The 115,343-nt window shown below is 60.2% G+C and carries 75 protein-coding genes, 1 pseudogene and 1 riboswitch (2 of these 77 only partly in view); of the genes and pseudogenes, 41 read left to right on the top strand and 35 right to left on the bottom strand.

The annotated features are described in order from the left end of the window. A protein-coding gene (locus H6650_17470) for an adenine phosphoribosyltransferase (GenBank protein MCB8953799.1) crosses the window boundary here: on the bottom strand, positions 1–353 show its 5' portion. The gene continues 205 nt to the left of window position 1, outside the view; only the first 353 of its 558 coding nucleotides appear in the window; its start codon is at positions 351–353; its stop codon lies beyond the left edge, outside the window. A gap of 458 nt (positions 354–811) precedes the next feature. Here H6650_17470 and H6650_17465 point away from each other — a divergent pair, with 458 nt between their 5' ends. Beyond that, the gene (locus tag H6650_17465) at positions 812–2,524 is read left to right on the top strand and encodes an alkaline phosphatase D family protein (protein ID MCB8953798.1); all 1,713 of its coding nucleotides are present in this window, start codon (positions 812–814) and stop codon (positions 2,522–2,524) included. 115 nt (positions 2,525–2,639) lie between these two features. Here the strand turns inward: H6650_17465 and H6650_17460 are convergent, their stop codons facing one another. Beyond that, a complete protein-coding gene (locus H6650_17460; protein MCB8953797.1) occupies positions 2,640–4,112 on the bottom strand; it encodes a hypothetical protein in 1,473 nt (490 codons plus the stop codon). A 220-nt stretch (positions 4,113–4,332) separates the two neighbouring features. Between H6650_17460 and H6650_17455 the strand changes: the two genes are divergently transcribed. The 4 genes and pseudogenes from H6650_17455 (at position 4,333) to H6650_17440 (ending at position 8,958) form a co-directional block, all read left to right on the top strand. Then, positions 4,333–5,514: a LysM peptidoglycan-binding domain-containing protein gene (locus H6650_17455; GenBank protein MCB8953796.1), complete on the top strand. Its 1,182-nt coding sequence runs from the start codon at positions 4,333–4,335 to the stop codon at positions 5,512–5,514. A 289-nt stretch (positions 5,515–5,803) separates the two neighbouring features. After that, a pseudogene (locus H6650_17450) lies at positions 5,804–5,899 on the top strand (DUF2283 domain-containing protein). 91 nt (positions 5,900–5,990) lie between these two features. Beyond that, entirely contained in the window at positions 5,991–8,555 is a 2,565-nt protein-coding gene (locus H6650_17445) for an SUMF1/EgtB/PvdO family nonheme iron enzyme (GenBank protein ID MCB8953795.1), read from the top strand. A 208-nt stretch (positions 8,556–8,763) separates the two neighbouring features. Then, a complete protein-coding gene (locus tag H6650_17440; GenBank protein ID MCB8953794.1) occupies positions 8,764–8,958 on the top strand; it encodes a hypothetical protein in 195 nt (64 codons plus the stop codon). A gap of 1,290 nt (positions 8,959–10,248) precedes the next feature. Here H6650_17440 and H6650_17435 read toward each other — a convergent pair. Further along, on the bottom strand, positions 10,249–12,954 hold the full coding sequence (locus H6650_17435; protein ID MCB8953793.1) for a lysylphosphatidylglycerol synthetase family protein: 2,706 nt from the start codon (positions 12,952–12,954) through the stop codon (positions 10,249–10,251). Positions 12,955–13,314: 360 nt separating this feature from the next. Between H6650_17435 and H6650_17430 the strand changes: the two genes are divergently transcribed. Together H6650_17430 and H6650_17425 are read left to right on the top strand one after the other, a co-directional pair. After that, positions 13,315–13,710: an ankyrin repeat domain-containing protein gene (locus tag H6650_17430; protein ID MCB8953792.1), complete on the top strand. Its 396-nt coding sequence runs from the start codon at positions 13,315–13,317 to the stop codon at positions 13,708–13,710. 33 nt (positions 13,711–13,743) lie between these two features. After that, positions 13,744–14,727, top strand: a complete 984-nt coding sequence (locus tag H6650_17425) for an NAD(P)H-quinone oxidoreductase (protein MCB8953791.1) — start codon at positions 13,744–13,746, stop codon at positions 14,725–14,727. A 6-nt stretch (positions 14,728–14,733) separates the two neighbouring features. Here the strand turns inward: H6650_17425 and H6650_17420 are convergent, their stop codons facing one another. From H6650_17420 to H6650_17395, 6 genes are all read right to left on the bottom strand, one after another. Further along, complete coding sequence (locus H6650_17420) at positions 14,734–16,020, bottom strand: GAF domain-containing sensor histidine kinase (GenBank protein ID MCB8953790.1); 1,287 nt, start codon at positions 16,018–16,020, stop codon at positions 14,734–14,736. An 88-nt stretch (positions 16,021–16,108) separates the two neighbouring features. Then, positions 16,109–16,651 (bottom strand): carboxymuconolactone decarboxylase family protein, encoded by a 543-nt coding sequence (locus H6650_17415; GenBank protein MCB8953789.1) that lies wholly within the window; start codon positions 16,649–16,651, stop codon positions 16,109–16,111. Between the two features lie 264 nt (positions 16,652–16,915). Next, positions 16,916–17,623 (bottom strand): Crp/Fnr family transcriptional regulator, encoded by a 708-nt coding sequence (locus H6650_17410; protein MCB8953788.1) that lies wholly within the window; start codon positions 17,621–17,623, stop codon positions 16,916–16,918. Between the two features lie 33 nt (positions 17,624–17,656). Continuing rightward, a complete protein-coding gene (locus tag H6650_17405) occupies positions 17,657–18,520 on the bottom strand; it encodes an MBL fold metallo-hydrolase (GenBank protein MCB8953787.1) in 864 nt (287 codons plus the stop codon). 12 nt (positions 18,521–18,532) lie between these two features. Beyond that, entirely contained in the window at positions 18,533–19,756 is a 1,224-nt protein-coding gene (locus H6650_17400) for an alanyl-tRNA editing protein (protein ID MCB8953786.1), read from the bottom strand. Next, positions 19,749–22,373: a GAF domain-containing protein gene (locus tag H6650_17395; GenBank protein ID MCB8953785.1), complete on the bottom strand. Its 2,625-nt coding sequence runs from the start codon at positions 22,371–22,373 to the stop codon at positions 19,749–19,751. Before H6650_17395 ends, H6650_17400 begins: the two co-directional genes overlap by 8 nt. 170 nt (positions 22,374–22,543) lie before the next feature. Between H6650_17395 and H6650_17390 the strand changes: the two genes are divergently transcribed. Further along, complete coding sequence (locus H6650_17390; protein ID MCB8953784.1) at positions 22,544–22,681, top strand: hypothetical protein; 138 nt, start codon at positions 22,544–22,546, stop codon at positions 22,679–22,681. 66 nt (positions 22,682–22,747) lie between these two features. Here H6650_17390 and H6650_17385 read toward each other — a convergent pair whose 3' ends face one another. From H6650_17385 to sppA, 6 genes are all read right to left on the bottom strand, one after another. Then, positions 22,748–23,755: a deoxynucleoside kinase gene (locus H6650_17385; protein ID MCB8953783.1), complete on the bottom strand. Its 1,008-nt coding sequence runs from the start codon at positions 23,753–23,755 to the stop codon at positions 22,748–22,750. A gap of 25 nt (positions 23,756–23,780) precedes the next feature. Beyond that, positions 23,781–24,560, bottom strand: coding sequence for an NTP transferase domain-containing protein (locus tag H6650_17380; GenBank protein ID MCB8953782.1), 780 nt, complete (start codon positions 24,558–24,560; stop codon positions 23,781–23,783). A gap of 22 nt (positions 24,561–24,582) precedes the next feature. After that, positions 24,583–26,115: a S8 family serine peptidase gene (locus tag H6650_17375; GenBank protein ID MCB8953781.1), complete on the bottom strand. Its 1,533-nt coding sequence runs from the start codon at positions 26,113–26,115 to the stop codon at positions 24,583–24,585. Between the two features lie 223 nt (positions 26,116–26,338). Next, positions 26,339–27,175, bottom strand: a complete 837-nt coding sequence (locus H6650_17370; GenBank protein ID MCB8953780.1) for an NAD+ synthase — start codon at positions 27,173–27,175, stop codon at positions 26,339–26,341. 114 nt (positions 27,176–27,289) lie between these two features. Beyond that, positions 27,290–28,087 (bottom strand): metallophosphoesterase family protein, encoded by a 798-nt coding sequence (locus tag H6650_17365; GenBank protein ID MCB8953779.1) that lies wholly within the window; start codon positions 28,085–28,087, stop codon positions 27,290–27,292. A gap of 104 nt (positions 28,088–28,191) precedes the next feature. After that, the gene (gene sppA / locus H6650_17360) at positions 28,192–30,003 is read right to left on the bottom strand and encodes a signal peptide peptidase SppA (GenBank protein MCB8953778.1); all 1,812 of its coding nucleotides are present in this window, start codon (positions 30,001–30,003) and stop codon (positions 28,192–28,194) included. 233 nt (positions 30,004–30,236) lie between these two features. Next, a riboswitch (TPP riboswitch) is annotated at positions 30,237–30,351 on the top strand. Between the two features lie 104 nt (positions 30,352–30,455). Here sppA and H6650_17355 point away from each other — a divergent pair. Together H6650_17355 and H6650_17350 are read left to right on the top strand one after the other, a co-directional pair. Continuing rightward, positions 30,456–31,127 carry a thiamine diphosphokinase gene (locus tag H6650_17355; GenBank protein ID MCB8953777.1) on the top strand — a complete coding sequence of 224 codons (672 nt, stop codon included), beginning with the start codon at positions 30,456–30,458 and terminating at the stop codon, positions 31,125–31,127. Between the two features lie 90 nt (positions 31,128–31,217). After that, complete coding sequence (locus tag H6650_17350; GenBank protein MCB8953776.1) at positions 31,218–32,246, top strand: thiamine ABC transporter substrate-binding protein; 1,029 nt, start codon at positions 31,218–31,220, stop codon at positions 32,244–32,246. A 170-nt stretch (positions 32,247–32,416) separates the two neighbouring features. On the opposite strand, the gene rlmN is transcribed toward H6650_17350, so the two are convergent. After that, positions 32,417–33,502 carry a 23S rRNA (adenine(2503)-C(2))-methyltransferase RlmN gene (rlmN, locus tag H6650_17345; GenBank protein ID MCB8953775.1) on the bottom strand — a complete coding sequence of 362 codons (1,086 nt, stop codon included), beginning with the start codon at positions 33,500–33,502 and terminating at the stop codon, positions 32,417–32,419. A 67-nt stretch (positions 33,503–33,569) separates the two neighbouring features. Between rlmN and H6650_17340 the strand changes: the two genes are divergently transcribed. Next, on the top strand, positions 33,570–34,556 hold the full coding sequence (locus H6650_17340; GenBank protein ID MCB8953774.1) for a succinylglutamate desuccinylase/aspartoacylase family protein: 987 nt from the start codon (positions 33,570–33,572) through the stop codon (positions 34,554–34,556). 120 nt (positions 34,557–34,676) lie between these two features. Here the strand turns inward: H6650_17340 and H6650_17335 are convergent, their stop codons facing one another. Together H6650_17335 and H6650_17330 are read right to left on the bottom strand one after the other, a co-directional pair. After that, positions 34,677–34,979 (bottom strand): metal-sulfur cluster assembly factor, encoded by a 303-nt coding sequence (locus tag H6650_17335; protein ID MCB8953773.1) that lies wholly within the window; start codon positions 34,977–34,979, stop codon positions 34,677–34,679. Between the two features lie 63 nt (positions 34,980–35,042). Beyond that, a complete protein-coding gene (locus H6650_17330) occupies positions 35,043–35,699 on the bottom strand; it encodes a DeoR family transcriptional regulator (GenBank protein ID MCB8953772.1) in 657 nt (218 codons plus the stop codon). Positions 35,700–35,910: 211 nt separating this feature from the next. Between H6650_17330 and sufC the strand changes: the two genes are divergently transcribed. From sufC to tpx, 10 genes are all read left to right on the top strand, one after another. After that, a complete protein-coding gene (gene sufC, locus H6650_17325; GenBank protein ID MCB8953771.1) occupies positions 35,911–36,699 on the top strand; it encodes a Fe-S cluster assembly ATPase SufC in 789 nt (262 codons plus the stop codon). Between the two features lie 62 nt (positions 36,700–36,761). Further along, the gene (gene sufB, locus H6650_17320; protein ID MCB8953770.1) at positions 36,762–38,174 is read left to right on the top strand and encodes a Fe-S cluster assembly protein SufB; all 1,413 of its coding nucleotides are present in this window, start codon (positions 36,762–36,764) and stop codon (positions 38,172–38,174) included. 109 nt (positions 38,175–38,283) lie between these two features. Beyond that, positions 38,284–39,579: a Fe-S cluster assembly protein SufD gene (gene sufD / locus H6650_17315; protein ID MCB8953769.1), complete on the top strand. Its 1,296-nt coding sequence runs from the start codon at positions 38,284–38,286 to the stop codon at positions 39,577–39,579. A 112-nt stretch (positions 39,580–39,691) separates the two neighbouring features. Continuing rightward, complete coding sequence (locus H6650_17310) at positions 39,692–40,561, top strand: sulfurtransferase (GenBank protein MCB8953768.1); 870 nt, start codon at positions 39,692–39,694, stop codon at positions 40,559–40,561. Between the two features lie 126 nt (positions 40,562–40,687). Next, the gene (locus H6650_17305; GenBank protein MCB8953767.1) at positions 40,688–41,914 is read left to right on the top strand and encodes a cysteine desulfurase; all 1,227 of its coding nucleotides are present in this window, start codon (positions 40,688–40,690) and stop codon (positions 41,912–41,914) included. 27 nt (positions 41,915–41,941) lie between these two features. Then, positions 41,942–42,361: an iron-sulfur cluster assembly scaffold protein gene (locus tag H6650_17300; GenBank protein ID MCB8953766.1), complete on the top strand. Its 420-nt coding sequence runs from the start codon at positions 41,942–41,944 to the stop codon at positions 42,359–42,361. Next, positions 42,351–42,704 (top strand): non-heme iron oxygenase ferredoxin subunit, encoded by a 354-nt coding sequence (locus H6650_17295; GenBank protein ID MCB8953765.1) that lies wholly within the window; start codon positions 42,351–42,353, stop codon positions 42,702–42,704. The genes H6650_17300 and H6650_17295 overlap by 11 nt, the downstream gene beginning before the upstream one ends. A 228-nt stretch (positions 42,705–42,932) precedes the next feature. Beyond that, complete coding sequence (gene gyrA / locus H6650_17290) at positions 42,933–45,446, top strand: DNA gyrase subunit A (GenBank protein ID MCB8953764.1); 2,514 nt, start codon at positions 42,933–42,935, stop codon at positions 45,444–45,446. Positions 45,447–45,694: 248 nt separating this feature from the next. Then, the gene (locus H6650_17285; protein ID MCB8953763.1) at positions 45,695–46,222 is read left to right on the top strand and encodes a cold shock domain-containing protein; all 528 of its coding nucleotides are present in this window, start codon (positions 45,695–45,697) and stop codon (positions 46,220–46,222) included. Between the two features lie 67 nt (positions 46,223–46,289). Next, positions 46,290–46,805 carry a thiol peroxidase gene (gene tpx, locus H6650_17280; protein ID MCB8953762.1) on the top strand — a complete coding sequence of 172 codons (516 nt, stop codon included), beginning with the start codon at positions 46,290–46,292 and terminating at the stop codon, positions 46,803–46,805. A gap of 137 nt (positions 46,806–46,942) precedes the next feature. On the opposite strand, the gene H6650_17275 is transcribed toward tpx, so the two are convergent. The 8 genes from H6650_17275 to H6650_17240 form a co-directional block, all read right to left on the bottom strand. Further along, on the bottom strand, positions 46,943–48,004 hold the full coding sequence (locus H6650_17275) for a restriction endonuclease (GenBank protein MCB8953761.1): 1,062 nt from the start codon (positions 48,002–48,004) through the stop codon (positions 46,943–46,945). Positions 48,005–48,019: 15 nt separating this feature from the next. Then, the gene (locus H6650_17270; protein ID MCB8953760.1) at positions 48,020–49,075 is read right to left on the bottom strand and encodes a DNA cytosine methyltransferase; all 1,056 of its coding nucleotides are present in this window, start codon (positions 49,073–49,075) and stop codon (positions 48,020–48,022) included. A 166-nt stretch (positions 49,076–49,241) separates the two neighbouring features. Beyond that, a complete protein-coding gene (locus tag H6650_17265; GenBank protein MCB8953759.1) occupies positions 49,242–49,922 on the bottom strand; it encodes a hypothetical protein in 681 nt (226 codons plus the stop codon). 223 nt (positions 49,923–50,145) lie between these two features. After that, positions 50,146–50,253, bottom strand: a complete 108-nt coding sequence (locus H6650_17260; GenBank protein ID MCB8953758.1) for a LysM peptidoglycan-binding domain-containing protein — start codon at positions 50,251–50,253, stop codon at positions 50,146–50,148. Positions 50,254–50,902: 649 nt separating this feature from the next. Next, positions 50,903–52,222 (bottom strand): M23 family metallopeptidase, encoded by a 1,320-nt coding sequence (locus H6650_17255; protein ID MCB8953757.1) that lies wholly within the window; start codon positions 52,220–52,222, stop codon positions 50,903–50,905. Positions 52,223–52,315: 93 nt separating this feature from the next. Then, entirely contained in the window at positions 52,316–53,272 is a 957-nt protein-coding gene (locus tag H6650_17250) for an ABC transporter permease (GenBank protein MCB8953756.1), read from the bottom strand. A 45-nt stretch (positions 53,273–53,317) separates the two neighbouring features. Beyond that, positions 53,318–54,397 carry an ABC transporter permease gene (locus tag H6650_17245; GenBank protein MCB8953755.1) on the bottom strand — a complete coding sequence of 360 codons (1,080 nt, stop codon included), beginning with the start codon at positions 54,395–54,397 and terminating at the stop codon, positions 53,318–53,320. A 206-nt stretch (positions 54,398–54,603) separates the two neighbouring features. Further along, positions 54,604–56,319, bottom strand: a complete 1,716-nt coding sequence (locus tag H6650_17240) for a peptide ABC transporter substrate-binding protein (GenBank protein MCB8953754.1) — start codon at positions 56,317–56,319, stop codon at positions 54,604–54,606. 214 nt (positions 56,320–56,533) lie between these two features. On the opposite strand from H6650_17240, the gene polX reads away from it, so the two are divergent. From polX to ligA, 3 genes are read left to right on the top strand one after another with little or no spacing between them, the layout of a single operon-like run. Next, entirely contained in the window at positions 56,534–58,255 is a 1,722-nt protein-coding gene (polX, locus tag H6650_17235; protein MCB8953753.1) for a DNA polymerase/3'-5' exonuclease PolX, read from the top strand. Between the two features lie 41 nt (positions 58,256–58,296). After that, positions 58,297–58,941: an SH3 domain-containing protein gene (locus H6650_17230; protein ID MCB8953752.1), complete on the top strand. Its 645-nt coding sequence runs from the start codon at positions 58,297–58,299 to the stop codon at positions 58,939–58,941. An 8-nt stretch (positions 58,942–58,949) separates the two neighbouring features. Then, the gene (ligA, locus tag H6650_17225; GenBank protein ID MCB8953751.1) at positions 58,950–60,989 is read left to right on the top strand and encodes an NAD-dependent DNA ligase LigA; all 2,040 of its coding nucleotides are present in this window, start codon (positions 58,950–58,952) and stop codon (positions 60,987–60,989) included. A 126-nt stretch (positions 60,990–61,115) separates the two neighbouring features. Here the strand turns inward: ligA and H6650_17220 are convergent, their stop codons facing one another. After that, entirely contained in the window at positions 61,116–62,057 is a 942-nt protein-coding gene (locus H6650_17220) for a flippase-like domain-containing protein (protein ID MCB8953750.1), read from the bottom strand. Between the two features lie 88 nt (positions 62,058–62,145). After that, complete coding sequence (locus H6650_17215) at positions 62,146–62,394, bottom strand: hypothetical protein (protein MCB8953749.1); 249 nt, start codon at positions 62,392–62,394, stop codon at positions 62,146–62,148. A 295-nt stretch (positions 62,395–62,689) separates the two neighbouring features. On the opposite strand from H6650_17215, the gene H6650_17210 reads away from it, so the two are divergent. The 9 genes from H6650_17210 to H6650_17170 all read left to right on the top strand — a co-directional run bounded on the left by H6650_17210 (position 62,690) and on the right by H6650_17170 (position 79,865). Continuing rightward, a complete protein-coding gene (locus H6650_17210; GenBank protein MCB8953748.1) occupies positions 62,690–65,368 on the top strand; it encodes a phosphoenolpyruvate synthase in 2,679 nt (892 codons plus the stop codon). A gap of 133 nt (positions 65,369–65,501) precedes the next feature. Then, complete coding sequence (locus H6650_17205; GenBank protein ID MCB8953747.1) at positions 65,502–67,166, top strand: glycosyltransferase family 39 protein; 1,665 nt, start codon at positions 65,502–65,504, stop codon at positions 67,164–67,166. Continuing rightward, positions 67,153–69,099, top strand: a complete 1,947-nt coding sequence (locus tag H6650_17200; GenBank protein MCB8953746.1) for a hypothetical protein — start codon at positions 67,153–67,155, stop codon at positions 69,097–69,099. Before H6650_17205 ends, H6650_17200 begins: the two co-directional genes overlap by 14 nt. Before the next feature lie 215 nt (positions 69,100–69,314). Then, positions 69,315–70,868: a DUF11 domain-containing protein gene (locus H6650_17195; protein MCB8953745.1), complete on the top strand. Its 1,554-nt coding sequence runs from the start codon at positions 69,315–69,317 to the stop codon at positions 70,866–70,868. Positions 70,869–71,172: 304 nt separating this feature from the next. Further along, entirely contained in the window at positions 71,173–71,619 is a 447-nt protein-coding gene (locus tag H6650_17190; GenBank protein MCB8953744.1) for a hypothetical protein, read from the top strand. Between the two features lie 114 nt (positions 71,620–71,733). Then, positions 71,734–71,937 (top strand): hypothetical protein, encoded by a 204-nt coding sequence (locus H6650_17185; protein MCB8953743.1) that lies wholly within the window; start codon positions 71,734–71,736, stop codon positions 71,935–71,937. Between the two features lie 82 nt (positions 71,938–72,019). Beyond that, complete coding sequence (locus tag H6650_17180) at positions 72,020–72,667, top strand: transposase (GenBank protein MCB8953742.1); 648 nt, start codon at positions 72,020–72,022, stop codon at positions 72,665–72,667. Between the two features lie 184 nt (positions 72,668–72,851). Then, a complete protein-coding gene (locus tag H6650_17175) occupies positions 72,852–75,812 on the top strand; it encodes a CHAT domain-containing protein (protein MCB8953741.1) in 2,961 nt (986 codons plus the stop codon). Between the two features lie 12 nt (positions 75,813–75,824). Then, a complete protein-coding gene (locus H6650_17170; protein ID MCB8953740.1) occupies positions 75,825–79,865 on the top strand; it encodes an AAA family ATPase in 4,041 nt (1,346 codons plus the stop codon). A gap of 19 nt (positions 79,866–79,884) precedes the next feature. Here H6650_17170 and H6650_17165 read toward each other — a convergent pair whose 3' ends face one another. The 7 genes from H6650_17165 to H6650_17135 form a co-directional block, all read right to left on the bottom strand. Then, complete coding sequence (locus H6650_17165) at positions 79,885–80,109, bottom strand: hypothetical protein (GenBank protein MCB8953739.1); 225 nt, start codon at positions 80,107–80,109, stop codon at positions 79,885–79,887. Between the two features lie 119 nt (positions 80,110–80,228). Next, the gene (locus tag H6650_17160; GenBank protein ID MCB8953738.1) at positions 80,229–80,417 is read right to left on the bottom strand and encodes a PspC domain-containing protein; all 189 of its coding nucleotides are present in this window, start codon (positions 80,415–80,417) and stop codon (positions 80,229–80,231) included. Positions 80,418–80,679: 262 nt separating this feature from the next. Continuing rightward, a complete protein-coding gene (locus H6650_17155; GenBank protein ID MCB8953737.1) occupies positions 80,680–82,293 on the bottom strand; it encodes a peptide chain release factor 3 in 1,614 nt (537 codons plus the stop codon). Positions 82,294–82,497: 204 nt separating this feature from the next. Then, positions 82,498–84,435, bottom strand: a complete 1,938-nt coding sequence (locus H6650_17150) for a cation:proton antiporter (protein ID MCB8953736.1) — start codon at positions 84,433–84,435, stop codon at positions 82,498–82,500. 174 nt (positions 84,436–84,609) lie between these two features. Then, positions 84,610–86,289, bottom strand: a complete 1,680-nt coding sequence (locus H6650_17145) for a peptidase M14 (protein ID MCB8953735.1) — start codon at positions 86,287–86,289, stop codon at positions 84,610–84,612. A 55-nt stretch (positions 86,290–86,344) separates the two neighbouring features. Beyond that, positions 86,345–87,433: a tyrosine-type recombinase/integrase gene (locus H6650_17140; protein ID MCB8953734.1), complete on the bottom strand. Its 1,089-nt coding sequence runs from the start codon at positions 87,431–87,433 to the stop codon at positions 86,345–86,347. Between the two features lie 124 nt (positions 87,434–87,557). Continuing rightward, positions 87,558–88,808 carry a S41 family peptidase gene (locus tag H6650_17135; protein ID MCB8953733.1) on the bottom strand — a complete coding sequence of 417 codons (1,251 nt, stop codon included), beginning with the start codon at positions 88,806–88,808 and terminating at the stop codon, positions 87,558–87,560. Between the two features lie 274 nt (positions 88,809–89,082). Here H6650_17135 and H6650_17130 point away from each other — a divergent pair, with 274 nt between their 5' ends. The 8 genes from H6650_17130 to H6650_17095 form a co-directional block, all read left to right on the top strand. Further along, positions 89,083–89,250 carry a hypothetical protein gene (locus H6650_17130; protein ID MCB8953732.1) on the top strand — a complete coding sequence of 56 codons (168 nt, stop codon included), beginning with the start codon at positions 89,083–89,085 and terminating at the stop codon, positions 89,248–89,250. Positions 89,251–89,791: 541 nt separating this feature from the next. After that, positions 89,792–91,048, top strand: a complete 1,257-nt coding sequence (locus H6650_17125) for a lysine 2,3-aminomutase (GenBank protein ID MCB8953731.1) — start codon at positions 89,792–89,794, stop codon at positions 91,046–91,048. A 70-nt stretch (positions 91,049–91,118) separates the two neighbouring features. Beyond that, positions 91,119–92,855 (top strand): fatty acyl-AMP ligase, encoded by a 1,737-nt coding sequence (locus tag H6650_17120; GenBank protein ID MCB8953730.1) that lies wholly within the window; start codon positions 91,119–91,121, stop codon positions 92,853–92,855. Then, the gene (locus tag H6650_17115) at positions 92,855–94,027 is read left to right on the top strand and encodes an acyl-CoA dehydrogenase family protein (GenBank protein MCB8953729.1); all 1,173 of its coding nucleotides are present in this window, start codon (positions 92,855–92,857) and stop codon (positions 94,025–94,027) included. Before H6650_17120 ends, H6650_17115 begins: the two co-directional genes overlap by 1 nt. Beyond that, a complete protein-coding gene (locus H6650_17110; GenBank protein ID MCB8953728.1) occupies positions 93,999–94,268 on the top strand; it encodes an acyl carrier protein in 270 nt (89 codons plus the stop codon). Before H6650_17115 ends, H6650_17110 begins: the two co-directional genes overlap by 29 nt. Before the next feature lie 10 nt (positions 94,269–94,278). After that, positions 94,279–99,099: a polyketide synthase dehydratase domain-containing protein gene (locus H6650_17105; protein ID MCB8953727.1), complete on the top strand. Its 4,821-nt coding sequence runs from the start codon at positions 94,279–94,281 to the stop codon at positions 99,097–99,099. A 546-nt stretch (positions 99,100–99,645) separates the two neighbouring features. After that, a complete protein-coding gene (locus tag H6650_17100) occupies positions 99,646–100,359 on the top strand; it encodes a hypothetical protein (protein ID MCB8953726.1) in 714 nt (237 codons plus the stop codon). Positions 100,360–100,559: 200 nt separating this feature from the next. Then, positions 100,560–115,343: the 5' portion of a tandem-95 repeat protein gene (locus H6650_17095; GenBank protein ID MCB8953725.1), read on the top strand. 855 nt of this gene lie beyond the right edge of the window; only the first 14,784 of its 15,639 coding nucleotides appear in the window; its start codon is at positions 100,560–100,562; its stop codon lies beyond the right edge, outside the window.

Below are 115,343 nucleotides of genomic sequence, written 5' to 3'. Positions count from 1 at the left end.
TCCTTCTCATCCAGATACAGCTCCTGCGGCTTGCCCGTGGTGATCGAGAGCGTTTCGGCGCTGATAGCGTCGCCCATGTAGGGCTTGTAGGTCTTGCGCAGCACCACGTAGGGCAGCCCCATGAGGGCGCTCATTTCGTAGATGAGGGGAATGCTCTTGGCTTCCGCCGTCACCAGCACGTCTGCGGGCGTTTGCGCCAGTTTTTCCGCGAGGACGGCGGCGGCGGCTTTGACGATGTGCGTGTCGCCCAGCATGTTGAAAATGGCGATTTTTACGCCGGGGGCGACCTCGAAAATAGGCAGGAAGCGATTAAGACCGGCTACCTGTACGGCATATGTTTCGCGTTGAGACATCATTGCTCCTTTAAGAACATCCTTGTCGGGCGAATTTCCAATGGGTGTGTGCCAAAGACCCATTTAGAAAATGGGACAACCCCTACTGTAGTCCGATTTTCCAAATCGGACCCTACCCGTCTACCGTCCCATTTAGAAAATGGGACAACATCGGACCCTACCAGTCCACGGTCCCATTTAGAAAATGGGACAACATCGGACCCTACCCGTCTACCGTCCCATTTAGAAAATGGGACAACCCCTCTTGTAGCCCAATTCTCCCAATAAACATAGATTGACGGTCATTGAGTGTACGAGAAATGGCATAAAAAGGCTACTGAAAGCAGGTTGGTCAAATTTTGTCACAAAGGCTTTTTGCTGTTACAAATATCCTGTTTCTTTCGCGGTTCTCATCGACCACCATCCACGCCCCCCTAATCGACTTTCGCCTTTCATTCACTCAGAGGAGTATCTTTCGCATGGCTCGCAAAATCACCCGTCGAGAATTTATTCGTAGCGCCGGTCTGGGCGCGCTGGGCCTGGTAACGCCGTACGTGCTATTAGGGCCGGGCGGTTCCAGGTTTGCCGATCCGCCTGATCAGGCGCATTTCGCTTTTGACCCTAACTTGCCGCCGGAGGATGTTTTTGGCGTTTCGGTGGCTTCTGGTGATCCTACTGCCGCCGGCGTGATTCTGTGGACGCGCGTCAATGATGATCAGTGGCAGCCGGACACGAATCTGGCTTTCCAGGTGGCCGCGGATACGGGTTTCACGCAGATTGTGGCTCAAGGACTCGTTGCCAGCGCGGATTTTGACGCGAACAGTGACTATGTGGTGAAGTTGGACCTGGATGGCAGCCTGGGCGCGGGTAGCGTGTACTACTATCGCTTTATTTATGCGAACACGTCTAGTCGTATTGGTCGCTGCCGCACTTTGCCGGCATCCGACAGTTCCCCGACCAACCTGAAATTCGGCCTGCTGACGTGCCAGCATTACACGAATGGCTACTATCCGGCGCTCCATTACCTGGCGCAGGAGGACGTGGATTTTGTCATCCACGTGGGGGATTTCATCTATGAAAGCGGCAGCACCAATCAGGCGTATCCCAATCACGTGCTGCAAATTCCGGGGGGCAGCCCGGCCACGGGGTTGGAGGCGTACCGCTATCTTTATCGTACCTACCATTCGGACCATTTCTTGCAGGAGGTGATGGAGCGGCACACGTTCATCATCATCTGGGATGATCATGAGTTTGCGAATGATAGTTATTGGGATTATGAGTTGGATGCGCCGGGCGCGCCGGATCATCCGTTTGTGGCTGATCCGAATGCGTTGACGCAGTTGAAGTTGGAATCACAACGGGCCTGGGCGGAGTATATGCCGGCACGTCCCCAAATCGACCCCAACGCCACCCACCCACACGACTACCTCACCATCTATCGTCGCTTTCAGTTTGGCGATCTGGTGGACCTCTTCATGACCGACGAGCGTACCTACCGTAGCCCACACCCCTGCGGCGAGACCACGATCGGTGGCCGCTACGTCAACCTGGGCTGCCCCATGCAGTCGGATCCGTCGCAGTCCATGTTGGGGCCGACACAACGGGATTGGCTGGTGGATGGGTTGCTGAATTCGCCGGCGATCTGGAAGTTGTGGGGGAATGAGGTGCTGCAAATGGAGTTGATTATCCCCCGCCCGAATAATCCGAACGGGGATATTTATCTCAATCTGGATGCGTGGGATGGGTATGAGTATGAGAGGCAGAGTGTGTTGACGCAGGTGAGAGATGCCGGCATCAAAAACCTCGTCACCCTCACCGGAGACCTGCACGCCTACATGGCCGGCTACCTCAAAATTGACTACGCCAACCACGACAACAACGACCCCAACAACGTCGTCGGCGTCGAATTCATGACCCCCGCCGTCACCTCCTCCAACGTGGGCGAAGTCCTGGCCGACCTCGGCTTCCCCTTCGAGATCGGCGAAGGCCTCGTGCGCCTCCTCAACCCGCACGTACGCTTTTTCGACGGCTACCACTGGGGCTACGCCGTCATCGAAGTCACCCCGGCCTATTGCGAATACCGCACATACAGCGTGGACAAAACGGTGGACAGCCCCGACGCCGCCCGCGCCCTCCTCAAGCGCCTGCGCGTCTTCCGCGACCACACCCGTATCTTCGACCTCACGCCATAGGGTTCGCTTCGTCAATTCCCGAGCGAAGCCTCTATTAACGGGTGCGCCCTTAGTCCGTCATCTTCCTGGAAGCTGAAAGCTTCCAGGAAGATTCCTGCGCCCCCCCATTCACCCATCAATTACTCGGATACGTTCCCGTCTCATACCCCAGCATCAGCAAATGGAGGTTGTACGACAGGATCGGCCCCTCATCGTGCGACAGAGCGAAATCTTCCCCATACTGGCCGCCCGCCCAGCCATCCCACTCCGAAATGGGAATGATGTAGCCGATAAAGTCATTGGTCAGCCCAAAGAAAAACTGGAACTCATAAGGCGCAAAGCCGGGATTGCCCACCAGCGGGGCTTCCGGCGGCAACGTGTTGAAAGGCGGGATGCCCACCGGTTCAATCCCGCCCACCAGCAATTCCGGATACAACTCACCCCCCACCGTGAGGATCGCCGCCGGCCCAATGCGGATGAAGTTCGACTCCGTGTTCGTATACTTCGCCAGCAGATCGATGCGCCGCCACTCCTGCGGCGGAATCTGGAACTGGCGCACCATCTGCTTTGGAATGCGATTAAGCGCCTGCCCCAAAATCAAGGCGCGGTTCTCCACCGGCAAGTAAAATTCGCGCGTGCTGTATTGCAGCGGTGGCAGCATCTGGTAAGTGGCGATGACGTCGTTCGGCCCCGGATTCTGCAACTGCCCCAGCAGCCGCTGCGCCAACTGCCGACCCACCGCCTCTGCCTTTTCGAAGCTATCATCCGGCAGTTCGGGCAAAACGCTGCCGCCGTTGCTCGTGAGCAGCCCGCCAATCGCGCCGTTCACGAAGATGGCCGCGCCCCCCAAATCCGCCTCAATTTCGTCCACCACCCACTTCACGTAGTCCGCCGTCATCGCCTGGTTCTCCGACCCCAGCACCTCTGGGTGGCTGGCCCAGTTCACCAGCGTCGCCACCGGCCCATTCATCCCTGTAAAAATCATCAGCCGCGCATACGGGTCCCACACCTGCGGCGTGCGCGAATCACGCATCAGGTCGCTCAGCAGCGGATCATGCTCAATGTTCGCAAACGTCACGCTCACCGGCTCACGGCTGTCCCACGCCTGCTGTGTCGCCGCCGTCGCCTGCGCCGCCATGTAATCAATGTACTGCTGCGGGCGCGGATTGGCCAGCGGCGGTCCGCACGCGCCGCCCCAGATGCCAATCGTGTCCGGCCCCTCATGCTCGTGCGTGGCGTGAATGAGAATGTGCCCCGCCAACTGCGGCAACTGCGCCGCGATCGTGTCCTGAATGGCGTCCGCGTCGTCCGACGTAATCCCGATCACGTCAAACGTGACAATCGCCATCGGCGTGCTGCCATCATCAATCACCACCACCCGCGTCATCAGCGAGTCGTGGATGGAGGTAGCCGCCCGGCCAATGCTGTACCCCGCCATCCAGTAGACGCACGTCTGCCAATCGGTGGGCGTGATGTCTGCGTTGGCCGCCCCTGCCTGATACACCACCTGCCCCTCACTGGCCGCCGCCACCTCCTGCTGCCTGCTCCCCCACAACGCCACCAGCGTTGCCGCCGCCATGATCCCTACCAAAAGAATCCGTCGTAACATCGCTTAAACCCTCCTTCATATCCTGTAGGGCGGGTTGCCAACCCGCCCGCTTTGCCAACATGAGCCATGATCGTTTGGCTCTCCATCCCCTCACCTATTTTAAGCCGCCTTCGCCAAAAGACATAACATTCAGCTACAATACCGGAGAATGTTGTCTCCTGCATAACGTCTTGTCCGCAACAGCGCATTAGGCGGGTCGCCAACCCGCCCTACATGACCCATGAAACAACGCCTCGTTTTCATATTGCTTTTCATCCTGGTGTCTGGCGGTTGGGCTGCGCCTGTTGCCGCGGCGCAGCTTCCCGATTCCGCCACCGTCAACGGCGTCGTCGGCCACGCCCAGACGTATCGCCTCTCCTGCGAATCCCGCTCCGCGGCCGACCTGGCCGCTTTCTGGGGCGTCAACGTCAGCGAAACGACCTTCTTCGCCGGCCTGCCCCGTTCCGACAACCCTGACGTGGGTTTTGTCGGCGATGTGCATGGCGCCTGGGGCAATATCCCACCCAACGACTATGGCGTCCACGCCGGGCCGGTGGCCCAATTGCTGCGCGCCTACGGATTGGACGCGCAGGCGGGGCGCGGCTTCTCCCTCGACGACCTGCGCGCCGAAGCAGCCGCGGGTCGCCCCGCCATCGTCTGGCTCGTGGGCAACGTGTGGGCGGGCACGCCCCAGTTGTACACAGCGCAGGATGGCCGGCAAACGACCGTGGCCGCCTTTGAGCATACCTTCCTCTTTGTCGGCTACACACCCACGACCGTTGTCTTGATCAACGCCGCCGACGGCCTCACCCAATACATCCGCGCCACCGACTTCCTCACCTCCTGGTCCGTGTTGGGGAACATGGCCGTCCTCGTGCGCGGCCTGGCCCCCACCGTCCCGCCGCCGTCGCCCACCGGCCAGGACGGCTACACCGTGCAATCCGGCGACCGCCTTGCCTCCATTGCCGCCCGCTTTGGCGTCACCTGGCCCGATCTCGCCCGCCTCAACCAGTTGACCTTCCCCTACACGATTTATCCGGGCCAGGTGCTGCGCCTGCCCGGCGGGACCACCGCCCCTTCGCCCCCTGCCGGCAGCATCCCCTCCGCCGGGGACAGCACCTACACGGTGCAGGCGGGGGAATATCTGGCGCAAATTTGCCGCCGCCTGGGGTTGGACTGGCAGGCCGTGGCCCAACTCAACGGCCTCTACCCACCCTATACCGTTTATCCGGGCCAGGTGCTACGACTGCCAGGGAGCAGCGCCACCACGCCTACCCTCCCCGCCACCTACCTCGTCCAGCCCGGCGACACCCTCGCCGCCGTCGCCGCCCGCTTCGGCCTCGACTGGCCCACCCTCGCCGCCCTCAACAACATCCCTTATCCCTACCAGATATACGCCTACCAGGAACTCCGCCTGCGCTAACCGCATCCCCCCCGACCCGCAAGCCGCCGCCCCACCGCCGCGCTGCCCAAGATTACAAAAATCTCCAAGATTTTTGTAATCTACGCCTACCGGGAGTGGCTTTATGCTACAATACCCCCTCGAAAGATTCTCTGGCGTGCAACCAATGACACGATGTTTGAAGAAGCCAACTGGACTCTGGCTCTCTTGGAGTGGAGGCTTCAGCCGGTCCGCATAGGGAGCTTGACCCGGCTAAAGCCTCGACTCCGATCATTATATGTGGATTTCGCCAGACTCGAGAAGATAAAACATGGAAACGCGACTGACCTTTCGCTATGATCGGACAGCGGATATTCTTTACATCGATCAGTGCCCCCCTTATGCGGAGCAGGAAAGCGAGGAATTGACGGGAGAGTGGTGATTGGCGGCGGTCTGATTTCAAAGTCGCGCGGCGTTATGCGATGCGCGCCTTACCTTTTATAGGGAGAAAAAGAGCGATGGGGCGATACCATACGGATCAGGCTACAAGTGATGATTTGCTGCGTTACGACGATTTCCGGGCGGCGCTGTATGATGTGATTACGCAGGCGGAGACGCCGCTGACGGTGGGCGTTTTTGGTCCGTGGGGCAGCGGCAAGACGAGCCTGATGCGCATGTTGCGCCGGAAGCTGGAAGGTGAAGGGCTAGACAGCCGCCGCACCGTCTGGTTTACGGCGTGGAAGTATGACCGCCAGGAGGCTTTGTGGCGCGCCTTTATCTTGCGCGTGCTGGATGCGCTGTATCCACGGGAGACCGAACCGGCGGGCGCGCCGCGCGAAGAACGCCCTATTTTACAGCAGCCAGGGGAGCGGGAGCAGCGGCTCGTTGACCTGTTGCAGCGGTTGGAGGAGAGCGTCTACCAGGCGGCGGACTGGACGGAGATGGGCGGGCGGGCTATCAACTGGTGGCAGTTCATCAGCAATACGACCAAAGCGGGCGTGGAGACGGCGGCCACATTGGGTACGGCGGGGCTGTTCCCTCAACTCAAAAAGATGATGGGCGGGGACGATACGCCCGTGGCGGAAATCCAGAAAGCGGCGGCGGCCATTGGCCGTGAGACAAAGCAGTACCATCGCCGCCAGTTGTTCCACATGGAGCAGTTCGAGGCTATGTTTCGGGAGGCGGTGCAGTTGATTGACGCGGGCGCGGCAGGTCGGCTGGTCGTTTTCGTGGATGACCTGGACCGCTGTCTGCCGGAGAAGGCGGTGGAGGTGCTGGAGGCGATCAAGCTGTTCCTGGAAGTGCCCGGCGCGGTGTTTGTGTTGGGCATGGATCAGGCTGTGATTCGCCAGGGTATTGAAATCCGCTACGGGGCCATGCTGCGCGGGGCGGGCGGGGAGCGGCTAGAACTGCCTATACGTGGCGACAGCTATTTGCAGAAGATCGTGCAGATTCCGTTTCATTTGCCGCCGCTGGCGGTGGAGGACGTGACCACTTTTATTGAAAAACTGGCGGCGGACCTTTCGCCACGGACGCAGGCGGTGCTGGCGCGGGGGCTGTACCCCAATCCGCGCCAGGTGAAGCGGGTGCTGAATATCCTGCGTCTGCTGCGCGGCGTGGCCGACCGCCGTTTCCCGCAGGACGTGATTGCGGACCCGCTGCTGGCGAAGACGGTGGTGATTCAAACGCAGTACCCAGAGTTGTACCAGTTGTGGCGGCAGTACCCGACGCTGGTGCAGACGCTGGAGATGGAGATGGCGCGCCGCCCGGTGAGCGAGGAGGATCTGTTTATGGGGGCGCGACGGATATTGCCCGCGCCAAAGGGCGAGGAAGACGCGGCGGCGGAGGAAGAAGGGGCGGCGGGCAGTCTGGGGCGGGGTGGCTTGCTGGCGACGTACCTGGAAAACCGCACGGAGAATGCGCTGCTGCGGCGGATGATGACCTACCCGCCGCCAGACGAGGAGGGCGAAGGGCGGGAGCGGGCGCGGTTTTCCGGACTGGCGCGCGAGGCAGTGCAGGCATATGTGCGCCTGGCGGGAGCGGTGCAGAACAACGAGACCGCGCCGCCGGTGGAGGTCGTCGTCGGGTTGGACGCCTTCCTCAGCGGGGAGGCGGTGCGGATTCAGGAGGCGGTGAGCGTGCTGGACAGCGAGGAGGCGGACAGCGCGGGGCCGAAGCACCAGGGGGCGCGGCGGCAGTTGGTGGCGGTTTTGCAAAATCCCGACCAGCCCACCGCCGCCCGCGTCAGCGCGGGGGAGTCCCTGGCGCTGTTGGGCGACCCGCGCTTTCGTGGCGCGGAGGGGTATTGCCTGCCCGCGGACGAGATGCTGGGGTTTGTGGAAATACCGGCGGGACCGTTCCGCATGGGCAGCGACCCGGAGCGCGACCCGCAGGCGCGAGAGGATGAACAACCCGCGCATGAAGTGACGTTGCCCACCTTTTACCTGGCGCGCTATCCGGTGACATTGGCGCAGTTTCGCCTTTTTGCACAGCAGAGCGGCTATGAACCGCGAGATAAGGACAGCCTGCAAGGGGCGGCGAATCATCCGGTGATGTGGATAGCGTGGGTTGATGCCGTGGCTTATTGCAACTGGCTGGATCAGGCGCTGCGCGAATGGGTGGAGACCCCAGCAGGTTTACGCCAGGCGTTGGCCAATGGATACCGGGTGCTGCTGCCCAGCGAGGCGGAATGGGAGAAGGCGGCGCGCGGCGATGATGGACGAATTTTTCCCTGGGGCGATACGTTTGACTCTGAGTGTGCCAATAGTAAGGAAAGCGACCTGGGGCGTACCAGCCCGGTCGGTTGTTTTCCCGCCGGGGGCAGCGCGCGGGGACTACTCGATATGAGCGGCAACGTGTGGGAATGGACGCGCAGCCTGTATCAGGGATATCCTTATAAGCCCGGGGCGGACCGCGAAAAGTGGTCTGCATCCGATACAGACCATTTTGTTCTTAAAGGTGGTTCCTGGATTAACGAACGAAGCTGGCTCCATTGCGGGGTCCGCCACCATTACTCCTCGAATTACTGGAGCAACACCCGCGGGTTGCGCGTGGTTCTGTCCCCATTTACCGCTGATCGCTGAAGCCTCTGGACTCTGGCACGCTGATCTCTCTGGCGGGGGTGTTTGAGGGGGTGTCCCCCGCAACGCCCCGCGCGGGTTTCCTGCTCGTAGGGCAATTTGCGGAAATTGCCAGGACAATTCAGCGAATTGTCCTACAACGACGCTGTCGCGCGGGTGGCAGCCCTGCTCGTAGGGCAATTTGCGGAAATTGCCAGGACAATTCAGCGAATTGTCCTACAACGACGCCGTCGCGCGGGTGGCCGCCCTGCTCGTCGGGCAATTTGCGAAATTGCCAGGACAATTCGGCGAATTGTCCTACAACGACGCTGTCGCGCGGGTGGCAGCCCTGCTCGTCGGGCAATTTGCGGAAATTGCCAGGACAATTCGGCGAATTGTCCCACAACGACGCCAGCCCTGCTCGTAGGGCAATTTGCGGAAATTGCCAGGACAATTCAGCGAATTGTCCTACAACGACGCCGCGCTTTGGGTGGCAGCCCTGCTCGTAGGGCAATTTGCGGAAATTGCCAGGACAATTCGGCGAATTGTCCTACAACGACGCTGCTATCGCGCGGGTGGCAGCCCTGCTCGTCGGGCAATTTGCGAAATTGCGGACAATTCAGCGAATTGTCCTACAACGACGCTGTCGCGCGGGTGGCAGCCCTGCTCGTCGGGCAATTTGCGGAAATTGCCAGGACAATTCGGCGAATTGTCCTACAACGACGCCGTCGCGCGGGTGGCAGCCCTGCTCGTAGGGCAATTTGCGGAAATTGCCAGGACAATTCAGGCGAATTGTCCTACAACGACGCGCGCGGGTGGCAGCGCTGCTCGCGCGGGTGGCAGCCCTGCTCGTAGGGCAATTTGCGGAAATTGCCAGGCAATTCGGCGAATTGTCCTACAACGACGCTGTCGCGCGTGGGTGGCAGGTTTCTGCTCGTAGGGCAATTTGCGGAAATTGCGGACAATTCGGCGAATGGCACAACGCGGGGACAATTCGGCGAATTGTCCTACAACGACGCTGTCGCGCGGGTGGCAGCCCTGCTCGTAGGGCAATTTGCGGAAATTGCCAGGACAATTCGGCGAATTGTCCTACAACGACGCGGGTGGCAGCCGCTCGTCGCGCGGAAATTGCCAGGACAGGCGCGGGCAATTTGCGGAAATTGCCAGGACAATTCGGCGAATTGTCCTACAACGACGCCGCCGTCGCGCGGGTGGCAGCCCTGCTCGTCGGGCGTTTGCGGGCAATTTGCGGAAATTGCCAGGACAATTCGGACAATTCGGCGAATTGTCCTACAACGACGACGCTGTCGCGCGGGCGGCAGCCCTGCTCGTCGGGCAATTTGCGGAAATTGCCAGGACAATTCGGCGGCGAATTGTCCTACAACGACGCTGCTCCGCGGGTGGCGGCTCGCGCGGGTGGCAGCCCTGCTCGTCGGGCAATTTGCGGAATTGCCAGGACAATTCAGCGAATTGTCCTACAACGACGCTGCGCGGGTGGCAGCCCTGCTCGTCGGGCAATTTGCCGAAATTGCCAGGACAATTCGGCGAATTGTCCTACAACGACGCCGCCGCGCGGGCGGCAGGTTTCTTCGTCGGGCAATTTGCGAAATTGCCAGGACAATTCAGCGAATTGTCCTACAACGACGCCGCCGCGCGGGTGGATTACAAAAATCTCGCAGATTTTTGCAATCTACGGGAGCCGGGCGAGTGGGCGTGGCTATTTGCGGCGGGAGAGGCGGAGTTGGTAGAGGAGGAGGCGGAGGGTCTGGCGGCGGAAGTTGCGGCTGTTGCTGGCGCGGATGATGGTGCGCCAGACGGCGGGGAGGTGGGTGGCTTCGGAGAAGACGAGGTAGCGGGGTTCCCAGCGGGGGCGCAGGGTGCGGGGGAAGGGCAGTTCCTCGAAGTGGTAGAGCCGTTCCATGTGTTCGTTGACGTAGCGCAGCAGTTGGTTCAGGGCGGCATCGTCCGTTTCGCCGTTGATCTGGGGGTGGCGGGCCAGCCCCAGGTTGCAGGCGGCGTACCCCTGCGCTTGCGCCCATTCGAGCAGCGCGGCATAGAGGCGGTCAATGACGGCGGGGGGCGTTTTGTGTCTACAGCGCATCATGTCCACGCCCACTTCCTGTTTTTGATACTCGGGGACGATGTTGGCGAACGCCTGCAAGGAGCCATTCGCGTCATAGGCGGCCACGACCACGCTCTGGCGCACGTAGGCGGGGTCAAACCAGCCCTGGGCGAAGCGCATCTCCTGTTCGTGCCGGTCTGTGAGCCATTCGTCGCTGACCACTTGTAACTGGCTGAGCAGGCCATCGGAGAGGGGCGGCGTGTAAATGGCCGTCTGGCTGCGCGCCGCTCCAGGCGCGGGCACAAACGCCTTCGCGTAGTCACGAGAGGCAGGGCAAGTCAGGTCAACAATCCCTTCCTGCCCGATGCAGACGGCGCGCAAGCCAAGCTGCCGGTACGCTTCCAGGTGGTCGGGTTGCGCCTGGTAGAAGGCCACGTCCCAGTCGTGCTTGCGGCAGTGAAGCTGAAACTGACGGATGGCGGCGGGGGCGTCGGCGGGCGGGCCGATGGGGTCGCCGAGGGCGACGGCCATGCGCCCCTTGACGGCGAACGCGATGACGGAACCCCCTTCGCTGAAGTAGTACGATTTATCGTGGAGGAGGGCCATGCGCGCCAGGGTGGTGCGGCCATGCTGGCGGACGATGCGGGCGGCGCGTTGGCGGTCGGCGGCGGAGGGGGCGTTGCGCATGAGGACGGGCTGCAGCAGCATAAGGAAGGCGTAGCCAAATGTGACCGCGCCGACGATGTAGATGGAGGTGGCGAAGTAGTGGCCGAAGCCGGTGATGGGGATGAGGCCGGGATCGTAGAACTGCGTGAACATGATCACGGTCTGGCTGAGGGCGCGGGTGAGGCCGAACTGCACGCTGTAATGCTGGTCGAGGAGATAGAAGCCGATGGAGCCGTAGGCGAGGGTGAAGGCGAGGGAGCCAACGAGGGTCCAGGCGGCCTGGCGCATGGAGGGGACGTCGGAGAGGGCGTGGAAGTGGGAGCGTTGCGTGAGGAGCAGCAGGGAGAGCAGCGCGGCCATGATGGCGACTTCGTAGTCTAGCCCTTTGAGGAGGTGGCTGGCGACGGAGACGGCGAGGACGATCATGGTGAGGTACCAGGCGTTTTGTTTGCGCCGCCAGAGGCCGAGGCCGAGGAAGATGAGGATGAAGCCGCTGATGACGGCGGTGAGGCGTCCGCCCTGGGCGACCGTCATGGGGGAGTAGGTGGTGAGGAGGGTGAGGCGTGCGGCGAAGCCGGGGGTGATGGCGGAGAGGACGTTGACGATGCCCATGAGGCCGGTGAGGGTGGCGATGAGGCGTACTTGTCCTTCTTCGGCGAGGTCGCGTTCGGGGCCGCGGAACATTTTTAGGCGGCGGAGGAGGACGAAGCCGAGGAGCATGGGTATCCAGAAGGTGAGGCCGCGAAAGACGAGGTTGATGATGGTTCCGGCTTCGGTGGAGATGCCGAAGGTGGTGTAGATGAGGGGCATGATGGATTCGACGATGCCGATGCCGTTGGGGGTGGGGGAGACGATCCAGAAGAGGTAGGTCATGCTGTATGCCGGCACAATCACCCCCCACGCCGCCTCTTGCCGAAAAGCATGAAACACACAGTAGAGGCTGACCACATTGATCAGATGCCCGGTCAGCCCGACCAAAACCGTACGCACGACCTGGTGTGGATTGCCGGCAATTGCCCCTGCCGCCAGACTAAACTCCCCCGCGTACTCATCCGCCCAACCCAGCGGAAACGGGGCGGGGCGGCGCAGCAACGCGAAGACGCGCGTCACCAGCCGTTGGAACGCGGACAGCAGCCGGTGCAGCGCCTGGGGACGCCACAAACCCAGCGCCAGGATCGCCGACAGCACGAGCATGAAAACGAACAGCGTCAGCGCGCCGATCACTTCCAGCGTCGTTAGCTGGTGTTTTTGCAGCAGCAAGAGCAGACTGACCAGGAGCAGCATGGAATAGGCTCCATAGTCAGCGACGCCGACCAGGACCGTGCCGGCAGTGGCTTTGGCCGCCGACTCGCCGCGCCGCTGCGCATCATCAATGAATACGGCCATGCCTGCCGCGCCGCCGGAGGGGGCGGTGGAGTTGATGAACATGGCCGCGAAGGTGAGCGGAATCAGGTCGCGGAAGCGGCTTTTGACGTTAACGGTAGCGAAGCTGTGATAAAAGACGCCGGTGTAGGCCAGGTAGCGGCCAATTTGGAAGGTTGCCGCCAGCAGTACCCACTGCCAGGCTCCCTGGCGGATGGTTTGCAGCAGGTTGCCGATTTCCGTGAGGCGACTGATCACGACCCAAAGAAATCCGACGACGAGCAGCCAAAACAGCCAGCGTCGGATACCCACAGTTTGATAGGTTCGTTGCATACATGATACCTTGTTGGGGAATGTACCAGGTGGGGGTGGGAATTCCCGAAATCACTTCCCCTTTTCAGATTGGTTCATTCTTGAAGAACAAACCAATCCTGGGGATGGAAATATACTTTGTGCCGCCGCTGCTGAATAGTAACAAATTTGCGGGAAAGTGGTAACATCCCATGTGGTCAATAGCGGCCATTGTGCCGGCATCGTGGGAGAGCCAGGCGTTCCATGCTATACTGCCAGTGTTGTACAGGTTGCCAGGGGGCTTGGCGCGGAAGTGCGCAATATCGGGGCGCAACCACCTGGCGTTGGACCAATTTCACCAGAGCCAATTGGTCTAATCTTGGAGAATGAACCACTCGCAAAATGGAGGAGAGGGACGTGGACAAAGCAGCGATCAGTCAAGAAATGGTGCATGAATTTGTGCGCGTGGCGCATGGCGATTTGGCGCGCGTGCAGGCGCTGCTGGCGCAGGAGCCGGGGCTGGTGAATGCCAGTTGGGATTGGGGCGGCGGGGACTGGGAGACGGCGCTGGGCGCGGCGGCGCACACGGGGCAGGTGGCGATTGCCGCGCATTTGCTGGCGCATGGGGCGCGTATGGACATCTTTTGCGCCGTCATGATGGGCAAGATCGAGATTGTGAAGGCGTATCTGGCGGATAACCCTGGCGTGGCCCAGGCGCGCGGTCCGCACGGCATTTCCCTGAAGCAGCACGCTATCGTGGGACAACAGGAGGCGATCCTGGAGTTGCTGGGTGTATGAGACTATGCGAGATGGGGGGATTTGAGGTAAACGGTGAAAGCAATTGTGGTGCATCAAGCGGCGGAGGAGCCGCGGCTGGTGTGGGCAGATGTGCCTGAACCGTCGATGGGCGCGGCGGATGTGTTGGTGCGCGTGCGCGCGGCGGCGGTGAATCGGGCGGATTTGCTGCAAGCGCGGGGCGGTTATGCGCCGCCGGCGGGCGCGTCCGAGATTTTGGGGTTAGAGGTGGCCGGGGATATTGTGGCCGTGGGGGCGGCGGTGGTGGGGTGGCAGCCGGGCGAGCGCGTGTGCGCGCTGCTGCCCGGCGGCGGCTACGCGGAGCGGGTGGCGGTTCCTTACGAGATGCTGCTGCGGCTGCCGGATGGGTGGTCGTATGCGCAGGGGGCGGCTGTGCCGGAGGTGTGGTATACGGCGTTTGTGAATTTGTTTTTGGAGGGGGATTTGCGGACGGGGGAACGGGTGCTGATTCACGCGGGGGCCAGTGGCGTGGGGACGGCGGCGATCCAGTTGGCGCGGTCGATGGGGGCGGAGGTGTATGCGACGGCGGGGACGGATGAGAAGGTGGCTGTGTGCCGGCATTTAGGCGCAGCCCACGCCGTCAACTACAAGCAAGCCGACTTCCTCCCCGCCATTTTGGAAGCCACCGCCGGCGAAGGCGTTGACCTCATCCTCGACCCCGTGGGCGCAGCCTACCTCCCGCGCAACCTGCAACTGCTGCGCGGCCAGGGGCGGTTGGTGAGCATTGGCCTCCTTAGCGGCGGCCAGACCACATTGGACATGGGGCTGCTGCTGCGCAAACGGCTGCGCCTGGTCGGTTCCACCCTTCGCGGACGGCCCCTGGCGGAGAAAATCGCCATCACGGAGCAATTTCGCGCCCGTTTCTGGCCTTTGCTGGTGCATGGCGCATTGCAGCCGATGATTGACCGCGCCTTTCCGCTACCGGACGCCCAGGAGGCGCACGCCTACGTGCGGCAGAACCGCAACATCGGCAAGGTCATCCTCACCGTTTCTTCGTAGATTGGTTCATTCGGCAAGAATGAACCGATCTTGCGGCAGGGTAAAATGAAAATGGCTCCCTGCGCCAGGGCTGCTTTCTACCCAAATACGCCCGCCATGTGCTTCCACGGCCAAACGGCAAAAGGTCAGCCCCAGCCCTGTGCCGCTGCGCAGGGGTTGCCCGTGTTCATCCTTGACCTGGTTGAATTTGTCAAAAATGCGGGCGTGATGTTCGGCGGGAATGCCTTCGCCGTCATCCTGCACGGAGATACAACAGCCGTCATCCGTGGCGGAAGCGTCAATTTGAATGTGCCCGCCGGGAAGGGTGTATTTGATGGCATTGCTGAGGAGGTTTTCCAGGACGCGACCGATTAACTGCGTGTCTAGGGAGATGGTGGGTAGGTTTGGGGCGACGCGCAGGGTGAGTTGTCTGTCTTGTTGTTCGGTTTGGGCCTGGTATGCCGGCATTTTCCCCCGCAAAAATTCCGCCATATCCACCACTGAGCGATCCAACTGCAACTCCTGCGCCTCCAACCGACTCACGTTCAAAATATCTCGAATCAACCCCTCCATCCGTTTGCCGGCAGCCAACGCATTATTCAGCAATCGTTGCCGCACCTCCGGCGGAACATGCGCCTGTTCCGCCCCGTTTTGCACAAGCGTCAGGCTGCCCGTAATGACAGTAAGCGGGTTTGCCAGGTCATGCACGATCATGTTGGTCAGATCGTTGCGCATTAGCTCCGCGCGCCGCAGCCCTGCGTACAGCTCTTGAATTTCCGTGAAGCGGTATGCGTTGCGGATGGCGGCGGCCAATTGCAGCGCCAGCAGATACCCGATGCGCAGGTCGTCCAGCGTGTAGGCGTCGGCGGCGCGGGCGGCGAAATGTATGGTCCCCAACACCTGGTTTTCGCTTTCCAGGGGGATGACAATTTGGGAGCAGAAGGGATAGGCGGGGATGGTTTCCCGGCTATCTTTGATGAGTTGGGATTGGCGCGTTTTGATGGCAATGCCGGCAAAAACGGGCGCATTGGCCGTGACAATAGCCTCGGTCTGGCCAAACAAGGTTTTCGAGCGCCCGCCATCGTGTTCATGCAGCAAGTAAACGCCACAATAATCGAAGTCGAGCAGCCACTTTGCCTGCCTGCCGACGATTTCTAGAATGTCTTCCAGGTCGAGCGAGCGATTGATGGCAGTGGCGATTTCCTGTACTGCGGCAATACGGCTAGAAAGGGCCGATAGTTCGACCAGCAGCCGCCGCGTCGTTTGCAGCAGGTCGTCCCGATTTTGTGTGTCCAGCCCACCAGTCTGTACCATGAGGTCTGATGACGATTGTAGCGCGGGAACTCGGCAGCCAATTTGGACTACTGAGACTGCTCAGATTCACGTCTTTTTGCTCAGGCTCCTAGAGGGCGTCAATCTCCAGTTTGATGGCATCCGTATACTGATTGACTCCCGTAAACAGGTTGGCCGTGGCCACAATCTCAAAAATCTCCGTATCATCCAGCCCTAATTGATGCAGTGTGTTGTAATCCGCATCCGAGAGGGTTTGCGGAGCGGTGGCCGCCGTCAGGCCAAAACTAATGATCGCCTTCTGTCGCTCTGGCAGTGGGCAACTGGCAAAATCCGTCACCAGCAGGCGCAGCACTTCTTCGCTGATGCCCAACGCGGAAAGGCCATGTAGATGAACTTTGAGCGCATATTCGCTGTTGTTGGATTGGGAAATGGCGACCCCAATCATCTCCTTCAACGTGCGTGGCAGTTTGCCTTGCAAAATTACGCCGCGAAACTGGGTCCAGTTGGCGGCGAGAAAGGCGGGGTGCGCAGCCATTGACTTGAACAGGTTCGGTACGATGCCAAACCCAAGTTCGGCTTTGATCTCTTCGTAGATCGCGCTTACGCGAGGGTCTGTAACGGCGTCCTCTTCAATGATGGTAAACTGTGGCATGGGGTCTCCTCAAATATGTTCTTGTCGGATGAGTTGGAAACTCGTCTATGTTTTTCTATGCTTTTAAGGTTGCACGGATAACTATGAACGCTCTCTGGAGATTGGACCAATTTTCTCTGGCGAAAATGGTCCAATCTGGCTTAGGACTGACGATGAAATAAAGTACTTAATGGCATCGTCAGTTTGAAGGAACGGTAAGGAAACAACTTCGTTGTCTTATTTGATTTCCGTTCCTTGGGGCGCATCCGTTAGTAGATGGGGTTATTAGCCGCCGGACATTTGGATCAATTCTTCTAGTTTGTCTCGTCGGACGATGGTGACGTGTCGCCCGCTGGTGATGATCCAGCCGGAGCGGCGGAAACGGGACAGGGCTTTGTTGATGCTGACGCGGGTAGCGCCCGTCATCTCCGCCATATCGGTCTGGGTGAGGGAGATGTCAATAAGGGTTCCTTGTTTGGCCGGCTGCCCGTGGTTGTCGGCCAGATTGAGGAGGATGCGGGCGAGGCGTGCCGGCAAATCCAGAAAGAAAATGTCGCTAATTTGACTGTTCAGGTGGCGGATGCGGATCGCCAGCGTGCGCAGCACGTGGTGGGTAAAGGCAGGATTGTTATCGAGAAAGCCTAGAAACTCATCTCGATGCAGCGTCATTGTTTCCGTTTGCTCAATGGCCTCCGCGGTGGCCGAGCGGGGGGAGTCATCCAGCAGGGCCAGTTCGCCAAAGAAATCACCCGGACCAAGAATGGCCAGCAAGGCTTCCTGGCCTTCCGGCGTCGCACGGGAGATTTTCACCTTCCCTTGCGTGAGGATATACAACAGTCCGCCTGGGTCGCCCAGATGGAAGATGATTTGGTCTGGCGCAAAGCGGCGCGGGATCATGCGCGCGACCAGCGCGTTGGCCTCCTCGCGCCGCAAGCTGGAGAAAAATGGGACGGTTTTGAGAGCTTCTATGGCGCTATCAGAGTTATCAAACATGGCGCATCCTTTGTGCGGCGAAATGGTTTGGGGTTAGCCGGGTTGTTCTGGCCTGGCTTTTGTCTTCATTTGATCGTAAATGTATTCCAGACCCGCGCGAAGTTGTGCTTGTATCCACTCGCGCGGCAAGTAACCGGCGGGCAGGTCATACATGATCTCCCCGACGTAGGCGTTTAGTTCACTCCGGGGGCGATTTTGCTGTTGAAACTGGCGTACGTATGCGCGCACGTCGTGGATGAACTCGGCAAGCACGGTCAGGCTGCTGGCTTCCGTGATGGGGCCGCGACCGGGGACGATGACGGGGGCATTGTACTCAGGTTGGCGCAGAAATTCCAGGCTTTGCAGCCAGGCATCGATGTCGGATTGGGCCAGCATGGGGCAAGTGTCTACGGTGAGCAGGTCGCCGGTGAAGAGAATGCCGGCATCAACCAGATGCACGCAGACCGATCCACATTCCGGTCCAGGCAGATAACGCAGTTTTACCTCATGATCGTGGTAAAACAGCGACATATCCTCCGTAAAACTGAGCGAGGCTCGCTCCACGGGGCTGTTGCTTAAATCCCGCCCCGCATCCGGGTTACGGGCGATCAGACTGTCCAGCAGCGGCTGCGGATACCGTTTGTCGTAGCCGATCAGCCGGTCCGCCGTGGTCTGGTGCGTGATGAGGGGGGCGTTTAGCCAACGGGCGTTGAGCAGGCGGTCGCCGTGGCAGTTGGTAATAATGATGTAGCGAATGGGACGGGGGTCGAGCATATGAAGTTGATCGACCCAGTGGCGGGCGTCACGCGGGTAGGAGGGGATGTCAATGCAGACGATGCCCTTTTTAGTGATGAGTGCGCCGACGTTGATGCCGGCATACTCCGTTTCCACGTAAACCTTGTCAGCCAATTGTTCCATAGAACGTACTTTTCACGAAAGAAGCTGCGCCAGCAGTAGTCTTTCCGCGCGCTGCAAAGCTGCCTGCACACGCTCCACATCCGCGCCTGGACCTCCCCCCTGGGCAAATGCCGGCGTGCCACCACCCGCGGTACTGCCCAAGACCTGCAGCGCCGCTTTGATCAATTGATTCATCTCGCCGGGCGCATCACCGGCACGGCAAAACACCAATCGCGCACTGCCTCCGGCCACACCCAACAGCGCCACCACGCCCGCATTTTGCACCAACAGATTTCCCAACTGACGCACATGCCCCGGATCGCGGTCCGCGGCAAAAGCCTGCGTCACAATCGTCACATTATCTTGCCGTCGGGCCTGGCGCAGCAGCCTGTCCGCCTCCGCCAGCAGCAATTCCGCCTGCTGACGCTTCAGCAGCGTCCGCGAAGATTTGTTCTCGTCACGCAGGCGGGCCACCGCTTCTTCCAGTTCCCAATATCCCACCGTCAGATCGGCGGCCAATTTGTTCACGATGCGGTTCTTTTGCCGGTAATCCAGCAAAGCGCGCCGGCCACACTGGAACGTGACGCGCAATTCTTGATTGCGCCGTTCCAACTTCACGATTTTAATCATACCAACTTCACCCGTTCGTGTCACATGCGTGCCGCCGCAGGCCGTCAGATCAAACGAGTCAATGTCGATCAAGCGCAGTTGGTGGCTGTTGACCGGGGGGATTTTGCGCAGAGGCAGGTTCCCGGCCTCCTCCTGGCTGACAAAGCGGGCCGTCACCGGGCGATTTTCCCAGATAATCTGGTTGGCGATGGTTTCCGCCTGCTCTACCTGGCTGCCGGTCAGGTCGCTCCGGTGCAGGTCAATGGTGCTGTATTCCTGGCCGAGATGGAAGCCGACGGTCTCGGCGGCGGCGGTGCGGATGAATGCTTGCGAGAGAATATGCTGGCCGGTGTGCTGCTGCATGTGGTCGAAGCGGCGTGGCCAGGCAATTTCCGCGCTCACGGGGTTGCCGGACCAGACTTCTCCGGCCATGATGTGCAGCACCGCCTGATCGCTTTCGCGGATGATGACGTCGGTGACGGGTGTGCCGGCAATTTGCCCTTCATCACAAGGTTGTCCGCCCGATGTCGGATAAAAGTAGGTGCGATCCAACACGACCGCCAACTGCTTCTGGTGCTGGGCGCGTTCCAGAATGTTGGCCTGAAAACGTATGGTGTAGGCGTCTGTGTAATAGAGTCGTTCAGTCATGCGTCTGGGGTGCGGCGACCGGCAGCGTGAAGCTGAAAAGTGCCCCGCCGCCGGGCGCTTCGTCTACCCAGATACGTCCGCCGTGCGCTTCCACGGCCAGACGGCAAAATGCCAGACCCAGGCCGATGCCTTTGCCCGCGCTTTTGCCTGGGATGCGGTAAAACATGTCAAAAACGAGTTCGCGGTGGATGGGCAAAATACCCGGTCCCTGATCCGCCACGCGAATCAGGACGAAATCGGCGTTCGTTTTATCCCGATGGGCCGTAATCGTCAAACTTTGCTCCTTTTCGGAGAATTTCAGCGCATTGTCCAACAGATTAATCAGCACACGGGTCATCATATCCGCATCAACGTCTACCTCCGGCAGATTCTCTTCCGTGTGCACGTAGAGGTGGATGTGCCGCTGCTGCAGGACGGGCAGCAGGGCCAGCCGCGCCTCTTGGATGAGTTGATGCGGTGACAAGACGCTGCGGTCCATCAATTTGTTGCCATCCTCCAGGCGGCTGATGTCCAGGAGCGAGCGAATGAGCGCGCGTAATCGCTGGCTGCTGCGGTTGGCGATCTCCAGGATAGCCATGCTGGTGGGGTTGGTGAGGGCGTCTAGTTCGTGTCCCAGCATCTCCAGGCTGGTGATGATGTTGCTCAACGGGTTTTGCAGATCGTGGATGAGCATGGCCATCAATTCCTGGCGCATCTCTTCCAGTTCCACTTGTTTGGAGATGTCGTGGTGAATCCATTGCAGGATTTCCGCGCCACCTGTGTGCAGCCGTTTGGCATAGACTTCCACGGGAATGATGGCGCCGGCTCGGGTGATGACCTGGTTGATGTGTACCTGGGCGTCTTCTTGAATCGACTGCAGGGCGATTTCCGAGGCGAGGAAGGCGGGTTTTTCCGGGTGCAGCATGGCGATGTCCATGCCGCGCAGTTCTTCTTTGGTGTAGCCGAGGAAATTGCCGGCAATTCTGTTCACCTCCAATATCCTCCCCGCCGTGTCTGTGAGAATGATGGGGTCAATGCTGTCTTCAAACAGCCCCAGATAGCGCGCTTCCGCTGCCTGCGTGCGCGCGAATTGCCGTGCATTGTTCAGGGCGCTGCTGGCCAGGTTTGCCAGTTTCACCAGTAGTTGTAGATCATCTTCCGTAAAGGATCCCATGGCGGGATTGATGGCCTGGAGCGTGCCAAAAACCGTGCCCTGTGCTTGCAGCGGCGCGCAAATAATGGCTCGTGTCTTGGTTCCCGTGCGGGTATCGCCGCTCTGGCTGTGCCGGCTGTCCTGGCTGGTGTCCGTGACCAGCGCCGGGCGACCCTGCTGCATTACCCAGCCGGCGATGCCTTCGTGCATGGGCAGGCGCATCCCGACGATTTCCTTGCTGCCCGCGCCCACGGCCACCTCGTACACCAGTTCTTGCTTCTGTTCGTCTAGCAGGGCGATGGAGAGCGCTTCCACTTGCAGCAGTTTGTTGGTATTGTCCAGCAGCACCTCCATGATTTCCTGGATGTCCAGCGTGGAGTTGATGACGGCACTGGCCTGGTTGAGGAAGCTGGACTCGCGCAACTGTCGTTGGGCGCGCTCATAGAGCTGCGCGTTTTCCAGGGCGATGACGGCCTGCGCCGCCAGGGTGCAGATGAGGGAAATCTCGTGGTCCGTGAAGGTGCGGCATGTCTCCGTGTCTACTAACTGGGCCACGCCCATCGTTCCCTGGACGCCCAGCAGCGGTACAATCAAAATTGTTTTGGCCTGGTACTGTTCCATCCAGGCGCGTTCTGATGGTGTAAGCTGCCCGTCTTGGCGGTTCTGCACCCAGTTCCGTTGAATAAGTACCCGCTCGAACCAGGGGAAGTCTTGCTCGGTGACGGCCGTTGCCGTGGCTGTATTGTCCTGCGCCCACGGCGTGAGTTGCTGCCGTTGACGTTCATATGACCAGATAATGCTCTGCTGCACGTTTGTCAGCGCCACCATCTGTTCCCTGACAATGCCTAGAATCTCTTCCCGCTGCAAATTGGCGGAAACGGTGAGCGTGGCGGCAATCAGCGTGGTTAACTCGGCGGCGCGGCGGCGACTGTCATCCGTGAGGCGGACGTTGGCAATTGTGACTGCCGCCAGGTCCGCGATGGCTTGCAGCAGATACACGTCGTTCTGCGTGAATTGCCGCGTGCCTGGTTTGGTGACGGTGATCACGCCGATGGCGCGCTGGCGGGCCAGCAAGGGGACGCAAATGGCCGACCAGGGTTGGTTGACGGAGGGGTGGTCGGAACGCGGCAGCCAGCGAGTGTCCGTGAGGGTGTTGGGAATAAGGGCGGATTGTTGTTTGCGGATGACCCAGGCCGCAATGCCGTCGGTGAGGACGCGCTGAATGAAGCGGTCGGGGTAGGTCGGGTCGTTGTTGTCGATATGCCACAAGTGTTCCAGATTGCCGGCATCGTCAACGATCATGATGCTGCCTGACTGACAGTGCAGCTCTCGCATGGCCGTTTGCAGTACCTGGGGCAAGATGGCGTCAATATCTAACCCATCTTTGTCCATCAGTCGCAGCAGGTTGTTGACGACATATAATGTCTGCAAGCGAACGCTGTCGCTGGGGCTTTCAGGACCATGTGAGGGGGTGGGTTCGTTCATCAGATGTTGTGGGGTTGCCGGTCGGGTTCATGGATGATGGCGCGACGCAACCCAAGATGAAGAGTGAGACGCCTTACGATGGAAGGATATGTGGAAGCGATGCCTCGCCATCTTATGGGACCGAAACGGGGCAATGTGTGGCGCGTTCGCCTGAAAGATTCGGCCCGAAAATGTGTCAGGCGAGTCGTGAGGTAATCAGTGGCCTGGCCAACGCGGGTGATCCGTGGCAGGCTGCCGACCAGGGCGCATCCGTCATTTGCCTTTTTGCCGGCATTTACGCCGCCGCTGCGCCTAAAACGCCACAATAAAATAGATACCACAATTTTCTAATGCGTAAATGGTACTCTTTCCCTGTTGCGCCGCCACCTGAGGCATCACTTGTCGGTGCGTGTCCAGGCGCGGCGTATGTTGCGATTCATTTTGTCGCGGTAGGCTTCGTCGAGATCGATGCCGGCATAATTCGCCAGTTTCATCACGTACGCCAACAGGTCCGCAAGCTCCTCCTTCAACTGTTCGCGCTGGCCCAGCATCGCCTCTTGATACGCCGCCGCAGGCGCGCTGCCCTCCCGCTCCCGCCTTCGGGCATCACTATGCAAGTGTGTCAGCAAGTGCGCCACTTCGCCCACTTCCTCCGTAAGCAGCATGAAATTGAAGAAAATGTCCGGATTGAAACCTTTCGCCGCGTCCAGGTCCCGGTGAAACTGCTGGAAACGGGCCAGTGTCTCCCCTGGCGCGATGGGGCGTGGTCCTTGCTCCGCGGATGCCGCCGGCGACCCACTGTCCGCCAGCGACGCCCGTACCCGCGCCGCAATCATTTCCAGGTCTGACTCGCGCATCAAGAAATCCAGCTCGTTTGTGTCAATCTCCAGGGTGGGAATACCGTCCAGGTGCGTCAACCAGGCGTCATAGGCCGCCGCCACACTGCGAATATAAGTCGGGTCCATATCTCGCTCATACGGGCGGTCACGCAAGGCAATCCGGCGCATGAGAATGTCGTGGTCGGCGCGCAAGAAGACGATCAGGTCAGGCCGGGGCAGTTTTTCGGCCAAAGCGGCATGGACACGCCCATACATCGCCAGTTCGTCATCCTTCAAATTGAGCCAGGCGAAAATCTCGTCTTTGGCAAACGTATAGTCCGTGACGACATTTCCCTGGCGCAGCGCCGCGGGCAACGATTTTCGCTGCTGGTGGTAGCGACTGAGGAGGAAGAATAACTGCGTCTGGAAGGCGTAGCGTTCTCGGTCGCTGTAGAAGAAGGGGAGAAAAGGGTTCTCCTCGAACACTTCCAGGACCACTTGCGCCTGAAAATGGGGCTGGAGCAGCCGCGCCAGCGTTGTCTTGCCGACGCCGATGACGCCTTCAATGGCGATAAATTTGCCCATGGGTATTTTCTCCGGTGAGAAGAGGTCAATTGTTGGATGCTAACGCCTGGCGCAGCAGGTCAATCTGATGCGGTTTGTCTCCATCCATGGCGATTTCCGCGTGGGGGAAGGGCACAGCCGCCACGGGCAGGCCAATGAGTCGGGCCGCTTGTCGCTCTACATCGGCAATGCGCAGGCGGCGGAAGAGCAGTTTCAGCAGAATCGTGAAGCCGATGATGCGGGCCATCTTCCACGGGTATTTGCGCGCCTGCGCCAGCGTTTGCCACAGGGCCACGTTTGTGTGGGCGATGCGCGGCTGCGCCAGCACCAGGTCGCCGCCGGCGAACGCCCCATCTACCAGCCGGGAATAGGTGCGGCGGGAGGCGGGGAAGCGGGCCTCAATGGTCTGGCGGCTGACGATGGGGTAGTAGAGGGCTTTGTCCAGCGGCTGGCAGCGGCTGAGAAATTCGTCCACAATGTCGCTGGTGAGGGTGGGGATGTCGGCGGTGCTGACGATGACGGCGCGCGCGTCCGGCTGCTGTTGGGCGGCCCAGGCCAGCCCGGCGAGGACGTTGTCGATGAGGCTGTTTTGGTCGGGGAGGAGGTGGACGGGGCGGGTGGTTTGCAGGTGGGTTTCCGGGGGCAGGCCGACGATGACGGTGTCGCCGGTGTGGGCGGAGGCATGCAGGGCGGCCAGGACCCATTCGATCATGGGTCTGCCGGCCATTTCCAGGAGCGCTTTCGGTCTTCCCTGGGTGTAGGCGAAGATGGGGTCGTCAGATGCCGGCATTCCGCCGGCAATTACCACACTCGGAAAAACGGCCATCGTCATTACCTCAAGCGACTGCCTAATGGTTCTCGTTGACCCATATTGCCGTATACAGTTGATACGGTCCCAGGCGGGCCTGCGCCGCGCTCACGGCGGCCAGCGCATCAATGCGCCCATAGCCGTAGGTGTTATTGGGCAAGAGACTGCCCGGCACGTCGCCGCACGTCTGCTCCGTGGTGCGTGGCTGGGCGGTACGCGCCAGGATGTCTTCGATGGCCGCGACCTGGCCGATCAGGTTGGGGTTGGCGGCCATCATCAGGGCGGCTGTGCCGGCAACATGCGGCGCCGCCATGCTGGTCCCGCTCAAATTCGTGTAGCCACCACCGTGCCAGCTTGAACGAATGTCGGAACCGGGGGCCACCACGTCCGGCTTCGGGCGATTGCTGCCATCAATGGTCACGGGGCCGCGGCTGCTGTAGGTGGCGATCACGTCGCTGCTGGTCGTGGCCCCCACGGTGAAGGATTCGTCGTAGATGGCGGGTGGGGTATTGATGGTGCTGCAACTACTGCCGCTATTGCCGGCACTGGCCACGACCACAATTCCCGCCGCCCGCGTATTGCTGACGATTGTTCGCATAATCAACGGGTCCAGGCAGCCTTCGCTGGGCGGGCAGGACCACGAGTTGTTTATCACGTGCGGAGCCAACGCCGGGTCCGGGTTTTCTCCTTGCAGGTTGGTAGGGGCAATGAACCATTGAAAGCATTCACTATAGGAGGCGGGCGTGCCCACGCCGGCGTTCATGTTGCGGCAGCCCATCCAGCGGGCGCCTGGGGCCACGCCAATCTGGTTCTGGTCGCCATCATCGCCGACCATAATGCCCATGGTATGCGTGCCGTGCCCCCAATCGTCGCACGGTTCCACCGCGTCCACACCGCAAATGCCGCCGCCGTTGTGGATGGCGTCGTGCCAGTTGTAGTTGTGGTCGGCGTTTTCCCCATCCCAGCCGCGATATTGATTGATCAGGGCGGGGTGGTCCCAGTCGTAGCCGGTATCTTGCCCGCCGATGACGATGTTTTGCCCGGTGATGCCTTCCGCCCACGCCCCCGGCGCATTGATCAGGGCCAGGTTCCAGGCTACCTGCGCCGCGGCCGCTTGCTCTGGTTCGGGCAGCGGCTCGCGCAAGCGGAAGGCGGGATTGGCGAATACTTGGGCGACTTCCGCGCGTTGGGCCACGGCTTGCAGGGTGGCCATGTCTCCACGTACCCAGATCATGTTGGCAACCCAGTAGCTGCGATACGCTGCGCCGTGGTTTGCCAGAATGGACAGGAGCAGGCGCTGTGTTTGTTGTGCCTGGCGGCTGAGTGTGTTGAAGACGTACTGCCCTTTTTGCGGTTTTGCCGGCAACATGGCCGCCTGGCTTACGTCGGCTTGCTGCGCCAGGAAAACAATGAACTCCGCTTCTCCATCCAGCGCCAACGCCAGAACCGACGGAGCAACCTTGCTTTGCCAGGCGGGCACAGCCTGCGATGGCAGGGTATGGGCGAAGAGAGTTACGAAAATGAGCAGCACCATCCATCTGTGCCAACCCGCGCGTTTTCCTGGTTCGTTCATGCCTTCATTCACCGGGCGAAGTGGTCCCATTTGAAAAATGGGACAACCCCGTCCGTAGTCCGATTTTCCAAATCGGACATTTTCAACCCACGGTCCCATTTAGAAAATGGGACAACCCCGTCCGTAGTCCGATTTTCCAAATCGGACATTTTCAACTTACGGTCCCATTTAGAAAATGGGACAACTCCCGGTCCCATTTGGAAAATGGGACAACCGTGGCTGCTTATTGTCCCCAGTCGCGCAGGTAGCGAAAGTCGTGCGTGATGGTGCGGCTGCTGATTTTGGGCAGCACGGGCATCATGCGCTTGTAATGGGCGCGTTGGACCATGTGCAGCACGCGCCGCACCATGTCCGCCTCAAAGCCGGCTTTGACGGCTTCCTCCGGCGAATAACGCTCGTCTACCAGCAAATAGAGCAGTTTGTCCACCTCCGCGTAGGTGAAGCCGAGATCGCCCTCGTCCGTCTGGTTGGGAATCAGGTCTGCCGTGGGCGCCTTGTTCACAATCACCTCCGGGACGCCCAGGGCGCGCGCAAGTTGGCGCACCTGGGTTTTGTAGAGGTCGCCAATAGGATTGACCGCGGAGGCCAGATCGCCAAAAATCGTGCCGTAGCCGAGCAGCAATTCTGTTTTATTGCTTGTGCCGACGACGAGTGCGTCGCCAGCCATGGAGCGGTCATAGAGCAGAATCATGCGCATGCGGGCCATGATGTTGCCCATGCGCCGTGGTGTGATACCGGGGGAGGCGGCGAACAGCGGCTCACACATGGGGGTGATGTCCACGGTTTCGCTGGGAATGCCCAACTGGTCGATGATCAGTTGCGCGTGTTCCAGGCTGTCGGCGGAGGAGGCGCGGTAGGGCATACGCAGCGCCAGTACGTTTTCCGAACCCAGGGCGGCCACGGCGAGAAAACAGGAGAGCGCGGAGTCAATGCCCCCGGAAAGGCCGAGGACGGCTTTTTTGAAGCCTGTCTTGGTGATTTCGTTGTGGAGGAATTGGGTCAGGACGAGTTTGCTGACGCCAATGTCTACGTTGAGTCTGGCGGCGATTTGCGTGTGCATGAACAAGCTCCAAAATCAGGAAGTGAGTACGCACCTGTTTGAATTTCAGGAGTAGAGGTGCGGCGCACCTGTGGGGTGCGGCGCACCTGTGGGGTGCGGCGTGCTTGTGAAGCGTTAATGGTGGTTAAGCCACTGTTGAATGGCCGCCGGGGCGGGGTAACGATCAATGGCGGTGATGGTGTCGATTTGTTGCAGGGCGGCATATTGGCGCAGCCCGCTGAGGTAGGCTGTGAGCAGGTTGTTGCCGGTGAGGACCTGGTAGCGGAAGAGGGCGGCGAAGATGCCGCCGTGGCGCTGGAGGCCGCTCTGGTCGTAGGCGCGCATGACGCTGTCTATGTCGTAGGCGACGGCGCGGAATTCAGCTTGCCAACGTTGTTCGTGGTAGGTGGCGATGGCGTATTTGGCGTGGGGGGAGCCGTCGAGGGGCATGCCCACGGAGCCGCAGTTGATGATCCAGGAGTTGGACCAGCGGCGGTAGAGGGGGCAGTGGGTGTGGCCGACGAAGAGGGTGATGTTGTCCTGGTCGGTCATGCGGGTGGCGATTTCGTCGTCGGTATGTGCCGGCATAAATCCCCGAAACTGATTTAGCGGCGAAGCATGGTAACAGACGGCTTCCTGCTCCGGCATTTCATACGTCAGCGGCAGCGCGTCGATGAACGCGGTCAACTCCCCGTCTAGTTGGGTGCGCGTCCAGTGGACCGTGCCCCAAGAGGGGTCGTTGGCGTCTACGTCGGGAACCTGGTTGAGAATGTACAGTTCGTGGTTGCCTTGCAGCGTGGGAATACCCAGGGACTTGACGGTGGCGATACACTCGGCGGGGAAGGGGCCGCCGTTAGCCAGGTCGCCGAGGCAGATGATCTGGTCTACGCCTTGTTTTTGAATATCGTTGAGCACGGCGTGGAGTGCCGGCAAATTTCCGTGAATGTCAGAGATAAGGGCAATGCGCATAATGGGGTGATTTTAGCATAACAACATCGCAAGGCGGAAAAACTAATCGAACGTTGCTGCGGAAAAACTCATCGAATGTTGATGTCGTAAGGGAGCAAACAGAGTGGCTTGCCCTGCAGGTGCGCTCGCAGCCAATCCCCTGTGAGCCAGGCCACCAGCGCCTGGGGCGCGTCGTAGGGGCGTGGCAAGAGGTAATCCTTGCTGCCTGGGTAGTAGTCCGCCACGGAAATGGCATGTTCCTCATCCGTGGGCAGTTCCGCCAGCTCCGCCGCCAGTCGCACCGCATCGACGAAATCGCCGTGGCTGTCCACCAGCCGATGCGCCCGCGCCTGCCGCCCCGTCCAGACGCGCCCCTCGCAAATCGGGTCCAGAGCGTCGATGGGGATTTCCCGCCCGTCGGCCACGACCTGCTTAAATTGGCGATACGTTTCCTGAATGTTGGTCGTGAAGAGTTCCTGCTCCGCCGCCGTCATTGGCTCTGTGCCGCGATAGAGGTTGGCGCGCGCGCCGCGCTGCAAGGCGACGGGGTGGATGTCCAGCTTTTCGTAGAGGCCAGCCGTGCTGAGGCGAGCCATGATTACGCCAATGGAGCCGGTGGTGGTTCCGGGCTGCGTCATGATGTGGTCGGCGGCGGCTCCCACGTAGTAGCCGCCGGATGCGGCCACATCGCCCATGTAGACGATGACTTTTTTGTGTTGGGCCAGCCGCGCCATCTGGCGGTGAATTAAATCGGAGGCCAGCGCGGAGCCGCCGCCGGAATCGACGTGCAGGATCAGGGCGGCCATGTCGTCGTCTCGCTCCGCCAGGCGCAGCATTTCGCCGATGGTTTCGTCGCCGGCCATTTGCCCGCCGACCAGTGGGATGGGTAGCTCAATTGGCGGACGGCGGCTGGAACCCATGATGATGGTCCCTTCCAGGCTGATGACGCCGATGTAGCGGCGGGTGCGGCGGCGGTAGCGGCGCAGCAGCAGGCGGCGTGCTTGCCGCCAGGTGACGAGGCGCGCTTCGGGGCGCTTGTCGGCTGCCGGTTCTTCGCTGTTTTCCGGGCGCGCCAGGAGATGGGCGAGTTCGTCTTCGTAGGCTACGTCGTCGATCAGCCCGTTGGCTTGCGCTTGCGCGGGGAAGTAGGGGGCGGTGTCGATCAGGCGCTTGATTTCTTCCTGGCCGATGCCGCGGTCGGTGGCTATGTCGGCGGTGAGCATGTCGAAGCGGTCGTCTAGCAGCCAGTCCAGTTGTTGGCGCATTTCGGCGCTCATGTCGGCGCGGCTGAGGGGGTCCCCGGCGGTTTTGTAGGGGGAGATTTGGATGACGTCGGCGTGAATGCCGGCATTTGCCAACGCATCCTTCAAGAAAACCGTCTCCGCATACAGCCCCAGCACCTCAAACTGCGCGCCCGGCGGGACGATGATGCGATTGGCGGCGCAGGCCACGTAATAGTGCGGCAGGTCCAGGTTCGGCGTGAAAACGACCACTTCCTTGCCTGCCTGCCGCAGCCGGGTGATGCTGGTCCGCAGGCATTGGAGTGTTGCCAGCCCCGTTTCCAGGCCTGTGAGAATGAGCAGGACGCCGCGCACGTTGTCGGCGGCGGCAATCAGGTGGCAGCGGGCATTCAGCACTTCCATGCTGAGGGGTTCTGGCGGTAGGGGAAGTTGGCGCTGCCAGAAGTTGCGCGGTGGGCCGGACCGCTGTGGCAGGGGGCCGCCGACGCGCATGACGACGAAATCAGCCTTCAGTTTCCGGCGGCGGCGCAGCCAGTTGCCGGCATTCACTCGCCCCCGTCCCCAGGCATCGACAACCACCTGGCGCGCCGCCCGCAGCCGCTCTCCGACGCCGCGCAGCCAGCGTCGCGCTTTACTTAAATCCTGTTCGTTTTCTGTCATAGTATTCTCCTGTACTGCGCTGTATTCTGGCAGGAATGCCGGCAGTTGGCAAGCACCAATCGGTTTCCGCGGCGGCGGTCTCCCTATCTTTTTGTGAGGCAGCCTATTACGAGTATAATGTAAGTGGCTGTTCGCAATTGAGTTGGCGGAATTGTGCGAACAGCTTGTCAGCAACCGTCCGTAAAAAGCGTGAAGTGTTTTTGGACGGTTAACAAGAAGCGAAGCACAATTATTAAACACGCGCAGGGAGCTGGGATTCACCCGGCTGAGAGGGCGGCTGACCGCGCCGCCGACCTGAGAACCTGATCCGGATAATGCCGGCGTAGGCAAATGCGAGACCCCCGTTTTGCTGAGCAAGCCATCCAGACAGGATGGCTTTTTTGTTAACGATAGTCAACGAAAAACGGAAACAGAAAACGGTTTGTCCTTCACCCTTCATCCTTCATTTCCCCATGAGCGTCCTGATATTTGCTAATGGCACGGTTCCCGCGGATGCGCCGCCTGGTTGGCTGCTTCCTTACCTGGCGCAAGCCACCCTGACCATCGCCGCCGATGGTGGTTTGCGTTATTTGCGCGCGCTGGGGCGTTGGCCGGATGTTCTCGTGGGCGATCTGGACTCGCTGCCACCGACCGGGCGCGCTGAGATGGATGCTTTGCCGGCATTATCACGCCCGACGGTGCGCCAATATCCTGCCGGCAAAGACGAGACCGACCTGGAACTCGCCCTGCTCTATGCCGTGCAGGCCACGCAAGACGAGCCGATCCTCGTCTTTGCGGCGTTGGGCGGGCGGCTGGACCAGGCGTTGGCCAATGTGCTGCTGCTGGCGCACCCGGCGCTGAGGGGCCGCGTGGTCAGACTGGTGGAACCGTTTCAGCAGGCGTGGTTGGTGCGGGATCAGACCACCATTCACGGTCGCGCCGGGGATAGAGTCTCCCTGATCCCCCTGGGAGGCGCGGCGGAAATTGCCTACACGACCGGCCTGGCCTGGCCGCTGCGGGCGGAGACGCTCGATTTTGGCCCCGCGCGCGGCATCAGCAATGTGATGGAGACGGATACGGCGGTGGTGACGCTGCAATCAGGGCTGCTGCTGTGCGTGCATACCGACGGCGGTTGGCAACGATGACAAACCATTAGCCAAGATTGGTTCATTCTCCGAGAATGAATCATCTCAACTACCGCCTTTCCCCCTTTCTACCCTTCTACGGAGTTTGTCATGTCAAAATGGCTTTTACCCTTCCTCTTGCTGTCCGTTCTGTTGGCGGCGTGTGCGTCGGAGCAGCCGCCGACGCTGACGCTGATGACGCATGATAGTTTTGCCATCAGCGAGGAGACGCTGGCGCGATTTGAGGAAGAACATGGCGTGACGGTGTCTGTCTTGTCGGCGGGGGATGCGGGGGCAGCGTTGAACCAGGCGATCCTGGCAAAAGATGCGCCGTTGGCGGACCTGTTGTATGGCGTGGACAATACGTTTATGGGGCGGGCGCTACAGGCGGATATTTTTGTGCCTTATCGGGCGGCGGGGTTGGCGAATGTGCCGGCATCTCTCCAACTCGACCCGACCAACCGCCTCACCCCCATCGACTACGGCGACGTTTGCCTCAACTACGACATCGCCTGGTTCCAGGATCGGGAACTGATGCCCCCCGCTTCCCTCAATGACCTGGCCGATCCGGCATACAGCGGCCTGCTCGTCGTCGAAAATCCGGCCACGTCCAGCCCGGGATTAGCCTTTTTGCTGGCGACCATCGCGGACTTTGGGCCGGATGGCTATCTTGATTATTGGGGACGACTGCGGGCAAACGACGTGGTCGTCGCGTCCGGTTGGGAGGATGCCTACTATGGCCATTTTACCGCCGCCAGCGATGGGGACCGGCCTATTGTCGTTTCCTACGCCAGCAGCCCGGCAGCCGAGGTCTTCTTCGGCGAATTGGACGCGCCGCCGACGGCCAGCGTGGTCGCGCCCAATAGTTGTTTTCGCCAGGTGGAATTCGTGGGTATCTTGCGTGGCACGGAGCAGGAGGAATTGGCGCGGCAGTTTGTGGATTACATGCTCAGCCGGGCTTTCCAGGAGGACATCCCCTTGAATATGTTTGTGTTTCCGGCGAATGAGGGGGCGGAAATGCCGGCACGTTTCACCCAATGGGCACGAACTTCCGACCAACCCGCCACCCTGGACCCCGCCGAAATCGACGCGCATCGAGATGAATGGATCGAAGCCTGGACAGACGTCGTCCTCCGCTAAGTGGCTGTTCGCAATTAAGTTAGCGGAATTGCGCGAACAGCTTGTCAGTAACCGTCCGCAAAAAGTGTGAAGTTGTTTTCGGACGGTTACTATGGACTGACGATGAAATAAAGCATGGAATTGCGTCGTCAGTGTGAAGGAACGGCAAGGAAACAACTTCGTTGTCCTACTTAATTTCCGTTCCTGAGGGATCCGTTGCGTGGCGGTTCGGAAAACAGTTGGGCGGCGCGGAGTTGGCCGCAGCCGGCGGCGATGTCCAGGCCGCGCCGCTGGCGCACGGTGCTGGGGATGCCGTACCCGGCGATGATTTGCTGAAAGGCGCGCACGGATGGCGTCTGGCTGGGTGCGCCTTCGTAGCCGTGCGTAGGGTTGAGGGGGATCACGTTCAGGTGGGCGTTCATCCCTTGCAGCAGCTTGCCGACGGCGTGGGCTTGCGTGGGGGTATCGTTTGTGCCGGCAATTAACGTCCACTCAAAGAAAACCCGTCGCCCGCGCACAGCCATGTAATAGCGGCAGGCATCCATCAACGCCGCCAGCGGCCAGCGGCGCGCCGGCGGAACCAGCGCCGCCCGCTCCTCGTCCGTCGCCGCGTGCAGGCTCACGGCCAACTGCACCGGGCAGTTGTCATCCGCCAGCCGCCGAATCGCCCGCGGCAGCCCCACCGTACTCAACGTGATGTGCCGGGGCGCAATCGCCAACCCCTTATCATCCGTGAGGATGTCGATGGCCGTCATCGTCGCCTCATAATTGTGCAGCGGCTCGCCCATGCCCATGAGGACCACATTGCGCACCGACTGCCCCTGCGCGGCCAGGGCGCGGTTTACATAGAGGACCTGGGCCACAATTTCCCCTGCTGACAGGTGGCGCTGGAAACCCATCTGCCCCGTGGCGCAGAAGATGCAGCCCATGGCGCAGCCCGCCTGCGTGCTGATGCAGGCCGTGTACCGGTCGCGGTAGCGCATCTGCACCGTTTCCACCGTTTGCCCATCCGCCCAGCGCAGCAGAAACTTGCGTGTGTGCCCGTCGCGGCTGTCCAGCGCCGCGGCCGTCTCCGGTTGGCGCAGCGTCGCCGCCGCCGCCAACCGCGCCGCCAGGTCTGGTCGCAAGTCGGCGATGGCGTCTGGCGCGTCCACCTGCTGGCGGTACAATGCCTGCCACACCCGTTCCGCGTGGTAGGCGCTGAAGCCCCACCGGGCAAAGTGGGCGGTCAGTTCGGCGCGGCTGAAGTCGTAGAGGTTGAGGGTCGTGTTATCCATTGAACGGGATTATACTCCCGGCGCGGCCCGGCTGAAAATCGGGTCTGTTCGTGAAGTGGAGGGCGGAATGGACGATGCCGGTGTTTTGACGGAATGGGCGGAGGGGGTATTTCGCCGGGGCGCGATCAGTCGTGGCTGGCTGCTCTTGGGGGAGGATGCATTGGGTGCGCCGCTGCGTCTGCCGCTGCTGGTGGCGCGGGGCGTGGCAGCGGGGCCGCTGCTGGGCGTGACGGCGTTGGTGCATGGGGATGAGCTAAATGGTTTGGGCGTGATCCATCGTTTTTTTGCGACGCTCGATGCGGCGCGGCTGCGGGGGACGGTGGTGGGCGTGCCCGTGGTGAACGTGCCCGGATTCCTGGATGGGCGGCGGGTGGTGGCGGAGACGTTCGACCTGAACCGGGTGATGCCGGGTAAGGAGGCTGGGCACACGGGGGAGGTGTATGCGTTTCGTCTGGTGCGGCGGTTGGTGCGCCATTTTGATTGCCTGATTGATTTGCATACGGCCAGCCGCGGGCGTGTGAATACGCATTATGTGCGGGCGGATATGCGGCGGGCGACGGCGGCGGCGTTGGCGCGGCGGCAAAATGCGCGCATTATTTTGCACAGCGTGAACGGGGATGCGAATTTGCGCCAGGCGGCTATGGACCTGGGGGTGGAGGCCATTACGGTGGAGGTGGGGAATCCGCATGTGTTTCAGCCGGAGATGATTGCGGCAGGGGTGGTGGGGCTGCGAAATGCGCTGGTGTATTTGGGGATGGTGGAGGGGGCGATTGTGCCGGCATTTTCTCCTGCCACCGAGTGCGCTGAATCCGTCTGGCTCTACACGGCGCGGGGTGGCATTCTGGAGGTAATGCCGGCATTAGGGGCGTGGGTGAAGGTTGACGAACCGGTAGCCACGCTGCGCGATGTGTTTGGGCAGGTGACGCAAACGATTCTGGCTCCCCGTGCCGGCATCGTCATCGGCAAGAGCATCAACCCCGTCAGCCCTATTGGCGCGCGCGTCATTCACCTGGGCGTGCCGCAAACAAAAAGCCCCGCGGAGGCAGGGCTTTGAAAATACCGCGCTATCGAAATTGTAGACAACGTGCAAACTTGCGCGATGCAAACCTGACCGGCGCAGCTTTGAAAATACCGCGCTATCGCAATTGGAGACGACGCCTTCCGTGACTGCCGGCTAAAACAGTCCCCAATCGCCGCCGGCCCCGTCCTCCATCATGGACGGGTCCCACAACTCCGTGCCAATTTCCACCTGCGTACCGCCGCCCGTGATGCCGTTTGCCGCCTGCCGCACTTGCTGAATAAGCTGCGGCCCATACGGGCAAAATGGCGTCGTCAGAATCATCGTGATGCGGACTTCATTCTTCTCGTTGAAGGCCAGGTTGCGGATCAGGCCCAGTTCGACAACATTCAGGCCAATTTCAGGATCAATAACGCCACGCAGGGCTTCCAGGACTTCTTCTTCTTTGCTGACGATCATGGCTTTCCTTATCTTGTGGTAACTGCTAAGGGACGGACCACATTTGCCCGTGACTGACGCCGATTACCGTTTTGCCGTGGCGGTATCCGGGTTGGTGAAGGAAAACTGACAACAGGGATCGCCCATGAGCATACAACTGTGTTGTTCAATTTCCGTTTGCAACACCTGTACCACCAGTTCTTTGTCCAGTGTGCATACTTCCGTATGCGATTGCCCCACGGAAATGTAAGGGCAACTGTATTCCGTGAGGCGATATTTGCCGTCCGCCTTTTCCCAGCGCGCCAGGAAACCTTCTTCCTCCAACAGCGCCACGAGGTAATCGAGCCGCTTCTCGAACGCCAATCTCTCAAATTCCCCTTTGTGTTCGTTGATGATCTTCTGCACCACGCTGCCAAAAAGATCGGCAACGACGGCGTCAGAGAAGCGTTGTTTGAGTTCGTCCAAGAGACGGCTGCTGAGGCGGACATATTTCTTGGGGAAAAGCTCATGCCCGGCCTGGCTGAGGCTGTAGACGTAATGTGGGCGGCCGATTTTGCGGCGGACGCTTGTTGCTTCCAGCAGTCCTTCCGCCTGGAGGCTATTGAGGTGGTGGCGCACGGTAACAGGCGAAACATCCGCTGCTTCGGCGAGTTCTTCGACGGTGGCCTGGGGGGTCGCTTTGAGGGCCTCCAGGATCGTGTCGCGTGTGTTTTGCTTGCGGTTGCCTGTTACAAATTTCACGATACAATTCCTCGGATCATTTGGGCAATTATAGCAACCGGAGCCACTATTGTCAATTCCTACTATTGTTATCATAATTATGATAATTATTGACGCAAGCAGTAAAGCGTGCTATACTGCCACTGCGTTAATATGGTGAGTGTGGCGGCTGGCGAGAATGCCGGCATTTTCCCTGCCACACACCGTCTTTCACGAGGAGAATCTACACAACATGACGACAGCTTTGGAAATCAAGAACCTGCACGTCAGCGTCGCCGGTCAGCCCATCCTCAAGGGCATTGACCTGCTCGTGCGCCAGGGCGAAGTACACGCCCTCATGGGACCCAACGGCTCAGGTAAAAGCACCCTCGCCTACACCCTCGCCGGCCATCCCTCCTACGAACCCACCGCCGGCCAGGTCATCTTCGATGGACAGGACCTGCTGGAAATGGAAGCTGACGAACGCTCCCGCGCAGGTCTCTTCCTCGCGTTCCAATACCCGGTCGCCGTCCCCGGTGTCACCGTTGCTAACTTCCTACGTCAGGCGCTCAATGCCCGCCTCCGCGCCGAAAACTCCGAAGACAAGGGCATCTCCATCCCCGCTTTTCGCCGCCTGCTGCGCGAAAAAATGAACATGATCAATATCGACCACAAGTTCGCCGGTCGTTACCTGAACGACGGCTTCTCCGGTGGCGAGAAAAAGCGGGCCGAAATCTTGCAAATGGCAACCCTGGAACCGAAAATCGCCATTATGGACGAGACCGACTCCGGCCTGGATATTGACGCCGTGCGGATTGTGGCCGAAGGGACCAATACCTTGCGCGACAAGCTCAACATGGGTGTACTGGTCATCACCCACTACCAGCGCATCCTCAACTACATCACCCCCGATTACGTACACGTGCTGCTGAATGGCCGCATTGTGGAAAGTGGAACGGCGGACCTGGCCCTCGAACTGGAAGAGCGGGGTTATGATTGGGTCCGCGAGAAGTATGGCATTGCCGCCGTTGAACAGGCGTAGGCGCTGCCCCGACTGCCGACTTACCTGAGGAGGTCACAATGGGCGCAACCGTTGAATATGAAATGAGCGAAAACGAAATAATCGCTGGCTTTAACCAGGATTATGCTACGAAATATGGCTTTGCCGACGCCGAAGATTACGTGTTCAAGGCCGAGAAGGGCCTCAACGAAGCCATCATCCGCCAGATGTCCCAAATGAAGGGCGAGCCTGAGTGGATGCTGGACATCCGCTTGAAGGCATATCAACACTTTCTGGACCGTCCGCTACCGGAATGGGGGGCGAGTCTGTCCGAGATTGATTTCGACGACATCTACTACTACATCAAACCCAGCAATCGCCAGGAAGATAACTGGGAGGATGTGCCCGGCTACATCAAGGACACCTTCAATAAACTGGGTATCCCGGAAGCGGAGCAGAAATTTCTTTCCGGCGTTGCTGCGCAGTATGAGTCCGAGGTGGTGTACCACAACATCAAGCGCGAACTGGAAGAAAAGGGCGTCATTTTCCTGGGGATGGACGATGGTCTGGCGCAGTATCCGGAAATCGTGCGCGAGTATTTCAGCACCGTCATCCCATACAACGATAATAAATTTGCCGCTCTGAATACGGCTATCTGGTCTGGCGGTAGTTTCATCTATGTTCCCCCTGGTGTGCAGGTGGATATGCCCTTGCAGGCGTATTTCCGCATCAATGCCAAGAACGTGGGGCAGTTTGAGCGCACGCTGATTGTGGTAGACGAGGGCGCATACGTCCATTACGTTGAGGGCTGCACGGCTCCGATCTACTCGTCGGACTCGCTGCATTCGGCGGTGGTGGAGATCATCGTGAAGAAGGGGGGCCGCTGCCGTTATACAACGATTCAGAACTGGTCCAACAATGTCTACAATCTGGTGACGAAGCGGGCCATGGCGTACGCCAATGCCACAATGGAGTGGATTGATGGCAACTTGGGGTCGAAAGTGACCATGAAGTATCCGGCAGTCTATTTGATGGAACCGGGCGCGCATGGGGAGATTCTGTCTATCGCTTTTGCCGGCAAAGGCCAACACCAGGACGCCGGCGGGAAAGTCGTCCACGTCGCCCCCAACACCACCAGCCGCATCATCTCCAAATCCATCAGCAAGAACGGCGGGCGCGCCTCCTATCGTGGCCTGCTGAAAGTGTACGAAGGGGCGCATGGTTGCAAGTCCAACGTGGTCTGCGATGCCTTGCTGCTCGACGAACACAGCCGCTCCGACACCTATCCCTACATTGAAATTAACGACCAGGACGTGACCATTGGTCATGAAGCCTCGGTAAGCAAAGTAGGAGAAGAGCAAATCTTCTATTTGATGAGTCGGGGCGTGGACGAAGAAATGGCAAATACGATGATCGTCAATGGCTTCATCGAGCCGCTCGTCAAGGAACTGCCGATGGAGTACGCCATTGAGATGAACCGCCTGATTCAACTTCAGATGGAAGGCTCCATTGGCTAGATTAAGCCAGGATTGGTTCATTCTTGGAGAGTGAACCAATTTCACCAGAGAAAACTGGTCCAATCTGGCTTAGCAGTTGCCTTCAAACCTACAACTTTTGAGGATGTTCATGACAGGATTTACACGAGAGGCAGTGGCGCAGCTTTCCGCGCATTTGGAGGAGCCGGCCTGGATGCGGGATTTCCGCCTGGCCGCCTGGGATGTTTATGACAGCCTGCCCCTGCCTACGACCAATGACGAACCCTGGCGGCGCACCGATATACGCCGCTTGAAACTGGACAGCATCGGTCCCTCTCTCAACGGTGCCGGCAATGTCGCCGACATACCCGCTTACCTGGGCGAGCAGTTGACGGAAGACAAGGCCGGCGGCGTCATTCTGGAGCTGGATGGCACGATCCAGAAATACGAAATAAGCGAAGAACTACGGACGCAGGGCGTCATCTTTTGTGACATGCACACCGCCGTGCGGGAGCATGGCGACCTGGTGCGCGCGCACTTCATGCAGGAAGCCGTTACGGTCAACGAAGGCAAATTCGCCGCTTTGCATGGCGCGTTCTGGCGCGGCGGCACGTTTCTTTATGTACCCAAGAATGTGAAGGCGGCGGCTCCTTTGCACAACGCGCTCTGGTCTTCCAGCGGAAAGACATTCAGCCACACGCTGGTGGTCCTCGAACGTGGCGCGGAAGCCATCCTCATTGACGAATACGCTTCCGCCGGCGGCAGCAGTGGGCAAGCCCTCCACAATGGCGCGCTGGAACTGCTGGTACGCGACGGGGCCAGTTTGATCTATGTCTCCTTGCAGGACTTCGGCGAAGACCTGTGGCAATTCACGCATGAACGGGGCCGCGTCGGGCGGGACGGCCGCCTTGATTGGGTGATCAGCGCCATGGGGACGCGGCTCACCAAGTCCTTCCAAACGGTTGAGTTGGATGGGCAGGGCGCGTGGGCGCGCATGTCAGGGCTGTTTTTCGGCAACCACCGGCAGCATTTTGACCTGGACACGCAGCAAAACCACAATGCGGCGGACACGGTTAGCGACCTGCTGTATAAGGGTGCGCTGAAGGATAGGGCGCGTTCCGTGTGGCAAGGCATGATCAAGGCGCTGCCTGATTCCCAGCGCATTGACGGCTTCCAGGCCAATCGCAATTTGCTGTTGGACCGGGACGCGCGCGCGGACTCGATTCCCGGCCTGGAGATTGAGGCCGATGACGTGCGCTGTACGCACGCCTCCACGGTAGGACATCTGGATGAAACGGAAATGTTCTATCTCATGAGTCGGGGCATTGATACGCATACGGCGCGGCAAATGTTGGTTCAGGGATTCTTTGAGCCGATTATGCAACGGATTCCGGTAGAGGGCGTGCGTAATCGAATTGCCGACCGTATTCTCAAGAAGCTGGGCTGAAGACGAACCACGGCTTTCACCAGACAAAATTGGTCCAATCTAGCTTGGCAGTTACTTCTAAAATACGAATGCGCCCTTATCATTCCCCGCTATTCTCACAGGAGTTGTTTTGATGAGTGAACCGACGTATGCATATCCTGATGTGCTTGTCTCTACGCAGTGGGTGGCGGAGCATTTGTCGGACACGGCGAATGTCCGTCTGGTGGAGAGCAACGAAGATGTGCTGCTGTACAGCACGGGACACATTCCCAACGCGGTGCATATTGATTGGGTTTCTGACCTGAACGATCCGATTCGCCGCGACTATCTGGATGAGGCGCGGTTTGCGCAGTTGTTGGCGCGCCACGGCATCGGCAATGATACGACGGTGGTATTCTATGGCGATAAGAGCAACTGGTGGGCGGCTTATGCGTTTTGGGTTTTCAAGCTGTTTGGGCACAAGGATTGTCGCCTGATGGATGGTGGGCGGCACAAGTGGTTGGCGGAAGAACGAGCGGTGACGAAGGACGTGCCGGCATTTCCTCCGGCCACCTACACGCCCCAACAACGCGCCGACTATAAGATTCGCGCCTTTCGGGATGACGTGTTGAAGCATATCAATGCCGGCAGCCCCCTCGTAGACGTCCGCAGTCCAGATGAATTCAGCGGCAAGCTACTGCACATGCCCGGCCTGCCTCAGGAAGGCGCTCTGCGCGGTGGGCACATCAAGGGCGCGCGTAGCGTTCCCTGGAGCCGTGCCGCCAACAGCGACGGCACATTTAAATCCGTCGCCGAATTGCGCGCCATTTACGAAGAAGAACAGGGCCTTTCCCCTGACCAAAACGTCGTGGCCTACTGCCGCATTGGCGAGCGCAGTTCTCACACCTGGTTTGTATTAACCTACCTCCTGGGGTATCCTTCTGTACGCAACTACGATGGTTCCTGGACTGAATGGGGCAACCTGGTTGGCGTACCTATTGAAAAACCGGTCGCCATCTCATAACCCCATTCTGCAAACAACGTTACAAATGCAGGGGCGCGGCGTAGGCTGCGCCCCTGTTGTTTTTCCGCGATGCGTTGTCGTTTCCATTCGCGGGCAGATTCGATCATAACAGGTTAGCCGTTCACTATGTTAGACGTTCAAGCCATTCGCACTGATTTTCCTATCTTGGGGCAGGATGTTTATGCCGGCATTCCCCTCATCTACCTCGACAGCGCCGCCACCGCCCAAAAGCCCCAGGACGTCATCACCGCCATGGACAACTACTACCGCCAGATCAACGCCAACGTCCACCGCGGCATTCACAAACTTAGCGAAGAAGCCACCAACACTTACGAAGACGCGCGCCGGCGCATCGCCCGCTTCATCAACGCTCCCGATCCCGCCCAAATCATCTATGTACGCAACACCACCGAAGCCATCAACCTGGTGGCCTACAGTTGGGGACGGACCAACCTGCGCCCCGGCGACGAAATCCTCCTCACGGAAATGGAACACCACTCCAACATCGTGCCCTGGCAGATGATCGCCGCGCAAACCGGCGCCATCGTCAAATACGTCCCCTTCACGGTGGACGGACTGCTGGACATGGATGCTCTGCCGCGCCTGCTCAACGAGAAAACGCGCATTTTTGCCTTCACCGCCATGTCCAACGTCTTTGGCACGATCAATCCTGTCAAAGAGTTAGTCAGCCTGGCCCGGCAAGCCGGAGCCATCAGCGTCGTGGACGCCGCGCAGAGCGTCCCACACCTGCCTGTGGATGTACAGGACCTGGACTGCGATTTCCTGGCCTTCTCCGGGCACAAAATGTGCGGGCCAACCGGCATCGGCATTCTCTACGGACGGCGCAAACTGCTGGAAGCGATGCCTCCCTTCATGGGTGGGGGGGACATGATTCGTCGCGTCCGGTTGGAGGGTTCCACCTGGAACGATTTGCCGTGGAAGTTTGAGGCGGGCACGCCCGCCATTGCCGAAGCGGTGGGGTTGGGAGCAGCCGTTGACTATCTCCGCCGGGTAGGCATGGCGGAGATTCACGCGCACGAGCAGTTTATTACCAGCTACGCGCTGGAGGCATTAAGCGAAGTCCCCGGCATGACACTGCTGGGGCCGCCCGCGCCGCGCAAAGGAGGCGTGGCCGCCTTCACGCTGGCCGGTATCCACGCCCACGACGTGGCCGAAATCCTGGATAAAGATGGCGTGGCCGTGCGCGCGGGGCACCACTGTGCCATGCCACTGCATCACAAGCTAGGCGTGTCTGCCTCCGTGCGTGCCAGTTTCTATTTGTACACGACCACGGCGGAAATTGATACACTAGTGCAGTCGCTGCAACGCGCCCGCCAGGTCTTTCGGCTCTAGCGGGCGACAGGCGGCGGCGGGAGGTTTATCATGGATATTTATCGTGAGCAGATCATCGATCTGTATGAGAATCCCCTCAATTACGGGACATTGGAGCCGCACGACTTCTCGTATGAGGAGGATAACCCGCTTTGCGGTGATGTGGTGCGGATTGATGTGCGTCTGGATAGCGAGGGGCGCGTCGCTCAGATCTGCTGGAGCGGGGATGGTTGCGCCATTAGCCAGGCGTCGGCATCCCTGCTCACGGACGAGGTCAAGGGCATGACGTTGACGGAGGTGCGCGCTTTTCCCAAAGAGCGGTTGCTGGAGCTGCTGGGCGTGCCGCTGAGTATGGCGCGTGTGAAGTGCGCGCTGCTTTCCTTGAAAGTGTTGAAAGCGGGCGCTTTTGGCCTTCCCGACCCGGATACTATGCGGCACGCACATGACGAGGATGAGGATGAGTCTTGATAGTGGCGTGGAATTGGCGCGAGATGGTTTTGTGCGCGTTGCCGGCATTGCGGATATTCCACCTGGCGCGCGCACGCTGATCGACCTGGAAGAGGAAACCATCGCCATTTTTAACATTGATGGCGAACTGTACTGCATAGCAGACGTGTGCACGCATGACGGTGGACCCTTGGCGGATGGCGATGTGCGGGGTTGTGAGATTGAATGCCCACGGCACGGCGCGCGCTTCGACCTGCGCACGGGCGCGGCACTATCGCTCCCCGCTGTGATAGCCGTTCCAACGTACGAGGCGCGCGTTGTTGGGGATGCCATTTATGTGAAAGTGCCGCGGAATGCCTGGTAGCGCTTCTGGGAAGGTCTGTTAGTCGCGGCTACCTTCCCGGAAGTTGTTTTGAGAACACGGGTTTCCGTGTTCTTTTTGTTTGACGACCAAAAACAAATGTTCTATATTTGCATGGTCTAGCTTGTGTTACATTTGAGCAGGCAGGCGATAATGCGGTACACTTCGTAACCACTCAACCTCCAGAAGTTACTATACTTCTTCTAGTTCAGAGGGGACATCTGGCACACTATGGAAATTGGTCTCGTAAAACAAATCGACATTGACGAAGAGATGCGGCAGTCTTATTTGAGCTACGCGATGAGTGTGATTGTCTCGCGGGCACTGCCAGACGCCCGCGACGGATTAAAACCGGTGCAGCGACGCATTCTTTACGCGATGTATGACATGGGGTTGGGACCCAACAAGCCACACCGTAAGTCGGCCCGTGTAGTGGGGGAGGTGCTGGGGAAGTATCATCCGCACAGCGATAGCGCCGTTTATGATGCGATGGTGCGCATGGCGCAGGACTTTTCGCTGCGCTACGTCTTGGTTGATGGACAGGGTAATTTTGGCTCGGTGGATGGGGACGCGGCGGCGGCGATGCGCTACACGGAAGCGCGCCTGTCGCCAATGGGTTTTGACATGCTGGAGGACATTGGCAAGGAGACCGTGGATTTCGTTGCTAATTTCGACGATTCGATGCAGGAACCATCGGTTTTGCCGGCAACCGCGCCTAATCTGCTCATCAACGGTGGGTCCGGCATTGCCGTGGGCATTGCCACCAGCATTCCGCCGCACAACCTGAACGAAGTGCTGGACGCCCTCCAGTTCATGCTGCAGCGGTGGGAACAATACGAAGAGATCACGCTCGAAGACCTGATGCGCTACATCAAAGGCCCCGATTTCCCCACCGGCGGCCTCATTTACCGGTATCGCGCCAAGGGCGACAGCGAAACCGACGCCCTGACGAATGCTTATGCCACCGGCCGCGGGCGGATTACCGTGCGCGCCAAAGTCCATGTAGAGCAAATGGAGCGCAATAAGTCGCGCCTGGTGATTACGGAACTGCCCTACCAGGTCAACAAGACCAACCTTATCAGCCGCATTGCTGATTTGCACCGCGCCGGGCGACTGGATGGCCTCACCGACTTGCGCGACGAGTCTGACCGGAATGGCACGCGCATCATCATTGAAACGACGCGCAATGTGGAGCCGGAAGACGTGCTGGCGCAGTTGTTCAAGACCACGCCGCTGGAAAGCACGTTTAGCATCATCATGGTGGCACTGGTGAATGAGGAGCCGCGCGTATTGACGCTGAAGCAGGCGTTGCGCATTTACCTGGACCATCGGCTGGAGATCGTACGGCGGCGCAGCGAGTACGACCTGATGAAGGCGCAGGAGCGGGCGCACATCCTGGAAGGGCTGATGACGGCGCTGGACAACCTGGATGAGGTGATTGCCCTGATCCGGAAGTCGCGCACGGCGGATACGGCGCGCACCAATTTGCGGCGGCAGTTTGGTTTTACCTCGGAGCAGGCGCAGGCTGTGCTGGATATGCCGCTGCGTCGGCTGGCTTCTTTGGAGCGACGCAAAATTCAGGACGAGCATAAGGAGATGCAGCGCCTGATTGCCTATTTGCAGGGGCTGTTGACGCGCCCCGAACTGATGCGCCACCGCATCGCGGAGGAACTGCAAGCAATTCGAGAGAAATATGGCGACACGCGGCGTTCGCAGATCGTGGATTCCAGCCAGGCCGGCACGCTGACGGCGATGGATTTGCTGCCGGATGAACAGGTGTGGGTGATGGTGGGCGAGAAAGGGACGGTCGCCCGCACCACCTCCCCGGACATGGTTCCTATTCCGTCAAAACCGGCGGAACTGCCGCTGACGGTGTTGGAAGCGAATACGCAGGATGTTTTGTACTTGTTTTCCGCCAGCGGGCAGGCCGTCAGTTTGCCGGTGTATCAACTGCCGCAATCGCGGGAGTTGGGCAAGGGAACGCACTGGGCGGAGCTGACGGGCTTTTCGCGGCGGCAGCATGTGGTTGCCGCGTTGGTGCTGCCGGCGGAAGCGCAAGGCTACTTGTTTATGACGACGCTGGCCGGGGTGGTGAAGCGGGTGCGCGTGGAAGATTTGCCCGGCATTCAGACGGAGCCATTCGACGTGATGAACGTGCCGGAAAATGATGCGCTGGGTTGGGCGCGGTTGACGGGTGGCGAGGATGATGTCATGCTGGCGACGGCGGGTGGGCAGGTGATTCGCTTCAAGGAGGATACCGTGCGGCCCATGGGATTGCCGGCAGGGGGCGTGATGGGCATTAGACTGGCGGGCGATACGGATGGTGTAATTGGCATGGATGTGGTAGATTCAGAGGGGTTTATCTGGAGCATCACGGACAATGGCCTGGCGAAGGCGTCTCCTTTGAGCCAGTATCCCACGCAGGGCCGGTATGGGCAGGGGGTGATTAACCTGCGATTGCCGGCAGGGGCGACGGAGGTCGTGGCGGCCTTGATTGGCGTGGAGAATACGGAGTTGGTCGTCATGCTTTCCACGGGGCGGGTGAAGAAGATGTATCTGAATGAAGCCGTGACGGGCAACCGCCCAATCAAGCCCCAAGAGGTGATCGATGCGGGGCCACGCAGCCGTGTGACGGGGGCAATTCGTCTGCGACTGCGCCCGGCAGTGCCGGAGGAGCGGGAAGAAGTCGTGGAACAGCTTTCTTTGATGCCGGAAATGCCGGCAAAAACCCGAAAATCGCGGTAATAGTACGCCCAGGGAGCCATGCTAATGGCCGTGCAAGCGTGAAGAGAAACAGGCCAGGTTTCAAACGGGCCTGATAGTGATGAAACAGAAGTACATGACCACCTGACGATGACGATACGTAACTACTGACGCTCTCTGGAGATTGGACCAATTTCACGCGCTCAGTGAGGATTTTCACCAGAGAAAATTGTCCAATCTGGCTTAGCAGTTACGACGATACTATGACGATTGCGAAGGAGCAAGGCAACATGACATACAGGGATAGATGGGTCACTGATGAAGGCGGACGACGGTACGTTTTCACCGTAGAAATGCAGCGACAGCTTGAAGCATTGGGCTTGCCTGTTGATCCCGCTTACCTGGGCGAATTGTCGGCGCGCCAGGGCAGTCCGACGCGCCGTGAGCGCGCACCTGAACGCGCGCCTGAGCCGGCGGCGGAAGAACATGCGCCGCAGCCGCCACGTGGCGCCGTCGCGGAAGTCGCCGCGCCGTCACATGCCGGCAGCGAGGAAGCAGAGGCGGACGAGATGCAGCCGGAGACGATTCAGATTGATCCGTTGACGGGCAAGTACGTGGGACGTATGAAGTGGTACAACCCACAGCGGGGCTATGGCTTTATTGCTCGTGGCGGCGGGGAGGACATCTTCTTCCACAAGTCAGACGCGCTGGTTGATCCGGAAGAGATGGTGGAAGGGCAGTGGGTGTTGTATGACGTGGAGGAGACGTCGAAGGGGTTGGAGGCCAGCGAGATTGAGGTGTATTCCGGGCCAGAGTAAATGAGGTCTGGCAGCGGTCAACTTTTTTCAGGCGAGTCGGACACTCGCGCAACGAGGAGTGATGCTCATGGAAAGACGTGCTGATGGTGTTAAGTTGGGGGGGCGGGGGCTGGCTGTGCTTGGTCCGCTGTTGCAGGTGGGGCAGGCCGCGCCTGATTTTGCGCTGACGACGAATGATTGGCGGACGGTGGGGTTGGGGGATTATGCCGGCAAAGTCAAGCTCATTTCCGTCGTTCCATCATTGGATACCCGGGTTTGCGACACGCAGACGCGCCGTTTTAACGAGGAGGCGGCCAGCCTGGGGGATGGGGTGGTGGTGCTGACGGTGAGCGCGGATTTGCCTTATGCACAGCGGCGGTGGTGTGGGAATGCCGGCATTGATCGCGTGCAAACCCTCTCCGACCACAAAACCATGAGCTTCGGCGACGCCTACGGCACGCACATCGAAGACCTGCGCCTGGACCAACGCTCCGTCTTCGTCATCGACGCCGATGACAAACTAGTCCACGTCGAATACGTTATGGAATTTGGCGATCAGCCGGACTATGCAACTGCCATCAACGCGGTAAAACAGGCTTTGTAGGATTCTACGTAATGCTTGAAGTCACGCGATTGCGGGTAAGCAAAGACACCCTCAATCACCAGTACGATTGTGCCCCAAGGTGCGTTCGATAAAACGAAAATTAGCAATTCGCGTGCATTGATTTGTTAGCAATGCACTTACCTCTGAAGACCTTGCTGGTATGGCCCAAGAAACTTCTCCCCATCAAAATGGATTAGATGGTTTGGGGATGAGGCAATCCATACCTCAGTTTCCCAAGCAATATCAGCAACAAATTTTCTGAATGTGGCGCGGTCAACAAATGCAGTCACAAAAATAATGTCAGTCGTACAGTTGTTTAGAAAAGGTTGCAAAGCGATGATTCTTTCAGGACTCATTGGTCCTGATGAATGAACGGCTTCAATCAAGTACAACCAATTTTTCTCTTGTGAATATGCCACCACGTCTGGCAATTCTTCGTGAGCTAATGTAGCAAGTCCAATTTTATTAGCGGTGTCCTCATCATAATGGAGAAACTTGTTTTCGGCATCACCAATGTAAACAACTTTTGCGCCAAAACCATACCGGGGTAAAAATTCTTCCACAACTGCCTTTTGAAGCCGATTATGTTCACCTGGCCCAAATTCCAATTCGATACCCGATGGAAGTTGTATTGGTATTCTGGGTAAATCACGACGTGCTGCCAGTTGTTCTTGCAGGGTTGCCTTGCCTTCAAGGAACTTTTCTACTAATGAGACCCAGTTGTATTGAGAATAGGCCCTGATTAACTCGATATATGCAGGATTTACCGTCCAAGCACGATTTGGGTCGTTTCGCGCAGATTGTGGGCGGTCAGAAATTACTACTCCTGCAAGGACTAGGTGCTTGAGGTCTTTACGTCTGATATCATCATACGAACCTCGCGAGATATTTTCGGCGAAATTTGCATTGATGTAATCAATAATATCTCTGGTCTTTAGCGCATATCCGTCATCTAATGATTTTGCTTTGATCCAATCAGCACTAACTTTTACGTCGCATACAGCAAGAAAAGCAAGCGCCATACGCTCCAATTTACGAGCAGTTTTATCCTCAACTGGTATGCCAAAATGGTCTAGAATATGCAAAGCTTCGTTTATGAGTTGCTGAACTTCGGGGGTTTTGGCCTCAAAGGTTTGATAGGATGCAACTTTAATACCAAGCGTTTGTGCTTCTGCTTTGTTCAGGAGATATTTTCTCATCACTGGTTTGGGCGTTTAAAACAAGGCCAATTGTTTAGGTTGCCAGTTTAGTCTATTGTACCGCTTGATTTCATCAAAGGTCATCCTATTTTCACCTGAAAGTAAATACTCTTTGATACTTGCTGCAAGGTAGTAGGAAAATAAAGGGGGAACAGCATTTCCTATTTGATTAAATTGACTTGTTTCGCTCCCCTCAAATTCAAACCAATCAGGAAAACTCTGTAACCGTGCCGCCTCTCTAACAGCTAGTCTGCGCCTGCGTCCGTCAGGCAAGCGTATACGCATCATATCACCAGTCGCACCTGCTAGGTTTCGACAAGTCACTGTGCGTGACGGTTCATTCAAATGCAAATCACGTGGGCGGATGCACTTTGATGCCTTTTCATATTTTGCTACGTATTCGTCCATACTTGGCGTCAAAAATTTCGCGTCCACAGGAATAGTAATAGCCATTTCTCCTAAAGCATCACCAGCAGTCACTTTTTTACCTAGGGGGGGAGGAAAGTTAAAACCTCCCTTATGGCCTATAACTATCAATCGTTCTCTTCTTTGAGGAACCCCATATCTGACTGTGTTAAACATTTTGTATTCAATGATATATCCCAATGCTTGAAACTCTTCGATAATCTGTTCTAAGTACCACTTGTTGCGGTACATCATCCCCCTAACATTTTCAAAGAGAAACAGTTTTGGCGTTGCCTGCTTAACTGCAGAAATAAAGGTGGGGAAGCCATCGCGCGAGTCCCCCAGGCCTTTTTGCTTACCACCCACGCTAAACGGTTGACAAGGGGGACCACCTATTATGACTGTTGCTTCGGGAAATTTATAATCCGGTGAAAGGTCGATCTGATGGCATTCACTATCTAGATTATTTTTGTAGGTTACACAACAATCTGCGTCTTTTTCAAAACCAACAGTTTTGAATCCTTGAGCTTCAAAACCAAGCGCAAGACCACCGGCTCCCGCAAATAAATCTAATGTGGTAATTGAGCCATTTTGTGAGGGTTTAAGTATTGAATTGATATGTTGGGAATATTCCTGAGGTTTTTCCACAATCGTACACCTACTCAAATCAGAACGGATGCTCGATTATACCATAGGTTATCATGGGTTCATAGTTTCGAGAAGGTGATTTCCGCGATGCTTGCCAACTACTTATTAGCCCGCTGCCGGAGCCTGTCGAAGGCAGGGACGGGTTTCGACAAACTCCGGCCACAAGAGGGTGTGTCGTGAATCGTTACTTCGTGAAAATGTGTTCCTTCAAATGGCGCACATCCTCCGGCATCACATCCGGGATGACCAGCGCCCCTTTCACCTGCGCCTGCCCCTTCTCAAACTGAAAGGGAACCATGCTGATGTACAGGTCGCGCGCGCCCGTGAAACTCTGGAACAGGCGCCAGAGCGGGCTGGGAGACCAGTTTGTGTCCACCACCGCGGGCGTGCCGCGCAAATCAATGGTGTCCACCAGGGGCCATTGATTCGGGACGGGGATGGTGAAGATGATGCGCACGTTCGTCTTCACCATGCGCCATTGCGCATGTTCTAGCTGCTGGTAGGCGCCATACACGACCAGAAGCAGCAGCAGTCCGGGGGGAAGCAGCACCCAGGTCAAGGCAAAGCGATAGACAACGGCCAGCACAGCTACCATGCCGGCCATCAGCATGGTCAGAAGCGAAAGCGGCAAGATGCGTCTCCAAACGAGTCGCCCAAAAAAGTGGCGATACCAGGCCAACTGGATTTCAACCTGTATGACCTCGTTTGGCAGCAGCCGCTTGCTGATTTCTTCGGGGAAGACGTTGGTTTTTAGATTGTTCCACAGCCGACTCCACAGCGACACGGGAACGCGCCTTTCCGTTGCCTGCGCCTCTACATCTTCCGCGCCGCTTTCGTCGTCTGCTTCTGGTGGTAGTCCGAGCATAGTAGTCGGTGAGTAGTCGATAGGGCGTAACTATTCAACCCTGGGGAGACACGCTCCAAGGGGTCTTCCCGTGGCGCAATCTCAGTGTTCCATCGCAACTGCGAAGGAACGGAGATTAAATAGGACCACGAAGTTGTCTCCTTACCGTTCCTTCAAACTGACGATGCCATTCCGTAGTTAATTTCATCGTCAGTCGTAAGTCAGATTGGACCAATTTTCTAGATTAAGGAGCGGCCGGGATACGGAGTTGCTGGCCCGGCTGAATGACATAGCTCGTCAGCCCATTGGCCTGCATAATTGCATCCACTGTAGAGCCATGTCTCAAGGCAATATCATAGAGCGTGTCTCCGGTGGCAACCGTGTAGGTTTGCGGACCGGTGGCGGGCGCGGCGCTTTGGTCCGTGGGTTGTGTCTGTGGGGCTGCCGCGCCGCCAGGGGCGGTGGCGGGGGCCGGTTGAGTGGGGGCGGGGGCCGGTTGGGCTTCGATGTCGCTGCTTCCTGTGCCAAAAGCGTTTTGGATGATGCCTGAACTGGTGTCAATCAACGAATTCAGGTCGTCGGATGATCCCGCCTTCTGTAGCATGTCGTTGGCCCAGGAGGTGAAGAAGGAGTTGATCAGCCAGCCAATAGCCAGGAACACGAGCAAGATACCCAAAAAATAGGAAGCGATCTTGCCCAGGTTTTTATTGGGCAGACCCTCCTTCATGATCAAGTGGTAGGCCAGGAAAAGCCCAACGCCTAATGGCACAAATCTAAGTAGTTCCGCCAGATTCATATGCTTTGTCCTCTCTGTGTTTTGGTAGCCGTTCAGGTGCAACGCCTTTCATTCATTTGTAACTATTAACGACCATCTTCCCGGAGGCGTTTTGATGCGCGATGAGTTGAATGACGCGACACTTTGGGCTTGAAATCGGGCTTCCGGGATGATATCGAGGTTGAATAGTTACGGGCATTTTAGGAAATCTCTCCGATTCGTTGTGCTATCTGGTTTCCGCGCCGTCACTTTCGGCGATTTGTTTAGGCAGCAGCAATCCAGGATCGACAAACCGGTTGGTGATCTTGTCGAATACGGTGTAATGGACGTGAGGGCCTGTGGCATAGCCCACCGCGCCCATGACGCCGACCGCCTGCCCCTTTTCCACGGTTCCTTCTTCAACCAGGTAGGAGCGCGCGTGCAGCAGCCAGACGATCCACTCGTCGTTTTCGATGCGGATCGTTGTGTTGCGCCAGCGGTCGGTGTAGGTGGTGACTTCGCCGGGGATGGGGGCTTGCAGAAGCGATGCGGCGTTGGAACTGGCAATGTCCACACCGGGCAAGTTGTAGGCGCAGCCGTGCACGTCTTGCGTGAGCAGGGGGTCTTCGCGCACGGGGTTGAGCGTGGGGCGGAGACTGGGACGACCCAGGATGTGCGCCCGCCCCAGGCAGGTTTGCGCGCCGATGTCCCGATCGGCGGGGAATTCCATGCGCGGGTTGGTGGGCAGGTCCATGTTGAGCAGGTTGGAAACGGCGTAAATGCCGGCATCCCACAATCGCGCGCCCACATCCAGGAGAGTGAGGGTGAGTGGGGGCTGTTCCAGGTCGAGCTGATGGGCGATCATGCTTTGGATGGCCAGGTGAGCGGGCCAGGCGCCCAATGCGCTGACGGTGACGGTTCCCAATTCTACGTCACGGTAGACCATATTCTGGTACTGCTCGTTGAAATTGTTCATGACGTAGGCGGAGGTGTGGGGATCGATGTGTTGGGCGGCGGAGATGCCGGCATTATACGCCAGATAACACCGCTGCAAAACCGCCGGATCGTGCGTCCCGTACGTCACCTCCGGACACCGCTTCTTGAACTCCAGCGCACCGACCGCCAACTGCGCCGCCACCTCCTGATCAGAGATAGGACCAGGCGTGAAACACGGCAATTGACCGGAGCGAACCAGGTCATACGTGCCCATAATGCCCGTGCAGTTCCGCGGATTCTCCGCCTGCATACTGCTTTCTTTATACCACACGACTAACGGTACTTCTCGAGGTATGTCTGTCTGGCGGGCCACTGAGTCAGCAACGGGCGCCCACTTCACCACTTGCGACTGGATCGCGCGCGGCAAAGCATACTGCCCATCCATGTAGGCCCGGCCACCATTTATTAAGCCCAACCCCACCAGCATCCACCAAAGCGTGCCCCACATGCCACGCAGTGTGCCCAGGAGCAGCTCTTGTGGTTGTAGCCCTAATCTGGGAATCAGTTCAAAACGCAGCCATTCTCGCAGCCAGGGAGGGAAAATCAACGACCACAGCGACGAAAACGACATACGGCACGATTATACTTTACTTGACGTAATGTACAAGGGATGACAGACCATTTTGTCAGTCCATAGTACCATTGTCGGATGCGCCAGACTACGTTACTTAACGCGCTGCGCCAGACGCGGGTCCAGCGCGTCGCGCAGCCCATCCCCCAGGAGATTAAACGCCAGCACGGTGATCATGATTGCCAGACCGGGGAAAAATACCAGATGCGGCGCGCTAAAGACCTGGTTGCGCTCGCTGGCCAGCATGGCGCCCCATTCCGGCGTTGGCGGTTGCGCGCCGAGTCCGATGAAAGAGAGGGCGGCGGTGTCCAGGATGGCCGTGGCGATACCCAACGTGGCCTGCACGATCAGCGGCGGGAGCGCATTCGGCAAAATGCGGCCAAACAGAATGCGCCAGGGGCTGGCCCCCAGGGCGCGAGACGCTTCCACGTAATCCTGCTCGCGGATGGAAAGCACGCTGGCGCGGATGACGCGCGCGTACGCAGGGATGCTGACAATGGCGATGGCCAGCATGGCATTCGTCAGGCCCGCGCCCAGGACGCTGACGATGGCGATAGCCAGTAGCAGGAACGGGAAAGCCAGGATCACGTCCATGATGCGCATGATGACGTTGTCTATCCAGCCGCCCACGTAACCGGCAATGGCCCCCAGGAATGTGCCCATGATGATGGCAAAGCCGACTGTGATGAAGCCGACGGAGAGAGAAACGCGCGTGCCATAAATGACGCGGCTGAGCACGTCGCGGACGTTGCCGTCAATTCCCATGATGTGCTGCGGCTGGTCGGCGGGGCAGCCCAGCAGGTGGATGCAGGGGGATTCTCGCTTGCTCACGTCTTCGATGCCGATGAGGACTTGTTCCGGGTCGTAGGGGGCGACGATGGGGGCGGCGACGGCGAGGAAAACGAGGATGACGAGGATGACGAGGCCGGCGATAGCTGACTGCTGCCGAAAGAGCCGCCGGTAGGTGATGCGCCAGAGGCTATTGGAGCGGTAGTCTGCCAGCGTGCCGGCACGGGGGTCATCAAGGGGGATTTCGGTTACAGTTGCCATGAAGTGGTCCTGGTGAGCGAATACGTCGGATGGTTTGCGCGTGTCTTAATCAAGGCGGATACGGGGGTCCAAAATGGCGTATGAGAGGTCCACGAGGAGGTTGATGGCGACGTAGCCGACGGAAATGACGACGACGAAGCCCTGGATGATGGGGTAGTCGCGGGCGGTGATGGCTTCGTAGAGGCTGCGCCCGACGCCGGAGAGGCCAAAAATCGTTTCCGTGAGGATGGCTCCGCTGAGGACGAGGCCCAATTGCAGCCCGGTGATGGTGACGATGGGCAGGAGGGCGTTGCGGAAGGCGTGTTTCATGACGACGGTGAACTGAGCCAGTCCTTTGGCTCGCGCCGTGCGGATGTAATCCAGCCCCAGGACTTCTAGCATGGCCGAGCGGGTCATGCGGGCGATGATGGCCATGGGGATGGTGCTGAGAGCGACGGCGGGAAGGACCAGGTGCTTGATGGCGTCGCCGAGTGTGGCCCAGTCGCCGGTGATGATGGCGTTGAAGATGTAGAAATTGCCGATGAATTCCAGGAATTTGGTCCAGAAGCCGCCTTCGACGAGGGTCCACTGATAGTATTCGTAGAAGGGGATGGGCGTCATGCCGGGAGAAAGGCGTCCGCTGGGTGGGAGCCAGAAGGGGGTGTCTTTGAGGACGAGGGCGAAAACGTAGGCGAGCATGAGGCCCAGCCAGAAGACGGGCATGGAGACGCCGATGTTGGCTCCCACCATGGTGGCGACGTCGATGAGGGAATTGCGGCGGACGGCGGAGATAATGCCGGCAGGAATGCCCACCAGCAGCGCCAAAATCAAGGCCGCCATCCCCAATTCAATCGTAATTGGCAGCCGCTCAATCAAAATCTGCATGACCGAACGCTTGAAGCGGATCGAATCGCCGAAATCGCCGCGCAGCACGTCGCGGGCAAAAATAGAGAATTGCACCGTGATGGGCTGGTCCAGCCCTTTTTCACGGAAGAAGCGCTCGCAGATTTCCGGGGTGGCCTTTTCTCCGAGGATGGCTGTGCAGGGATCACCGGGAATGGCCCGCGCCAGGGCAAAGGTGACGATGAGGACGCCGATGATCACGGGAATTGAAGCCAGAATGCGGCGGATACTATATTGAACCATGGCGACCTGCTCCGTGGGAGATACGCGATTGTGGTTGTGTTCAGAGAGACTGGCGCTATCTTCAAAATCGCCCCGGTTTAGGGCGCGGGGGAAACGAGTGCGGGATGGTTCGCGCGTCGGCAAACCATCCCGCACTAACCGGGTTGAATTAACTCACCATTCGGCCATGGGCGTCAGGGTAGTAGTTAATACGAACGACAAGGGGATTACTCGCCCGTATCGTTGATGAAGCCACCCCACAGAGCGGAGAAGTAGGTGAAAGCACCCGTGTTCCCGACGTGGTAGGGGCTGGAGGCATCCCACTGAATGCCCCAGGACATGACGACATCGTTGGCGTCCAGGTCGCTGCCATCGTGGAACTTGACGCCCTGGCGCAGGTTGCAGGTCCAGACGGTCAGGTCGGCATTGGCGTCGCAGGAGGTTGCCAGGGAGGGGACAACGGCCGTGCCGCCCACTTCGTAGGCCAGCAGGGACTCGGTGACTTGTTCGCAGGCGCGCAGGGATTCGCCGTCAGTCTCGTCGCCGCAGTAGAGGCTGATGGGTTCCGCGTTTTGCATCCAGACGAAGGTGTCTTTGCCTGGGTCCATCACGGAGAAGTTTTCGTTGCCCAATGGACTGGCGTGCGCTCCGGCAATGCCGGCACGATAGGCCACCGCCGAACCACCATGCGCCACCGGAATCATGGGCACATGCTGCTTGATCAGATTATTCGCCTCCACGTAAAACGGCTCGCGCTCGGCGTCATTTGACAGCGCCGCGCCCTTCGACAGCGCATCCGTGATGTCCGGGAACTTGTCGCCGAACTGCTGGGAAGCGCCCGCGCCGAAGTGGAAGTCAAGGAAGTTGGTCATATCAGGGTAGTCCGCGCCCCAACCCAACAGGTGCAGACCTGGCAGTTCGCCGGCATCCGCGGCGGCAATGAACGCCCCTGATTCCATCACCACGATTTCCGCGTCGATGTTCAGGTTTTCTTTCAACTGCGCCTGGATGTCTTGCGCGACCACACCCGGCTCCGGCAGGTAGCTGCGCACCACGTCGCGGTAAGCGATTTCCGTGGAGAACCCATCGGGGAAGCCGGCATCCGCCAGCATCTGGCGTGCCGCTTCAGGATCGAAGTTGTACCACGAATCGCCCACGCAGGCGTTGGGGATGGAGCAGGGCGTGAAGTGGCTGGCAACTTCCGAACCGGCGGGGTAGAAGTTGTCCACAATACGCTGCCGGTCGATGCCCATGGCGATGGCCTGACGCACCATTTCGTCGTTGAACGGTTCATACGTGTTGTTCATGCCGACGTAGAACACGTTCAGCGCGGGACGGTTGATCAGTTGCAGGGTGGCGTCGTCCGCAATGGTCTGGAAATCGTCCGGAGCCGGGTTGTCGATTGCATCCAGGGTTCCCGATTGCAACTCCAGCAGACGCGCGGCGGCTTCCGAGTTCCAACGGAACACCAACGTGTCCGCGATGGCCGCCGTGCCCCAATAACCATCATACTTCTTGTAGACGATTTCTTCGCCACGGTTCCAGGAATCGAGCATATAGGGGCCGGTGCCAATTGGCTTCTCCAGCAGTTGGCCGGAGCCGCCCGTGGATTCCAGGTACTCGCTCGGCTGAATGGCGAAGGCGCTAAAGGCTGCCTTGGAGGGGAAGGCCGGGTCAGGAGAGCACATCGTAAACTGTACGGTGTACTGATCCAACGCCGCGATTTCCTTGAGCAAGCCACCGTAGTCGCAGTTGTCGGCAGTCATCACCATTGGCTCGAATGCCGGCATTGGCTCTTCAGCGGGCGTTTCTTCCATGGCTTCGGTTGGCTCCGGCATTGGCTCTTCCGTTGGCGTGGCCGCGCCGCCACCACAGGCCGCCAGCACCAGGCCGATGACCAAAACGCACAAGAGCAGTAGATACCGCTTGTTCATAGACTTCATATTTCTTCTCCTTGAATCTCCTTGAGCTTATCAAACGAAATGTTGGATACCTTACGGCGACGGTTCCGTTGGAGCTAGAACCGCATCAGGTGAGAGGATACCAATAGTAGCACGGGTTAATCCGCATGACAAAAGGGAATAGCCGTGGCGATTTCGCGCAAAGACATGGGCGCTGAATCTGGTATAATTCGCTCGGAAAATGGGAAAGACCACTATGAACAATCGTGAAATTGCCGAACTATTCGAGAAAATCGCCGATATGCTGGCCATCCGCGGCGACAACTTCAACCGCATTATTGCCTATCGCAATGGCGCGGAAAGCATCCGCGCCTTGCCCCGCGATCTGAGCGCCATTCGTGACGAGGGGGCGTTGACGGATATTCCGGGCATTGGCAAGACGCTGGCGGAAAAAATCACGGAAATGCTGGACACGGGGAAGCTGGCATTCTATGAGCGATTGGCGGTGGAGATTCCGCCGTCGCTGCTGGATTTGCTGCAAATTGAGGGGGTGGGGCCGAAGAAGGTGAAGCTGTTTTACGACCGGCTGCGGATTACGACGTTGGATGAGTTGCAAGCGGCGGCGGCGGCGGGCAAATTACGCCAGCTTCCGGGAATGGGGGCGAAATCGGAGGCGAAGATTATTGCCGGCATTCAAAACCTCGCCCGCCTGCAAACAGACCGTGTGCCCCTGGGAGAAGCGTGGCCGATTGCCCAGGCCATGCTGGCCGAACTGGCCGCGCTCCCCGGCGTGACCGAGCATGCCGTCGGCGGCTCGCTGCGCCGTATGCGTGAAACCATCGGGGATATTGATTTACTGGTGGCGGCGGCGGACGCGGAGCCGGTGATGGATCGTTTTGTGTCACTGCCGCCGGTGGACGCGGTGGTGGGGCGTGGTCCCACGAAGGCGCGGGTGACGTTGCGGAATGGGATGGGGGTGGATTTGAGGGTAATGCCGGCATCTCGCTGGGGCACCCTCCTCTCCTACTTCACCGGCAGCAAAGCCCATAACGTCCGCCTGCGCGAAATGGCCCAAAAACAAGGCCTCAGCCTCAACGAATACGCCTTCACCCGTCCCGACGGCAGCGAAATCATCTGCGCCACGGAAGCCGACGTCTACAACATCCTCGGCCTCCCCTACATCCCCCCCGTCCTGCGCGAAGATCGCGGCGAAATCGAAGCCGCGCAAAACGGCCAACTCCCCACCCTCATCCAGGCCGGCGACATCCGCGCCGACCTGCACATGCACACCACCTGGTCCGATGGCCGCCTCAGCGTGCGCGAAATGGCCCAGGCCGCCCGCGCCCAAGGCCTGCAATACATCGCCATCACCGACCACTCCGCCAGCCTGGGCATCGCCAACGGCCTTTCCGTGGAACGCCTACGGCAGCAAGCGCGGGAAGTGCGCGCCGTAGACGCGGAAATGGGACCGGACTTTCGTGTCTTCCACGGCACGGAAATGGAAATCCGCGCCGACGGCACCCTTGATTTCCCCGACGACGTCCTGTCCGAACTGGATTTCGTCATTGCCGCGCTGCACGTTAGCCTGCGCCAGCCCCGCGAGCAAGTGACCGCCCGCGCCCTGGCCGCCGTCGATAACCCCCTCGTCCACATGCTGGCCCATCCTACCGGACGCCTACTGCCCGACCGCCTCGGCGCGGACCTGGACATGGACCGCATTCTCATGGCCGCCGCGCGCACAGGCACCATCATGGAAATCAATGCCAACCCCCGCCGCCTCGACCTGCAAGACAGCTACGTGCGGCGGGCGCAACAACTTGGTGTGCGCCTATCCATCAACACCGACGCGCACCACAGCGACGAATTTGCCCTGCGTCACTACGGCATCGCCACCGCCCAGCGCGGGTGGGCAACCGCCGCCAACGTGGTCAATACCTGGCCCGTCGCCCAGTTTTTGGCCCTCATCAAGCGTCATTAAGAGCTGGTGCTGATAAGATATGATTGGCTCATTCTTGGAGAATGAACCAATCTACACTCACATCCTTTATGGCACGATACGAACAACCCCCGGACCCACGGGAAACATCTCTTAATCAGCAGCGCAAGCGCCGGCAGCGCCGTGATACCGCCGAACCGATCCCCTGGCTCTGGCTGGGATTGGGCGTGATCGTCACCATTGCCGCCATCATCTTCTCCCTGTCGCTGGCAAACACCTTTCTCGCGCGCCCGCCCCTCTCCGTTTCCGTGGGCGCGACGCCGACCATCATCTATCTCACTGCGCCGCCCAGCCCCGTCCCCTCGCCCACGCGCATCTTGCCCACGCCCACCCCCATTCCCACCCTCACCCCAATTCCCACACCCAACCGCGCCACCCCCCCGCCGCAAGTGCAGGTTGACTTCTTCGCCGAAGTGGCAAACACCGATGGCATTGGCGTCGTTGTGCGCGGTGGCCCCAACGTCAGCAACATTCAAATCATGCTGGCGGACGAAGGAACAACTGTCCTGGTGATTGGCGGCCCGGAAACAGGGGGGGACTTTGAGTGGTGGCAGGTGCGGCTGGCGGACAGCACCGAAGGGTGGGTGGCCGCGCAGTTCCTGGAGCCTGCTTCCGCGCCCGCCGACGCCGCCGCCAACTATCTGCCGCCGACGCCCGTCAATCCCTGAGGCAAACCATGGAACCAGCAGCCCGTATCGGCCACCTGCGCGAGGAAGTCAATTACCACATCTATCGCTACCACGTTCTGGATGACCCCATCATTAGCGATGCGGAGTACGACGCCCTGTTTCAAGAACTGGTGGCGCTGGAGCAGGCCCACCCTGACCTGATCACGCCGGACTCGCCCACGCAGCGTGTTGGCGGCGCGGTCACGGAGGCTTTTGAGAAGGTGGCGCATCCGGCCCCCATCCTCAGCCTGGCGAATGCCTTTGACGTAGAGGACTTATACGCCTGGCGCAAACGGATTGGTCGTTTAATGCCGGCAGAAACATCCCTTGATTACGTCGTCGAACCGAAAATTGACGGCCTCTCCGTTGTCCTCACCTACGAAGATGGCCGTTTTGTGCAAGGGGCGACGCGGGGAGACGGCGAAGTCGGCGAGAATGTCACGCCGAATCTGCGCACCATCCGCGGGCTGCCGCAGCGCATCCCCATTGACCCCAGCAGCCACATGACGCCGCCGCCCTACCTGGTCGTGCGCGGCGAGGTCTTTTTCCCGCTGGACCGTTTCGAGGCGTTCAACGAAGCGCAGGCGGCCAACGGCGAACGCACCTACATGAACCCGCGCAACGCCGCCTCCGGCTCACTGCGCCAGCTAGACAGCAACATCACCGCCAATCGCCCACTGGCGTTGCTCTGCTACGACTTCGTGGCTTGGGAAGGCATTGACATCCCCCGGCAGTGGGCGCGGCTGGCGTATTTGCGCGACATGGGCTTTCCCGTTTCACCGGACGTGGCCTACTGCGCCAATTTGGACGAAGTGGCTGCCCAGTATGAACGGTGGGAGGCGCACCGAAATGAAATCAACTACGAGGTGGACGGCATCGTGGTGAAAATCAACGACCGTCCGCTGGCGGATAGTCTGGGCTTCGTGGGCAAAGATCCGCGCGGGGCGCTGGCGATGAAATTCCCCGCCCTGGAAAAGACGACGCGGCTGCTGGACGTGAAGGTGAATGTGGGGCGCACGGGCGTCCTCGCCCCCGCCGCCGTGTTAGAGCCGGTGGAAATTGGCGGCGTGGTGGTGCAGAACGCCACGCTGCACAACTACGACGAAATCGCGCGCAAAGACATCCGCATTGGCGACCGCGTCTGGGTGAAGCGCGCCGGGGAAGTCATTCCCTACATCGTTGGCCCGGTGACGGACCTGCGCGATGGTTCGGAGCAGGTGGTGACGCCGCCGGAGCGCTGCCCCTTTTGCGACGCGCCCGTGGTGCGTGTGCCGGGGGAGGTGGCTCTTTATTGCGATAACCCGGCCTGCCCGGAGCAGTTGGTGCGGCGCGTGGAGTACTTCGTCAGTCGCGGGGCCATGGACATCGGCACGTTTGGCTCGCAGACGGCGGCGCTGCTGTTCGAGAAAGGGCTGATTCATGACGTGGCGGACATTTACTACTTGCAGCGGGATGATCTGCTGGCGCTGGAGGGGTACAAAGAGAAGAAGGTGGATAACTTGTTGGCGGGGATAGAGGCCAGCAAGAGTCAACCGCCGGAGCGGTTGCTGGCGGCGTTGGGTGTTCGCTTTGTGGGCGGCGTGGTGGCGGGGTTGCTGCTGGCGACGCTGGGGAGTCTGGATGAGGTGGCGGCGGCGACGCAGGGGCGGCTGGAGGAGATTGAGGGGATTGGTCCGCGGACGGCGGCGGCAGTGGTGGCGTGGTTTGCGGATGAGCGGCACCAGGCGGTGCTGGCAAAACTGGGAGAGGCGGGGCTGCGGTTTGCCGTGGCGCGACCGGCGTCACGGGGGGAGGCGCTGGCGGGGAAGACGTTTGTACTGACGGGGACGCTGCCGACGCTGACGCGGGAGGCGGCGAAGGGGTTGATTGAGGCGCGGGGGGGAAAGGTGACGGGGTCGGTGAGTGGGAAGACGGATTATGTGGTGGCGGGGGAAAATGCCGGCAGCAAACTCACCAAAGCCCAACAACTCAATATCACAATCCTGGACGAAGCCGCCCTGCAAGCCCTGCTCGGCGCGGAGCCGGGCGTATCAAGTTCAAATCCGTAGCTGGCGCTGGTAAATGCCGGCAAAACCCTCATAACGGCTCATCGTTACGGCTCATCGTTTGGTGAGTAAAGCATGGTTGCCTCCTACTCCCAGACATCCTCCTTAATGCCCCTTGCTGGCGTGGGTTTATTTGGCAGATGGTCGGCGGTGGAGGAGGGACCAGAGGTAGACGGGCGCGCCGGCGAGGCCGGCGAGGCGCATGGCGGTGAATTCGAGGAGGGAGAGGGCGACGGCCTGGCTTTGGCTGATGCCGGCACTGGCAAACAACAAAGGCGCCACTGCCTCCCGCACGCCCAGCCCACCCACGGAAGGGGCCAGCAAGGTCACGGAGAGCAGGGGGACGGCGAGCAGGTAGTAGTGGAGGGGGATGTTGTAGCGGAGGGAAATGCCGGCAATCACCCACCACCCAATCAGCATCCCATTAAACAGAACCGACACCCCCAACGCCCCCGCCACCGCCCGCCAACCGCATCCCCGCACCGCCGCCAGCAGTTGCGCCACCGGTCCATCCCCTACGGGCGAAAGCAATGCCGGCAACCACCGCCCAAAACGCCGCAACAACCGTCCATCCAGCAGCACAAACCCACCCACCAGCCCGGCCAGAGAAATCGCCGCCACCACCGCTGCTTGCGCCGGCGGAAAATCCGGGGGGCGGAAGGGGAGCGTGAGCAGGGCGAACAAGAACAGCACCATCAGCCCGGTCAGCCGGTCCACGAGGACGGTCCCCGCCGCTGCCGCCGGCGTGGCGTCCCGCGCCGCCTCCACCACGCGCACCACATCCCCACCGAAGCCGCTGGGAAGAAAGACGTTGAAGAAATTGCCGGCAAAATACAAACTCACCAGACGTCGAAAAGGAATCTCGCTGCCCAACCCACGCAGCAACACCCACCAGCGCCCCGCGCGCAGCACCAGGCTGGCATTGATCAAGAAGAACATCGTCACCAACCCCGTCCATTGCACGTTGGCGATGGTCTGGCGCAGTTCTTCCAGGTTGATTTGCGACGCCGCCAGCGCCAACCCCAAAATCGTGACGCCAATTTTCGCTATGGTTGACCAGTATTTTCGCATAGTCAGTAAACACAAAACCACAAAGTAGAATTCCTGTCAGCCGGTGATGGTAATAGGGAAGGGTTCATTGGCGTTTACATGGTCAGCGTCAGTCACCCTGCAAACGGCGTAAATGGTCCACATCCGCCAGGTCTTGTGGACGTCCCATGGCCAGTTTGTTGGCAATAAAATGCTCTTGGGACAGGAATGGAATTGTTACGCCCTCCAATTCTGATTCTTCCCGCGTCGCATAGCAAGTCTCAAACTCAATTCCCGTCGGATGTCCAATAAAACCAATTGTCCAGGGCGGTTTGCCTAACCAGAAGTGATGACCCGCAATATCTTCGATTAGCTCCATATACGTCTCCCTGCCTCCGCTGACAATGATAAACACTTCTACCAAACGCTCATGGTAAGGCCTGGTGGCCCAGTAAGCGATGGGCGGCGGTGGTTGCTCGCCTGCCGGCAAAAACGTTATTGTGCGTTCAATCTTCTGGCGTAATTTCAAATTCATAAAGCAATTATAACGCTTAATGACCTGATTTGCGCGCGCGGTGACTGAAAATTGACAATAACGACACTTGTGGGTAATGTCCCCCGCATGACATCGGTCGTTTAATCGGTGCAAAGTACCGGCAAGGAAGTGTGAACACATGTCTCTCTATACGCTCCCATTGGAAAGTCCAGATGCTACCCTCGCTGTCGCCGGGGGCAAAGGGGCAAACCTGGCCCGTCTGGCGCAAGCGGGGTTGCCTGTGCCCGGTGGGTTCTTGCTCACGACGGCAGCCTACCGGACTTACGTCGCCCATAATGGATTGCGGGAGTGGATCCTGGCGCAGGTGGAGCCGCTGGCGGGGGCGGCGGGAACAGCGTTGCCGGCATCGTTGCAGTCGGCATCAACGCGAATTCGGACACGGTTTGGGGAAGGGGAAATGCCGGCATCTCTCCGCCAACCCCTCCTTCACGCCTACCAAACCCTCGGCAGCCCCCCCGTTGCCGTACGCTCCTCCGCCACCGCCGAAGACCTGCCCGACCTCTCCTTCGCCGGACAGCAGGACACCTTCCTCAACGTGCGCGGCGCGGATGCCTTGCTCGCCGCCGTTGTCGCCTGCTGGAGCAGCCTGTGGACGGCGCGGGCCATTGGCTACCGCGCCCGCAACCACATCCCCCAGGATGAGGTCGCTCTCGCCGTCGTCGTGCAGCAAATGATCCCCAGCCAGGCGTCCGGCGTCCTGTTCACGGCCAACCCCCTCACCGGCCAGCGGGACGAGACGGTGATTGACGCCGTGCTGGGGTTGGGCGAGGCGCTGGTGGCCGGGCAGGTGGAGCCGGACAGCTACCTGGTGGACGCGCAAAACCGGCGCATTCGGCGCAAAACGTTGGGGGCCAAAGCGATTGCCATTCACGGCCTGCCGCAAGGGGGCACGGAAACGGTTGCCGCGGACGCCGCCACGCGGCAAGCCATCCCGGATGAGGTCATTTTGCGGCTGGCGGACCTGGGGCAACAGGCCGCGGCCTTATACGGTATCCCTCAGGACGTGGAATGGGCCTGGGCGAATGAGCAACTCTATCTCCTGCAATCTCGCGCCATCACCTCCCTCTTTCCCCTGCCCGCGCGCCTGGGGGCGGATGAGCCATTGCGCGTGCTGGTTTCATTTGGCGCGGTGCAGGGGATGCTCGATCCCATCACGCCGCTGGGGCAGGACGCGCTTTGTACGTTGTTTGCCGGCGGCGGCGGCTTGCTTGGCTATCCGACCACGCCGACGGCGCAGCGGGCCATGTTCAGCGCGGGCGAACGGCTGTGGATTAACTTCACCCCCGTTATTCGTCACCCCATGGGCCGTCGCATGATGCGGGCGGCTTTTCCGCAGATTGAGCCGGGCGGGGCGCGGACGATTGACGGCCTGCTGAGTGACCCGGCCCTGACGCCGGGTAAATCAGGTTTTCCCGCGCCGCTACGCCGGGCGATGCTACGGCGGTTGCCGGGCATGCTCGGGCGCGTGTTGCTGACGGTCCTGCGCCCGGCGGCGCGGCGCAAACGGGCGCACCGCGTGCTGGAGCAGTATGTGGCGGCGTATGAGGGACGATTTGCCGGCATAACCAGTTTGACGGAATGGGTAGACACCTTTGCCGATATGTTGTACCAGGTTCCCCTGCGCCTGATCCCCGGCGTTCTGCCCGTTGTGGTCGCGGGGATTGGTTCCTTGCAGCAGTTGAAGGGATTGGCGGCGGGTGTGCCCGACGCGCCGGACCCACTGGAGTTGATGCGTGGCCTGCCGCATAATGTAACGACGGAGATGGACCTGGCATTGTGGGCGACGGCGGCGCGGATTCGGGAGGTGGGGGAGGGGGATTGGTTTGAGAAAATGCCGGCATCCACCCTCGCCGCGGCCTACCTCCAAAACCAGATGCCGCCCGCCGTCCAGCAGGCCATCGCCCCCTTTCTGCGCCAGTACGGCATGCGCGGCCTCGCCGAAATTGACTTAGGACGCCCCCGCTGGCGCGAGAACCCCACGCCTATCATGCAAACCCTGCAAAGCTACCTGCAAATCAACGACGCCAACATGGCTCCTGACATGGTCTTCCGCCGTGGCGCGGAGTACGCCGAAAGCCAGATCGCCCCGCTCGTGGCCGCTATCCGGCGTCAGCGTGGCTGGCTCGTGGCCCAGTTCGCCCGGCGCGCCGCCCACCTCGTGCGCGAAGTTGCCGGCCTGCGCGAACTGCCGAAATACATCATCGTGCGCCTCATGGGCCTGGCGCGTGTCGCTCTCCTGGACCAGGGGGCGCGCTTGACGGCGCAAGGTATCCTGCACGCCCCCGACGACCTGACCTTTCTCCACTTTGCCGAACTGCGCGCCCTGGCCGCCGGCGACCGGCAAGATTGGATCGCACTGGTTGCCCAACGGCGCGAGGCTTACGTCCGCGAGAAGCGCCGACGCCAGGTTCCGCGCGTCTTGCTCAGCGACGGGCGGGCGTTTTATGATGGCGTTGGCGCCGGCGCGGACAGCGAAACGTTGCTCACGGGTAGCCCGGTATCGCCTGGCGTCGTTGAAGGAACCGTGCGCGTTGTTTTCGATCCGCACGCCGCCGGCCTGCAGCCGGGGGAAATCCTCGTCTGTCCGGGCACGGACCCCGCCTGGACCCCTCTCTTTCTCGCCGCCGGTGGCCTGGTGATGGAAGTGGGCGGCATGATGACGCATGGCTCCGTGGTCGCCCGCGAATACGGCATCCCCGCCGTTGTTGGCGTGCATGAGGCGACCAGTCGCCTGCAAACGGGCGACCGCGTGCGCGTGGATGGCACGACCGGGCAGGTAGAGAAGGTTGCGGGCTAACGGATAGCCGGCAACGATAAACGGTCGCTTCAGGAGTGGAGGAATCACGGATGGCGTGGATTTTCCTTTCACTTGTGTTGTTCCCTGTTCGTCCGCGCCCCACTTTTGCTGGAGTCAAGTATAATTCGTCGCCATGAGACGTTTACGTCACGTTCCTATCGCCTGGCCGGTTGTGCCGCTGCTGCTCCTGTTCTTCTTTCTGGCCCTGGACAGCATGGTGGCGGACAGCCCCACGATGGACGAGCAGAACCACCTCACGCGTGGCCTCACTTTCCTGGCAACGGGCGATCCTCACTTTAGCCTGGAGCACCCCCCGCTGATCAACACCCTCAGCGCCCTCCCCGTTTTTCTGCTCGCCGATGTCCATATCCCCCTGGACGATCCCAGTTGGGGCTGGCGGGATGGCTGGTATACGTTTGCCGACCGTCTGCTGTGGCAGTCCGGCAACGATGTAACCCTCGTCATCTTCCTGGCCCGCCTGCCCATCCTTTTTTTGACCATGGGATTGGCTCTTGTGGGGGCGCGTTTTGCCCGCGAACTGTGGGGGAACAGCCGCCAGGCGGCCTTGTTTGCCTTCGCCGTCCTCCTTTTCGATCCCAATCTGCTCGCCCACGGGCGATATACGACCACTGACCTGGGAGGGACGCTGTTTTTGCTCCTGGCGGCGTGGCTGTTGTGGCGGCTGTGGACGGAGACCGATTGGTGGCGCTGGCTGGCGGCCACCGTGGCCCTGGGGCTGGCCTTTGGCAGTAAGCTCTCCACGCTTAGCTTCGTTCCCATTTTCGCGCTGTTGGCCGTGCTGCCGCTGTATCCTGATCGATCCTGGCGCGGCGCATGGCGGCGGTTATGGCAGTATGGGGCGGCGGGAGCCGGCAGTTTGCTTGTTGTTTGGGCCATTTTCGGCGGGCAATGGGCTAATTTCGACTTCCAATCGTCGCTGCTGCAGCCGCTGAACGCCTGGCGCGGCCCGATGCCCACGTTTTGGTCCGGCATTGAGCAGATTTTGCTCATCAGCAGCGGCGGACGCCCCAGTTTTCTCCTGGGGCAATTTTCGGATACCGGTTTTCCTCTCTACTTCCCCATTGCCTTTCTCGTGAAAACGCCGCTGCCGTTGCTGCTGCTGTTGCCGGTGGCGTTGGTGATGCGGCTGTGGCGGACTAGCACCCGCGCCCGTGCGCTTTTTCTGTTTGTGCCGGCATTTCTCTACTTCCTCCTCAGCATCCAAAGCGCCCTGAACATCGGCTATCGCCATCTCTTGCCCATGCTGCCCTTTCTGTATCTACTGGTTGCCGGCATCGCCGCGTCATCGCCCGAACCAGGCGGGGCAAAATGGCCGCGCGCCCTCCTCGGACTGGCCGCGCTCTCCATCCTGGGCAGCACCCTCCTCATCCACCCCTATTACCTCAGCTACTTCAACGCCGCCGCCGGCGGTCCGGGGCGGGGCGGGCGCGTCCTCATCGACAGCAACATCGACTGGGGGCAGGATTTAATCCGTCTGCAAGAATGGCTGGCGGCGAACGAGATCGCGCACGTGAAGTTGTCCTGGTTTGGCACGGCGGACCCCGCCTACTACGGCATCCCCTACGAACCGCTGCCGGGCGTGCCGCGCCACTTCGACCTCTGGTGGAACGTACCTTTTGACCGCGACCACCCCGCGCCGGGGCTGTATGCCATCAGCGTCAGCAACCTGGGCGAGCCACCCCTGCGCACGGACGAGAAAACCGTCTTCGCCTGGTTCCGCGCCCACGAGCCGGACGCGCGTATCGGCTACTCCATTTACATTTATGATGTCCGCTAATGCCTCCCGTCGTCGCTGGCTCTTCGCGGCCACCTTCGTCTTGCTGCTGGCGGCCACGCTGCGGCTGGTGGCGTTGCCCGACGTGCCCCCCGGCCTGGCGCAGGACGAGGTGCTAAACGCGGACATCGTGGAGAACATCCGCGGTGGCGAACACGCTTTCTTTTTCCGCGAGGGCTTCGGGCACGAGCCGCTGTATCATTACTGGTCTGTTCCGTTCCAGGTGTTATTGGGGGATAATGTGCTGGCGGCGCGAATGCCGGCATTTTCCCTCGGTCTACTCCTGATAGCGGCCGTCATGCGCTGGCTGCGACGCGACGCCGGCCCCCTGGCCGCCCTCATCAGCGGCGCTTTCCTCGCCCTCAGTTGGTGGCCCATCATCTTCAGCCGCGTCGGCTTGCGCCCCATCCTGGAGCCGTTGCTGCTGGTGGGCATGGCCTGGTATTGGCGGAAGCGTCCTGTGACGGTTGGCCCTGCTGTTATGGCCGGCATTTTCCTCGGCCTCACCCTCTACAGCTACACCGCCGCCCGCGTCCTGCCCCTGCTGCCCCTTCTCTTTCTCCTCTACCTGGCGCTGCGCCGCGCCAGCCGCCGCCTCAGCCCCCTGCCGGCGGACGAGGCGTCATCCTGGCGGCAGCTTTGGCGACAGCCCCTCGTCATCTTCGCCGTGACGCTGCTGCTGGCGCTGCCCCTCGTCCTCACCCTGCGCGCCGACCCCAGCCTGGACGAGCGCGCGCGGCAGCTATCCGGGCCGCTGGCGGCTTTGCGCCAGGGGGATTGGGGACCGATATGGGCGACGACGCGGGCCACACTGGGCGTCTTCGCCTTCACCGGCGACCCGCGCTGGACGTATTCGCTGCCCAATCGCCCGCTGTTTGACCCGCTGACGGCGCTGTTTTTCGTGGGTGGCCTGGGGCTGGCGTTGTGGCGCTGGCGGCGACCATTTTATGGTCTGGTGCTGTTGTGGCTGGGGCTGGCACTGGTCCCCAGCGCGGTCACGCCGGACGCGCCGAGTACGGTGCGGTTGATTGGGGCGTTGCCGGTGGTTTATGCGCTGCCGGCATTTGCCCTCCAGGAGATTTTTTCGCGTAGTCACGAGCGAACAACAACCAAAGCAGGCACATACGCAGTAACAACAATAATCGGCATCCTCCTGCTCCTCAACGGCGGGCGTACCCTGGCGGATGGCTTCCGGCGCTGGCCGGCGGCGGTAGAAACACGCGAGAAGTATCAGACCGTCGTCTACGAGATGGCGCGTTACTGGGCCGCCGAACCGCCGACGACATTGGTCGTGGCGGATGATCGCGTGGACCCCATCGACGCGGACTCACTGCGGCGTAATCTGGGGCGCGATCCAGAGGCGCGTTGGGTGCAGGGTGGGCGAGCGCTGGTGTTCCCGGCGGAAATGCCGGCACAGCTCTTCGCGCCGGAGTACGCGCCACCACTGCCGGACCTGCTCACGCTGGCGGGCGTGGCGCAACCCCTCTATCGCAGCCCCAATCATCCCTCGTTTGCCGTGTGGGAACTGCCCCCGCCGCCGCCGGCAACCACGCCGCCGGCTACGTTTGAAGGGCGGCTGACGTTTCTGGGCAGTCAGTGGCTGCCGGACGGGCCGCCGCGCCTGCTGACGATGTGGCGCGTCGAGCAGGCGTTGCCCGCCGACCTGGCGATTTTCGCGCATCTGTTGGATGCTGAGGGCGTGTTGGTGGCGCAGCATGACGGCTTTGATGCTTTTGCGCCGTCTTTGCGGGCGGGGGATGTGGTGTGGCAGTGGCATGTGTTTGAAATGCCGGCATCCACGCCCCCCCCACGCACCCTCTCCCTGGGACTCTATACCCGCGACAACCTCACGCGCCTGACCTATCCGGGCCAACCCGCGGACCAACTCCTGATCCCATTGCCCGCGAATTTTGACGGAAGCGGCGACGATAGGTAATATATCCCGCTGGCTGCCAGAACGGGAATCGTCACCAAAACGTCCTGTTTTTCAGCCGCCAAAAGGGACAATCCATTATCAGCTTCACCCTTTCTAACAACCACCCGTGGCCGCGTGCGCGGTTCGATGCCGCGGTGGAAATTAACTTGCCTTGCCAGAATACCTGGCGCACGCCAGATTATCTGGCGCACCCTCAGACCTGTATGGAGGTATGAATGATGCTTAATATCCCCTCGGGGCAACTGCCAAAGCACATCGGGCGTGTTCTGCTCACGCTGATGATGGCGGCGGCGCTAACGCTTGTTTTGCTGCGCGCGGTTTTTGCGCAAGATGCCGGCACACCGGCCACGGAGGAAACGCCGGCGGAGGTGCTATCGCCGGATGCGCTCACCGGCTCACAAAAGCAGGTTGATCTAGATGAAGCGGCGGCGGCGGCGGTGCTGCAATACACGATTGCCATCAGTAACAATGCCGCCTCGCCCGTTTTGGATGCGTGGGTAACGGACACGTTGCCGGCGGAACTGACCTACATCACCGATAGTCTCACTTTTCCCGAAGCTTCATATGGCCTTTATAATGCCGGCATAATCACCTGGACGGGCATTATCGCCCCACACGACTGGGTGACCATCACCTTCCAGGCAACCCTGGCCGACGACCTCATTGCCGGCGATATGGTCACCAATACGGCCATGATCGCCGGCGCGGGCGCCGTGATCACGCGCAGCGCCGCCACGACCATCATTGACGTGCCCGTGTCCGATTCCTACATGGTCGCCCTGCCCGTCCTCTCCAAATCGTTCCCCTACGTCACCCTCAATCCCATTTCCCGCCCCAGCGCCAGCAACCAATGGCTTCTTACCTGGATGGGCATGGGCAGCGGCATTGAGGGTTACGAGATTCATGAATCCCACACGGCGGATTTTGCCGCGTTCACCAGTTACAGCGTGGGCGATACGACTTCGGCGCAGGTGACGCAGCCTTTGTCCCCGGATAATGCGTATTTCTATCGCGTGCGCGCCGTGGGGACGTTTGGGGAAGGGACGTGGTCGAATGTGCAGCAGGTCGTGGGCGGGTATCGTGATGATTTCGACGATGCCGGCACAGGCTGGACCGTCCGCCGCACCTCATTATGGGTTCCCGAAGACTACGACCGTCATCCCCGCTCCACCTACATTGACGGCGGCTACCTGGAACTGATGATGAACGACCGTTGGGATTGGTTCGTCACCAGCCCCCTGCGCCAGGCCCCCACACCTCCCTACGTCATCGAATACCAGGCGCAACTCGTCAAAGGCGCCGGCGTCCCGCCCAACCTCGTCAGCCACGGGGCCATCCTCGGCGGCGATTGGAACGGCGATGCCTGCCCCGAAATCGGCAACGTTTACGAAACCGACAACTGCTTCAACCACTTCTACAACTTCAACGTCATCTACCACGGTCCGCACAAGCTCCTCTTTGAGCGCGTGGACTACCTCGACTTCTGCCCCGAATGCGGCGGCTCTGCCCTCAAGCGCCTCAGCTACGACTATAGCGTCTGGTTTGAGGAAGAGAGCCTCACCGGCAACGAACCCGTCCCCAACTGGCACACCTATCGCATTGAAGTCCGCGATACGGGCCTCACCTTCTACGTGGATGGCGTCTGGCACGGTCACACCTCCGACACATCATACATCAACGACCCCTACTTCGGCCTCTTTGCCTCCACCGATGAGTACCGCCCCTCCCACTGGTACGTAGATTACTACCAGATCACCCCGCTCGACTAGGAAGAAGCCCGTACCAACAGCCCGCCAAACCGAAAATGCCCGATGGAAACCGTTCCATCGGGCATTTTTCCCTTTTTCACCGTAGGACAATTCGCTGAATTGTCCCGTTTCAGCGAATTGCGCTACAACGACCGTAGGACAATTCGCTGAATTGTCCCGTTTCAGCGAATTGCGCTAAAACAACCGTAGGACAATTCGCTGAATTGTCCCGTTTCAGCGAATTGCGCTACAACGACCGTAGGACAATTCGCCGAATTGTCGCGCTTACTTGGCAACTCGCCTCCATATCAGCCATAATAAGCCAATGGACGATCAACCTATCATCACACGCCCCCTAAACAGCAGCGAAAAAATATTGCGCGATAAGTTTTACGAGCGGTATGCTGCTCAAAGCGAGCTTATGGACAAGTTAGGACAACAATTGGTCACGCTGGAACTTGCCATTCCTGGCCTCTATGCAACTGTGCTAAAATTGACACAGGGAGAAAAGGCAGTGGTTACAGTAGATAAATGGCTCTATATTACATTTGGCTGCTGGTTTTTGGCCCTGCTGCTAACCTTAATCAGTTTGATTCCCCGTAACTGGCGTGTAGACCCCAAAGTATTTAAGGGCGACCCTGTGAAACAAGATGAGCCTTTAGGTTTGGAAGCCTTTTTCCACAAAAGCGCCCAATACAAACGACGCCTGTTAATAGCTTCCATCACCTTTTTCACCGTAGGAACCTTGAGTTCCGTGTTTCTCTTGTTTTGAAAGAAGTAGGCCAGGTTTGTGCCATAGCGAAGGAAGGACATGATAATTATGGATAATCCCCTGACCAGACGTCTTAAGTTTAAGTGTTGGAACTGCGAGCGCGAATATAGCCTCTTGCGTGATCTGCGTGATTTACGCCCCCGCTTTACGGAGGAGTGCCCCTTCTGCGGTTTTGAAGGTGTCATAGACCTGGCCCCATTTCGCCCTCCTGTCGTTGAAATCTACCAGGGGGCGGAGACAAAGCAACACCCCCTCGCGGAAACATACGCCCTACCAGACATCTTACCCACCGCCGACCCTGCTCACACACCCCTGTAGGACAATTCGCCGAATTGTCTCCTGTAGGACAATTCGCTGAATTGTCTCCTGTAGGACAATTCGCTGAATTGTCCCGTATAACATGAACAAACTTCGATATAACCATACCTATCGCCGCCATCTACCCCACATTCAACCCCCCGGTGCGACTTTATTTGTCACTTTCCGTCTTGCGGGTTCACTTCCCGCCCATGTGCGCCACATGCTACGCCGGACATACGAAGATCGTCTCGCCGCTGTGCAAAACCAATCCACTCTGGGATCGTTGTTGCGACAACAAGCAGAGTACCGCGAACAGAAGCGGTTCTTTGCCAACGTTGATCAATATCTTGACAACACTACGGATGGCCCACACTGGCTGAAACAGATAGCAATAGCTCAGGTTGTGGTGGATAGCCTTCACTACCGACACCAGCGAGTTTACGATCTGGATAGCTTTTGTATTATGAGCAATCACGTCCACGTTATGTTTTCTCCGTTGCAAAAAGGTGATGGCGAGTATCACAGTCTTTCGTCAATCATGCACTCTCTCAAGCTGTTTACGGCTAATCAGGCGAATAATTTGTTGCAGCGTCGGGGAAAATTCTGGCAAGAGGAGAGTTACGATCATGTTGTTCGTGATGAGGCTGAGTTGGTGAGAATTCGGGAGTACATCTTGCAGAATCCTGTTAGGGCGGGGCTTGTTTCCGAGTGGGACGAATGGGAGTGGACATTTGCCCGTTATTTGTAGCGCAGTTCGCTGATTTGCGAGGGGGACAATTCCGGCGAATTGTCCTGCGGTTTGTGGTGCAATTCGCTGATTTGCGGACAATTCTGGCGAATTGTCCTACGGGTTGTGGCGCAATTCGTTGATTTGCGCGGTTTGTGGCGCAATTCGTTGAATTGCGGCGAGTCAGGAGGAAGTTGTGGGCAAAATTGTTAGTGGGACGCCGTTTGTTATTCGCCCTCGGGTGGGGCTGTTGGAGCGGTATCCGTGGGTGCGGCATGCCAGCGCTGATCTGTCGTTGAAATATGCTTTTCATGACGTGGTGACGGATGAAGCGTTGGAGAATATGGGCGCTCTGCTGTGGAATGCGCTCGTGGCGGATGAACCGGAGTTGGCGGGAGATTTCGCGCAGGCACGGCAGGCAGCGGGGTTGGCGATTTTGTGCGTGGTCATTGAGAGCGATGATCCGGCTATCCAGCAACTGCCGTGGGAGGTGTTGTACCACCCGGACTATGCGTTTCTGGGTAAGTCGCCGGCATTTACGCTATTACGCCAGTTGCCAACGAGGCCGACGACGCTCCCGGCGCCGGAAGCGGGACCGCTGCGGGTGCTGTTGTTCACCTCTCTGCCTGATGATTTGGACGCGGAACACAGTCGGTTGAGCGTGGAGGAGCAACAGGCTTTGGTGCTGGAAGCGTTGGCGTCTCTGGTGAACGAGGGCGTGGTGCAACTGGAGATGCCTGACGATGGACGCTTCGCTACTTTGAAGCAATTATTGGGCGATTTCCAACCGCATTTGCTGTTTCTATTTGGTCACGGCAAATTTTATGATGCGCCGCACATGGAAGAACCGCCGTATGCGATTTTCCAGTTTGAGGCGGACGATGGGCGTAGCGATCTGGTACGGGATGAGGAGATTGCTCAGGCCTTTTTCGGCAGCAGCGTGCAGGGTATTGTTCTGTCTGCTTGCGAGTCGGGGCAGGGGAGTTCGCTGGCATTGACGCAGGGGTTGATGTGGCGGTTGAGCCAGATGGGCGTTCCGCACGTGATTGGGATGCGCGAATCGGTTTTGGAGCGAGCGGGCATTTTGTTTAACCAGGCGTTATGCCGTGCGCTGGCGCAAAAAGAGCGCATAGACGTGGCTTTGCAGCAGGCGCGCCAGGCGATCACCACGCCGCTGCGGGAAAGCATCTGGTTAAAAAACGATGCGGCGGGCGTAAGCGAAATGAGCCTGGGACAGTGGTGCTTGCCCGCGTTGGTGTCGCAGAACGCGGCGCAACCGCTGATCACCTGGACGTTTACGCCGCGGCCACAAGCCCAGACGTGGACCAACCAGACGCTGGAGCAGATCAGTCTGCCGCCGCGCTTTGTGGGGCGGCGCAGTGAACTGCGCGATTTGAAGAGTCGCTGGCGGCGGGGAGGGTTGCGGCAGTTGCTGATTACGGGGCCGGGCGGGCAGGGGAAGACCGCTCTGGCAGGCAAGCTGGCGCAAGATTTGCAGCGGCGCGGCTATACTGTTTTTGCCTGGTCAGCCGGGGCGGAGGGGGATTGGGACGCATTTATGTTGGAAATGGAGCTGACGCTCAGCCCGACGCAGGCAGAGCGGTATACCAGGGGCGTCGGACGGCTGACGCAGGAGGCGGACCGCATCAAATTATTGCTGCGACTGTTGTTGGCGGAGCAGGAGCGTGGGGTGGTGTTGTTTTTCGACAACCTGGAGGCGGTGCAAGACGCGCAGACGCTGGCGCTGACAGACGAGCGTCTGCGGGCATGGCTGGCGGCAGCGCAAAGCGTGGCCGGACCGAGGTTGATCCTGCTGCTTACTTCCCGCTGGCGTTGGCCGGCATGGCCGGAAGCAGACCATTGGCCGCTGCGCCATGCCGGCTACGGCGACTTTTTGCAGATGGCGCTGTTGCAAAATCTGCCTCCCGCATTCCTGCGCGAGCGGAAGCGGCTGCGGGAGGTACACCGGGTGCTGCACGGCAATGGGCGCGGGCTGCATTTCTTCGCTGCCGCGATGCGGAATATGGACGCGGCGGAAGAGGAAGCGTTCTTGCGGACGCTGGACGAAGCGAACGCGGAGTTGCAAACAAACATGGCTCTGGCGCGGATTGTGGCGCACCTGAATTCGGCGGAGCGCGACCTGTTGGCGCGGTTGCGGGCGTACCAGACACCCGTACCGGCGGAAGGTGTGGTGAAGATTGGGTTGGATTTGCCCGCGCCGGAGCAACTGCTGCAACGATTGCTGGCTATTTCACTGGTGGAACGGCAGTATCATGCCCGCTGGCAGGTGCATGAATACCAGCTTCCGCACCCCGTGGTGACCTGGCTGGAGCAGCAGGGGGTACCACCGGTGGCCCGCGCGTGGCGGCTCGCGGCAGCCGCTTACCTGGATTACGTCTATCGCCGCGAACGACCAGAGATAAGCCAGGCGCTCCTGGTACATCAGGCGTGGCAGGCAGCCGGAGAACAAAGGCGAGCCGACCGGCTGGCGCTGGACCGTATTGTGGGCGCATTAAACCGTGCCGGCCTCTATCAGACGCTACTCAAGGATTGGCTCCCCCTTATCCGCGAGGCGGACGATCCCCGGATCAAGGCGGAGGCGCTGGGACAAACAGGGAAACAGTACTTTCATCTGGGCGACTACGACACCGCCCTCGCCTATTTGCAGCAATCCCGCCACATCAGGCAGGAAATCGGGGACAAAGCGGGGGAAGGGACCACCCTGAATAATATCTCCCAGATTTTCAAAGCCCGCGGCGACTACGACACCGCCCTCGCCTATTTGCAGCAATCCCTCCAAATCTGTCAGGAAATCGGGGACAAAGCGGGGGAAGGGACCACCCTGAATAATATGGCCACGACTGCTCACGCCCGCGGCGACTACGACACCGCCCTCGCCTATTTGCAGCAATCCCTCCAAATCTGGCAGGAAATCGGGGACAAAGCGGGACTGTGCGCCACGCTTTTTAATATGGGACATATCCATCGGCAAAATGGATCGATCCAGGAAGCTGTGGGGGCCTGGGTGATGGTCTACCTGATGGCCAAAAAAATAGGGCTGGCGCAGGCGCTGCAGGCGTTGGCGCAGTTGGCGCCGCGGCTAGGGCTGCCTGGTGGGCTGGAAGGGTGGGAGGCGCTGGCGCGGCAGTTTGGGAATGGGGAATAGACGCGGCGCACTATGAGGGACGAAACACAGGTCGCCCACGTTGTCCCCTGGGCGCGGCGGCTGGCGGCGTACTTGCCGGTGACGCTGGCGCGCCAGATTTTGCGCGGGGAGCCGCCCACGCCGGGCGAGCCGCGCCAGATTCGCGCCGCCACCCTGTTCGCGGACATCTCCGGCTTCACAGCCATGTCCGAGGAACTGGCGACGGATGGGCCGCGGGGCGCGGAGGAGTTGAGCCGCGTCCTGGAGGACACTTTCACGCCCCTGATTGCGATCATTCACGAGGCGGGCGGCGCGGTGAGCCACTTCCACGGGGACGCCATGACCGTTTACTTCCCGGAAGGGGGCGTGACGGACGCGGCGCGGCGGGCATTGGTCTGCGCCCAGAAGATGCAGTCGTTGATGTGGACGCAGTTGAGCCAGGCGCAAACGGAGCGCCCTCCGGGGAAACCGTCCACTTTCCCCCTCACGCTGAAGATCGGCGTGGGTTATGGCGAATGCCTGGAAATGGTGGTCGGCGATCCGGAAACGCACGCGGAATTTGTGCTGGCCGGGGCGGGCGTGGATGATGCGGTGAACGCGGAGAAGCAGGCGAGCGCGCGGCAGGTGATCGCCAGCGCGGCCTTGATGCGTGAAGTGGGGTCTCCCGCCACCAGGGATTTTCAGCCGTGGGTGCATCCGTTGCCGGCATTGCCGGCACTACCGCTGCTAGATTGGTCCCATTTTTCGGAGGCGGACCATGCGCGACTGGCGCAGGCGGCGCCGGCATTCCTGCCCGCGGCATTGGTGCAAGGGCTGAACTTCGGCCCCCACCTCTCGCTGGCGGAACATCGCCCCGTGACCAGCCTCTTTGTGCAGTTTGGCGGCCTGGATTACGCCAGCGCGGCGGCAGGCACGCTGTTGCAACGGTATTTTGCCTGGGCGGAGGAGATCGTGGCTCGCTATGGGGGCGCATCCGCCTACCTCAATCGCGTCTTGATCGGGGACAAGGGGAGCCAACTGCACATCATGTTTGGCGCGCCCGTGGCCCCGGATGCGCCAGAGCGAGCGGTCCGCTGCGCGCTGGCGTTGCAGCGGGAAAAGCCAGACTTCATCACGCGGCAGCAGGTGGGGCTGGCGGCGGGTAAGGTGTTTGCCGGACCCATTGGCGCCGAGAGCCGGCGAGAGTATACCGTGGTGGGAGACGTGGTTAATCTGTCGGCGCGGCTGATGCAATTGAGCGAGGAGGGAGAGGTGGTCGTGGCGGAGGCTGCCGCGCATCGCGCCGAGAATGTGGCGGTCTTCGCGGCAATGCCGTCGGTGAAGGTGAAGGGGAAGCAAGTCATGATTCGGCCTTATCGCGCGCTGCGCGAACGTCCGCGCCCGGCATTGGGGTTGGATGACGCCCGGCAGGCGCGTACGATTCCGCTGGTGGGGCGGGAGGCGGAGATGGACCTGTTGCTGGGCAGCCTGGACACGGCCCTGCGGGGATTAGGCAGCGTGGTCGCCGTGTCTGGCGGGGTGGGTGTAGGAAAAACGCGCCTGGTTGTGGAGGGGATAGCCTATTGGCGGGCGCAGGGGGGGACGGATTACGTAGCTTTTTGCCAGTCGCACATGGTGGATGTGCCTTATGGGCCGTGGTTGGAGATTTGGCGCGCTTTTTTCGGGTTGGAGGCGGGGATGCCGGCATCTTCCCAACAAGAGCGCGTGCGTCAACAAACCGAGGCGCTTTTCCCGGAGGCGGGGGAGGATGCGGCTTTATGGGGGGATGTGCTGGGTTTGGGGGGAGAAATGCCGGCATCGCTGGCCAACCTGACGGCGAAAGCCCGGCAGGTACGGTTCTTTGACCTGGTGCGGGGCTGCTTTTTGGGTCGCGCCCGGCAGCAACCGCTGCTGTTGTGTTTTGAGGACGTGCATTGGGTGGACCGGGCCACCTTAGAGATGATTGATGCGCTCACCGAGGAAGTCCATGACGTGCCCTTCGCCGTCGTGCTGACTATGCAAGCCCACCATGACGCGCCGGCGCAAGCGGAAAGACCCCTGGCGGCGCTGCTGCGGCCAACGTGCAGCCGTGTGCCGCTGGCGGATCTGCCACCGCGGCACGCTTCCGAACTCCTGCGGCATTATATAGGGGATTTGGAGCTGCCGCCGGCGGTGGAGCAGCGCCTGGGGCTACGGGATCGGGATGGGCAGGCCAGTCCCGTCAATCCCATGTTTCTGCGGGAAGCCGTGCAGGCGCTGGAGGGGATGGGCGTGCTGCGGCGCGGGACGCGGGTAACGCTGGATAGGGACCGGCTGGAGGGGGTGCAGTTGCCGGATACGATTCATGGGTTGGTGCTGGCGCGGTTGGACCGATTGCCGGCATCCACCCGCTACCTGGCACAGATAGCCGCCGTTATTGGCCGCCGCTTTGATCTATCACTCCTGCAACACCTCGTCGGTTCCACGCCGGGCATCCACATGGCGCAGCAGTTGGCGCAGCTGTCACACGCGGACATCGCGCAGGCAGTGACCGCGGAATCCACCATCACGCACCAATTCCAGCACGTCATGATGCGCGAGGTGGCTTACGAAAGCCTGCCCTACGCGCAGCGGCAGGAACTTCATACACAAATTGTCTCCTGGTTGGAGGCGACCCACGCGGAAAACCTGAAACCTCACTATGGCGTGTTGGCGTATCATTGCGGGCAGGCAAAGCTGCGGCAGAAAGGGTTAACGTATGCGGTGGGGGCGGCGGATGAGGCGCGCCGGATTTACGCCAATTGGGAAGCAATTGACCTGTATACGCTGGCGCAAAACCATTTGCAGGCGTTGGGCGTGGACCAGTACGCGGATGTGGCGGCGCATGTGGGGCTATCGCAGGGACATATCTGGTTGATGTTTGGGGAATATGAGCGGGCGGAACCGTTGTTTGCGGAGGCATTGGCGCTGGCGCGAGCGCATGAGGCGTGGGGGCATCTCGCGCATGCGAATAACTTGCTGGCGGAGTTGAAGTTTCGCCAATCAAAGTATGGGGAGATTGTCAATTATACGCAACCGGTGAAGGCGTTGGCGGAGCGGATTACTGTGGATGACCTGGCGCTGGCGTATTTGTGGGATGGTTGGGCGGCGGCGAATGCCGGCAATTACAGCGAAGCGTTGCAAGAAGTCGATGAGGCCGTGCGCCTCTGCCAGCAAGTAGGTAGCCAGCACCGCCTGGCATTGGCGCTAGAGGCCAGCGCCTTCATTTACTACTCCCAGCGTCAGCTAGACAAGGCCATCGACGCCCTCAGCAAAGGAGTACGGCTGGCGCGCGCATTCAGCGTCACCGTGAACGTCGGCTACACGCTCAACAATCTGGCCTGGTGTCAGTTTGAAGCCGGACACGCAACCAAAGCGCTGGAAACCCTGAACGAGGCGGCCCTCCTGGCACAGAAGGCGGGGCGGAATCTATTAGCCATCGTCCTGGCAAACCGGGGGGGGATTCATGGTTACCTGGGCGCATACGACGCAGCCGCGGCAGACCTGAGGCGCGCGGTGGATATGCTAGAAGACATGGATGACGACTACACCCTGGTCGAAGCCCACCTGCAATGGGGTCACAACCTGGCCGCGGCACAAGAAATGTGGGACGAAGCCGCCTATCATTTGAAACAGGCGCAATCGCTCATTGGCTCGCGCACCAGGCAATATGCGGTAGAACACACGCGGGTGCTGATTGGCCTGGCGCAGGTGGCGCTGGCGCAAGGGCGCAACGCGGAAGCAAGGACGCTGCTCGATCAGGCGGAAGCAGGGGCAATCAACATATCCTGGTGGCGGCCCGCCGTGGCGTACTTTCAGGGAGTGGCGGCACGGCAAAAGGGGGATAAGGCGCGCGCGGTAGCACATTTCTCTGTTGGTCGGCGACTGGTTGAAGAGCAGGGCTGCCCGGATTATTTACCGTTGTTGTTGCTGGAGTTGGCGCGTTTGGAGGAGGATCCCGCGCGGCGCAAGACTTACCTGGAACAGTGCCTGTCGGCGACACAGCGGGCGCATGCCGCCGACAGGGAACGATGTGAGCGTGAAGCCACACATCTTCTCAGTCTCCATGAAGAATAGCCATCCAGTGTCAGGTGTGTCAGGTGCCAGTGCCCGGGTGGATACTGCCATCGGGTCCTAGTGAGCCATACTGGGCCACAAATGCGTCCCAGTTGCTTTCATCAAGCCCGTTGAACAGGGCCACTTCCTCAGGCGTGAGGTCGTAACCGCGGAGAGCGTTCGCCGGGTCTTCAAAGATTTCCTGGCGAAATTTCTGGTCGGAGACGGCGCGGGCGAGTACTTCGAGAAAAACAGCGTAAGACATATTGCCCTCCTGCAAGTTTATGTCTCTCCGCCGCCCCCGATTCCTGGGTCGTTTCCTTTAGAATATCAAACGGCTCTCACGACTCCTGTGGTGTATGACACGACTTTTCTGTAAATGGCTCATCGTTTCTTGGGGATCAGGAGCCACAACACCAGGTAAGGCAGCAGACCTGGCAGTCCACCAGGCAGCAGGAGCAAGAAGAATATCAGGCGAATGATAAACGGACTCCAGCCATAGTACGCGGCAATGCCGCCACAGACACCGGCAATGATCCCATTTTGTCGTTCCAGTATGTGTTTTTCGCTCATTTTTGATTCTCCAGGGCGGCCCCGATGAGCGGGGCGCAACATGAGGGGTGAAAATAGTCACGGATGGCCCGGATGGTTGGAGATATTCCCGGAAGGTATCTAGTCAGCCTCTAGGGTATATGGTCCCAGAGATCTTCCCGGAAGCTCGATTCACTTGGTATCAAAACAGCTTCCGGGAAGGTGGTTGTGAAAATTATCCCGGAAGCTCGATTTCAAGCCCAAAACGCCTCGTCGCGGCTTGTGGGAAGGCTGACACGCCTCTTCACGGCGTTTCCTTGAAACTGAGGTGAGGGAATTTACCCTGATAGTAGGTCAGTTCATGTTGGGAGTTGAAGAGGCCGACCAGGCGACCGGCGGTGTCGTGGGCGCGTAACAGACCATAGCGCCAGGGGAGCTGCGCAATGTCCGTTTCCGGACCTTCGATCCAGCGACAAATGGACTGCGGCAACATCTGTCGGCGCGTGACCACGCCGTACTCGCCTTCCAGACGGGCTTCGACCACGTCAAACTGGAGCATTCCCACGACGGCCAGGATGGGATCGCGGCGCATGGCGTCGGCTTCGTAGAGGATTTGCATGGCGCCTTCGGTGCGTAGTTGGTCGAGTCCCTTGATGAACTGCTTTTGCTTGCTCACGTCCATATTAATGAGGCGGGCGAAGTGTTCCGCGGGGAAGGTGGGAATGGGGTCGTAGTTGAAGAGCGTGCTGCCGGCATTTATCGTATCCCCGATGCTGAAATAATCATTTCCCGGCAGGCCAATGATGTCGCCAGGGTAGGCATCGTCCACCACCTCGCGGTCGTCGGCGAAAAACTTGTAGGGGCGGGACAGCCGCAACTGCCGCGTCGTGCGCGGGTGATGAACCGACATATTACGTTCAAAGCGCCCACTGCATATGCGCACAAAGGCGACACTATCGCGGTGGCGTGGATTCATGTTCGCCTGAATTTTGAAGACAAAGCCGGAAAAGTCTGGTCCGGTGGGTGGAATAGGACCCATATCGCTATGATAAGAACCGGGCGCGGGAGCATACTGGATGAAGTCGTCGAGGAACAACCGCACGCCAAAGTTGGTGAGGGCGCTGCCAAAGTAAACGGGCGTTTGCCGTCCTCCCCGCACCTGCGCCAGATCAAAGGTCGCCATCTCATCCAGCAGACCGATATTGGTAAGCAAGTCGTCCAAACGCGCATCGCTCAAACCCCGGCGCACACGCGGATCGTCGAGCGTCGTGATCGTCTGTGGCGAAATGGTCTGGTTGCGCACCGTGCGGTCAAAGAGGTACACCTGCGCGGTGAGGCGGTCATAGACGCCGAGGAAGCTCTCGCCGTCGCCGATGGGCCAGTTCATGGGTACGGGCTGCATTCCCAGGATGTTTTCTACTTCATCAAGCAGTCCTAGCGGGTCTTGCGCCGGGCGATCCATTTTGTTGATGAAGGTGAAGACGGGGATGCCGCGTTGCCGGCATACTTCAAACAATTTCCGTGTCTGTGCCTCCACGCCTTTGGCCGCGTCCAACACCATCACCGCGCTGTCCGCGGCCATCAACGTGCGATAGGTGTCCTCCGAAAAATCCTGGTGGCCGGGCGTATCCAGCAGATTGATGATACAGCCTTTGTAAGGGAACTGGAGCACCGTGGAGGTAATGGAAATGCCACGCTCCCGCTCAATCGCCATCCAGTCGGAGGTGGCACTGCGCTGGTCGCGGCGGGCGCGGACGCTGCCGGCAAGATGGATGGCATTGCCGTAGAGCAGCAATTTCTCCGTGAGGGTGGTTTTGCCGGCATCCGGGTGCGAAATAATAGCAAATGTACGTCGCCGGGCGGTCTCCGCCGCCAGCGTGGCATCGGGCGAATGGATTTGTTCTTCTTGGTTCAGCATACTAATTCAAAACTTCTTGAGATCATAGGAGCGTGTCGTATCTGGCCGATTCGCTAAACTGACATGCCATTAGTAACCGCCCGAAAACAACTTCACACTTTTTACGGGCGGTTACTGACAAGCTGCCCGCACATTTCCGCTAATTTAATTGCGGGCAGCCACTTAGCTTCCGTCTGGAAATGACGCAAACAAACCTCTAGCATATCACTGAACCGCCGATCCGTCACTATTTGTGAAAACGGCGAAGGCGTGGTCCACATAATCCGCCGCGCCGACCAGCGTCACATGGTCATCCCGCTCAAAGCGGGTATCCGCCGTGGGCACAAGCAGTTCGCCTTCTCGTTTGACGGCGAGAATCAGGACGCCTGGGGGCAGGCTGAGGTCGCGCAGACGTTTCCCAATGACCGTCGGATTGCGTACCACGAATTCGTGGACCTCCTTGTCATCGTCAATGCGCGTCATCAGGTCAAACGCGGCCGGATTGCGCGTGAGCATGACGACGAGGGCGGCGTAGTCCGTAGCCGGGTTGGTGGCTGTGACGCCGAGGCGTTGAAAGCGGTCCAGCGCCGCCGGATCGGGGACCTGGGTGACGATGTGTTCGATGTCGAACTGGCTGCACACATAGCGACAAATGGCATAATTCCGCTCTATGTCTGCGTAGGTGGTTACGAGGCGGTTGGCGCGGGCCAGGTGAGGCACGATCTCCTTGTGCGGCCGGTCGAGGCGCCCGATGATGGCCTCGAAACCCCGGGCGCGCGCCTGCGCGATGCGTCCGGGGTCGTCGTCGATGAGCAGCACGGGTTCATGGTGACCGCGCAGTTGTTCCGCCACTTCCAGGCCGAATTTGTCCGCGCCGGCAACAATAATGGGCGGCGCCCCTACATCGGTGATGGGGGGTATGAGGCGGTTGAAGAGCAGCGGCCCCAAAGTGGCCATGACGATGGCGAGCAGGATGATGTCCGCGTTGATGGCGGAGGTGAGGATGCCGAGTTCGACGCCAATGGCGGCTTCGGCGATGATCAGGGACATGCGCGCGGTGAGTAACATACCGCCGGCGATGGTGGCGCGCCAACCGAAGGACCAACGGAAGAGGAGTGCGGGAACGACTTTGACCAGGATGGCGACAAGGGCAAATGCCGGCACAAGCCACAATGCCTCCGGGTCCGCCAACAACGCGCCTACGTTAAAACGCACGCCCACCATAATAAAAAACACGGGAATAAAGAAACCAAAGCCGACGGATTCCAGTTGGTGTACCACTTCTTTGTCTTCGGGACGGGCGAGCAAGGAGATTAACATGCCGGCAAGAAACGTCCCCAACACAATCTCCGCGCCCAACTGCTCCGACAACACCACAAACGTGAGAAACAGGGCAAAGGAAAAGCGGAGTTTGACCTGGGATGTCGGTGTGTTTATGGCCGAGATAAATCGCTGCACCGTGTCGCTGGTGTAAACGTAGTTGAAGGCCACATACGCGGCCACAAACCCCACGAATACCAGGCTCACCAGCAGCACTTCTGGGTGAAACCCGCCAATCTCAATCACAGCCACGACAATCGTGAGAATAAGGAGCGTACCAAAGTCAGCAATCGTCGCCGCAACCAGAATGGTCTGGCCCAGAGGACGACTGATATAACCGCTTTCCTTGAGGACGGCCACGATCAGGCCCAGTGACGAGGGAGCAAAAATGAGGATGAGAAAGAGCCAGTTGTTGCCCTGGAGTAGATTGGTGCGCGACAGGGCATAAACGAAACCCCATGAGAGCAACAGGGTCAACAAAAAACTGAGGATTCCCAGAGGCACGGGGCTGCGCAATGTCTCGCTTAAGCTGTTCTTTCCTGTTTCGGCCCGATTTATTCTCAGGCTGCGGAAGTCTATTTCCGTGCCGGCCAGAAAAAACAGAATCCCAAAACCGATCTCGGATAAGATAGCCAGTACGGTATCCGATGCCAGTTCCGGATAAACCTGACCCAGCAATATGCCCAGCAAAATCTCGCCCACAACCACGGGCAGCGCCAGCCAGCGATTGATGCGATTGATGAGCACCGGCACAATAAACGCCAGGGCTATCACCAGCAGCAGCGGGAGAAATGAACCTGTCTCCGCGGGCAGGGGGGCAGAAAGAATGTCGCTATTCATCATAAAGGTCCTGTTCAATGTTTGGCGCTAACAAAAAGGGCAAAACTAGGAGGCGGTTTCACGATCAATGATAACCTCCCCTGGCGCGCGACGCCAACTCCCCCAACAACGATGAAACGGTGCGGCGCACACGTACATATGCGTGCGCCGCACCCATTGAATCCTACAGTATCTCTCCTACGGTACGTCCAGGAAGATAGCGCTGGCCGGACCGAGGTTGTTGTTCACGTCCATGGCGTGGACGTAGATGATGTGGCGACCGGGTGTCAGGCCGCTGGTGTCAATCACCGCGGCGCCAACTTCGTTGCTCGTGTTATACGAACCATCTCGCGGATACAGCGCGTGCGGCGAGAATCCGGCAACCCAATACGGTTTGTCAATGGAGTAGAACCCAAACTTGATCACCTGTCCTCCGTTTTGCGTATCGTTTAACTCGGCGCGCAGGAAGACCTGGTTGGGCGCGAAGGGAGTGGCGGACAGGTTGCGTGAGTCCGGTCCCTCGACCAGTTTGTAGGGCATGCGGGCGATGCGTGCCGCATATTGCAGCGCGGGAGCATTGTCCGGCCATTGTATCGAATCGATCTGGCTGTACGGCGGCATGAAGGAAGTGCCCACTTCAAATGTGAAGGAGGCGACGCCCAATTCGCCATAGGCAAAGTCGTCCGACGTACCGCTGGTGTCGTAAAGACAGATTGATGGCTGGCAAGACGTGTAGCCGTTGTAGGTGGCGAATTTGTCACCGATTTTCTGCAGGTTAACCTTATTGGGCGCGGGTGAGGTGGTAAAACCCCACGGCCAGAGCACCAGTTCGCTGTAACTGTGCATGGTAATGAAGATACCGGTCGCGGTCAGTGGCGCGGGGTCGGTGATTCCCGGACCTCGTTGATCAGGGATGATCGACTTTACCAGGGTTTCCAATTGGGCCACTTCCATTTCGGAGGCCGCGCTAGAGCCGCGGAATTCCAGGTTGCAGGGCTGGCCGCTGCTGCCGCCCGAATTCCACATGAAGCTGTGGTTGCGGTTCAGGTCAATGCCGTACTGGGAAAAGCCGTTTGGCGGCCAACTGTTGCAGCCATCGCTGCGATTGGCGTTCTTGCGCTGCGTCCAGCGGCCGTTGTTGTAGGGCGGCTGCGTGCCCAGGTCAACGATCCAGCGCCCATCCGGGTTGACGGAGGGGACAACCCAGACCTCATGGTAATCGACGATCCAGGTGGCGTCCGCGTTGGTGTTGTAGCCGTTGACGAGCCAATCGATCATGCGCATCGCCAGTTCCGGCGTGGTGATTTCACGTGCGTGGATGTTGGCCATGAGGAAGAAGGCGGGCTTGTCGCCGGTGATGGCCTGGTTGGTAATACGCATGGCGCGTAAATCGTAGCCAGCCTGCGCGTCGCCGCCGGGGGTTACGCAGCCACCAATACTCTTGCAGTAGCTATCGCCATAGTCCACGATTTCCGTGATGGTGGGATTGGCGGCATGGATGGCGTCCATATCCGCATAGAGCTGATCAACCGTACGATATTCGTCTAGCAGAGCGTCCACGTAGGCCGGGTTGAGCATGTTCGTGCCTTCTTCATCTACCTCCATGCGCCAACCTTGTTGCGCCAGTTGGTAATAGCCGTCCTGAGTCATGGATGCCAGCACGTAGCGCTCCTTCAGGTTGTTGTATTCCCAAACATCGTAGCCGTTGAGGTTATCCAGGTCGCTGATTTCGTTGTAATAAATGCGCACGGCAAATGTGCCGCCGGGAAGACTGCTATCGGGGGCATCCGCCTGGGCGCGCGCGGCGAGGCCGGGCAGGGCCACGGCCAACATGACGACGACCAGGCCCGCGACCAGCCAGAGTATTGATTTCTTCATTTTGAACTCCTGTGCGAATGTTGTGTGGGTTGGCGGTTGGTGAATAATGGCGGCATCATGTACGTTCCGCGTCTTCCGTACCTGTTCGCATTCCATCCCGCCGTAATTGCGCGGATGCTTCCGCCGGCGACTGATCCACGTTATCCAGCCACTCGCTCACCACATGCGTGCCCAGCACGGGGGCATAGATGCCCCGCGTGGTGGAGATGTCCGCGTGTCCCAAGTATTCCTGCACGACTTCCAGCGGCATCCCGTCACGCAAAAGCTGCGTGGCGCGGTAGTGGCGAAAGTCGTGCGCGGAAAGGGTGGGGTCTAGCTTGAGCGCGCGCACGGCAGCCTTGACCACATTGTGCGCGGAGGTCTTGGAGAGGCGGGCGCTGCGCGTGTTGCGGCTGTGGGCGACGAACAGGGCGGGGTTGGTGTCCCGTCGTTCCAATAGATAGGCGCGGATGGCCTGCTGCGCATGGGGTCGCAGGTAGATGGTACGCGGTTTGGCCCCTTTGCCGGTGACGTTGGCGTAGCTGGCATTGCCGTGGGCGACGTTGCCGCGATTGAGGGAGATGACTTCGGAAAGGCGGGCGGCGGTGGCGTAGAGGACGTGGACGAGGGCGCGGTTGCGCAGGAGGGAGAGTCGTCGGTTGAAGGGCGCGTTTTGTGGGGGGAGGGGGAGGTTGTCGTAGTAGGTGACGATGAGGGGGATGGCTTGCCGCGCTTCGTCCAGATCAATGACGGTTTCGGCCTGGTTGCGTTCGATCTGTCGGCGGCTGAGCTGTTGCTGCAATTTTCCGAGGCGGAAAGATGCCGGCAATAAATCCAACCCATCCAGAAAGAACAGATACCCCAGGACGGCGGCCATGTACGTTGTTGCCGTGGAACGAGAGCGGTTGGCAATGAGCCAGTTGCGAAATTGGAGGACGGTTGGCTGCGTCAACTGCGCGGGCGAGAGGGGCCACGCCTGCGTCGTCACGTAACCATCGCGGCCAAAATGTTGCAGCCAGTCCGCAAAAAGACGAAGACCACTGCGGTACGTGGTCTCCGTCTTGACGCTTTGTCCGACTTCCAACAAGTAGCTGGCCTGATGCAGCCACGCGGGTTCGGCGGGAATGGGACGACCAGAGATGGGAAGCGTTACATGCCTTGCCATTGATGCAAGTGTAACACAAAATGGCGTTTTAGGCGTGAATGATGATCTCGAAAGGTGGGTGGTTCTGGGTTGGTCGTCGCCGGTCAGCTCAGCAAGCGTGTGCCGCGCTGTGGGTGGGCAACGCCTATGGACCTTGCAACAGGTCGATGGCACGCAGCAGTTGTGCGTCCCCGCTCGATTGAAGCTGCCCGGCGCTCAGGTCGCGCTCGGCGGTGGGCAGCAGCGGTCGGGTGTCCATCTCCAGATCAACGGCCACATCGGGGGCGATGCCTTCATGCCAGATGACGCGCCCTTTGGGGGTGAGCCATTCTTGCGTTGCCAACAGCATGGCGGAACCATCGGAGAGGGCGAACTGGTTGAGGACCGTGCCTGTTCCGAATGTCGTTTCGCCGACGAGCTGGGCACGTCCGGCATCTTGCAGCGCGCCGGAGACGATCTCGCTGGCGCTGGCGCTGCCCTGATTGATGAGGACAACGAGAGGCACGTCCAGGGCAGCGCCGTTGGCGCTGGCGGGTGTGCTGACTTCGTTGCCCTGGGCGTCGCGTTGTATGAGGACGTTGTTGTCAGGGCCGAGGAATTGGCTGGTTGTGCCGACTGCTTCGCTGAGCAGGCCGCCTGGATTGTTACGCAAGTCGAGGATGATGCCATCCAACCCGGCGTCGGCGATTTCGCCCAGCGCTTTTTGCAGATCGTCGGTGACGCCCTGGCTGAAGGCCGACATGCGTACGTGGGCCAGGTTCGTGCCCGGAATCCGCGCCCAGGTTACGTTGACCAGTTTGATGCGCGCCCGCGTCAGGGTTACGTCCCAGGTCTCCCCTGTGTCCGGTCTGAAGATGGTAAGCGTCACCTGCGTCCCGGCCGGCCCCAGCACGCGCTGCACGACTTCGTCGAGCGTGAAGCCCGTGGTCACGTCCACGCCATCCACGGCCATCATCACGTCACCTGGTTGTAGGCCGGCTTCCTGGGCGGGGGAGTTGTCAATGGGGGAGACAATGGTGACGAGTCCGTCGCGCATATCTACGTAAGCACCGATGCCTTCAAATTGGCCCCGGTTCTGTATCTGTTCTTCGCGTAGCATTTCGGGGGTGAGGAAGCGGCTGTGTCCTGTGTCGCCGAGAGCGTCTACCATGCCGGCAATTGCGCCATAAGAAAGCGACGTACTCTCGACGGCTGCCCGGTCCACGTAGTTGGCGTCAATGGTGTTCCACGCCTCGGCCATCAGCTTAAATGCCGGCATGGCATCCGCGCTCACATTATCCGGTGCAGCAAATGCGGTAAACACCAACCTATCTAGCGCCACGCCTATGCCAATCCCCACTGACAGGGTGATCACCAGCGCGCCTACCATCAACAAACGACGAACCCAATTATTCATAACCTTTGCTCTCGTTTACATAACAGATTGGACCAATTTGGGTGGACACGAACCCTTAACTTCCGAAGTATAGCGCGTCCGGCGGCGGTGGTTGCTATCGACGCCGGACTGCTTATCTAATTCTCAGTGACAGGAAAAGGGTGGGGGGGGACTCGCCCAACGTAACCCTGATGGTCATCTCGCGCCCATCGTGCTAAAGGGTCACAGGGGTCTCGCTGTCATGCCGGCCGGCTTTGTCCGCACGAGTGCAAAGGACCCTCGTATTTCGTGTAGTATGCCTGTTGTGGTGGCCGGCGCGTGGGAAAATGCCGGCACAAATGCCGGTAAAAATGCCGGCACAAATGCCGGTAAAAATGCCGGCACAAATGCCGGTAAAAATGCCGGCACAAATGCCGGTACAAATCGGACAAAGAGAGGCGCGTCTAGTTGCCCGGCTGAATAAATCGGAAATTTAGGTGTAGGGATTCCTCGCGCTGCTCAGAATGACAAAGCCCCACGAAATCCTAAAGGCCCAGAAATTCTTGTCCTTGCTTGAGGATGTTTTGAGTTCCGCCCCGGCGTGCGTCTTGATACGCAAAGGGGTGATAACCGTCAAGAGACGTTTCTTTAGCTAATATATGTTAGTTTAACTATACGTCGTCACGTCATCCGAAAAGATAGATTATGTCTATTCACGCCCCCTTGCCCGGACACCGCGGCGATGCCGGACGACCAGGTCGCCCGGTCAAGGCTCCTGTCATCTTTCATCCAACGCGCCGGACCGCCCCATGAGCACCACTTGTTACATTCAGCACGGATTTCTACTGCCTAATTACACTGGCAGCCCCGAAGTTCATGAGTAAAATAGGAGGCGCTGCAGGGTTTGGATGTGCCAGACCGGGGGGCTGCTGACAAGATGACGTTTTCTGGTTTTACGGGCGGTTCTGGGGACATACCCGCACCACGTGCCGTGAACTGAAAGCCTATCTCGGGAGGAAGATCGCGTGAATCTCAAGGTTTTTGCCGGCATTAACGGATTCCACGAATTCGCCACCATCGTCGGTTTGTCAGGGCGCGAGCAACAAGATTACCTGCGCGCGCTGCGCGCATCCTTCATGCCTTTTCGCGTCACCGGGCACTACGCGCAACTCATTGCCCAACAAGACACGCCCTATCGGGAGCAACTACTGAACATTGTCTTGCCACCGCCGGGCGAAAAACCATTTGTGGGTCGCTTTGACCCCTACGGCAACCGCACCTATCGCCAGGGACACGAGCCATTTATTCAACACAAATACGAGAAAACGCTGCTGCTGCACATTGACGACTACTGCGTCGCTAACTGCCAGTTCTGCTATAAGGTGAATGAAATTCGCCTGGAGCACACCGCCCCGGCGCATTCCTACGACAGCAAGGTGCAGGCAGCACAGCGGTACCTGCAGCAGCACCCGGAAATTGACAACGTACTCTTCACCGGCGGCGATCCGGCCGCCTTCCGCCGCTCTACGGATTTGATCCGTCTGGTCCAGGGGCTGCTGGAGATGCCATCCATCCGCACGGTCCGCTTTGCCACCAAAGGATTGGCCTACGACCCGGAACGGTTTCTGGATGAAACACTGCTGGATTTCCTGCGCCAGACCGCCGCCCGCCCCGGCAAGCAGGTGCAGGTCATCGCCCAGATCAACCACCCGGCGGAGTTGGACGAACAGGCGCAGCGGGCAATCAGGGCATTGCAAAATGCCGGCATTCAAATCAAAGGCCAGCCGGCAATCGTCAAAGGCGTCAACGACAGCGTCGAGACACTCACTCACTTACAACGCGCCTTCCTCGACAACCAGATCGTCGCCTACTACCTGACCATTTTCATGCCCGTCCGCGGCGTTGAGCAATACGCACTGCAATTGGACGAAGCATTCCGCAACGTGGCCGAATCCAAGCGACACCTGAGCGGCCTGGAGAAAAAAGGCGTTGTCCTGGCCTCCCATGACTTTGGCAAATTTGAAATCGTTGGCTTCTACCCGACGCCGGAGCAGCCGGAGAAGATCATCCTCAAATGGCACCAGGCAGCCATGCCGCAATACCTGCCCGATTCCCTCAAAGCACAGATTCCCCATCGTCCTGAGGATGTTCTCGTTCTTGACTACGCGCGCGGCAGCCTGTACGCCATCGATCACGTATTTGCCTTCAATGGCCTGCCCCATTACGATGCCGATGGCCGTCTGGTGGAGCCTGCCGCCAGGCTGTTGCCTCTCCTGGCTTAGGAACGGAACCGTTCTTCCAAACTGACGATGCAATTCCGTGCTCTATTTCATCGTCAACCCTTAGCGAAATATGCCCCATGCCACCGCTTTTCCCACATTGACTTCGCTCTTGCGCGCCCGCGCCGCGGAGCAGCCCCACAGAATGGCATACACGTTCCTCTTTGGCGGCAAGCCGGAAAACGAGACACTCACCTATGGGCAATTAGACCGGCAGGCGAGAAACATTGCCGCGCATTTGCAGCAAATTCGGGCGCAGGGAGAGCGCGTTTTGCTGCTCTATCCGCCGGGCCTGCCGTATGTCGCCGCTTTTTTTGGCTGCCTGTATGCCGGCACAATCGCCGTCCCCACCTACCCGCCCGAACCCTACCGCCTGCGTCAAACGCTCCCCCGCTTCCAGGCCATCCTCCAAGACGCCCGCCCCATCGCCGCCCTAACCACAGCCACCCTCCTCAACGACGCCCAACCCCTCCTGGACGCCCATCCCGCCCTCCGCGCCATCCATTGGCTGGCCACGGACACGCTAGAAAACGACCTCGCCCCCCGATGGCAACAACCGCCCGCCGATGAAGACACGCTCGCCTTCCTGCAATACACCTCCGGCTCCACCGCCGCCCCCAAAGGCGTCATGGTCAGCCACGGCAACCTGCTGCACAACCTCGCCGACATGCAGCACGTCTTTCAGCTCTCCGAGCAAAGCACATCTCTCACCTGGCTGCCACACATCCACGACATGGGCCTGATCGACGGCATCTTGCAGCCTCTGTTCAGCGGCTGCCCCGGCTACCTGATGTCTCCCCTCATGTTTATCCAGCGCCCCTTACGCTGGCTGCAAGCTATCACCGAATTTCGCGTTGACCACAGTGGCGGCCCCAACTTTGGCTACGAATTGTGCGTGCGCAAGATCACGCCGGAACAGGTGGCGCAGCTAGACTTGAGCTGCTGGCTGTCCGCCTACAACGGCGCGGAACCGGTACGCGCCAGCACCATTGAAGCGTTTAGCGCCCGGTTTGCCCCCGCGGGCTTCGGCGCCAATGCTTTTTATCCCTGCTATGGACTGGCCGAGGCCACTTTGCTCGTCTCCGGCGGTACACGGGAGCAGATGCCCCTGTTCGCGGCGTTCGATAACGCGGCATTGGCTCAGGGGCGGGCGGTGGCCGCGGATATGGGCAACGACGAAGCGCAAACGCTTGTGGGTTGCGGTTGGCTTGTGCAAGAAGACACGCGCATTGCCATTGTTGACCCGCAAACACGTCAACGCCGCCCCGACGGGCAAATTGGCGAAATCTGGGTTTCCGGGCCGGGTATCACGCAGGGCTACTGGCAGCGTCCCCAACAGTCGCAGGAGATATTCGCCGCCACGATTGCCGGCACAAACGAAGGCCCCTTCATGCGCACCGGCGACCTCGGCTTCGTCCATGCGGGAGAGCTATTCATCGCCGGCCGCATCAAAGACCTGATCATCCTCAACGGGCGCAACTACTACCCCCAGGACATTGAAGAAACCGTCGAAAAAAGCCATACAGCCATCCGCCCCGGCTGCTGCGCCGCCTTTTCCGTTGATCGGGACGGAGCCGAGCGATTGATCGTGATAGCCGAAGTGCAGCCACACCCGGACGCCACCCCCCTCCCCCAGGAAATCAGCCGCGCCATTCAGCGCACCGTGGTCCGGCAGCACGACATCCTCCCTGATGACGTGGTTCTCCTGCGGGCGCGCACGATTCCTAAAACCTCAAGCGGCAAAATACAGCGTCATGCGTGTCGCCACGATTATCTGGCGAATCGCCTGGAACGATGGACGGACTCATGATCTCGTACAACCAAGACCCGCTTTTCCCGCTCACCGACGAGGAAGAGGCGCTTCTGGCGCTGACGCACCAGGTCTGCCGCCGCGAAATCCTGCCCGCGCGCGCGGAGTTGGATGAAACAGGCCAGTTCCCCACAGCCATTCTGCGCAAATTTCGAGAGGTAGGGTTATTTGCCGGCATGTTTGAAGCCGAATATGGCGGCCTCGGTCTCTCCCCCTTGATGCCTTTTCGCATTGTCGAAACCATCGCCCAATACTGCCTGGGCGTGGCCACCACCTTCGGCGCATCCACCACGCTGGCGGCGCTGCCCATCAAGTGCGGCGGCACAGAAGCGCAAAAACAAAAGTACCTCCCCCTGCTCGCCGGCGGCGAAAAGCTGGGGGCGCTGGCCGTGACGGAACCGGATGCCGGCTCCGACGTCCTCAACCTTTCTACGACAGCGGTGAAATCAGGCGACTACTACGTCCTCAATGGCGTCAAACAGTGGATCACCAATGCGGGACAGGCGGATATTTATTGCATTTTTGCCGGCACGGGCAGCATAGGCGGCATCTCCTGCTTCATCGTCGAAAAAGACACCCCCGGCCTCTCCTTCGGCCAGCTCGAAAACAAGTTAGGCATCCGTTGCTCCCATACTCGCCAGCTCATCCTGCAAGACGTAGCCGTTCCCGTGGATAACCTTATTGGCCTCAAACCCAATCGCGGCCTCCTCCAACTCCTGCAAACACTCGCCCGCTCCCGCGTCAGCGTTGCCGCCCTCTCCGTTGGCGTCGCCACGGGCGCCTACCACGAAGCCATCAAATACACACGCCAGCGCGAACAGTTCGGGCAAAAAATCATCCGCTTCCAGGCCCTACAACATCTGCTGGCCGACATGCTCGTGAAAATTGAAACGGCCCGCTCCCTCACCTACCGCGCCGCGCTCTACGCCGCCACACAACATCCGCAGGCCAACACCTTCTCCGCCATGGCCAAATACTATGCCTCGGAGATCGCCATGCAAGTGACCACCGACGCCGTCCAACTCCACGGCGGCTACGGCTACAGCAAAGAGTACCCCGTGGAAAAGATGTTCCGCGATGCCAAAATCCTGGCAATCTACGAAGGCGCCAACCAGTTGCTCAAAAATCAGATAGGAGACCACATTGTCCGCACTGCCGCCCAAATCGCCTGACCCGCAGCGAGAGGAAGAAATACAAGACTGGCTCATTAACCGCCTATCCACCTGGCTGCTGCTAAACCCCGACGAAATAGACATTGAACAACCCTTCGCCGGTTACGGACTCACCTCTATCACTGCGGTGAGCATGACGGCCGACCTGGAAGATTGGTTGGGGATCGAACTTAGCCCCACGTTGGCTTATGAATATCCTACCATTGCCGCCCTATCCCATCACCTGACTACGGAATACTGAGCTAATCAGCATGGAACCTGTCGCCATCATCGGAATTGGCTGCCGCTTTCCCGGCGCGCACAACCCGCAGGCGTTTTGGGAGTTGCTGCGTGCGGGCGGGGACGCCGTGCGGGAAACGCCGCCGGAACGCTGGGCCGCCTCTTTTTATGATGAAGATGCAACGGCTGCGGGAAAAATGAACACCCGCCGGGGTGGCTTTCTTGATCAGATTGATCAATTTGATGCCGCCTTCTTCAAGATTGCGCCTGTTGAAGCCGTGCAGATGGACCCGCAGCAGCGACTGCTGCTAGAAGTCACCTGGGAGAGCCTGGAAGATGCCGGCATTGTTCCCTCCCAACTGGCAGGCGCGTCCGTGGGCGTCTTTGTGGGCATCATGAGCAACGATTATGGCGAAATCTCCCGTTTCGCGCCGGAGGTGGTTGACGCCTACACCTGCCCCGGCAACGGTTACTGCATCGCCGCCAACCGCCTTTCCTACGTGTTCGATTTCCACGGTCCGAGCGTGGCCGTGGACACAGCTTGCTCCTCCTCCCTGGTTGCCGTGGACCTGGCCTGCGCCAGCCTGGCGCGCGGAGAGTGCCGCCTGGCCATTGCCGGCGGCGTCAATGCGCTGCTCTCTCCCTGGGGGTCGATCTATTTCACGAAAGCCAGTTTGATGTCGCCCGATGGGTGTTGTAAGCCGTTTGACGCCGGTGCCAACGGCATTGTGCGCGGCGAAGGCGCCGGCGTGGTCGTTTTGAAGCGGCTGGCGGACGCCGTGGCGGACGGAGACGCGATCTACGCCATTATCCGGGGAACGGCGGTGAACCAGGATGGTCGCAGCAACGGCCTCACCGCCCCCAATCGTTGGGCACAGGAGGCTGTTTTGCGTGCGGCTTATGAGCGGGCCGGGGTCTCACCTGGGGCCGTGCAATATGTCGAGGCGCACGGTACGGGGACGCCGTTGGGCGATCCGCTGGAGGCGATGGCGTTGGGCGCGGTGCTGGCAGTGGACCGCTCACCGGAGCAGCCCTGCCTGATTGGCTCGGTCAAGAGCAATCTAGGCCATCTGGAGTCTGCTGCCGGCATTGCCGGCCTCATCAAAGTCTCCCTGGCGCTCAAACACCGCGCCATCCCCCCTACCCTGCACTTCCATACGCCCAATCCGAACATCCCCTTCGCGGCGCTGCCCTTGCGCGTCGCGCACACCTTAACACCCTGGCCGGAGACAGGACCGGCGCTGGCCGGGGTTAGTTCCTTTGGCTTTGGCGGGACTAATGCGCACGTCGTCCTGGCCGCGGCGCCGGCGTCCGTTGCCGCTCCCTCTTCGCCCGCGGCATCAGGAGAAGCCCATTATCTCTTACCCCTTTCCGCGCGCACACCGACGGCGCTGCGAGACCTGGCCCACGCCTACCGCCATTTCCTGGCGAACGCGGGTGCGGGGTTGCCGCTGGCGGCCATCTGCGAAACGGCCAGCCTCCGCCGCGAACATCATTCGGTTCATCTGGCGCTGGTGGGGAGGGATCATGCCGGCATTTTAACCGCCCTCGACGCCTTTCTCCACGACATCCCCTCGTCCACCTATGCCGTCAGCCGGGGACGGCCGCGCCGTCGCTTCAAGCCCGTCTTCATCACCGACGACGCAGACGCCCGCCCCGAGTCGTTGGCCCGATGGGCGACCTGGGGATTGATGCCTCTGGCCACGCTCATGGCGGAAACGGCGGATTTGCCCGCCCAACTGCGTGCCCTGCGCGCCGGCGGGCACAACATCTTCGTCTCCCTGAGCGCGGAAGAGTCCACGACGGCGGCCCTGGCGGACGCCTTCCCCGAGGAAGACGCCGAACGGCTGATTCTCCCCCTGCTTCCCTCCTCCGAGGACGCCGGGTCCTCTCTGCGCATCCTTGCCGCCCTTTACGCCTTTGGTTTCCCCGTACCGTGGGAACGCATCCACCTGACCCCCGGCCCCGCCGTTTCCCTGCCGACCTACCCGTGGCAGCGTGAACGCTTCTGGTTACAGCCTGCCGGTGTGCCCGGAACAGGGCGTTGGTCGCCGCCGCCCGTTTCTGGGAACCCCCTGCTGGGCACGCCGACCCTGCTGGCGCACCTGCCCGACCAGATCATATGGGAGCTATCGCTAGACAAACCGGAACTAACCTACCTGGCGCAACATCGCGTGCGGGGAGAAGGGGTTATGCCCGGGGCCGGTTTCCTGGAAATGGTCGCCGCGGCCCTGGTGGCGCATTTTGGCGCGGGAGCGATCCGGATAACGGAACTGGTTTTTCACGAACCCCTCTATTTGCGTGACGGTGAGCTACCACGGGTGCAAATGGTGTGGCGCACACCGGCAAACAGGCGAGGGTGCGCGTTCCAGATTTATAGCCGCGCCTTCCAGGGTGATAGCGATTGGGTGCTGCATGTGAGTGGTCAGGCGTGGGTTGCGGCGGAAATGCCGGCACAAGAACCGACCGGCAATCTGGCTGCGTGGCGCGACGCCTGCGCTCAAGAAGAGACCGGCACAGATTTCTATGCGCGGCAGGCCGCCCGCGGCAATCAGTGGGGGCCTCACTTCCAGGCCGTGCAACGGTTCTGGTTGGGTCCGGGGGAAGCTGTCGCCGAGCTGCGCGGGCCGGATGACGCCGCGGTCGGCTACCAGTTTCCCCCGGCGATGTTGGATGCCTGTGGTCACGTCCTGGCCGCCTTGCTGTCCGCCGATCCCGCGAACCCTGGCGGCGCTTTCGTGCTGAGCCACGTGGAGCAGGTGGCGCTGTATGGACGTCCGGGGACACGGGCGTGGAGTCGGGGAAAGGTGCTGCCACCGGACGACGCCGATCGGCAATCGCGTCGTGGGGACGTCGAGGTTTACGATGATGCCGGCATATTGCTGGCAACCATGCGCGGTGTCCATTTTCGTTATCTGCCGCGCGAGCAGTCACCTCAAGAAGACGTTTTTTTCCAGATGACCTGGGAACCCGCGCCGCCGCCCCCGACGCCGCCGCACGGACAAAACTGGCTAATTTTCGCCGACGCCCGGCAAATTGGCGTCGCTCTGGCAACTGCTTTGACCGCCGGGGACATCGGTGACGGCCAGGATAATCGGTGCACACTCGTCTGGCCGGGTCATGGCTATCAGGTCAGGTCGGGTGATGACTATGAAATCGACCCCCAAAATCTCGCCCACTACCAGGCCATGCTGACCATGAGGCAATATGATGGCGTCGTCTATTTGTGGGGCCTGGACGCGCCCTCGCCACCCCAGACCGCCGGGGACGCATGGCGGTCCGGGCAGCTTGCGGTCAATCTATCCGCCGTCAACCTCCTGCGCGCAGCCGCCCAATCATTGCCCGACCTTCCTATTTTATTCGCCACCCGTGGGGCATATCCCCTGGCGGATGCGCCTGTCGCCCCAGGGCAAGCGACGTTGTGGGGCTTAGGGCGAGCGGCTTTGCGGGAGTTTGACATTCCGCGCGGCAAATTGGTGGACCTGCCCCCGCAAGAGGATCAGGACGCGGTTCACGCCTTGCTGACCGAACTGGGCGTCAACGACGCGGAGACTCAGGTGGCCTGGCGCGGGACAAGCCGTTATGCCGCCCGGTTCCTCGCTTTTGCACTGCCATCCCCGTCACGAGAGATACCGGTGCGCGCGGATGGCAGCTACCTGATTACGGGTGGTCTGGGGGGATTGGGTTTGCGGACGGCTCAATGGCTGGCGCAACAGGGCGCGGGGCGATTGATCTTGCTTGGCCGTACAGGGCTGCCGCCACGGCATCGCTGGGATGATGCGACCGTTTTGGACCGCTTCGGCGCGCAGATTGATGCCGTACGCCGGATGGAGCGCGCGGGCACGGTCGTGACGGTTGTGGCTGCTGATGTGGCCGACGCGGACGGGTTGGGCGCGGCGCTTGCGCCGTATTTGCGACAGGAGACGCAACCGCTGTATGGTGTCATTCACGCGGCGGGTGTGGCGGCGCGGCTGCCGCTGACCGAGTTGACGGCGGCAACGCTGTGGGAAACGCTGCGGCCCAAGGCGGTGGGAGCCTGGCTGCTGCATACGTTGACGGCGGCGGAACGGCTCGACTTTTTCGTTTGCTATTCCTCCGTCGCGACGCTGCTGAGTTCTCCGCTCTTGGGTGCATATAGTGGCGCAAATGCGTTTCTGGATGCGTTGGCCCATTATCGTGCGCGGGCGGGAATGCCGGCATTAAGCATCAACTGGGGACCGTGGGCGGAAACGGGCATGGCCGCCCGCGATGAAACATTCAATGCCACCCTCCTCCCCCTGCCGCCGGCAACGGCGCTGGAAGCCCTGGCGCAACTGCTGCGCCGCCCGCACATCATCCAGGCCGCCGTCATGCGTCCGCCTACGCAACGACATCCTGACCACCGGTTGGCCGACCGTTCCTCTCCCCTTCATACCCTGACACGGGCGCAAATTGTGGAGGCGCCGATCGGGGGCGGCTATGACTTGCTGGAAGCGTTTTTGCGGCAACAGTTGGCGGACTTATTAGGGTTGCCCGCCGGCGACATTGACGCCCAGGAAGCGCTGATCAACCTGGGCGTGGATTCGCTGATGGCCCTATCATTGAAAAAGACGATGGAAACGGGGCTGGCCGTCTCGGTTCCCATCGCCGTTTTTTACGAGGGAATCACGCTGGCGCAACTGGCAACAGACGCCCTCGGTCAGATCAGGCCCATCTCCCCCTCCGCCGGCAGCGTCATCAATCAAACGACGCGGGCGCATTCGCCGCGCGGTGACGAAGCGGCGCGGTTGCTAGATCGACTAGGAGAACTCTCCGATGCGGAGGTAGATGCCTGGCTGGACATCCTGTTGGCAGCCGAAGAAGACATCGAATGACGATTGTCATTGACATTCATGCCAATTGGCACTTTTTCCGTTTGGAGATGGAAAAAGCAGCGAATTGGTTTGGAGAAAATAACCTGATTTGATAACATGATTCCCGATTGAGCATCAGCGTAGCTTCCGGGAAGATGGCGGTGAAAGTCATTCCCGGTTCTTCCCGTACACGAGTTTGAGGGGCAGCGGCAAATAATCGGTGGGAACCTGTCGGATTGTGTTGTTGGGGTGCGTTTAGACACAAGCCGAAGGGTAAAGCGAGGAGATGCCGGCATTCAGCTTCACCTCCAACAAACCCCCTGCAAGAATCCCGCAAGCAGGCGTTTGTTGGTATTTTCGTAAAGCTGGAAATTGGTCCAATCTGGCTTAGTCGTTACAAGTTTGATCGCTATCAATTGCATACAGCATTGGCCATGCCCCAAGTGCGGCAAAGAGACACTGTCTTTCGTTGCGTCTGGCGCGCACCGTTTGCCGTCGTCCGCGAACAACTCTCGTCGGTGGACAATCACGGTCCGCCGATAAGGCCACCATCACCAGGGTTCGCGTATGGTCCAAATTCGGCCCCTTCATGACGACCACGAGGAACAGGCCGCCGGGCAAGCACGACGGTGGTTCAGTATTGCGCGCGCCGTCTGGCTGGATCAACGAGCGTTCTGGCGGCATTTTCGTCCCCAGGTGGCCGGACGGCGGCGGGGTTGGCGGCTGCTACTATCGGCAGCGGGGCAGGCAACCCTCCTGGCCTTTTTGCTGAGCGCGCCGGTTGTTGGCGTATTGGCACTCTCCGGCAAGGAGGTAGACTGGCGCACCTTTGGGCAAGGGGCGTTGGTGGGGTGGAGTGCCGGCATTCTCTTCACCCTCCTCTCCATTCTCTTCGCCGACCTGGCGACAGGCATTGTCCACGCCCTCCTGTTCCTCCCCCTCTTGATGCCGATCGGCATTCTCGCCTTCACCATTGAGCGAGAAATCGCCATCCCCACAGGGCTAATTCTGATGGATGTCGCCCTCGGCATCGACCGCGGCATTCTCACCGGCAAAAACCCGGATTTGTCTCTTAGCCTGGGTTTTGGCCTGGCTACGATTTTTGTCATCTATCAGGCGGAAGCCTCAGGCGCGATCCTCGCGGGCATCCTGGCCGGCTTCATCCTCTACTTCAGCCAGTTATGGGCAACCAGGCAAGAACCGGACGCGCGCGTGCGGCAGCGCCTGGCCCGCCCTCCACGCACGACACCCACGCAAAAGCAGCCAAAGCAAACCGCTTGATGGCTGCGTTGTCCTGTATACGTTTCGTTTGCGACTTCGAAAAAACCGACAGCCCATCCCAATTGTCGCCCAAATCAGGAGATCCCCAAATGAAGTTTACACGCCGCATACGTCGCCCTCTGTACAAGGCTCTCTCCATACTACTGAGCCTCGCCCTTTTTTCCCAAACAGTGTTCCCATCACCATCCCGAGTCCGCTCCGTGGACGCAGCCTCGGCCAACCAGATAGCCGTGCCCATCAACAACGCATCGGGAGCCACGGCGGCGCAGCAGGCCGTTTCCGGGCTGTCCGCGGGCGTTACGGATTCGTTGGCGAAAGCGGGGGTCTCACCTTACAACATTCCCAACAACGTTCTTTTCAACCCCTTCGCCAATCCAGCTTACAACCCAGAGCCACCGGTTCTGGCAAATCCGATATCTCTTTCCCGTATTCAATCTGATTTCATTGTGGATACGGTCATTTCCGACACGCTGGTGGTGACGTTCACGGTGACCAATAACCGATCGGCGGCGATTCGTCCGGACATTGACACCAGCGGCGGCATTACGACGACCATGGCCAGTCTGGCAGCCGTGGACTACACGAATGATCCGAATGTGATTCACAATGTGCTGCTGGCGGATACGATTTTGCCGGCAAATGCCACCCTGCTCGAATCATCCATCCTCCCGGATCGCCAGGGAGATACGGTTGCCTGGAATCTGGGCGACATTTTGCCGGGCGAAAGCACCAGCCTGGTGCTGAAACTGCAAATCCCCGCCTTGCCCAGCGACTTTGTAGACCTGGACACAGGCGCGGGTGTTTGGGGAACGCTGCAAGATACGCCGGTAAATGCCGGCACGGCCCCCATCCGCCTCGTTCCCGCCGGCTTCGGCAACTGGCTCAAGTGGACCATTGACGCCGACTACTACGACCAATACGTCATCGACAAAGCCGCCGAACTCGGTGGCGATCCCAACGCCCTGTTTGAATATGTGCGCTCGCTAGGCTTCGAGAGCTACCAGGGCAGCCTGCGCGGCGCGCGCGGAACCCTCTGGAGCGGCGCGGGCAACGCCATGGACCAATCCAGTCTGCTCATCGCCATGCTGCGCGGCAACGGCATCCCCGCCCGCTACGTGCAAGGCCCATTGAGCCAGGCGCGTACCGAAGAACTGATCCTCTCCATGTTCCCCACGCCCAACAGCCTGGAAGGCTACCTGGACACCGGTGCCGGCCTCAGCGACCCCGCCCACAATCCTGACCTGATCGCCGAAACGCAAGACCACTGGTGGGTACAGGCGTACCTCAACGGCGCGTGGGTAAACCTGGACCCCAGCTTCAGCTACGCCAGCGCCGGGCAAATGTTCGCCGACAGCATCACAGCCGTTTACGACGAAACCCCGGACAATCTGCGCCACAAAGTCACCATCAAGCTGAAAGTCGAGGATTACCACCCGCTCAACATCGGCGGCGGCTCCCCCGGCTTCGCCTATACCTACCCCCTCAACCAAACCCTCAACAGCGTTGAACTGGTTGGCCGCCCCGTCACCTTACAGCACCTGGTGACCACCAACAGCCAGGGTGGCCTCATCTTCTCCTACGTGCAGCACACCTACGAGCCATATCTGATCATCGGGGAATCGGAAGCGTATATCGAAGGCGAATCCTTCCAGGAACTGATCTCCAATTTCCCCTTTGGCACGTTCATGATTACGGCGGAATGGCTCACGCTGGACATTCAAACGCCCGATGGCGCTGTGGAATCGTTCCAGCGCACCATTTTTGATAGTGTGGGCTTCGACGTGCGGCAGGGTGGCGGTATCCTGCCCGTGCAGATGTCCGGCGACTCGCCCGCCAAAGTGACGGAATTCGATTCCGTCACCGTTTGGGTGGGAACCAGCCGCACTGACCCCATCCACGTCCAAAACCTGGGCGGCGCGTTCCTGGACAGCAGCGTGCTAATGGAAAACCTGCGCCAGGAAGCAGCGCCACTTTTGGATCAGACGGAACTATCCGACGCGGACCTGGAAGCATTGATTCCCCTGCGCACGGCGATGCGGCAGACACTGCGCGAGTACAATGAGTTAAAACTGGCGGTTTACGCAGCTACGGATGACCAGATCGCCGATTACGACGAATCGTTCCTCGTGCGTTCTTACGCGGCCCGTCCCCGTTTGCTGGTGGCTGTCAACACATTTGATACCAGCCAACCGGACATGATCTCCGCGTCCAATGCGTTGGACCTGCTCAGCGCCGACTACCGCACGGTTGCCGCACCCGGCCAGAGCGTCGAAGCGGAACCGGCGTTCCGCCTGGTGTTGGGCATTTCGCAGACAAATGCGGAAATGGTCGTCAATGAACGCGCTTTTGGCCTCACGGGCGCTGTCAGTACCCTCACCATCTTCACGGCTGCCGCAGAGCAGGGGATTGAGGTCGTTTCGATCTCCGCCGACAATCTGGCGGACCTGGCGGCTCTGCAAATCTCAGACGAGGCAAAGGCGCGTATTACCAATGACGTGCAGAACGGGAATACGGTGGTTGTGCCGGCACAAATGGTCCCCATTAACGGCGTAGACACCATCGGCTGGTGGCGCGTCAACCCGGAAACAGGATACACCATTGGCGTCCTCGAAGGGGGACAACACGGCGCCTTCTTCGACTACGTGACCAACCTCGGTTTCGCCGCGACCGTCTTCGGCGTGTTCCTACTCACCTTCATCCTCGCCTTTGTCTCCGAATTTGTGGAAACCATGTGGGGTGGCGGTTTCGGCACCATCCTGGACATTATCCTGGGGCTTTGGGGCGCTATTGAACTCAGCCCCTTCTTCCTGATGGGCCTCTATGCCATACTCCTGGGGCTGGCCCTCTTCCTTTTCCTCGGCGTCACCGCGGCCTTGTTGATGGCCGCCGCCGGCGCGGCCGTCTTGCTGGCCATCTACCTGGGAGGGTTATGGGGCAACACCATGGGCGGCTGCGTAGCCACGGAACTACAAGGGGGGGCGGGCATCGGCGATGCCATTGTCACCTGCCTGGAACAGATGCTGCCGGGCGACCCACCGCCTACACCAACACCGCCCCCCTCGCCAACGCCCTCCCCCAGCCCTTCACCCACGCCGTCGCCGACGCCGCCTACCCCTTCCCCCACCCCCTCCCCCAGCCCCTCTCCTTCCCCTTCACCATCACCCACGCCGACAACCGTCGCGCACGTCGTGGCGGCAGGCGAAACGCTGTCTGGCATCGCGCAGCAGTACAACAACAACTTTGCTGCTCAAGGATTGTCCACATCGGTGGGCGCAATTCAATTGGCGAACCCCTGCAGCGGCGCAACCGGCAACTACTCTATCTGCAATCCGAACGAAATCTACGCCGGACAATACATCACCATCCCGCTCAACCCCGTTGGGGCGGGCGCTTTCACGCCTGACAATAACCCGTGGCCGCTCATTGCCGCCGCCGCAACACCGGCGCTGGGCTTTGCCGCCACCCCCATTCCCCAATTTGCGGCCACCGTAACCACCGACGTGCTGGAATGGATGCGCAAATCGGTGCTGGGCAAACCCGCCCTACAAATCACAACCACCCCCACGCCCACACCCATCGTTATACCTGTGCCGGACATCCAGATGGGCGGCGCTCAGGGCGAACCCGCGTTTGCGGATACGGACGCGGCTATCTACCAGGGCACGCCGGCCTTTGTCAACGACGCCTTCAGCGCCGATGTATCGGCGGATTTCGCCTCCTTCGCCGGTTATATGACGTCCACCTGGGCGGGCGCGGCGGAAACGGGCGTTGATTATGATGTGCTTTCGGCGGCGGCGGCCACGGTGCGTTTGGCCGACGGCACGTTGGTTGGCAGCGGGCAGGTGAATGCCTGGTCGCTGGGTGGGCAGCGGGACCACATCGCTTTTTCCGGCGCGGGCCTGGATTTCAGCGTGGATGGCTGGGGAAATGCCGGCAACTACGCCCCCGCGCTCTCTGGATTAGGAACAGCCATAAACTGGTCCGGGTATATCCTCAACATCACCGCCACCGCTTTTGACCCCGCCAACTTCGCCCCCGCCATCCTCTCCATCGACGGCGTTTTCTACGGCTACGGCAACTACCTCATCGAATTCAACAGCCCCGTGCAGGTCTGGGGCGGCGGCGCGAACCTGCTGCCCGCCTTCAGCAACGAATGGCAAACAAACCTCGACCAGGCCAGCGTTCACCTCGCCCCCGGCGTGGGCAGCGCCACCCTGGGCGCGCACGCCCTGGACGTCACCGCCGGCCTCGGCGTGGCCGGCTTCAGCGGCACGCTCACCGTCACCGAACAAACCACCACAACCGACCGCCTGCAACTGACGGGCACGGTGGCCCAGGTGATCCAACTCGACCAAACCCCGGCCACCAACACCATCATCCCCTTCCAGAGCGCCCAATTCCAGGTAGACGTCCTCTCCAACATCAGCGACACCTACTACCTGGAAGTTGCCGGCCCCATCGGCTGGCAAGTAAACGTAGACAGCAGCGGTCTGGTAACGGTGCAGCCTGGCCCCGAAGTGGCCCAGGTAGGCAGCTACACATTCGTGGTCACGGCCCAGTCCTATTCACGCCCGGAACTGGTTGCCACGCTCAACCACACCGTCAACATCACCCCGCACCAGGGAATGCTCTTTGACCTGACGCCCGATGGTCGCTTTACCGTGCCCATTGGCCCCGCCGCGCCCGATGCGGCTCCGGGCGACACCAACACAGGCCAACTGCAACTTCCCGATGCCACCTTCGCGGCAGTGATCACCAACACCTCCACGGTCTCCCACACCTTCAACGTCGCCCTAACCGGCATCTTACCCGACTGGCTGATCGTCGGCGGCGCGGCGGGACAGACAGACGCCACAATCACCCTGCCCGCCGGCGGTGTAGGGACGGTGGGCATTTACATTTCGCCCACACTCCCCCTGCCCGGCCCAGGCACAGCTTATCCGTTTGACGTGACGGCCACGGCGGTTGACAATCCCGCTCTGACGGAAACCCGCGGCGAACTGTTCGTCGTGCCGGCAATTCCCTTCAACTACCTCACCGCCGACCCCGCCCTCATCTACGCCTCCCCCAACATCACCGCCACCTTCAACCTGGCCGTTGAAAACGTCGGCAACGCCACGGGCGACTTCCCCATCACCGTCACCCTGCCCGTCACCACCTGGAGCGGCAGCTACACCCACGCCACCGGCCCGCTGCCCGCCGCCGCCACCTTCGATCAAGTCGTCACCTTCGTCCCCACGGGCGCAGCCGTCGGCGAAAACCACACCATCCGTATTGACAGCCCCGCGCCGGCCACCGCCTACACCCAATCCACCTCCGTGCAGGTTGCCATTCGCGGCCCGGAGACCGTCTGCGCCTACGAGGCCGTCCAGTTAGCCCCGGCAACCGATCCCGGACTCGTGGCCGCCCTGGACAATCTGCTGACGCAGCTTGAATTGTGGACGGACCTGGGCAACCTGGGGCAGCGAAACAACACCGTGGCGGCCATCCAAGAGGTCGCGGTACAGCTAGGCAGCTATGCCGGACTAACCGTCACCGGGCAGCTCACCACCATCGCCGGCCAGATGAGCGGTCACACCGACCCCGGCGATTTGGCCGGCGACCGCACCGCCCTCGGCAACATCCTCTGCCAGGACCTGCACCCCGTGCTATCCCTGCTTGCCGCCTACAATCCGGCTATGTCCGTCTTCCCCACCGTCCTGGCCACATTGCCCGGACGGACCGTCACGCCTACGCTCACGGTCATCAACTATGGCGACGCGCCCGCCACGGCCACATTCAGCCTTCAGGACGTCCCCGCGGGCTGGAGCGTGATCACGCCCACGCAGGTGAGCCTGCTCCCCGGCGTCGCGCAGCAGGTGGGCTTGCCGGTCACGCCCGGCGTCCTGGGAACGGACACGTTTGACGTGATTCTCGCCCTGCAAGAAGCGCCCGGCCTGGTCGTTTCCCGCACCGTAACCGTGCGTGTCGTCTCCGAGCTACTGCGCATCACCGACGTGACCCTGGACCCCAACTTCCTCAACGTGGGCACGGGGACGACGGACGTGAGCATCCGCCTGGCGAATCCCGCCGGGCTGCGCGCCGCCACGACAGCCGGCGTGCAGTTGACGGACGCGGGAGGCGCGGTGCGCAAGACGTTGTCTGCGCCGTTCAACGTGGCTGTCAACAACGAAGGCCCGTTCTTCCTGGGGCAGCTTGACATCACGGGTCTGGAGCAAGGTGTGTACACGGCCACCGTGCGCCTGCTGGATACGGATGGCACGGTTATCCCCAACGCCGTGGGCGCGAACTACCTGGCAATCGGCCAGGATTTGCAGGTCGCGTATGACCATCAGCCTGTGCTGGTGGCGCCGGGATTGCCGGGGATAGACGTGACCACGATGATCACGACCACACGTACGGACGTCCTTACGGGCACGGTTCCGTTTACGCCGACGCTGAAGTGGGCGCGGTCCAGTTTCTCAGTGCAGGGGACGTATAATCAGGTGATCAATATGCCGGCAGTAGCCGACATCAACCTCGACGGAACCCCAGACGTCATCTTCACCACCTACCGCAACGACCAATACGGCGCGGACGGCATCCTGCGCGTCATCAGTGGCGACGATGGCAGCGAAATCTTCAGCATCACCGCCTACCGCGTCAATCCCCTCTCCAGCGTTCTCATTGTAGACCTGGAAAATGACGGCTTCCCTGAAATTCTCGCCGAACGAGATGCCGGCGGCTACTACGCTTTCGACAACACCGGGGGTCTCAAATACACCAGTACCGCCTTCGCCAATCCGCAGTTTGGCAGTACGCCCGCCGTCGCCGACCTGAACAACGATGGTCTCCCTGAAATCGTCGTCGGACGCTACGCCCTCAACAATACTCTCAGCACCGTCACGGATCTCGGCGGCGGCGGCGGACCCGGCGGCGGCTCTGAACCGCTAATGACGGGCATCATCGCCGACGCCGACCTGGACGGCGCCCCCGAAGTCGTCGTCGCTAATACCATCTACTATGGCAGCGGCGGCGTCATGGCCCAGAACGCGGCGCTGCCCACCTATGGCGTCACCAACGGCGTCGGCAACTTCGACGCCGATCCAGAGCCAGAGTTCGTCCTCGTCTACGCCGACCCGGACTACTCGCCTCCGTTCAACGGCGGCAACAACAGCCAGGTGTACCTGCTTGACCACCAGATGAACATCATCTGGGGACCGGTGGTGATCCCCAAGAGCAGCGGCGCGGCAGCCGGCGGCAATGGCGGCCCCCCCACCGTGGCCGACTTTGACGGAGACGGCCTGCCGGAAATCGGTATTGCCGGCCACAGCAACTACGCCGTTATCGACACAGACGGAACCATTCTTTGGCTCAGCGTGACGCAAGACTACTCTTCCGGCTTCACCGGCTCCTCCGTCTTCGACTTCCAGGGAGATGGCCGCTCCGAAGTGGTCTACGCGGACGAACGTTATCTGCGTATCTACGACGGGCCAACCGGAAATGTGCTGTTTCAAACGCCGCACGCCTCCATCACGGGATATGAACTGCCGGTGACGGCCGACGTTGATGGAGATGGACATGCGGAAATCGTGGCTGCGACCAACAACTTCTTCTGCGGCATCGTCATCACCTGTGGCGGCAACTACACGGGTATTCGCGTGTACGAGTCCGCCAGCGATACCTGGGCAAACACCCGCCGCATCTGGCACGAACATGCGTATGATGTGGTCAGTGTAGACGATGCGCTGCAAGTGGTCAGTAACCCGACCCCCAACTGGCTGCTGTACAACACGTTCCGCAGCCAGGCGCCCACGCCGACGCAGGGGAACGCTTTCTTTGTGGATATTCGCCACAATCTGCCGCTGACAGGCGCGGACCTGATCACGGGGACGATTACGCCTGTACCGGTGAGCGCGACGGCGGACCAGGTGCATTGGTTGTATGCGCAGCAAGATCGTGAGGCGCAAAAGATCAGCCAGTTGACGCAGACGTTGATGCCGGCATTGCAGCCAGGCGAAGCACGTCCAATCTCCACCGGCTCCATCATCGAATTCACGCGCAACAACAACACCACCGTCGTCACCATCCCCCCGTTGTACGTCTCCGCACCGCACATCATCGCCATCACTCCCGACACCCGCGGCGTCACCCCCGCGACCACCACAGCGTACACCGTCACCGTCAGCAACGCCTTCTCCACCACGCAGACCATCAACCTGGCCATCTTGGGCCTGCCCGCCGCCTGGATCACCCTGGCGGACAGCGTTACCCTGGCCAGCGGGGAAACAGTGGATCTGCCGCTGACCGTGGCCGTACCCGCCGATGCCGCGTCGCAATCCTACACACTGCTGGCGCAGGCCTTGCCGGCAGGCGGCGGCGAAGACGTCACCAGCGCCATCCTGGACGTGCAACCCGGCCCATCGCTAAGCGTCTCCCCGGACTTGCAATACGCCCGCAATGGCGAAACCGTCGTCTACGACCTGGTACTGACCAATACAACCAACCAGGCCGAACAATACACCTTCTCCACGGACGGGCTGGGCAGCCTGCCCGTGGCGCTGCCCTCTCCGGTCGCCCTGAATGCGGGCGAGACATTCGTCGGCGTCTTCACCGTGACGGCGCAGGCGGAAGAAAGCACGCTCCCCTTCACCGTGCAGGCAACGGGGGCCACCGGCTTGACGGCGTCCGACGAAGCCGGCCTGGGGCTGCTGGATGGACCAGGCGTGGCGGCGTTGCTCACGCCCGCCAGCGCCACGGCCGGTCGCGGCACGCCCGCCATTTACGACCTGGTTGTCACCAACAGCGGCAGTATGCCCGACGTGTACACCTTTGCCGTCAATCTCCCCGCCGGCTGGAGTTACGAACTGCTGGTTGATGGCGTTCCCGTCACCGAACTGGCGCTGACGCCCTTTGTCTTCAACAGTGCCACGCTACGCCTGCTGGTGACGCCTGACGTCAATGCCACGCCTGCCGCCTATCCGGTGCAGGTTGTGGTCAGTTCGCAAGGCAACCCGGCGACCACGGCCGTGGCGGACGCGACGGCATTGGTGGCGGCGGAAGGAGTGCAGGTGAGCATCGCGCCGCAAAGCGTCACGATGTCGCCGACGGACGCGCAGGTGTGGGATGTGACGGTGACGAATACGGGACAGGTAGCGGATACGTTCCGACTCTCCGCTGCCGGCATTGTCTCCGCCACCGCCCAATTCTCATCCCCCTCCGTGGCCCTCGCCCCCAATGCTTCCACCGTGGTTCAGCTCTCCGTCCCCAACCTGGACTTCGCCCTCCCCACCACCTACCCATTCGCCGTCACCGCTCGTTCCACCGGTAATCCGGCCATCTTCAACACCGACGACGCAGACATCACCTTCACCGGATTCGAGGACGTTGCCGTGAGCATCACGCCCACGTTGCGCGTGGTAGACGGCTACGTGGCCGATCATCAATTCCTGCTGGTGATCACAAATACGGGTAACGTGGGCACGTTCTACACGCTGGACACCTTGATAGCACCCAACGGCTTTGCCGCGCCGGCGGTCTCCGAGCTATACATTCCCGCCCACCAGGCAGCGGCAGTACGGATCAACGTGAGCGTGAGCAGTGCCGGCACGTACAACATCACCGTCCAGGCCCAATCCACCACCACGGCTGCCGCCGCCGCCGCTGCGGCCACCCTCATCATCAACAGCCTGAACGACCCGCCCACCGCCGTGGACGACAGCGCCACCACGCCCGAAGACACCCCCATCACCGTGGACGTACTGGCAAACGATAGCGACCCCAATGGCGACGCCCTCACCGTGAGCGGCGTGACGCAACCCACCCACGGCGTCGTCGTCAACAACGGCGCAGATGTGACCTACACGCCCGATGCCGACTACAACGGCCCGGACAGCTTCACCTACACCATCAGCGACGGCAACGGCGGCACGGACACGGCGACCGTCTCACTGACCATCGCCCCGGTCAATGACGCACCCGTCGCCCTCAATGACAGCGACACCACATTAGAAGACGTCCCCGTCACCATTGACGTGTTGGCAAACGACACCGACGTGGACGGCGACGCCCTCACCGTGAGCGCGATGACGCAGCCCACGCATGGCGGCGTCGTCAACAACGGCACGGACGTCACCTACACGCCAGATGCCGACTACAACGGCCTGGACAGTTTCACCTACACCGTCAACGATGGCCACGGCGGCACGGATACGGCCACGGTGGCCGTCATTGTTACGGCTGTCGGCGACGCGCCCATCGCCATGAACGATAGCGCGACCACACCGGAAGACACGCCGGTAACGATTGACGTGCTGGCGAACGACTTCGACGGGGATGGCGATCCCCTCACGGTTACGGCTGTTTCCACCGCCACGCACGGCACGGTTGCGCTGAATCCGGACAGTAGTGTCACCTACACGCCCGACGCTGACTACCACGGTAGCGACAGCTTCACCTACACCGTCAGCGACGGCAATGGGGGCACGGACACCGCCACCGTCACCGTCACCATCACCCCCGTCAACGACCCGCCGCAGGCCGCCGACGACACGGCCACCACCCCGGAAGACACGCCCGTCACCGTTGACGTGCTGGCGAATGATGCCGACGTGGATGGCGATGCCCTCACCGTGAGCGCGGTCACGCAGCCCACGCATGGCGTCGTCGTCAACAACAGCGCGGACGTCACCTACACGCCGGACGCCGACTACCACGGTAGCGACAGCTTCACCTACACCGTCAGCGACGGCCACGGGGGCACGGACACCGCCACCGTCACCGTCACCATCACCCCCGTCAATGACCCGCCGCAGGCGGCCGACGACACGGCCACCACCCCGGAAGACACGCCCATCACCGTTGACGTGCTGGCGAATGATGCCGACGTGGACGGCGATGCCCTCACCGTGAGCGCGGTGACGCAGCCGGCCCACGGCCTCGTCGTCAACAACGGCGCGGACGTCACCTACACGCCGGACGCCGACTACCACGGCAGCGACAGCTTCACCTACACCGTCAGCGACGGCAACGGGGGCACGGACACCGCCACCGTCACCGTCACCATCACCCCCGTCAACGACCCGCCGCAGGCCAGCGACGACACGGCGACCACACTGGAAGACACGCCGGTGACGATTGACGTGCTGGCAAACGACAGCGACGTGGATGGGGATGCTCTCGCGGTCAGTTCCGTGACGCAGCCGGGCAATGGCGCCGTCGTCATCAACCCGGACAACAGTGTCACCTACACGCCCGATCAAGACTTCAATAGCACCGATAGCTATGACGGCACGGATAGCTTCACCTACGTCGCCGGAGACGGCAACGGTGGCAGCGCCACCGCCGTCGTCACGGTTACCGTCATCCCCGTTAACGATGCGCCGGTGGCTATTGATGACACGGCCACAACCGCGGAGGACACGCCCGTCACCATTGACGTGCTGGCGAATGACAGCGACGTGGAGGGCGATTCGTTGACCGTAACAGCGGCGACCGCTCCGTTGCACGGCAATGCCGTTGTTAACCCGGATAACACCATCACCTACACCCCTGCGGCCAACTACCACGGCCCCGACAGCTTCACCTACACCGCCAGCGACGGCAATGGCGGCTTCGACACGGCCACCGTCACGCTGACGGTTACGCCCGTGAACGATGCGCCAGTGGCGGCGGATGATACGGCGCTCACGGCGGAAGACACGCCGGTGACGGTGGACGTCCTGGCAAATGACGGCGACATTGACGGCGACGCGCTTTCTATCTCCGCCATCACGACGCCGACCCACGGCGTGGCCGTTCTCAATCCCGACAGCACCATCACCTACACGCCGGACATGAATGACAACGGCGCGGACAGCTTCAGCTACACCATCACGGATGGGCATGGCGGTGCTGCTACCGCAGTGGTACATGTCACCATTGCCGCCGTGAACGACAATCCAAACGCGGTCGATGACGATGCCGTAACGGCGGAAGACACGTCCGCGACGATTGACCTGTTGGCGAACGACACGGATGTGGATGGAGACACGCTGTTGGTGGAGAGTGTGACGCAGCCTATGCACGGCGTGGTTGTCAACCATGGCGCGGACGTCACCTACACGCCTGCCGCGGATTACCACGGTGCGGACAGTTTCACGTATACGGTGAGCGACGGGAACGGGGGCACAGACACGGCCACCGTTTCCATCACTATCACGCCGGTCAATGATGTGCCCGTAGCTGTAGATGACATCGCCACAACGCCGGAGGACACGCCTGTAACCGTTGACGTGCCGGCAAATGACAGTGATGTGGACGGAGACACGCTCATAATCAGCAGCGTGACCACACCCACGCACGGCTCTCTCGTCGTGAACCCAGACAACACGGTCACCTACATGCCCGACGCGGATTATCACGGCACGGATAGCTTCAACTACACCATTAGTGATGGGCAGGGCGGCATGGACACCGCGCTGGTGACGATCACCGTAACGCCAGTCAATGACGCTCCCGTTGCCGCCGATGACGCCGTGTCCACCCAGGAAGACACGCCCGTGACCATTGACGTGCTGGCAAATGACGGCGATGTGGATGGCGATGGCCTTAGCGTCACCGCCGTGACCACACCAACGCATGGCAGCGTGACCATCAACCCGGACAACACGCTCACCTACACGCCCGCCGCGGGCTACAATGGCGCGGACAGTTTCGCCTACACCATCAGCGATGGCCACGGCGGCTCCGACACCGCCACGGTTGCCGTCACCGTCTCCGCGGAAAACGACAACCCGGTAGCGACGGATGACAGTGCGACGACGGCGGAAGATACGCCGGTCGTCATTGACGTTCTGGCAAATGACGCGGATGCGGATGGGGACGCGCTGACCATCAGCGGCGTCACGCAGCCCGCGCATGGCATGGTCGGAAACAGTGGCACGGACGTGACTTACACGCCTGACGCTGATTACTTCGGTGTGGATACCTTCAGCTACACTGTCAGCGATGGGAATGGCGGCAGCGATACCGCCAGCGTCACGGTGACGGTGACACCGGTCAATGACGCCCCGACGGCGGTTGATGACACGGCAGCAACGCTGGAGGATACACCCGTTACGGTTGACGTATTGGCGAATGACAGTGACGTGGAGGGTGATCTGTTAACGGTTGCCTCGGTGACCCCGCCGGGACATGGCATTGCCACGGTCAACCCGGACAACACGATCACCTATGCGCCCGATGCCGACTTTAATGGCGCGGACAGCTTCACGTATACGGTGAGCGATGGGAACGGCGGCGTGGATACGGCTGCGGTCAGCATCACCGTGATCCCCGTCAACGATGCGCCCGTTGCCGTGGCGGACAGCGCGGCGACGGCGGAAGATACACCCGTGGCGATTGCCGTGTTGAGCAACGACAGCGACGTGGATGGGGATACATTGAGCGTCACGGCGGTGACGACGCCCAGCAACGGGACGGTTGTTGTGAACCCGGATGGGTCGATCAGTTATACGCCCGCCGCCGACTTCTATGGCGGCGACAGTTTTGCCTATACGGCAAGTGATGGTCAGGGCGGCAGCGACACGGCCACCGTTTCCATCACGGTGACGGCGATAAATGATGATCCACTGGCCGTGGATGACGCGGTTACCACGCCCGAAGACACGAGCGTGACGGTCAATGTGTTGGCGAATGACACCGATGTGGATGGCGATACATTGACGGTGGCGGCGGTTAGCACGCCCGCGCACGGCAGTGTGGTCATCAACGGAGACAATACCGTCACGTATACGCCGGATACCGATTACTTTGGTCCCGACGGTTTCAGCTACACGGTGGATGACGGCCAGGGTGGTGCGGATACGGCGACGGTGACGATCAGTGTGACGCCGGTGAATGATGCGCCGGTTGCCGGCATTGACGCTACCGCCACTGACGAAGATACCCCTGTGATCATTGACGTGCTGGCCAATGATGACGACGTAGACGGAGACCCCCTGACCGTGACAGCCGTCACGACGGCCACCCATGGCTCCGTGGTTATCAACCCGGATAACACCATCACCTACACGCCTGATGCGAACTATCACGGCGCGGACAGCTTTAGCTACACTATCAGTGATGGGCAGGGTGAAACGGCGACGGCTTCCGTCACGGTAGCCGTGAACCCGGTGAATGACGCGCCCGTGGCGGTTGATGACAGCGCGGTAACGGCCGAAGATACGCCGGTGACGGTGGTCGTGCTGGCGAATGACAGCGATGTGGATGGGGATGGGCTGACGGTGGTGGCGGTGACAATGCCGGCATTCGGCACAGCCACCATCAACCCCGACAACACCATCACCTACGCCCCCGCTCCCAACTACAATGGCCCCGATAGCTTCAGCTACACCATTGACGACGGCAACGGCGACATCGACACCGCTCTCGTCACCATCACCAGCACCCCCGTCAATGACGCCCCCGATGCCGTAGACGACGCGACAGTCACGGACGAAGACACCGCCGTGACCGTGGATGTGCTGGCAAACGACAGCGATGTGGATGGCGACGACCTCTCCGTCACCGCCGTCACCACCCCGCTGCAAGGCAGCGCCATCATCAACCCGGACAACACCGTCACCTACACACCCGCCGCCGGTTACAATGGCAGCGATAGCTTCAGCTACACCATTAGCGACGGCCACGGCGGCAGCGACACCGCCCTCGTCACCATCACGGTCACGTCCGTCAATGACAACCCCGTCGCCAATGACGATGCCGCCACAACTCCCGAAGACACGGGTATCACCATGGACGTCCTCGCCAACGACACCGACGCGGACGGTGACAGCCTGACCATCGGCAGCGTCACGCAGCCCGCGCACGGCTCAGTCGTCAACAACGGCGTGGACGTCACCTACCAGCCAAACGCCAACTACTACGGAGCGGATAGCTTCACCTACACCATCAGCGATGGTCATGGTGGCAGCGATACCGCTTCTGTTGCCATCACGGTCAGTCCGGTCAACGACAGCCCCAAC

Source organism: Ardenticatenales bacterium, from assembly GCA_020634515.1.
Taxonomy (GTDB): domain Bacteria; phylum Chloroflexota; class Anaerolineae; order Promineifilales; family Promineifilaceae; genus JAGVTM01.
This window is presented reverse-complemented; position numbering and strand designations above follow the sequence as displayed.

What these genes read in the sequence shown, in the direction of transcription:
- H6650_17465 (MCB8953798.1), top strand. Translation starts at nt 812, where the DNA reads ATGGCTCGCAAAATCACCCGTCGAGAATTTATTCGTAGCGCCGGTCTG.
- H6650_17460 (MCB8953797.1), bottom strand. Translation starts at nt 4,112, where the DNA reads ATGTTACGACGGATTCTTTTGGTAGGGATCATGGCGGCGGCAACGCTG.
- H6650_17455 (MCB8953796.1), top strand. Translation starts at nt 4,333, where the DNA reads ATGAAACAACGCCTCGTTTTCATATTGCTTTTCATCCTGGTGTCTGGC.
- H6650_17445 (MCB8953795.1), top strand. Translation starts at nt 5,991, where the DNA reads ATGGGGCGATACCATACGGATCAGGCTACAAGTGATGATTTGCTGCGT.
- H6650_17435 (MCB8953793.1), bottom strand. Translation starts at nt 12,954, where the DNA reads ATGCAACGAACCTATCAAACTGTGGGTATCCGACGCTGGCTGTTTTGG.
- H6650_17430 (MCB8953792.1), top strand. Translation starts at nt 13,315, where the DNA reads ATGGAGGAGAGGGACGTGGACAAAGCAGCGATCAGTCAAGAAATGGTG.
- H6650_17420 (MCB8953790.1), bottom strand. Translation starts at nt 16,020, where the DNA reads ATGGTACAGACTGGTGGGCTGGACACACAAAATCGGGACGACCTGCTG.
- H6650_17415 (MCB8953789.1), bottom strand. Translation starts at nt 16,651, where the DNA reads ATGCCACAGTTTACCATCATTGAAGAGGACGCCGTTACAGACCCTCGC.
- H6650_17410 (MCB8953788.1), bottom strand. Translation starts at nt 17,623, where the DNA reads ATGTTTGATAACTCTGATAGCGCCATAGAAGCTCTCAAAACCGTCCCA.
- H6650_17405 (MCB8953787.1), bottom strand. Translation starts at nt 18,520, where the DNA reads ATGGAACAATTGGCTGACAAGGTTTACGTGGAAACGGAGTATGCCGGC.
- H6650_17400 (MCB8953786.1), bottom strand. Translation starts at nt 19,756, where the DNA reads ATGACTGAACGACTCTATTACACAGACGCCTACACCATACGTTTTCAG.
- H6650_17395 (MCB8953785.1), bottom strand. Translation starts at nt 22,373, where the DNA reads ATGAACGAACCCACCCCCTCACATGGTCCTGAAAGCCCCAGCGACAGC.
- H6650_17390 (MCB8953784.1), top strand. Translation starts at nt 22,544, where the DNA reads ATGTGTCAGGCGAGTCGTGAGGTAATCAGTGGCCTGGCCAACGCGGGT.
- H6650_17385 (MCB8953783.1), bottom strand. Translation starts at nt 23,755, where the DNA reads ATGGGCAAATTTATCGCCATTGAAGGCGTCATCGGCGTCGGCAAGACA.
- H6650_17380 (MCB8953782.1), bottom strand. Translation starts at nt 24,560, where the DNA reads ATGGCCGTTTTTCCGAGTGTGGTAATTGCCGGCGGAATGCCGGCATCT.
- H6650_17375 (MCB8953781.1), bottom strand. Translation starts at nt 26,115, where the DNA reads ATGAACGAACCAGGAAAACGCGCGGGTTGGCACAGATGGATGGTGCTG.
- H6650_17370 (MCB8953780.1), bottom strand. Translation starts at nt 27,175, where the DNA reads ATGCACACGCAAATCGCCGCCAGACTCAACGTAGACATTGGCGTCAGC.
- sppA (MCB8953778.1), bottom strand. Translation starts at nt 30,003, where the DNA reads ATGACAGAAAACGAACAGGATTTAAGTAAAGCGCGACGCTGGCTGCGC.
- H6650_17355 (MCB8953777.1), top strand. Translation starts at nt 30,456, where the DNA reads ATGAGCGTCCTGATATTTGCTAATGGCACGGTTCCCGCGGATGCGCCG.
- H6650_17350 (MCB8953776.1), top strand. Translation starts at nt 31,218, where the DNA reads ATGTCAAAATGGCTTTTACCCTTCCTCTTGCTGTCCGTTCTGTTGGCG.
- rlmN (MCB8953775.1), bottom strand. Translation starts at nt 33,502, where the DNA reads ATGGATAACACGACCCTCAACCTCTACGACTTCAGCCGCGCCGAACTG.
- H6650_17340 (MCB8953774.1), top strand. Translation starts at nt 33,570, where the DNA reads ATGGACGATGCCGGTGTTTTGACGGAATGGGCGGAGGGGGTATTTCGC.
- H6650_17335 (MCB8953773.1), bottom strand. Translation starts at nt 34,979, where the DNA reads ATGATCGTCAGCAAAGAAGAAGAAGTCCTGGAAGCCCTGCGTGGCGTT.
- sufC (MCB8953771.1), top strand. Translation starts at nt 35,911, where the DNA reads ATGACGACAGCTTTGGAAATCAAGAACCTGCACGTCAGCGTCGCCGGT.
- sufB (MCB8953770.1), top strand. Translation starts at nt 36,762, where the DNA reads ATGAGCGAAAACGAAATAATCGCTGGCTTTAACCAGGATTATGCTACG.
- sufD (MCB8953769.1), top strand. Translation starts at nt 38,284, where the DNA reads ATGACAGGATTTACACGAGAGGCAGTGGCGCAGCTTTCCGCGCATTTG.
- H6650_17310 (MCB8953768.1), top strand. Translation starts at nt 39,692, where the DNA reads ATGAGTGAACCGACGTATGCATATCCTGATGTGCTTGTCTCTACGCAG.
- H6650_17305 (MCB8953767.1), top strand. Translation starts at nt 40,688, where the DNA reads ATGTTAGACGTTCAAGCCATTCGCACTGATTTTCCTATCTTGGGGCAG.
- H6650_17295 (MCB8953765.1), top strand. Translation starts at nt 42,351, where the DNA reads ATGAGTCTTGATAGTGGCGTGGAATTGGCGCGAGATGGTTTTGTGCGC.
- gyrA (MCB8953764.1), top strand. Translation starts at nt 42,933, where the DNA reads ATGGAAATTGGTCTCGTAAAACAAATCGACATTGACGAAGAGATGCGG.
- H6650_17285 (MCB8953763.1), top strand. Translation starts at nt 45,695, where the DNA reads ATGACATACAGGGATAGATGGGTCACTGATGAAGGCGGACGACGGTAC.
- tpx (MCB8953762.1), top strand. Translation starts at nt 46,290, where the DNA reads ATGGAAAGACGTGCTGATGGTGTTAAGTTGGGGGGGCGGGGGCTGGCT.
- H6650_17275 (MCB8953761.1), bottom strand. Translation starts at nt 48,004, where the DNA reads ATGAGAAAATATCTCCTGAACAAAGCAGAAGCACAAACGCTTGGTATT.
- H6650_17265 (MCB8953759.1), bottom strand. Translation starts at nt 49,922, where the DNA reads ATGCTCGGACTACCACCAGAAGCAGACGACGAAAGCGGCGCGGAAGAT.
- H6650_17255 (MCB8953757.1), bottom strand. Translation starts at nt 52,222, where the DNA reads ATGTCGTTTTCGTCGCTGTGGTCGTTGATTTTCCCTCCCTGGCTGCGA.
- H6650_17250 (MCB8953756.1), bottom strand. Translation starts at nt 53,272, where the DNA reads ATGGCAACTGTAACCGAAATCCCCCTTGATGACCCCCGTGCCGGCACG.
- H6650_17245 (MCB8953755.1), bottom strand. Translation starts at nt 54,397, where the DNA reads ATGGTTCAATATAGTATCCGCCGCATTCTGGCTTCAATTCCCGTGATC.
- H6650_17240 (MCB8953754.1), bottom strand. Translation starts at nt 56,319, where the DNA reads ATGAAGTCTATGAACAAGCGGTATCTACTGCTCTTGTGCGTTTTGGTC.
- polX (MCB8953753.1), top strand. Translation starts at nt 56,534, where the DNA reads ATGAACAATCGTGAAATTGCCGAACTATTCGAGAAAATCGCCGATATG.
- H6650_17230 (MCB8953752.1), top strand. Translation starts at nt 58,297, where the DNA reads ATGAACCAATCTACACTCACATCCTTTATGGCACGATACGAACAACCC.
- ligA (MCB8953751.1), top strand. Translation starts at nt 58,950, where the DNA reads ATGGAACCAGCAGCCCGTATCGGCCACCTGCGCGAGGAAGTCAATTAC.
- H6650_17220 (MCB8953750.1), bottom strand. Translation starts at nt 62,057, where the DNA reads ATGCGAAAATACTGGTCAACCATAGCGAAAATTGGCGTCACGATTTTG.
- H6650_17215 (MCB8953749.1), bottom strand. Translation starts at nt 62,394, where the DNA reads ATGGAGCTAATCGAAGATATTGCGGGTCATCACTTCTGGTTAGGCAAA.
- H6650_17210 (MCB8953748.1), top strand. Translation starts at nt 62,690, where the DNA reads ATGTCTCTCTATACGCTCCCATTGGAAAGTCCAGATGCTACCCTCGCT.
- H6650_17205 (MCB8953747.1), top strand. Translation starts at nt 65,502, where the DNA reads ATGAGACGTTTACGTCACGTTCCTATCGCCTGGCCGGTTGTGCCGCTG.
- H6650_17200 (MCB8953746.1), top strand. Translation starts at nt 67,153, where the DNA reads ATGATGTCCGCTAATGCCTCCCGTCGTCGCTGGCTCTTCGCGGCCACC.
- H6650_17195 (MCB8953745.1), top strand. Translation starts at nt 69,315, where the DNA reads ATGATGCTTAATATCCCCTCGGGGCAACTGCCAAAGCACATCGGGCGT.
- H6650_17190 (MCB8953744.1), top strand. Translation starts at nt 71,173, where the DNA reads ATGGACGATCAACCTATCATCACACGCCCCCTAAACAGCAGCGAAAAA.
- H6650_17180 (MCB8953742.1), top strand. Translation starts at nt 72,020, where the DNA reads ATGAACAAACTTCGATATAACCATACCTATCGCCGCCATCTACCCCAC.
- H6650_17170 (MCB8953740.1), top strand. Translation starts at nt 75,825, where the DNA reads ATGAGGGACGAAACACAGGTCGCCCACGTTGTCCCCTGGGCGCGGCGG.
- H6650_17165 (MCB8953739.1), bottom strand. Translation starts at nt 80,109, where the DNA reads ATGTCTTACGCTGTTTTTCTCGAAGTACTCGCCCGCGCCGTCTCCGAC.
- H6650_17160 (MCB8953738.1), bottom strand. Translation starts at nt 80,417, where the DNA reads ATGAGCGAAAAACACATACTGGAACGACAAAATGGGATCATTGCCGGT.
- H6650_17155 (MCB8953737.1), bottom strand. Translation starts at nt 82,293, where the DNA reads ATGCTGAACCAAGAAGAACAAATCCATTCGCCCGATGCCACGCTGGCG.
- H6650_17150 (MCB8953736.1), bottom strand. Translation starts at nt 84,435, where the DNA reads ATGATGAATAGCGACATTCTTTCTGCCCCCCTGCCCGCGGAGACAGGT.
- H6650_17145 (MCB8953735.1), bottom strand. Translation starts at nt 86,289, where the DNA reads ATGAAGAAATCAATACTCTGGCTGGTCGCGGGCCTGGTCGTCGTCATG.
- H6650_17140 (MCB8953734.1), bottom strand. Translation starts at nt 87,433, where the DNA reads ATGGCAAGGCATGTAACGCTTCCCATCTCTGGTCGTCCCATTCCCGCC.
- H6650_17135 (MCB8953733.1), bottom strand. Translation starts at nt 88,808, where the DNA reads ATGAATAATTGGGTTCGTCGTTTGTTGATGGTAGGCGCGCTGGTGATC.
- H6650_17130 (MCB8953732.1), top strand. Translation starts at nt 89,083, where the DNA reads ATGCCTGTTGTGGTGGCCGGCGCGTGGGAAAATGCCGGCACAAATGCC.
- H6650_17120 (MCB8953730.1), top strand. Translation starts at nt 91,119, where the DNA reads ATGCCCCATGCCACCGCTTTTCCCACATTGACTTCGCTCTTGCGCGCC.
- H6650_17105 (MCB8953727.1), top strand. Translation starts at nt 94,279, where the DNA reads ATGGAACCTGTCGCCATCATCGGAATTGGCTGCCGCTTTCCCGGCGCG.
- H6650_17100 (MCB8953726.1), top strand. Translation starts at nt 99,646, where the DNA reads ATGGTCCAAATTCGGCCCCTTCATGACGACCACGAGGAACAGGCCGCC.